This window comes from Lewinella cohaerens DSM 23179 (genome assembly GCF_000379805.1).
GTDB classification, from domain to species: domain Bacteria; phylum Bacteroidota; class Bacteroidia; order Chitinophagales; family Saprospiraceae; genus Lewinella; species Lewinella cohaerens.
Map to the genome: position 1 here is coordinate 1 of NZ_KB903565.1, position 115343 is coordinate 115343.

Consider the following 115343-nt stretch of genomic DNA (forward strand, 5'->3'; position numbering starts at 1 on the left):
TACATGCCTGCACTAGGTGCGATTAGACAGGCAGGTGTTTTCCGTGAAGCTTATCAACGTCATTTCGCTAAGCATAAGAATGCAAATAAAGCCCTAATGGCTGTACAGCGCAAACTACTCTTGGTAGTTTTCGCTATTCATCAATCGGGGCAGATGTATGATGTCAATGTGCATCATCAAAGTACCCAAAATGAGGTAGGCGAACACAATGGCTCGCCTACAGTAGCTCGTTTAGCAAGCTAAACGGCTTTCTTACACATAAACTTACGAAAAACTTCGCTTCGAGCTTGGTTTTTAACATAGCACCTTTGTCCTCCTCCTCCGTGCGGCGTGCTCCAGGCTACCGCCTTGCGCGCTTCGGCCCATGGTCTACGCACTAGGTTTCGCGGGCTTTAGTCCGCATTAAAAAAGACACAACCGTGCGGACTAAAGCCCGCGAAACCTAAAAAAGCCCAGGATTTAAAACAACTCCTATTCGCCCAAAGCTGCTATAGCCCGGAGTATATAATGGCAACTATGCTACTAGCCGCACCAAATCTGTCCCGCTGGAGGCCAGCCCAACCCGACAGAGGCTGACCGCAAGAATAAACGCCTATTTTTCCTTAATCATATTCACCAACGACCCCAGTCCCGGTATCTTCTTCAGAATACGCTCACTGATTTTTACAAAAGTCGCCTACAGGTGCGCAAGGCGGTAGCCTGAAGCACAGCGCAGGGATGAGCAGCAGCAGCGATAGCAGCGGTATGCAATGCGCAGCACTGCATGAGAGCGAATAGCGCGGTGGTAAGCCGAGAGGCGTAACCAGCTGCCCAGAAGTTTTACGGAAGCTCCTCGCTAAAAAGAAATACGTTGCCCCTGGATCGCCGTTTCCTCATCCGGAAGAATCTCGCAGTTGTCCCAAAGCCCTGTTTCCAGGGTCAGCGCGTAGGCGGCAGGCAGTTTATGTGCTCGCATCTGTGCAGCAGCCGTGGCATGATCATATTCAAAGCTATGGTGCTCAAAATTAAAGCCATTGGCATCGTCTAGTAGCATATACCATACGCGGGTAGTGCCATCATTGGCGGGCATTCCGATGACGCCGGGGTTCAACCAATATTTATCTTCATTTTTTTCACTAAACGGCAAGCCACAGTGGCCACCAAAGATAAAATCGGCATCTGCTAGGTTTAAGTGCTTAGCTTTCTCTGCCCAGGGGGTCGAAGCAAAAATATAACCAGATACCTCGGTCGTCGAACCATGTACCACTCGGCCCTTTAGCCCCGCGTATTGAAATTCCAAATGATGGGGAAGTTGGTGCATCCACTGAATAGCATCAGCACTCAAGACCGATTGTGCAAACGGATACCACTGTCGAGAGAATATATCACAGCGGCTGTCTTCATTAAAATCGCAGCCACAATCTTCTTCGCCATCGCGTAATTGGAGCTCTACGTTGCCCGCAATACAGTGAATGCCCCACGCTTTTATCTTTTGAACAACGGCTTCCGGTTCCGCACAGTAGCCAACAATATCACCTGTGCAGATAATATTGCCAGGAGCAATACCAAGATCGTTGGCAATGGCCATCATTTTTTCCAGGGCTTGTAAATTGCTATACACGCCTCCAAACACAAGCACCTTTCCACGTAAAACACCTATATTTTTAATCTGCACTGTCGCTATTTTTTTAAATAAATGGAGCATTCGTTTTTTCAATAGTTAGCTAAGCGCTTCACTTAAAGCGTGCTATCTATTGGAAAAACCTCAGAGACCACGAAGTAGCCGCGAAGCGAACGCTCAATTTGTTTTTTGCGCAATAAGAGAACAGCACAAAAATACATTGAGCGTTCGTTTTTTCAATAGCTTGCTAAGCAATTCATTTCAAGCGTGCTAGCTATTGGAAAAACCTCAGAGAACGCTCAATTTGTTTTTTGCGCAATAAAAGAACAGCACAAAAGCAAATGGAGCATTCGTTTTTTCAATAGTTAGCTAAGCGCTTCATTTCAAGCGTGCTAGCTATTGGAAAAACCTCAGAGAATGCTCAATTTGTTTTTTGCGCAATAAATGGAACAAAGAACAAGATAAGACAAGCTATTGTGCCGAGTATATTTACCGTCAACAAGTCGCCATATTTTCCAGGAAACCAGACCCATTCGTTAGGAAACAGACCAAAAGCAAGGACTAGTCCTGCGATAATGCCAGCCCCTACAGCTAAATGGAATGACCATGGCCCCGCCCGCAGTTTCCAAAATATAAACACCGGTGCCAAGCCCAGCACCATCGTCCCACTCACCGTCGTAGCAGACAGAATTTCCGGATTGAAAAAGATGGGCAGCGTACCCGCTACCGCAAAAAGCACCATCACCCATCGCCCACGGCTAACGGTCTGGTTTTCGGGTTTGCCCAAATCTATCACAAACAACTTAGAGGCAGAAGCAAAAGCCGAATCTAAGGTCGAAGCTGCCGAGGTGATCATGATAAAATTCATTACCAGCATGGCACCTACACCCATAATTTTACTCACTTCTACAGCGGCTTGTCCATTGAGCCCCTTGGTTTGTGCGTAAATGCCCACAAAGCTAAAAAGGAGTATACAGAAAAAGCCAACAACAGCCGCCAGGAAGAAACTCTTGCGGGTAGTAGCAGGGTCACTGATAAAGCCCCGGTCCGTCATCACCGAATCGTGAAAAGGGTAGCTAAATACTTGTATAAAGGCCACCAAGAGCAGGTTTACACCGTCAGCAAGGCGCCATTCGCCCGATTGTAAATAGGTGGTCACGCCCCCTTCTGTATTGGGCAAAATAAGCCCTAGTACGATGAACAACAATACCCCAAATAACACCATCTGAATAGCATCGGTGAGGAGCGAACTGCGCAACCCTCCCTTGAGGGTATAAGCTAGCGTGAGTGCTGTAAAGACGAGGATTGACCAGTAATAATTGGTACTCCCCGCCTCTCCAAAGTAGCTGCCAATGACCATGGTGTTGGACCAGACCTCGTTGTACAAGCGAAATCCCACCAACAGCGAAAAGACAATGACGGCAGCGTGCCCAAACCGGCTGGCCAAAAAATCGTGAATACTCCCAAAACCTCCCTTTACGCGGAGTTGATAAATAACGATTCCCGCGACAATAAAAGACAAATAATAGGCCGCATAAGCCACTCCCCCCACGATGCCAAAAGACAGTCCAAGGTTAGCCGCATTGGTAATCGACTTAGCAAAAATCCAGGAAATCACCAAGCTGCTGGTGAGCAGGAAAACCCCAGGTTGGCGGCCATCACCAGCCGCTGCACTAAAAAAGCTGGCCACTGTCCGTGAGAGCGGAGCGGCAAACAAAAAAGCCAGGCCAAAACCGGTAATCAAAAGCCACTGCCAGTGGATGGGTTCCATGGTTTAAAATTTTGTGATATAGTATTCTATGGTGCGGTGGTGCGTAGTACGGTGTGCGTCGCACCCAATCGTACCAACGCGATCATACATTCACGCTTCGCACTCCGCACCTCGCACTCCACACATTACCGCACCCCGCACATTAATCCTTATCCCACCATACCCGACTATTGATGCTATTGTCGTTCGTAGTAGCTGCGGCAGTGGTGAAATTCGCTGCATTTAGGGCGGCCTCCTCGGTGGGGTAAGGCATCCGTACGGGGATCAGGTCGTTATTCAAGCTCGCTGCAATGGTCTTCAATGCAGGAAAGCCCGTGCGGCGGTATTCAATCCAGCCTTCATAGCCGTTGATGATGTTCGCCAACCACTTTTGGGTGATGATTTGCTCGATCTTATTGGCACCGTTATTTCCGTAAGCTGCTGCGCCTGTGCTCAAGTAATCCGCAGGTAAATCCGTTTGCCAATATTCAAAAGCTTGTGTTACGCCTAGCTCATACAAGGCTTGTGCATCAGCATTGATCAAGCCGCGTTCGGCAGCTTCGGCAAGGAAGAAGTGAGTCTCCCAGGCCGTCAGGAAATTGGCGTCAAGATCACCGGTGTTTTCCCGGAAGATGGTGCCTGTAAGCGAGTAATCAGCGACTGAAATCGACGTTTGGGAGGCGTCGGGGCCGTTGAGGAGTCCTTGATACTGCGTCTGTCCGGGATCATTGCCGATGGGGCGAAACCACACCGCTTGACGAGGGTCTTCCAACATCGTCAATATTTCCTGTATGGTTTCAGACATGATGAAAAGGTTGAAATCTCCTGCCCGTAAATTAGCCATCCGGAAGTTGTTGGGTTGCCCGTCAGTGAAGTCAAAAGTCGCATTTTGCTCGTTGGTGCTGAGGTAGTTTCCTGCATCGTAGAGGGCCTGTAAGTCAGCACCGACATCCTGCCGGTCGGCAATGCGCATCAGGGCTTTGATCTGCAATGAATTAGCAAAACGTACCCAGCCCGACAGGTCGCCATCAAAGAGAATGTCGCCTGCCAGAGGAATGCTCCCTTGATAATTCTCCAATGCAGTTACACCTGCCTCTAGGTTAGCTAAAATACCTGCCGGTGCAGTGTAGATAGCCTCTTGCGCATCATAAGCTGGGCTTACTTCTCCTTCTGCTCCTTTTAGCGCTTCGCTATAAGGCACATCGCCAAAAATATCGGTAAGCGCCATCGTCAGATACGCTTTCATGATGAGCGCAGGGCCTTCGTAAACAGCTAGGGCGGCGTTGGTTTTAACCTGCTCCAGAATCAACTCGTTGTCGCGCAAGTTGGTGTAGAGCACCGGCCAAGGGTTGCCCCCAACCTGTGGTTCCGTAAGACTATGACGATCAAATAAATTGAAGTCAATTTCTGTGAAGTATTGCCCCAGCAAGTTGCCGGCCACAAAGCCTTCGTAAGACATTTCGTCTCCGTAATCATAAATCACCTGGCGAAGCAATAAACTAGGTTGCACCTCGATAGGTGCGTTTGGATTGGTATTGATTTCCTCAAAACCTTCCGTACAAGCCATCAGGCTGATCAGAAAACCTAAAAGGAAGAGGTATTTTATATTTTTCATCTTATGGATGTTAAAGTCTTAAGTAATTGATGCTCCTGTCTCTAAAAATTGAGGCCTATTTTTAGTCCCCAACTGCGAGTGGTGGCATAAGACATGTCTTCTACACCACTCACAAACTGTGAACCTTGCACGGCCAACTGCTCGGGGTCAAAATGTGGGATAGCTGAGAAGGCGTAAAGGTTACGACCAATCAATGACAGCTTGAGTGAGCGCCCTTCCCGCAGAAAAGCTCCCTTGTTTTTGAAGGTGTATCCTAAACTAAATTCCCGGATTTTGAGATAAGAAGCATCGTAAGTATTGTTCTCTTCGTGGTTACGGTCATAAAACTGACGATAATAACTTTCTGCGCTTACCGCCTTCATGTTAGGACTGTAAACGGGGTTCTCCTCACTACCTGTATTCACAACACCAGCGGCGATGATCCCTTCATCAGGACGATTTTCGGTTTCTAGTAATTGTCCGGCTACACCTGCCAGCGCTTGGGTGCGGGAAACAAGTACTCCTCCCTGTCGCCAATCTAATAGCAAACCAAGGTTCCAGTTTTTATAGGTGAAACGATTGCTGAAGCCAAGAACAAAATCAGGGTTGTAATTGCCCAAAAGTTGCAGGTTGTTATCGACAATATAACGGCCGTTATCATCAATGATAAAGTCGCCATTATCATTACGCAAGTAGCCCGTACCGTACATATCGCCGATTCGGCCTCCTTCGTCTACTTGAAACCAGACCGTTTGGTTGACATTGTCGTATACCCGAGAATAAGCCAGTGTCAGGCGATCAATGCCAGAAGGTAGTTCCTCTACCGTCGCCCGGTTGGTACTAAAGTTGACCTGGGCATCCCAGCGGAAATCTGTTTTGTAGATGGGGGTTAAACCCAAAATTACTTCCAGGCCGCGAGAACGCACTTCGCCGCCATNCACAACTTGCTCGCTAAAGCCTGACGAAATGGGTACGGGTAGTGCGATGATCTGGTTATTGGTGCGAGCATCGTAGTACGTGACATCCAGACGAATGCGGTCGTCCTTGAAGCGTAAATCTGCGCCGAACTCTACAGAGCTGGTTTCTTCCGGCAATAAGCTGCCGTTGGCAATAAGTGTCTGCGCACTAAACGTAGGTTGCGCATTGAAGGGCGTCTGCGCTACAAAGGCCCCCGTCGTTTGATAAGGGCCGGTATCGTTACCTACTTGTGCCCAACTTGCACGCAGCTTGGCAAAAGAAACCATCTTTGGCAGTTTAATCAAGTTGGAAAGCACCAAGCTGCTCGAAACAGATGGGTAGAAAAACGAAGTATTATCGGTAGAACTTGGCGTTGCTAAAGCGCTAGACCAATCGTTGCGTCCGGTAATATCTACAAAAAGGAAGTTCTTATAACCCAACTTGGCAATGCCATAAACACTGTTAATTCGCTTGCGAGAACTGAAGTCGAATACTTCAATGGGAGAAGCGGCATTGGTCAACTTGAAAATGCCTGGCTGCGCCAAACTGAGGGCTTGAGACTGCGAGGTTTGAGCCACTTGATCAAGGCGATTTGCTCCCGCAGAGATATCAATAGAAAAATCGTTGAGCTGATCGCTGAAATTGAGCAAAAGATCGGTGTTGTTCTCTCTGTAAAAGACATCGTGTTCGGCGTAAGCCCCGTTGCGGAAACGGTTAGAGCTGAAATTTCGCAAAAAGCGACGGTCTTCATTGGAATAATCCATGCCGGTGCGGAAGATAAGTTCCCACTTTTCGCCAAAATCATACGCTGCGGAGAGGTTGCCAAATACGCGATCTCGCTGGAAAGAATTACGGTTTTCCTGGAGAATGAAATAAGGGTTGTCAAAGAAGGTGTAATTAAAGTTGTACTGTTGAATACCCTCTAAGCCCGGTTGCCAATAATCTCTCAGGTTATCAATATTAAGCGAACGCGGCCCCCAGGCGACCAGCGAATAATTGATATTTTCAGAGCCGTAACCGTTTGCTGGGCGGTTGTCGCTACTTGAATTGATGTAACTGATCGAAGAGTTGATGCGCAAACGCTCCGTAGGGCGAAAACCCAACTTAGCAGCGATTGTTTGCCGATCCAGGTTGACACCAGGGATAATCGAATTACTACGCATATCCGTAAAAGATAACCGATAATTGCCACGCTCATTTCCCGCACCGATTGCCAGATTGTTGATGGTGGTCGTTCCGGTTTCGTAGAAGTTTTTCAAGTTGTCAGGTTGAGAGGAAAGTAGGGTAGGCGTAATGGGAGCGCCACCATGTACGGCTACATCTCCTCCGCGTACCACCTGCCCATCAAGGGTAGTGACGGGGCTGTCAAACTGTGGGGTTAGCACGCCGGCATCGAGCCGTGGGCCCCAGCTGTAACTAATGTTGTCATTAATACCACCACCCAGGCCATCAACATAGGCAAATTGACCAGAATTTCCCTGGCCGTAACTGTTTTGAAATTCCGGTAGCTGGAAAGCCGTTTCCACGAAAGTGGTAGAATTGAAACTAATCCCTAAACCGGTGCTCTCTGTCCCGTTTTTGGTGGTTACGATGATGACGCCATTGGCCGCGCGCGTGCCATATAATGCCGCAGCACTAGGCCCTTTAAGAACCGATACAGAAGCTACGTCGTCTGCATTGATTTCCATGGCACCATTGCCAAAGTCTACTTCCTGAAAACCGGCCGCAGCATCATTCGTGAAATTGACAATCGAATTGTTATTGATCGGAATACCATCGACTACGAAGAGCGGATTGTTATTGGTAAAGGAAGCTTCACCCCGAATCGTAACCTTAGAAGTAGATCCTACGCCGGTAGCGCCCTGGCTGACGGTAACTCCGGCCACTTGCGCAGCCAGATTGTCTACAAAATTGGGTGATTTTACATCAGAGATGTCGGTGCCGTCAATGCGCTGAACCGCGTAACCAAGGTCGCGCGAAGAACGCTCTAACCCGAGGGCAGTTATCACGACCTCATTGAGCAAGGTCGTACTGGAGGAGAGTTTTACCGAATATTCACCGACTCCCATAGTGGGTACTTCGCTGGCTTTGTAGCCTACGTAGGTAAAGACCAGTACTACTTCGGGGTTACTAATCGTCAGTTCGTATTTACCGTCAATATCAGTGGTGGTGCCGCGCACGGCGCCTTTTTCCTGTATACTCACTCCGGTGAGTGTTTCGCCAGTTTCCAGATCAGTGATTGTTCCGTAGACTTTCAAGCCTTGGGCTTGTAACCCGATGCCCAGGAAGAGCAGCAGGCTTAGTGTGTAAAAGGTTTTCATATAAAAATATTGAATACAATAGAAGGGATAGCAGTAATACTGTCTGGCAAGGCAGTCCCCATTGTGTAATTAAAGAGAATAATTTCCTGGTAAACTACGACCATATAGCAGTACGACGAATGCGCATACTGCCTCCGGGGAGTTAGGAAGGAAAAGAAGAAAAATCAATGAATAGAGATCATTGTTCCTGGTCAAGAACGGGAGGCCCACGGTATTGTGGAAAGGTAATTAACGATAGTAAAGGAATCGTATTTGCCTTTAATTCGGCAATAAAAGAAGTACTTCTGTGTAAACAAGCACTCAGCTGTCGGCCAATAAATCCTGTTCGGTAATGGCGAAGAAACTTCCAAAGGTCAATTGCTGTATCGATATCCGTTAATCCACAAAGGCGAGTAACGGCTATGTTCTTTTGGGAGATGTAATGTTGCCAAGAGGCTTGGAGGTTCGGTGTCTCCCAGTGTAAGTTCAGAAATTGCTGGCGGTCATAAGTGGCACTGTTGATCCCAATGAGGTATACGCCGCCATCGAGTGCTGGCCCCAAGACCAATTGCCCGTCAAGTAATGCTTTGTTGGCTTTTAATAACAATGCCCTGCTTAGTCCTGGACTATCATTACCAATGACCAGTACATTGTCATAACCTTTGGTGAAAACATCCTCCAAAGCATTAGCGAGGCGCTCACCAAAGCTGTTGCCGCGTTGCTGAGGGCTGTAACAGGTAAAAAGAGGAAGGTGTGTTTTGCGAGCTTGCCGCAAACTGTGCCGCAATAAAAGCCGAACCACCTCCTGACTACGCCGGAAGGTGAATTTTTTAGTAGCAGCCTCTTCTTGAGGGCTACGACTAAAAAGTAATATTGCAGTTCGCTTTTGTCCCATTAGAGCTATATCAATACGCAATGATACCAACAATTAGCGATTGCAATCGTCTTATTTAGGACAAAATTTATAGGTATACTACCGCTGTACGACCAACTCTATAGCTCGAAATCCTTTTCCATTGCTGATGTTTAGTATATACGTACCATTGGGCAAATCTGCTGTTGGCCAATCTACTGTCAAGTGAGGAGTAGTCGGGTAATTGGCTTGCTCCAATAACTGTCCGTTCATGTTGAAAAGCTGTAGCTGATAATCTTGCTGAGCATCTGGATAGTCTACCTGAATACGAGCCATTTGATCGCTAGGGTTTGGCGACAAAGTTACTTCCGCCGCTTCCATAATATTAGTGGTTGCGACATCACCGTAGACGTTAGCAAAAGCATAATCACCAGGTAGGAACGGATCTAACCGGGCCAACCCTCCAGAGCCGAAAGGACTGAGGTCTGTATACGGATACTCTTCCCATTCGGTATCCGGCGTTGGACGATACATGAGGCGGACGGTTTCATTACCGGCTTGTACCAGATCATAATCGAGGTCATTGGCTCCACCATTGTAGCGAATAATTGCTCGCATGGATAGATCATCGGGCAAAATCCCTTGTACCGACCAGTAGTGTGTATTAGACATAACGATCAGCTCCGGATCAGCTGCTTCATCGGGTGCTGTCCAGTGATGAACAATATTGAGGAGTGCTGCATCTGTAATAGCATCAACAGTCAAAGAGAAAAATTCTGTTCCCGCCGTATTCAGGTTACCTGTTTCCGTTAATTGATAGGTACGATTAAATCGACCCATATTCAATCCGTGATCGTGGTTGATAACGGTCATCAAAGGTTCAAAAGGAATCGTGAAGCTGGCAGTACTAAACTCCTCCGAAGCCATGAAGTATTGGGTGAGTTCTTGCCAGTTTTCGTCAAAGAAAGTTACCGACAAGGGCACATTGGTATGCAGCTGAGTAGCGCCACGCAATCGTTGTTGCACACCTAGGTCTACAATGTATTCTTCACCTGACCCCGTAATGTCTAGTGTCTCTAGCTCAAAATTAGAAAACCCAGGGCTGAAAATCCAATCCTGGAAGAAAGAGGTCATATCTACACCACTGACCAGGCTAAGGTGATCGCGGTATTGTTCTGCATCTACTGCTGAAAAAGCAAAATCCTGTAAAACGGCACTTTGTGCAACCCGGAAAAGGCTATCTCCCAGGTAAGTTCGCATATTATGAATCATCGAAGCACCTTTATTATAGGTGTGTGTGCCGTAGGTCTGTTCGTAGGGGATGCCTGAAAGCGGTTGAAATCCATCATCATCAAGATGGGCAGTCTTAAGCACCAGAAGGTGATTGTCTTTCACTTGGTCAATAAAGGCGTCATGACCAAAGGCGTACTCGGTGAATAGGTGTGCACCGTATTCTGCATTGCCTTCCTTGATCCACATGTTTGCAGGGGAGCTTAGCGTGGTGACGTTGCCCCACCATTGATGAGCCAACTCGTGAGCCATCAATCGGTTCATGCCAAATACAGGTCCGCTAATGCCTGTAGCACGTGGGAACGCAATGTTGTGTACATGCTCCATTGCGCCAACGGGCGTGAGTACAAAGCCTACCCGTCCCCAAATGTAAGGACCGTACCAACTTTCAAAAGCATCAATTGCATCGCCGAGGTATTCAAAGGAATCGTCCATGCTTCCCAGGTCACCAGGATTAGCTACTAACTGGATAGGGTATTCTCCATAAAGACCAGTATGAGAAGATTCGATGGTCGTGAAATCAGAAACTGCAATACCCACCAAGTAAGTAGTCATGGGCTGGTCTATCCGGTAGGAACGACGGATTTGATCATCTTCCAACTCAACCTGCTCTTGAAAATGGCCACTACAAAAAGCTTGGCGACCATTGGCAGAGATAATGTTTAAGTCAAAAGTAGCTCGCTCAACGAAGTTGTCAAAACATGGAAACCAGCTGCGTCCAAAGTTGTAAGGGTTTTCTCCAAGGCCAATGCCCAGGTTGTAGGCAATACCTCCTGAGAAAGCCAAACCCCCAAAGTTGGAGTTAGCCACCGTAGGTGTACCACGATAATAAACCCTCACTGCGTGCATTGCTTCTGTATCGAAGCCGTCCGGGAAAGGAATGGTAATCAAATCACCATCATAATCATAAGTTGTAGTAACACCATTGATTTGGATGGAATCAATGGTGAGTTGCAATAGATCCAGCACCATCTCGGCAGTATTTTCTTCCAGGAGTACAAAATCAATGGTGCAGCTACCTTTAATTTTTCGGCCACTGAAATCAATTACTTCCAGGTCAATGGTATAGTTGAGGAGATCAATACTATCACTGCGGCCTTGTGATGCCAAAAGTAATTGCTCGTCTTCAGGAGTGAGTGTTCTGAGCGGGAACTGCTTTTTTGTAAAATGGCAACCTTGTACCTCTGTTTCCGGCTGAGCCGATAAAACGAGAGCGCAGCAAAAGGAGAGCAAGAGAATTAAGGCAAAGGAATATCGCATAGCTGACATGATTTTACTAACTTTCCCTAAAGTTACCAAAATGAAAAACCTCTTTATCCTTTTTCTTGTGCTAATTGTAAGCCAGCTTGCGGCACAAACGACTTATCTGCACTGTGGCCAGCTTTTTGATGCCACTAGCAAAGAGCTACAAACCAAGATGACCGTTGTAGTTGAAGGCAACCAGATTACCAATGTCACCCGCGGCTACTTAAGTGCCGAGGAGGGCGTAGAGGTTACCATCATTGATCTGAAAGATCAAACCGTCATGCCGGGCCTTATGGATATGCATGTACACATCGAGGGACAATCGAGCCCTACCCGCTACGTGGAACAGTTCAGAATGAACCCTGAAGATGTAGCCTTACGTGCTACGATCTACACTAAGCGGACACTGGATGCTGGTTTTACGACCGTACGGGATTTGGGTGGCTCTGGTGTAAATGTGAGTCTTCGTAATGCGATTAATCAAGGCTTTATTGTAGGCCCTCGCATCGTTACGGCCGAAAAAGCAATTGGTACCACTGGCGGTCATGCAGACCCCACCAATGGCGTAAACCACGTGCTAAAAGGTGACCCCGGCCCCGCTGAAGGTGTGATCAATGGCGTAGAAGATGCCCGCAAAGCAGTCCGACAGCGCTATAAGAATGGCGCTGATTGTATAAAAATCACCGCTACCGGCGGCGTACTCAGCGTAGCCAAAGATGGCAGCGGACCCCAATTTGTTGATGAAGAACTGGAAGCTATCGTCGCCACTGCCAAAGATTATGGGATGCATACCGCAGCACATGCTCACGGCAAGGAAGGCATCATGCGTGCCGTCAACGCAGGCATTACCTCCATCGAACACGGCACTCTGATGGATGAAGAAGTGATGGCTCTCATGGCGGAGAAAGGCACTTTCTATGTGCCTACGATCAGTGCAGGTAAATTTGTGGCCGAAAAAGCCAAGATTGATGGTTATTTCCCTGCGATCATTCGCCCCAAGGCACTTTCTATCGGCCCGAAGTTGCAAGAAACTTTTGGGCAGGCCTACCGGGCCGGCGTACGTATAGCCTTCGGCACGGACAGTGGCGTATCCCCCCACGGAGAGAACGGCAAAGAATTTGGCTACATGGTAGAAGCAGGGATGCCTGCCGCCGAAACCCTGCTGGCTGCCACCATCGTAAGCGCGGAACTCATTGGCCGCGCCGATGAACTGGGGACCATCGAAAAAGGAAAACTGGCTGATATCGTAGCTGTTTCCGGTAATCCACTGGAAGACATCAACGTGATGACCAAGGTTTCTTTTGTGATGAAAGATGGTGTGGTTTATAAGGAAGGAACCGACAAATAGTGGCTACTCCCAAAGGCATCACCAATCTCGCTACCCTCATTAAGCACATGGAACCCGTGCTTAATGAGGGCGAGTATATCTTTGCAACGGTAACGGACTTAGCGGCTATCCCGAGGGGAATCACTATTTGTGAAATAAAAGAAAAGGAAGGCACAACGGTTGTGCTCCCCAAAGAAGAGGCCATCCGCCTGGGAATGCCGTTTGATTTTGTTGCGGCCTGGATCACCCTGAACGTCCACTCTGCCCTGGAGGCTGTAGGCTTGACGGCGGCTTTCGCCACTGCTTTAGGCGATGCGGGAATCAGTTGCAACGTCATCGCTGGTTACTATCACGACCATATTTTTGTAGATAACCACAGTGCAGCAAAAGCGATGGACGTGTTGTGGAAAATGACGGAAGAAGGATGAGACAAAAAATCGCGCGGAGGATTGCTATTGGCTTATGGGGCGTCGTCATACTGTTCTGCCTACATGGCTATTATGTAAATGACACTATAGATATCCAGATGCATGACACCTATTGGGTAGTAGATACTTTGATTTTGAAAATATTATTTGGAATTCCTGTGGCATTGATTGGGGGACTGTTTTGGGTGGTGATTGGGGATGACTGATGAATTTCATCTTGTATGGTTGTTTACCGAGGTTGAGGAACCCATTCTTAAATTGGTCAGTAAACAAGCCATTGATACATCGTTCTAAGAACCCCTAAACATTACTAAACGTAGGCAAAGACTCGGTAATACTACCAGCACCCTTTTTATTGATTTTGAAAGTAATATCCTTTACTGTGGTAAATAACAGAACAGATGAAAAAGACTTTCTGAGATGTGATTTCAAGATCACAAATGCCTCTTCTAAGGTAAGCTCGTCTTCCTTATCCTCCGTCTCTGTAGACCTGTAGCGGAATTTAAGTAAGACTTTAAAATCACCTTCAGAATAGACTGGCCTAACAAATATATTTCTCAAGTTAGGCTTACCAATCGTCTTTGCCATCGTCAACTTAGCAAAGTTGCCTTCTTCCACACTTTTTATTACCTCTTTCCAGAAAAGGTCAAACACATCTTCGTAAGGCATAAATTAAAGGTTGATGAAGAAATATTTCGTTGTTCAAAAATAAGCGTTTGTTTGGGGATTTTGCGAATGGATTGTCAATGACTTGCGGGTCCGGTTATTCTATTTTTGTTTTCAGTAAATTCTGAAAATAAAATACACAACTGTAGCGTTATTACATTAGACACCAAAATCACAGGTTATGGCTACTCAAAAAACCATCCTCTACGACGACAATTGCCCGCTCTGTTGCTGGTACACCGACGCTTTTGTGCAAACAGGTCTATTAACGCCCGAAGGACGTCAATCATTTACCAATACATCACTGGAAGATTTGGAGAATCGCCTTGATCTGGCACGCAGCAAAGACGAAATTCCACTTCTTGATGATCATGGAGGGCCCACTTTGTACGGCATTGATAGCCTCTTGTTTTTGCTCGGGCAACGCTGGGCCTGGATGCCAAAAATTGCCCGTTTCGCACCAATTAACTGGTTTTTACGTAGGCTTTATAAGCTTATTTCCTACAATCGCCGGGTGATCGTCGCAAAAGAAACACCCGCCGGCGCTTTCGACTGTAGCCCTCAGTTCAATTACTTTTATCGCTACGTTTATATCCTGCTCACGCTGTTGGTGGGCGCAAGTGGTTTGCTGGCTTATGGTCTTACAAATGGCACTTGGTATCTGCTAGGGTTGATCACCTTATTTCTTTTGTTTCTTCTTTTAAAAATCAAGGAGCATCCTAAGCGGGTCAACTACCTTGGGCTTATATTTACGCCGTTCATTCCTATGGGCGTGCTACTTTGGGTGGCTGCTTTTTTCCCTATTTTGAGCCTTGCTTTTGCAGGATTCTCAGGATTACTCGGTGGCTGGATGTGGTATCGTCGGTTGGCGTTAGTTAATACGAATTGAGTTTACAATTAACCAACTATGAGAGTACAGATTTATTATGACTTGATAGAGGAAGGGGACTTTAGTGAATTCAAGGGGATCTACAATTACGGTGACTTTGATCGATTACATTCTTATCGTGAAGGAATCCTTAATGAAAGCAAAAGAGAAGCCTTGGTGACTACCTAAACACTCTCAAAACCTCAGTACCTCCGCGTCTCCGCGGCAAAAAACTCCGTGCTATTCCGTGTTTTAGCGTTTTAGTGGCTAAAATAAACCTCCGTGGCTAAAAGTAAGCCAGACTAAGAATGTTGGTACCTTTACTGCTGTATCCTTCACACCGTGCGCAGTCCATGAATTATTTACAACTATTGAAAGCTTATCCTCGATATTTGGGGTACGGCTTCTTGCACTATTTTTTCAGCTTTGTCGGACAGACGTTCTTCATTAGCCTCTTCGTAGCAGGTATTAGCGAAGACCGGGGTTGGGCCACTGAAACCTTCTCAGGGATCTACTCTGGCGTGACCCTTTGCGCTGCTTTTTTACTACCAATGATTGGGCGACAAATCGACCGGCTTCGTGTGCGGTATGTTTCTACGGCTACGGCACTCATCATGCTAGGGGGATGTTTAATCTTGGCATTCACCTTCCATTGGGTGTGGCTGGCGATTGGGATATTGGCCGTACGCCTGGGAGGGCAAGGCGTTTTAACGCTGACGGCTTCTACCACTATTGGTCGGTTTTTTACAGTGGCACGAGGTAAATCTCTTTCTCTTTCTATCTTGGGAATCAGTGCAGCTGAAATTATCATGCCGCCACTCGCAACAGCCTTTATCTTGGCCAATGGCTACCGCCAGATGTGGTTAGTGGCTGCGGCTATGCTGGCTTTTATTTTCATTCCACTAGTTTGGTTATTAATCCAACGTCACGATCTTTTTCAACGTGCAGAGACGGTTGCAGCGGCTGCCGAAGAAACGAATCAGGTATCCTGGACACGGGCTCAAGTACTGCGTGATCGGCGTTTTCAGTTAATTGTGCCAACCATTCTTTTTATTCCTTTCGTATTTACTGGAATTGTTTTCAACCAAAGTGATGTGGCCTTATTACGTGGATATACCCCGGCTAATATGGCTTTGGGTTTAAGCATTTATGGTTTCACGCGAGCAATCATGTTGTTTACCGTAGGTAGCTTGATTGACCGCTACAGTGCCGGACGACTTTTGCTCTACATTTTGCTACCAGCATTGGCAGGTTTGACAATCTTCATATTGGTTGATGCCAGTTGGGCAGTACCTGCATTATTCTGCCTGACGGCCATCAGCGGCGGAGGGATTACCGTGACGGCTCCAGCGTTATGGGCAGAACGTTATGGACCTCGTTTTTTGGGGAGTATCAAAAGTACGGTGACGCTACTTGTTGTCCTTTCTTCGGCAGCGGCACCTATCGCTTTCACTTGGGGCTTGAGCTGGGGGATCACGCCCTGTTTGCTGGTGATAATTGGCTATGGCCTGCTATGTGTAATGCTGGCAGGGGTTGAATTGAGAACAAAATCGCTGGAATAGCCCTCCATAAATTCAAAAAGGTTTTTGCTTAAAAAGCAAAAACCTTTTTGAATAAGTTACCGATTGATGACGTTCTTGAAGCGCGGTCGCTTCGGCGTCACATCGCCTAGTTTTTCTTTCTTCATTTCCTCGTATTGCGAGTAGTTTCCTTCAAAAAATACCACCTCCGCTTCATCTTCAAAAGAAAGAATGTGGGTCGCAAGGCGGTCAATAAACCACCGATCGTGAGAAATAACCAGCACACATCCTGCAAAGCTGTCGAGTGCATCCTCTAATGCCCGCAAGGTGTTGATATCAATATCGTTGGTCGGCTCATCGAGGAGGAGTACATTGCCGCCTTCCCGCAACGTCATCGCCAGATGAAGACGGTTACGTTCTCCACCGGAGAGCACACCCACTTTTTTCTGTTGGTCGCTGCCGCCAAAATTGAAACGACTGAGGTAAGCCCGAGCATTGACGCTGGTTGTACCGATTTCAATCATATCATTTCCCCCGGAGATAACATCGTAAACGGTTTGGTTTCCGTTTTGGAGTTCTTCGTGGCTTTGATCTACATACGATACTTGTACCGTATCACCTTTGACAATATTTCCTGTATCAGGGGTCTCTTGTTCCATCATCATCCGGAAGAGCGTACTCTTACCTACCCCGTTAGGGCCAATGATACCAACAATAGCGTTTTTAGGAATGCTAAAGCTGAGGTTCTCAAAAAGTACTCGATCGCCAAAACTCTTACTAACATCCTCTACGTTGATGACTACATCACCCAAGCGTTGACCTGGTGGGATGTATATCTCCAGTTTAGACTCCCGTTCTCTGGCTTCTTCTCCCGCCAGTTTATCGTAGGCATTCAAACGAGCTTTACCTTTGGATTGCTTGGCTTTAGGTGCCATGCGTATCCATTCCAATTCTCGCTCCAGGGTCTTGCGGCGCTTGCTGGCAGTCTTCTCTTCCTGCTCCATCCGCTGGGCCTTTTGCTCCAACCACGAAGAGTAGTTCCCTTCCCAGGGAATACCTTCGCCACGGTCAAGTTCCAAAATCCAGCCCGCTACGTTATCCAGGAAGTAACGGTCGTGCGTCACGGCAATTACGGTCCCTGGGAAGCTCTGCAAGTACTGCTCCAACCAATGCACCGATTCGGCGTCCAAGTGGTTGGTAGGTTCGTCAAGGAGAAGAATATCGGGGTTGCTCAATAGCAGTCGCGCGAGGGCTACCCGGCGGCGTTCTCCTCCGGAGAGTACCTTTACAGAGGCATCATCCGGTGGACAGCGTAGGCTCTCCAACGCAGTATTCAAGCGATTATCCAGCTCCCATGCATTGAGGTGATCCAACTTTTCTGTCAACTCCCCCTGCTTTTCGATGAGTTTGTTCATCTCATCGTCGCTCATGGGTTCCGCAAACTTGTTGTTGATGTCCTCGTAGGCTTTTAGTAAGTCTACAATATCCTGAACACCCTCTTCGACGACCTCGCGGACGGTCTTGTTTTCGTCCAGTTCGGGCTCTTGCTGTAGCATCCCAATCTTGTAGGTGCCATCAAAGACGATGTTACCCTGGTAATTGGCATCCAACCCCGCAATAATCTTGAGCAAAGTGGATTTACCCGAGCCGTTGAGGCCCAAAACACCAATTTTAGCCCCGTAGAAAAAACTCAGCCAAATATTGTTGAGTACTTTCTTTCCGGAACCGAAGGACTTGGAAACGCCCTCCATTGAAAAAATAATCTTGTGGTCTGCCATAAAAATTAGCTGGATGGATTTTGTATTGCGCAGAAAATAAAATGAGATTTTTTTCGGGTTTCCCAAATAGTAAACACACTTGAAGTGAATCGTTTAGTTTACTATTTAGGAAACAAAATCTCATGTTATTTTCGTGCTGTTTCTTTTTTTTCGCCGAAAGCGCGTTCGACAATACTTTGTTGTTCTTGATCGTGTATTTTTTTGTAACCGGTAGCGGGTGATGCACTCGTCTTACGCGCTACAAAATTGAGGTTGTTTGGTAATTCAACGCCCTCGTTGTATCTCATTGAATTCACATACTGCCAAGCACCCATGTTAGCAGGTTCTTCCTGAACCCAAAGGGTATGTTCAGCTTTGCCGTATTTTTTAAATAATACGTTCAGTTGATCGGAAGGGAATGGGTAAAGTTGTTCAAGCCTTACCACTGCTACATCATCGCGTTGGTGCTCTTCCTTGTAGCTGCTAAGGTCAAAGTAGATTTTTCCTGAGCAAAGAAGAAGGCGTTTTACCTTGTTTGCTTCCTTTGTAGTATTGATTGTCGGATCATCCAGTGTCTCTTGGAAACGGGTGCCTTCATAAAAATCTTCTGCACCGCTCACCGCCTGAGGGTGACGCAATCCGCTCTTAGGCGACATGACAATCAATGGCTTGCGGAAAGGCCGTGCCATCTGTCTGCGTAGTAAGTGGAAAAAGTTGGCAGGTAAGGTGACGTTGGCCACCGTCATATTGAACTCTGCACACAATAAGAGGAAGCGTTCCAAACGGGCACTTGAGTGTTCTGGCCCCTGTCCCTCGTAGCCGTGTGGCAAAAGCGCTACAACGCCACTCATCCGTTGCCATTTCGACTCGGAAGAGGAGATGAACTGGTCAAACATCGTTTGTGCGCCATTGGCAAAGTCACCAAATTGAGCTTCCCATAGTACCAAGTCGTCAGGGGTAGCCAACGAGTAACCGTACTCGAAGCCAAGCACCGCAAATTCTGATAATAAAGAATTGTAGATGCGGAAAACCCCTTGCTTTTCTCCCAGTGTACTTAAACGATTATAGTCGTTGTAGTTCTTTTCGTCGCGGAGCACAGCGTGACGGTGACTGAAAGTACCACGTTTGACATCCTGCCCACTTAGGCGGATGTTGCGGCCTTCAAGCAATAAGCTACCGTAGGCCATCAATTCAGCCATTCCCCAGTCGATCTGATTGGTTGAACGAGCTTTCTTGATGTTTTTAAACAAACGCTGAACCTTACGTAATGGCGTAAAGTCTTTGGGGATGTCAGTAAGTTTGTCCAGCAAATGCTGGATCGTATCTTTATTAACGCCCGTTTCAGGAGACTGGATAAAGTCTTTTGGGTCGGCTGTTTTACGCAGCTTTCGCCAAGCTTCTTCGGGTTCTTGATAGATGTATGGAAGTGGTTTTTCACGTACTTCATCAAGGCGATCCTGAAGAAGGCTCCAGAAAGATTGTTCCAGCTCGTCGGCCAATTGGGCATCAACATCACCACGGTCGATTAATTGTTGAGAGTATACCTCCCGCGGGTTTTTGTGATCCTTGATAAAAGAATACATTTCCGGTTGGGTAAACTCGGGGTCATCTCCTTCATTGTGCCCATGACGACGGTAACATACCATGTCAATGAAAACATCAGAGTTGAACTCCTGACGGTACTGTACGGCCATCTCTGCAACAAACAAAACAGCCTCTGGATCATCACCATTGACATGGAAGACCGGGGCTCCAACAACGGCTGCTGCTCCGGTAGAATAAACAGAAGAACGAGCATCCTCGAAATCAGTGGTGAAACCCACCTGGTTGTTGATCACAAGGTGGATACTTCCTCCTGTGCGGTAACCTTCGAGCTGGCTCATTTGAATGGTCTCAAACACTACTCCTTGTCCTGCCACAGCTGCATCACCATGAATAAGAATAGGCAAAATTGCGTCGTATTCGCTATTGTAAAGAATATCAGCCTTGGCACGAGCGAAGCCTTCTACCACGGGGTTTACCGCTTCCAGGTGGCTTGGATTGGGCGCTAGTTTTAAATGAACATTCTCACCAGTGGGGGTCTCTACCTGGCTACTAAAGCCAAGGTGGTACTTAACGTCACCATCACCAAAGCTTAGGTCAGGCACTGCTGTACCCTCGAATTCATTGAAAATTTGGGAATAGGTTTTCCCCATAATGTTAGCCAGTACATTGAGGCGTCCACGGTGAGCCATACCGATAACGATTTCCTTGGCATTGCCTTGGGCTGCTTCGTTGATAATAGCATCCAATGCTACAATCGCACTTTCTCCTCCTTCAAGGGAAAAGCGCTTTTGTCCGACGTATTTGGTATGCAAAAACTTCTCGAACATCACTGCACCATTGAGTTTCTCCAGGATGCGGCGCTTCTTGTCAACATTTAGTCCAAAAGACTTTCCTGGATGACTTTGTTCCACCCGGGTACGTATCCAGCGCCGCTTGATCCGGTCTGCAATACTATGGTATTCAAAACCAATATTACCGGCGTATACTTCCCGAAGGCGATCGATAATTTGACGTAAAGTCGCATTTTCGAGCCCTATCTCTTTACCCGCGAAAAAAACATTATCTAAATCACTGTCACTAAGCCCAAAATCTTCAAGATTAACATTGGGATGGCGATCGCGACGATCACGAATGGGGTTGGTCGTGGAAAGTAGGTGACCCCGGTCGCGGTAGGCTTTAATAAGAGAGAGTAGGCGCAGTTCCTTGTTGAGTTGCGCATCGCTAGTGCTGCCGCCGGAGGTCTGAACAGCACCATTACTGTTGCTTTCCTTGGCAAATTCAAATCCTTTGAAAAAAGCTGCCCAGCTGTTTTCTACAGCTAGCGGGTCAGTCTGGTACTGCTCGTACAAATTTTCAATGTAACTTGGATGAGCATTGGCAATAAATGAAAAATCGGTCATGCTATTTCTTTTGTCCCCGTTGTTTTTTTTGGGGATTGACAGTCCTTGAGAACGACTGGCAAAACGCTAAGAGCTTATTCGGGAATTTTGCGAACTGATTTTTAACGATTTGTGGTTCTGGTGAAGGGATTAAAATCAAACTTAGCGGGCTAAGTGAGATTTTTATACCAAAGCCAGGTTCATAAATCCTTGAAAATATGGAAGCATAAATAAGTTTCAATCAAATGTTTTGGTCAACTATTTTAACTGAATAAAATTTTCGAATAAGCTCTATGTTTTCCGCCGTAAGTAAAATTCATGCAAAATGAGGATTTTTTGAGCAACAAGGAAAAAATGAGCACTCTAAATACGTTTTTGATGGTATAGAACTGAAAATAGGAAACAGAATGATCCGTAATCTGTTTAATTTAAGCCAGACTTTGCCAAGGCATTCTCTAGGATATTCTTTTATTACGAAGTAAAAATGCCGAACAAAAAAAAGCCCTCCGCAACTGATGCCGACCCCTTACATTTGCGTGCTATCCGCTTAGCACTTAATGGCTCGTATCGATTTTCAAAACGCCTGGCAGGGCAATGGTGCTACCGAGTATTGGCCAAACCACCACGGAAAATATTATTACCTGCTGAAAAAGACTTTCTGGCGGATGCCCACCAACAAATTATACCGGTGGGGATTATGCAAATCCAAACTTACCACTGGTCAGGTAGTGGCCCCAAAATATTACTGGCTCACGGATGGAATAGCAATAGTGGCCGCTGGCAAGCCTTGGCAAGCCAGTTGATAATGGCAGGCTACGATGTGTATGCCCTGGATGCTCCTGCTCATGGTGCAAGTGTAGGAGGGAGCTTTGCCGTGATCTATTATGGCAATGTATTAGCAGAATTAGCGGATACCTTGAGGCCGGAAGTGATCATAGGCCATTCGGCAGGAGGAATGGCAGCAGCTTATTATCTAAAACACTACCCGGAAGTCCACCATCCAGAGAAACTTATTTTACTATCTACCCCCGCTGAGTTAAATCATTTTATGGAGAGTTTTAGGAAAGGGATTGGGCTGAAAAAAGCGGTGATCGATGCGATGGAAATGGGCTTTACGCAACGCTTTGGCATGTCATTCGACTATTTTTCCATTGCCAAATTTGTGCGAAATTTTCGAATACCTGGCCTCATTATCCATGACGAAAAGGATGATGTTGCTCCGGTGCATGGCGCGTATCAAATGGCCGAAAATTGGCAGAATAGCGAGTTGGTGATCACAAGCGGCTTGGGGCATAGTGTTCAGCACGAGCAAGTGAGGAAACGAATTCTAGACTGGCTAGCTTAAACGCAGATTAAAAGACCTCCCGCAAGATCAAGTGTGCATTCACTTCCCCCATGCCTTCCAGGTGCAGTTGGAAGTAACGGATCAGTTCGTTTAATAACTTTTGCCGGGTTTCACGCTCCAATCGAAGTTCATGGGCTTTTGGCGCAGGATGATGTAACATTTCGTAAAAAGCAAGGGCTACCTCATCCATCAAATAATGCGCATGCGCAGGTGGCGTGGAAACAAACTCCCCGGCCTCCAAATCGAAAAGCGGAGTCGCTGCTGAATACACGCCAGCCGGAGAAAAACCTAAATAGGAAGATAACTCCAAAAGAAACCCCAGGTGATAATTAGCGACGCCCTCCTGAGCCGTATCCAATCCTGCAAAGCGATTGAATAAAAAACGGAATAATGGTTGGTTTTCTTCCCGTTCCCGAATGGCTTTGCGCGCAACCTCTACCATGAATAAGCCCACTGCTCCTTTGCGAACATCAAATGGGATGGAATCGTAGATGTAGGCTGGCCTAATTTCCTTGAGGCGATTCAAGTCGCGGTCATCCCGCTCATAGGCAACAATATCTAACAAAGTCATCACTTGCAACAAACTGGCTTGTGTTCGAGCCTTGGCTGAGCGAACACCGCTAATGATATATTTACGCAACCCTTTCTGTTCGGTATACAGCTCCACAATCAAACTGGATTCGCCGTACTTGTGGGTGCGAAAAACAATCCCACGGGTTTTTATCAGCATCTTTTGTTTTTTGTACAATACTCAGTAAAAAAAAGCCAAAATTATATTGCCAATCACTCCACCCTCGCAATGGTAAAAAGGGCAACTTCTTATTCTGCATTGCTTTCTGTTTGATGTTTGCCGAAGGTGCAAAATTGCCCTTAAAGTTAACAAACATTTCACTAGTGATTAGGGGCAAAATTGCGGTGAATAACCCCATCTTTGCTGCGAAATAAGTGCAAAGTTTGCAACTAAGCATTACTTCAACTCGTCTTTAGTATATCACCCAAAATGCAGCAAGCAGGAACTATCACCCCCTTTTTTTTGTCCTGAGCTTGCGCCAAGCGACGCCGGATAAATAAGTGTCGGGTTTGATAGGTCAGTGATTTTGGTTTTAATTGAGGCGAAGGTTCCCGACCTTAGCCATAGCTAAGGGAGGCGGTTCTTCAACGAAGAGTAAAGCCAAAATCATTCCTTGGAAATCTGACAGTTATTTATCCGACGTTGCTAAAAAAAACTGAAATGAAAACTTACATCACCTGTTGTATCCTGATTATCACATCATTCTCCTTATTTGCAAATGCTTCTGAACTGGCAAGCGTTGGTCGTTGCCTCGAAGAACAGCTGACAGCCTCCCCCTGGTCGGTGACCTCTGGTCAGCAATGGGAGTTCGCACACGATGGTACTTTGTTAGTGTTTGACCAGTCAAGCCAAGTGCTTCAGCAAGGTGGCTGGGATTTACAAGTCACGGAAAAAGAACTTATTCTGCAAGTAATCGTAGGGCCTGAAGTTAAAAATTATGCACTAACCCCCCATTGTGACCAGGAAAACATTATCCTCAAAGAATTTACCAGCGGAGAACTCGTTATGGTACCCTTGAGATACGATGCCAAGCTTACCCGTTCTTTGACCGGCGACTGGCAGAAAGGATTCTATGGCGAAGAACCTTTTTTAGCCTTTAAGGCAAATGGTACTTATGTTGTTACTGAAGTAACCAACGATCACTATGAATTACGGACTGGCCGTTGGTCATTAATGGGCAATACACTCCTGTTACATACTGTAGAAGGAGAGCTACAGGCGTTCCTGATAAAGCATCTCCAAATGGATGAGCTGGTACTCTCTCCTTTTAATGCGAACCGGGAGGATTGGTACTTGAATAAACTCTAAGAGGCTAGTATTACCACTCCCACTCTTTCCCCAAATCTTCAGGACGGTAGTGTTGTTTGGTGTAGATTCTCCGTTTTTGGCGTTCAATGATCAAGCGCGCAAGTCCAATGTTCGCAGGTTCGGTAGCCGTAGGCAGCAAGGCTGCTTGTACCTTTGCTTCATCAATGTCCATTCGGTACATCAGGCTTAACAGCCACTCCATTCGCTTGTCGATGAGAAAATCCAGATGGTCAACGAGCATCCTCAGAAGATCCTCTTCTGAGGATGCCTCTATTTGGTCGATGGCAAAATCCTGCCTAAGTAGTGTAGCCAGCTGCCTGTTGGCCTCTAACGCTTCCATGAAAATGATTTAATTTTTTTCGATTCTGCTACGAAGATGCTTAATTTTTCTTATTCTTACTATCCAAGAATTATTGCAATCTTGAATAGACAGAATAAGAAAAGATATGATCCCCAGCACGAGAGAACAATACAATCGCGATTTTACCCAGGAAAAATACCAGGCTTTGGTGGACGATATTGCCAATAGCTTTGACCATCGTCCGCCCTTTCGTATTGCCGAAACGCCTATCTTTCTAGACCGTGAATTGCGGAATCACCTCGTTCAGGCTTGTGAGGATATCACAGATGTCATTGTGCAGCCCAACTTTCGTGATTTATCCGCATCAGCATTGCTGGCCGGACAGGTAGTTCCTAACGAAACGCCTCATACGACCTTTTTGCAGATGGATTTTGGCCTATGCAAAGCCGAAGATGGTACCATCATCCCACAATTAATCGAAGCCCAGGGGTTTCCATCGCTTTATTTCTTTCAGGAGGCAGTAGCAGAGCGCTATCGTAAGCACTTTGGGATTTCCGATGAGTTTGTCCACCGTTTTGGAGGCCTGGATGCGGCAGGATATCGCGAAAAACTGCGAGAAATTATTGTCGGAGATCATGATCCGGAAAATGTGATTATCCTTGAAGTAGAGCCAGAAAAACAAGTGACAGCCATCGATTTTTTTGTGGCAAAAAAATGGATCGGTATCGAAGCCGTTTGTGTCAGTAGCGTCATTAAAGAAGGTAGAAAACTTTATTATATGAAAGATGGTCGCAAGATTCATATCGAGCGCATCTTTAATCGCGTTATTTTTGATGAACTCATCCTACGTGATGACCTTCCCCGCGAGTTTTACCTCACCGATGATGTCGACGTCGAATGGGTAGGTCACCCCAACTGGTTTTTCCGCATCAGCAAGCATACATTGCCACTTATTGATAGCCCTTATTCTCCCAAGGCCTTTTTACTGAGTGAACTGACCGAGTATCCTCATGATTTGCACAATTATGTACTCAAACCACTGTACTCCTTTGCCGGCAAGGGCGTAATTATTAACATCAATCGCTTTGACCTCGAAGCGATAAAAGATCCCGAAAATTACATCCTCCAACGAAAGGTCGCATACGCTCCGGTAGTACCTACACCAGATGTGCCCGCCAAGGCCGAGGTGCGGATGATGATGCTCTGGGAGCGGGGTGCCGAGCGTCCTTATTTGGTCAATAACCTCGTGCGCCTCAGTAAAGGAGAAATGGTAGGGGTTCGCTACAATAAAGGCAAGGTTTGGGTAGGTGGCAGCGTCGGCTTTTTCCGCCCGTAAGAACAACACAAAACCAGAAAGGAGGGTCAATTTCTTTTTTGCGCAATAAACCGCCATGTCAGAGAGAGTCTTTATAGAAAGTGACTTAGTGTTTACCTTCCCGGAACACTGGTGGGTAAGGGAGTATGATAACCACCGTTTTTACAAAAACATCAGTGGCCTTGGCTTAAAAGGCGTTGACTTCTTATTGGTAGACCCTTCGGGGGCTGGACACCTTTACTTGATGGAGGTCAAAAATTATCGTACTCGGGTTCGGAAAGGCATTGTTTATGAGGCTCCGCTTAAATCGCCCGAAGAATTGGCTGCAACTATTGCCATGAAGTATGAACATACCTTAAGAGCTATTCGGGCCGTCCATTTATACTACCAACGCAAATGGTGGTACCGCTTAATGAATCGTATCATCCGCAAAAGTCAATACATGCAATACGATTCCGTATTTTGGACGCAAGCCTACGAACTGGCCCGCCAACCATCACAACATACCTTTTTGCTCTGGTTAGAGACAGAAACAGAAGATCAAGTCTATGAGAAACAGTTGCAAAAAAGCATGGGCTTACAGGTGGCGTTGAAGATTGGGAGACAGACACATCCATATCCTCCGGGAATTATAGTGCAAGGTTAATCTTTTTTTGGGGCCGTAGCAGCGCTTCGCTAGCTACCACTTGTTCCGTTCTCAGTGCTCCCTTTGGTCGCACTACCACTGCACCAGTTCGTCCTTGCCCACTCCGTGCCCCGAGCTCCGGCCGCTGGCCTGCGCACGAGTGATAGCAGCACGCTCTCAAAACAAACTCCCCTGACTGCTATCTGGCAAAAGCCGAAAAGACATCCGATGATACGGGCTGGCTCCGTGTTTAGCAATGGCCGCACGATGCACCTTAGCTGGGTAACCCTTGTTGCTGTCCCAGCGATAGTGAGGAAAATCTTCATGGATACGGAGCATATAGTCGTCGCGATAGGTTTTCGCGAGAATACTGGCCGCAGCAATGGATAAATATTTACCGTCACCTTTAATAATGGTGTGGTGAGGTATCTCCCGATAGGGGTGGAAACGATTCCCGTCGATAAGCAACTGTTCAGGGCGCATCTTCAACTGGTCCAAGGCTCGGTGCATGGCCAAAAAAGAAGCACGCAAGATGTTGATTTCATCAATCTCAGCAGGGTCTACCTGGGCTACCGCCCAAGCAAGTGCTTCTTTCTCCACAATTTCGCGGGCAGCATAGCGCTTCTTTTCGCTTAATTGCTTAGAGTCGTTCAACAGCGGATGCGTAAAGTCTTTGGGTAAGATAACGGCCGCCGCAAAAACAGGGCCGGCAAGACAGCCACGTCCGGCTTCATCACAACCCGCCTCGATAAGATGTTCACTCAGAAAAGGTGCCAGCATACTGGAGTTAGTCTACTTGTACACGGTACAGATATTGCCACCGCTCTTCAAAGGTAATACCCTTGTGTAAATAGTAAAGGGTACCGTCGTGAATTTGCTGTTGCTTTAAATAAACCTCAGGTATTACAGCTGCTTCTCTCAGTATGCCAGTCCTCGGGTTCACCTCGTATACATAAGTATAATTGCGATCATTGGTCAAAGTGTAGAGCTTTTGGGAAACAGCATCTTGCAATATTTTAGCACTAAAAGCGCGCTTTTGATGAAAAACAAAAGGGACTTCTCTACGGAAAGAGGTGTCTCCTGCCCGAAAAAAAGTAATGCGATGATTGGCAAAATCAAACAGCAGTAAATCATCCTCTATAGTGAATAGTTGAGCATTCACAGGCTGGTAAATGATTTGTTGGGCAAATATGCGTTCGTCATTTAATAGGTTAGCTACGCGCTGCTCTTCGTTGCCAATCCCCTGTAAAGTACTTGCTTTATTGGCCAGAAATCGATCCTCGTCAGCGAGGCGGCGAAGAAGGTCTTCACTATAGATTTCGGCCAATTGAAAGGCTTCTCCCTCTCTAGGGGAGGCAAAAATTGTGAAAATCTGTTTTTGCTGACGATAATAACCGGTATAGGTGTACTCCTCGTCGGCGAGTAGGCATGGCCGTAAAAAACGATTGTACTCATATATCCTACTTTGAGCGCCGATGAATAGCTCTTGACTGTTGTGAGATAATTCCGTAATCGAATTTTCGTAAATGACATAAGTATTGCCCATGCAGCTGTTGAATAAACCTTCCGGCCTGGTTTTTTCGAGTGCTTTCTCATCTATTATTTCTCCAGAGAGCTGAGTCAACTGCACCCGGTAATGAGGAGATTTGTCGGAGTGGATAAGGAACACCATCTTTTGATCCTGTATCATGAAATCCATAATGGTGCGGTGGTCTGGAGAGATTTTTTCTGGCTCCTGATAGGCGCTAACTACAATATCAGGTAAAATAGAAACCCCTTTGATGAGTTTGATGTCCAGCAAATTTTCTTTTTTAGCCAAGGGCACCAATGCCTGTTGATAACCAAGGTAAGAAATGACCAGTGTGTCTGGAAAAGTGGTTAAAGAGAGAGAAAAATAGCCATTTTCGTCGCTAATGGCGCCCTGGTTATTATTTATCGCATAAATGGTTGCACCCGACAATGGTTCTCGGGTAGTAGCATTACTAACAACCCCTTCTTGTCCCCAACCAATGGATGATAGCAGCAGCAGTAGCAGAATAATAAAGCATAACCGGGCCATGTTTTGATTTTGGTGCTTAAACTTATCAAAAATAGGGGGATAGACAATGTGCAATTATTGAAGGGCTACAATCGCAAGGTGAGATACTTATTTGATTGACTAAGGGATAAAATAATGCTTCTGAGCGGAATACTATTGGAAGCTTTGTTGAAAATTAATATATTTGCCATGGCAACTAATTTTAGCCTCAGTCCTAACCAACCAAAATCATCAATTATGTCTAGCACTACCACTGCTCCAGAAAAAATTTACCAGGAAGCTGCCGATTTTATGCCTCTGCTGGGTACTGACTATGTGGAGTTGTATGTAAGTAATGCTAAGCAAGCCGCCCATTTTTATCAAACGGCAATGGGTTTTCAGCCTTTGGCTTACGCCGGATTGCAAACCGGTTTGCAGGATCGGGAGTCCTATGTGTTAGAGCAGGGGAAAATTCGCCTGGTACTCACGTCTCCATTGAAAAGTGGCACTGCTATTGGTAAACATATTGACCTGCACGGCGATGGTGTCAAAGTGGTTGCGCTTTGGGTTGATGATGCGACTGCCGCTTACAAGGAGGCTACTAGTCGTGGTGCAATATCCTATATGGAGCCAGTGACTGAAGAAGACCAGCACGGAAAAGTAGTACGATCAGGCATTCACACTTACGGCGAGACGGTTCACATTTTTGTAGAACGCAAAGATTACCAGGGCGTATTCCTTCCAGGTTACCAGCCTTGGAACTCCACCTACCAACCTGCTCCTATTGGTCTTCAGTATATCGACCATATGGTAGGTAATGTAGAGCTTGGTGGGATGAATAAATGGGTCGATTTCTATGCTGACGTTATGGGCTTTACCCAGATCGTTTCTTTTGATGATAAAGATATCTCGACCGAGTACACAGCATTGATGAGTAAGGTGATGAGCAACGGCAATGGCCGCATCAAGTTTCCTATCAACGAGCCAGCGGCTGGTCTGCGGAAATCACAGATCGAGGAATACCTGGATTTTTATGAAGGAGCTGGCGTTCAGCACCTGGCAGTAGCTACAGATGACATCATTGGAACGGTCAAAGAGTTACAAAGCCGCGGGATAGAGTTCCTGCAGGTACCGGGTACTTATTATGATACCCTCTTGGACCGAGTAGGAGAGATCGAAGAAGATCTTGCACCGCTACGTGAACTGGGTATCTTGGTAGATCGCGATGATGAAGGTTATTTACTACAAATCTTCACAAAGCCTATTCAGCCTCGGCCCACTATGTTTTTCGAAATTATTCAACGTAAAGGTGCACGCTCTTTTGGCAAAGGTAATTTCAAAGCCCTCTTCGAAGCCATCGAGCGAGAGCAGGAGTTGAGAGGAACCTTGTAGACTAACTTTTCTCTTGTTCGGCTAGCATCTGGGCAAGCATACCTTCTTTCATAGAGAAACGAGAAACGGTTAGTTTTTCCACTTTAGCTATTTTTAAAACAAGCTTTACGAGAATCATTGCAACGACAATCATATCTGCCCTATCATCGGGGATATCTGTCATAGTATGGCGTTCTTCTTGATTAGCACTGAGAATTCGTTGATAGAGATTTTCAAAGCCATCAAGAGCAACTTCGTCGCAATGAGGGGTCGGCCTAACGGTCCCTAGTATATTGGCAATCACATCAAAAGTACCTGCGGCACCTACGAGGTGATGCGTAGGGAAGCGACTAAGTGCTAGTTCTAGGTCGACCAGTTTGCTCTTTAGAAATAGCCGGGTCTGCTCTATTTCGATACTGCTGATGGGCTCCGTTTGGTGAAGCTTTTTGTACAAAACAGCTACTCCCACAGGGAAACTCTCAAACCATTTAACCCCTGTTTGGTCAACAATAATGAATTCTACACTGCCACCTCCAATATCCATAACCATCCACGGTGCCTCTTGAGGGCCAATCGCCTGGCGGACACCTTCGTAAATGAGTTGTGCCTCTTCCTTGCCGGGAATAATGGCGATTTCTAGGCCAGTTTTTGCTTTTACTTCGGCAACGAACTGTGGGCCATTCTCTGCGGTGCGCAAGGCAGCAGTACCAGATACTCGAGTGGCCGCGACTTGGTATTCGTTTATCTTTTGAGCATAAGCCTCCAACGCACTCAAGGCCCGCTGATATGCATTTTTGCCAATGCGTTGAATGCCATCTTCAGCTAATTTAATAAACCTTCTTTCACGATAAATCGTGGAGAATCCTCCTTCTGGCTTAGGCTGAGCGATAAGTAGGTGGAAGGTATTGGTTCCACAGTCGATGACAGCAAACTTGGACATAACAGGTAATTAGTTGAAGAACAAACATACGCAATTTGATCTCTGTGTTTTTTTTAAAAAAAAACAGAAGTAAGAACTGAGGCTCTAAAGCTTTTAGGAATGTAAATTTATTACTGCACCATTCCTTAGCGGTTGTAGTAAATCGTTTTAATCCTGAACTATTCCTTGGTAGTCTTTTGCGGAAGTCTTTACTTTCGTAAAAAAGAAGATTTTGGAGGTAAATGCTCAACATCCGGTCTGTATTCAGGTGATCCAGTTACTGGAGCAGCTTATTTGTACTCGTTCCTTTTCTAAGGAAGAAAAAGAAACGGCCGACCTTATTGCTGTTTTTTTTGAAAACAATGGGCTAGCAGTAAATCGAAGCAAAAATAACGTTTGGGTAAAGCACCCTCATTGGCAAACAGACTTGCCTGTTATTCTGCTGAATTCCCATCACGATACGGTCAAACCAGCTGCTAGTTGGCAACGTGACCCTTTTGTGGCCAATTGGGAAGGAGATCAACTTTTTGGTTTGGGAAGCAACGATGCCGGTGGCCCCCTAGTGAGCCTGATCGCTGCATTTCTATTGCTTAAAGATCAGAAGAACTTGCCTTTTAACCTTATCATGGCCGCTACTGCGGAAGAAGAGATCAGTGGCGCCGGAGGGATTGCTCATATTTTGCCAGAGCTAGGGCCACTAGCCGGAGGAATTGTTGGCGAACCCACGCTAGGCCATGTTGCCATAGCAGAGCGAGGCCTGATCGTTATTGACGGTGAGGCAAAAGGCGTCTCTGGGCATGCTGCCCGGGAGGAAGGCACCAATGCTTTGTACATTGCACTGGATGATATCGCTCAGCTACGAGAATACACTTTTCCGAAAATATCCTCTATGCTAGAAGGTGTCAAGGTTTCAGTTACCCAAATTGCCGCAGGCAGCCAGCATAATGTGGTACCTGACCGTTGCCAATTTGTGGTGGACGTAAGAGTGAACGAGCATTATACTAACGAGGAGGTCGTGGCCGCACTACAAGCCGTGTGCCAATCAAAGTTGACGCCGCGTTCATTACGTTTACAATCATCAGGGATAGCTGCCGACCATCCGCTGGCGAAAGCTGTTGCTATCCTTGGCTTGTCTACTTATGGGTCACCCACTCTCAGTGATCAAGCGCTGATGCCTTTTCCTACTATTAAACTGGGCCCTGGAGACAGTGCTCGTTCTCATACGGCAGATGAATTCATCCGCCGAACAGAAATCATTGCCGGTATCAAGACTTACCTTAGCGTTCTCGGACAACTTAAATTTGGAACAGCACGAAAATAAAACGCAATTTGTTTTCTGCGCAATACTTTGATAAATAATGGATTATAAGAGTGTAAAGGATTCTGAAGTCTTCATTTCAGTACTGATGCAGCCATCCCATTCTAATTTTGGGGGTAAAATCCACGGGGGGTATATTCTCTCTTTGATGGATCAGATTGCGTTTGCTTGCGCTTCCAAGTATTCAGGTGCTTATTGTGTGACTGCTTCTGTAGATACTGTCGACTTCCGCAACCCGATTGAAATAGGCGAATTGGTGACCATGAAAGCGTCTATCAATTATGTAGGCCGCTCATCTATGGTGGTAGGTATCCGGGTAGAATCTGAGAATATTCAGAGTGGCTTTGTCAAACATTGCAATTCTTCTTACTTCACTATGGTTGCCAAGGATGAAGAAGGTAAAACAACCAGCGTGCCTGGCTTGATTTTGAATAGCGATATCGATCGCCGCCGATTTGTTAAAAGTATCCGCCGGATGGAAATGAAGAAAGCACATAGTGAAGAATATAGGGCCCTTGATGGCAGTACGGCGGAATCACTGGAAATACTTTCTGAATATAACGTCCAAGTAAATCTTTCTAATAATAATGAGTAATACCCCTAAAAACAAACTTTGGCAGAAAGCGTATGGCTTAGATGCCAAGATTGAAGCTTTTACCGTAGGCCGTGATCGGGAACTTGATCTTCAATTAGCTCCTTTTGATATTGCTGGTTCCTTGGCTCACGGAAAAATGCTTAGTGAAGTAGGCTTGTTGCCTCCAGAAGAGTATGAATTGCTGGCTGATAAACTACGTCAGCTTTATCAAAAAGCGATAGACGGCGAATTCTCTATTGAAGAAGGGGTTGAAGATGTACACTCTCAGGTGGAAATGTTGCTTACTTCGGCTTTAGGGGATATTGGTAAAAAAATTCATAGTGGCCGTTCTCGCAACGATCAGGTTTTAGTTGATTTGCGATTGTTTTTTCGCGCAGAATTGGCGACCATTGTTCGTCAGATAGAAGCCTTGAGCTCCCTGTTGCTAGAAAAAGCAGAAGCCAATAAAGAGGTGTTACTTCCTGGATATACACATTTACAGGTGGCGATGGTTTCCAGCTTTGGCTTGTGGTTCAGCGCGTATGCCGAAAGCCTGACAGATGATTTGGAGCTGTGGCGCGCTACCCACCATATTATCAACCAGAATCCGTTGGGTTCAGCGGCCGGATATGGCTCTTCTTTTCCTTTGAACCGTCAGCGAACGACGGAGTTGCTAGGGTTTCGAGAATTGGCCTATAATGTAGTCCATGCTCAAATGGGGAGGGGTAAAACAGAATTGAATTTTAGTTTTGCCTTGGCGGGAACAGCTCAGACCCTGGGGAAAATGGCAATGGATGTTTGTTTGTATAACTCTCAGAATTTTGGTTTTCTGAAACTACCTGATGATCTGACCACCGGGTCCAGTATCATGCCTCACAAGAAAAATCCAGATGTTTTTGAGTTGCTCCGTGGACGCTGTAATCAATTACTTACCCTGCCTGCGCAAATGGCCCAGCTCAATGGCAATTTACCTTCAGGTTATCATCGTGATTTTCAGTTACTCAAGGAGGTTCTCTTTCCTGCAATTTCACAAATGAAGCAAGTATTGGATCTAACGACCTATGCGATCACTCATCTAGAGGTTAAGAATAACCTTTTGGAAGACGAAAAGTACCGTTTACTTTATAGCGTGGAAGCGGTCAATGCAGCAGTACTCAAAGGATTGCCGTTTCGCGATGCGTACCAAAAAATAGGTGCAGAAATAGCTGCAGGTACTTTTGATCCTCCACGAAAATTAGGACATACCCATGAAGGCAGTCTTGGGAACCTTTGCCTTCCACAAATAAAGAGCAAAATAGATAGTGTAATGGAGCAATTCAACTTTCTCTCCTGGGAGGAAGCTATGGCTCAGCTTACCAACTAGTTGTTCTCTTCGTGTAATAGCTTTACTTAGTAGCCCCAGAAAACGTTGTTTCCTGGGGCTACTAAGTTTATGACTCTTTGTCTTGACGCGAATAATTACCAGCGAAAGCCGAGGGTAAACACAAAGTTTTCTCGGACCGTGTCATTATTTACGAATTGCTGTGCTGCATCTGCAGTAAGATAGGGTGTGTAAGTCGTTTTTTGGCCAGCACGACGATAAGCAAAGTCCAGATAATACGTTTTTTGGCGTAAACCTAACCCAAAGCTACCAGTTGGATAAAAGGTATTGTCACCAACGATGGGAGCTTGCTGAAGACCCACTCCTCCTCTTAGTCGAAAGTTGCCAATCGCATATTCCGCGCCAGTCCGAATTTTTACAGCACTAGAGAGGTTTGCTTCGGTTTCTTTATTGATTTCAGCTTCATCGGTAGAGAAACCATCAAAAAGGAAGCGATTTTTGCTGTAGTTAACATATTCTACTTCGCCGGTAAGGAAGCCACTTTTGCCAAAAACAGTACCAATACCTCCCAAAAGTCGCCATGGGGTGCGGAGGCTATAGTTGAACTGTCCTTCCGGAGATTGGGCAAAGCCATTGCTTTCTGGTTCCTCGGGTAGCGTATAACTATAGTCCATGCTTGTCTCGAAAGTTTCGTCTACCTGGTAAAAAGTAGGGGTGTGGATAGCCATGCTTAGCCGCAAGGCCTGATGCGCACGGTAAATGAAACCCAGTTTAAGGTTGATACCTGCTCCAGAGGTCGTCAGGTCTTGTGTATAACGGAGATCGTTGAATACAAAAACTTCATCAGTAGGGTCGGTTTCTGCATATTCTTTCTGTTCCTGGTAGTTTAGAAAAGGAACACCAACAGCTAATCCCCAGAGGAATTTATTCTGTACATTACCAGCGAACCCAAAAGACAATTCCGTTAACGAACCACTGCGAATGACTGTCTCTGAACGTTCTATGACAGCGTCCTCTTGACCGTCAAAATCACTGAAATAGAAACCACTATTGTCATCTTGAATTAAAGCTTCTGCATCGTAAGCTACTCCAGCTTCAAAATCATCAAGCCCTCGATCATTGGCTAATTCCGCGAATCGTTGCACCAAACTTCCTTTGGAAGCCCCCTGATAGTAGAATTGTTGGTTGAAATCTGCCAAGCGATTTATGCCGATGGCAAAGTTGAAGGTCTCCATCCCGTTAGCACCACGTGAGCTGGTAACAATACCAATATTAGGAACATTGAATTGTACCGCTGCATCATCAAAATCCAGCTGGTTGTCACCGTTTAGTAAACGGGTATTGGCAGAATTAATATACAGTCCTGGGCTGATCATAAACTCAGACTTCCTGATCCATCCTAAGCCAGCAGGGTTGGTACTAATGACGGAAAAGTCGGCACCCAAAGGGCCTAATGCTCCTCCTGCGCCAGTGAAACGAGCACTTCCTATAGGATCAAAATCAGAATAACGCAAGGCGTCTCCAAAGTTTTGAGCGGTGAGTAAACTGCCAAATAAAAATGTTAGGAAAAAAACAAGAGGTTTGAATACGTTCATTGTAAAGTAAATTTTCGGGTTAGTAGAGGGCGTTTGTTCTTCTGATGGAAAATAAAATGGGTGGAAATGCTGCCACCTCCACCCATTTCATCTTATAGAAACCATATATTTTTTGGTCGTTTATCCGCCACGACGTGAGCTTGAGCTCGAACTGCCACCTCCGCGGCTAGAGGAGCTTCTAGAAGAACTTGAGCTCCGGCTGCTTGAGCTACTGCTCCGACTGCTACTTGAGCTCCGGCTAGAAGAGGTACTTGGCCTGCTGGAGCTGCTGCTCCGACTAGGACTGGCGCTGCTCGAAGGGCGACTTGATGAACGACTGGTACTAGAGCCACCACCACGGCTAGAACTAGAGGGACGGCTGCTACTTCTTGTAGAAGTACTTGGTCTGCTATTGCCTCCACTACGTGAACTACTTGGTCGAGTAGAAGGTCTCGTACTGGTCGACGGTCTTGTACTTGGCCGAGTTGATGGCCGAGTACTTGGTCTTGTCGATGGCCTTGTACTGGTTGATGGTCGCGTGCTTGGGTAAGTACGGCTCGATGGTCTTGCTGAAGGCTGCGTCCGACTAGTAGAAGGTCTTGTTGACGTACTTGTCGATGGTCGCGTACTACGAGGAGGCGCGATTTCCCGTGGTTCACTACTTGGTGCAGTCCGTGGATTGTAACTACTACTTGGTGCACTACGAGTTGTCGTAGCTGGCTGGCGAGTAGAAGTTGAATTACTAGGACTACTTGGCCGAGTTGATGGCTGTGGCTGAGTATAGTCACGCGTACGACCAGCAGCACTGTCCGAAGGGCGGTTTGTATCGACCCTAGGAGTGTTATTGTTACGGGTGCGTTCCCGTTCCGCTAGCGATACTGTAGCTTTAGGGCGATTATTGGTCACACCTGTAGGTCCACCGGACTGTAAAGGAATTGTGCGATTATTAGTTCTTGCTGCTACGGTAGAGCCAAGTCTGCGAGGACCATAAGCTACAGTAGTAACATTGTTGTCGTTGTAAACATTGGTGGTGTTGTAAACAAAGTTGTTGCCCCAGGCTGGTGGGCAGTAGAAGTTTGAGTAACCTCCTCCCCAACCATTGTTCCATCGGTTGCCCCAGCCGTTGTTCCAACCATTATTCCAGCCATTGTTCCAACCGTTACCCCAGCGGTTCCAGCCAAAACCAACGCCAATACTTGGGCCAAAAGCATAAGGATTATATCCAAAGTTCCACGAATTAAAGCGGTTCCAGCTGTTCCAACGATTAAAACGGTTGAAACGATTCCAGCGGTTATAACCCCAAGGTGAATCGTAAATCAATACCGTAGTCCCGCCAAAAGCATAGGGATCGTAGTAGAAAGCATCTATATAGCAAGGGTCGAAGTAATCGAAGCCATAATAAGGGCGGTGAAAACGTCGAATACGTGATGAGTAGTTGTAGTCGTAATCATCATAATATTCGTCATCATCATAGCCATAATCTTCGTCATAATACTCATCATTATAATTCGTATTCGCAGAAGAGTTGTTGTAGTAGGTGCTACTATTATTGTTATTATAGTAGTCAGAATCGGTTGCCGGATCGTAGTAGACATCGTCGTACTGAGCCGAAAGCGCGGAGGCTACCAGCAACAGGGCGGGTAGTAACATCCAGGCCGTCAGGTTTCTATTTTTCATATTCATTTTATTTGGCGTAATTACTGCTACACTCATTTTGTACTTATCAAACACTAAATTATTACTTTTGTGCCTGATTTTTAGTTAAGACCTTATTAAAAGCCCTTTTTGAGGGTGTTAAATAGTATTAACAAGGCGATTTAACTACTGTTAAGACGGTTTGGGAACAATTTAGTCACCTGAAAATGTTCTTTCTAACGACTTGACATTCAGAGGTCTTTAATATAATAACAGCTTATACCACTTAGAAGTTGGCCTGGCCAACACTTAGTAAAAGGACAATACGATTATGGCTAAAGCAATTGCGAATCGAGACGAGGATTATTCTCAATGGTACATTGACATTGTAAAAAAAGCAAACCTTGCTGACAATTCCGCTGTGCGGGGATGTATGGTAATTAAGCCTTATGGCTACGCACTCTGGGAAAACATGCGTGATCAGTTGGACAAAATGTTCAAGGAAACCGGTCACGTCAATGCTTACTTCCCTCTCTTTGTACCTAAGAGCTTATTTGAAGCTGAGGAAAAAAATGCCGAAGGCTTTGCGAAGGAATGTGCGGTAGTAACCCATTATCGGCTCAAAAACAACCCGGATGAGCCAGGGAAATTAATGGTAGACCCTGAGGCAAAGTTGGAGGAAGAATTGGTCGTTCGTCCTACAAGCGAGGCGATCATCTGGAATACTTACCGTGATTGGATCAATTCTTATCGTGATCTACCTTTGCTGATCAACCAATGGGCAAATGTCGTTCGTTGGGAAATGCGGACACGCCTGTTTTTAAGAACCGCCGAATTTCTTTGGCAGGAAGGGCATACCGCTCATTCAACCAAAGAGGAAGCTATTGAAGAAGCAAAGCGTATGCAGGATGTATACGCTCAGTTTGCGGAAGAATACATGGCAATGCCTGTTGTCCGTGGAACCAAGTCTGAAAGCGAACGTTTTGCCGGTGCGGATGATACTTACACCATCGAAGCACTGATGCAGGATGGTAAAGCTTTACAGGCAGGTACTTCTCACTTTTTGGGGCAGAATTTTGCGAAAGCTTTTGATGTTAAATTTTCAAATGAAAATAACAGGGAAGAGTATGTTTGGGCAACATCCTGGGGAGTATCTACCCGCTTGATTGGTGGCCTGATTATGACACATTCTGATAATGAAGGCTTAGTACTACCTCCTAAGTTGGCTCCGGTGCAAGTGGTGATCATTCCTATTCCAAAACCAGGAGCAGAGATTGATGAGGTAGCTGAAAAGCTAATGAAAGAATTGAAAGCCAAAGGTATCCGTGTACAATATGACACCGACGCCAAGAAGCGGCCTGGGTTTAAATTTGCNGAACACGAACTACGTGGTGTACCTGTGCGAGTAGGTATTGGCAAGCGTGATCTGGAAAAAGGTGTTGTAGAAATTGCACGCCGGGATACTAAGGAAAAATCGACTCAGCCTTTAGATGGGGTAGTGGGTTATATCGAACAACTGTTGGGAGATATTCAGGATAACCTGTTTAATCGTGCGCTGAAATTCCGTGAAGAAAAAACTACTGTTGTAGATACCTTCGAGGAGTTCAAAGCGGTCTTGAAAGAGGATATTCCTGGTTTTATTTCTGCTCACTGGGATGGTACCAATGAAACGGAACAGAAGATCAAGGAACTAACCAAGGCTACGATTCGTTGTATACCCAATGATGCTCCCGAAGAAGAGGGGCAATGCGTGTTCAGCGGCAAACCCTCCAGCAGGAGAGTCTTATTTGCTAAGGCTTATTAACGAAAACAACGCGTAGGGAACAGTGCAAAATAAATGATCCCAGCGCGAAGAATCAGTCAACCAGCGTGAGCAGTAGATTACTGTTCACGCTTTTTTATTTTAACTATGTCTTCATTACTACTAGAAAATTACCAAGAACAGCAAAATCGCCTACCTGTTATAGGCCAACACCTTTGTGCCCAATTCACATCAGATGATATAATCGTTTACCAGGCTTATCATCCGGGGATTGCAGATTTTGCAATACGAGAACAATCCTTTGGCGGGCCCCATTATTCGTTTTCCCGGATGACCTGGATCAAGCCTGGCTTTATGTGGATGATGTATCGGGCAGGTTGGGCAACGAAGCCTAATCAAGAACGTATTCTGGCTATTCGCTTAAAACTGGATGGTTTTTTAGCTATCCTCGAAGCAGCTGTGCATTCAAGTTTTCAGGAAGCTATTTATCAGGATCGGGAAAGTTGGCAGGCAGCATTGGGTAATTCGGATGTTAGGTTACAGTGGGACCCAGATCATGATCCTCATGGACAAAAACTTGATCGACGGGCAATTCAAATAGGGCTTCGGGGAGATTGGGTGCAACGATTCAATAAGGAGTGGATATTGGAAATCACGGACGTAACGAACTTTGCAAAACAACAATTTTCAGTGCTCTCGGAATCAGGTGTTGCAAAACTAGAAGTGCCAGTGGAAAATGTATTTCCCTTAGGGGAATATCCTTTAATTCAGCAGCGTCTTGGTGCAGATTAGAGAGAGGGGGTGTTTTTTATCGCAAAAACCGTTGAATTTAGATCATTATGCTCCTGGCTGACGGTTAATTGCACAGGGATCTCTGCTATTATTACTAAATTCACTCTTCTAAGTATTGCGTAAAAAATAGATTAAGAGTTTTCTGGAATTTTCCAAATAGACAACACGCTTAAAGTGGATCGCTTAGTTATCTATTATGGAAAATAAAATCTTAATCTATTTTTGTGCTGTTCCTAAAAGCGTAAAAAATGATAAAGACAAGTTTAGTGTTATTCTTCGCCTTATTGGGCCTGAATTTATTTGCCCAGGAAAGACCAACAGAAGATCCGGCTATTACTTATGCCAATACGATTACAGTAGAAGACCTTACTCGTCACCTTACCGTTTTGGCGGATGATGAAATGGAAGGGCGCGAGACCGGACAACCGGGCCAATACAAAGCTGCTCGTTATCTCGAAGAAATTATCAAAGGCTATGGCTTGCCAGGGGTTGGACCGGAGCAAACTTATTCACAGCCCATCTCTTTTATCTCTGAGCGTTGGCAAGAAATCGATTTTGTTATCAACGGTAGTAGCAAACGCCATTTGTGGGATTACTATGCTTATCCTTCAAAAAATGCTGATCGGGCTAAAGTGATGACTGATGAAGTAGTCTTTCTTGGTTATGGTATTGAAAGTGAGGAGTACGATGATTATGGTAATCAAAAACTAGAAGGTAAAACCATTCTGATTATGGATGGAGAACCTAAAGATCGAGATGGCGTTTCTTATATCTCGGGTACAGAGGAGGTTTCTGTATGGTCGGAAGATATTTCACTAAAGCTAAAAGCTGCTCGTCGGCACGGTGTGGAAACAGTGCTTATTCTTGATCCTAATTTCCAAAGGAACCTGAGCAGCGCCAGAAAAATTTCTCTGGATAGTAGGATGCACATGGGTTTTAGCGAAAAGCCAGCAGACAATTACAGTAATAGTATTTACATCTCGTCGGAAACGGCTAAAACCATTCTGGGGGCTTCGTACGGTAAGGTTGTGAAAGCAAGGAAGCGTATTGAAAAGAAAGGCAAGCCCAAGTCGGTAAGCATTTCCGTTGACTTGGCGCTTACCCAGCAAAAGAAAGTTAAAGAATTATTGGGCGAAAACATGCTCGCTTATGTTGAAGGATCTGATCCTGTTTTAAAAGACGAATTATTGATTGTAACAGCTCACTATGATCATATTGGTCGCCGAGGTAACTCCATCTTTAACGGAGCAGATGACAACGGATCGGGTACCTCTACTGTACTCGAAATAGCTCAAGCATTTACACTCGCTAAAGAAGCAGGCGTTGGCCCTAGACGGAGCATCTTGTTTATGTTGGTTTCCGGGGAAGAAAAAGGCCTTTTAGGTTCTGAGTTTTATGTTAATCACCCACTATTCCCTTTAGAAAGTACAATTGCCAACATCAATGTAGATATGGTAGGCCGGGTTGATGAAAAGCACGCTGCCGATCCTAATTATATTTATGTCATCGGTTCTGATCGTCTGAGTACAAGCTTGCATGAGATCAACGAAACGGCTAACGAAAAGTACACGCAGCTAGAATTGGATTATACTTATAATGCAGAGGATGATCCAAATCGCTATTATTATCGCTCTGATCATTACAATTTTGCTGAGCGGGGTATTCCTGCCGTTTTTTACTTCAATGGCACACATGCCGATTATCACCAGGATACCGATACTGTTGATAAAATCAACTTTGAAAAAATGGCTAGAATCGGTAAGTTGGTATTTTATACCGCTTGGGAATTGGCTAATCGTGATGAGCGGATTAAGGTGGATGTTGGTGTGAAGCCTTAGTCAGGTGTAAAGTTTAGGAGGGTGTAAAGGTGTAAAAGTCGACTCTTACACTTTTAAACACTTACACGTTTACACCCTCACACCCAAGTTTGTTTGTCTGATAGAATTCTTGTAAATTGCTGGCTCTAATTGTTTTTTTAGATGCGTCTAAATTAATGCATTCGTTTTATGCCAGATCAGTTATCCCAGGCGGAAGAGAATTATCTCAAAGCCATTTACAAGATTAGCCGCCAAAGCGGTACCCCCGTTAGCAATAACTCCATCTCAGTGGAGATGAATACCTCTGCTGCTTCGGTGACGGATATGATCAACAGGCTTTCGCAAAAAGACTTGATCCATTATCAAAAAAGGAAAGGTGTACGATTGACAGACCTAGGTGAAATTACGGCTATTCACTTGGTGCGTAAACACCGTTTATGGGAGACCTTCCTCGTTGAAAAACTCAACTTTACTTGGGATGAGGTACATGAATTGGCGGAACAACTCGAGCACATTCAGTCGAGGGAATTGATCAACCGTTTAGATGAGTTTCTGGATTTCCCAAAGTATGACCCCCATGGCGATCCCATCCCCGATGAAAACGGAAGAATAACAGAGCGCCAACAAGTATTGCTCAGTCAATTGCCAGTAGGTCAGAAAGCAGTTGTTGTAGGAGTTAAGGATCACAGTACACCCTTTTTGCAGTATCTGGAACGGACAGGATTGTTATTAGGTGCTGAACTGGTGATAGGTGAGCGGTTTGCCTATGACAACTCCCTTCAGTTGGAGGTTGCAGACGAGCAAAAGCTACTTATTTCTCAAAAAGTTGGACAAAATTTATATGTACAAAAGAAATAGAAAGATGCTTCGAGGAATACTTCTGGTTAAGTTTCTTGCTGTATTGTGCGTAGGATTTACCTTGAACGCCCAAGCGGAAGATCGACCACTTGTGGTTGCTTCTGCGTCTATGTTTGCGGATATGGCGGAAGTAATTGGTGGAAACCTTATCGACATAGAGATGATCGTCCCGGTGGGAGGTGATCCACATATTTATGAACCCACGCCTTCGGATGTGCAGTTAGTAGCTCGGGCTGACCTGGTCTTGCGGAATGGACTTACTTTTGAGGGTTGGATTGATGAATTGGTGGTTAACTCCGGATTTACAGGTCAAATCACGACAATAACCAAAGGAATTGATATCATAGAGAGCGATGTGCATGAAAATTCTGCCGATCCTCATGCTTGGATGTCTACGCGCAATGGCTTGGTTTATATTCAAAATATCCGAGATGCCTTGGTTACCCTGGCACCAGAATATGAAGCTGAATTTAATTTTAATTATCAGATTTACCGCCAGCAACTGGAAGATTTAGATCTGGAAATTGAGAAAATAATTACGGACATTCCTCGCCATAAACGAATTTTGATCACGTCCCACGACGCCTTCCGGTATTTTGGACGTAGATATGGTGTACAAGTAGAGGCTGTTTTGGGCACCTCTACGGATGCGGATGTGCAAACCTCTGATATTCGCCGACTCACCAGGGTTTTGCAAGAAACAGAGGTGCCTGCCTTGTTTATTGAAAGTACAATCAACCCCAAGTTGCTCAAGGTTTTGGCCAAGGATAACAATGTCATCATTGGCGGGAGCCTTTTCGCAGATTCTTTAGGTGAAAAAGATGGTCCTGGAGGTACTTATATAGACATGTTGCGCCATAATGCACATACGATAGCAGAAGGGTTGAGTTTGGATAAGGAAACGCTTAATCATGAAGAAGAGGAAGAGAATACAACGCAGAATTACCTGCTCTTTGGGTTCATTTTGTTAATCATGGCTGGTAGTTTTTTCTTTATGGTGGTTAAGTTAAATACAGGAGCATGAGTACATCAACAGTAATGACGATTGAAGACCTCTCTGTTTCTTATGAGCGTAAGCGGGTACTCAGTAATATATATCTACGAATAGAAGGAGGGCATGTTTATGGCATCCTAGGCCCTAACGGAGCTGGAAAATCAACGCTATTTAAAGCTATTCTCGGCTTGATTGAAGTGTCAGCAGGGGACATAAAGGTTAATAAGTTACCGATTGAGGCACAACGCAAAGAAGTGGTCTACGTTCCTCAAAAAACAGATGTAGATTGGAATTTTCCTGCGACGGTATTAGACGTTGTGCTCATGGGCCGTTATCCTCATAAAAAGGTTTTTAGCCGGCTCTCCTCAGCAGATCGAGCCAAGGCCAACGCTGCCATGGAGGAATTGGATATAACGGCGTTAGCAAAACGTCAGATTGGAGAATTATCTGGTGGGCAGCAGCAGCGTGTTTTTTTGGCGCGTGCCCTTTGCCAAGAAGCGGATATTTTTCTACTTGACGAGCCTTTTGTAGGTGTGGATATTACAACGGAGGAGAAGATCGTACAAGTATTAAAACGATTGGCTAGTGAAGGGAAGACACTATTGGTTGTTCATCACGACTTGTCTACTGTTACAACTTATTTTGATCAAGTCGTCCTACTCAATCAGCGCATGATTGCCTACGGGCCTACGGAGCATACCTTTACAGAAGATAATATTGCCAAAACCTACAGCGGGCAACTCCCTATTTTACACCAGATGGGAGTGATTGACGGGAAATAGGTTGGATGGTTTTGTTGGTTGGATTGTTTGCTGGTTGAAGTAACTTCTACTATCCAACCATCGAACAATCCAACGCTCTAACCATCCAACCAATTCTTACCTTGCGTAATTCACCGCGCGTTTTTCCCGGATTACCGTCACTTTAATTTGACCAGGATACTGCATTTCATCTTGGATTTTCTGAGAAATCATGAAAGACAAATCATCAGCGTGCTGATCAGAAACTTTTTCTGATTCGACGATTACGCGAAGTTCACGACCAGCCTGCATGGCGAAGGCTTTTTGTACACCTTCGTGGCCCATTGCCAGTTCTTCGAGTTCGGTGATACGCTTGAGGTAGCTTTCCAGTATCTCGCGGCGGGCACCGGGGCGAGCACCGGAAATAGCATCACAAGCTTGGATGACAGGAGAGAGGATGTTGTTCATCTCTATCTCGTCGTGGTGAGCACCTACTGCGTTTACAACGGCAGCGTGTTCGTTGTGCTTCTGGCAAATTTCCATGCCGAGTAGTGCGTGCGAAAGTTCGCTTTGTTCCTCTGCTACTTTGCCAATGTCATGTAATAGACCGGCACGTTTAGCCAGTTTTACTTGTTTGCTACTCAGGCCTAGTTCAGCGGCCATGGTTGCACACAGGTTAGCTGTTTCAATAGAGTGCTTGAGCAGGTTCTGCCCGTAGGAAGAACGGAAACGCATACGGCCTACCATTTTTACGAGGTAAGGATGCAGGCCGTGGATATCCAAATCAATCACTGTGCGTTCGCCAATTTCCTGAATTTGCTCATCAATTTGCTTGCGCACTTTAGCGACAACCTCCTCGATACGTGCAGGGTGAATACGGCCATCAGCAACAAGGCGTTTTAGCGAAAGGCGACAAACTTCTCTACGAATAGGGTCGAAACTGGAAATGACGATGGCTTCTGGCGTGTCATCGACGATGATCTCGGCTCCGGTAGCAGCCTCTAGTGCCCGGATATTACGTCCTTCGCGACCAATGATTTGCCCTTTGAGGTCATCACTTTCGAGGTTGAATACAGAAACGGTATTCTCAATGGTGTATTCCGCACACATCCGCTGGATGGNTTGAATAACGATTTTCTTGGCGTCTTTTGCAGCGGTAGCTTTGGCTTCTTCTACGGAGTTCTTGATAATTGACATCGCATCCGTTTCTGCTTTGGCTTTTACAGCTTGCAGAAGTTGTTCTTTGGCTTCTGTCTGAGAAAGGTTGGCTACTTTTTCAAGTTCGCGAATATGGCGTTCACTCGCATTTTCCAATTCTTCCTTCTTCTTTCCGACGATCTTTAGCTGTTTCTCCAGGTTTTCACGAATAGAGTCGATCTCAGTGCCGCGTGATTCGATGTCGAGCCTTAAGTCTTCCAGTTTTTGCTCTCGGTCTTTGAAGGTGTTCTGCTTTTGTTCCAATTCCTTGATTAAGGCCTTGGTTTCTATTTGAGCTTCTTTTAGTTCAACCTTTTGTTCGGCTTTGTATTTGTCAAAATCTGAACGGTAGCGGTTGAATTTTTCTTTAGCTTCCTGGATTTTTTGCTGTTTGATCTTTTCGTTTTTCAGATCAGCAGTACCCGTAATTTTTTCCGCTTTTGTTTCTGCTTCGTCGATCAGGCGTTTTGCACTCAGACGTGCCTCCTTGATCTCCTGATCAGAGCGTGCGTTGATCTCCTCGAGTTTTGAATTGATGGCGCTTTTGTTGCGCATCATCATAATAATAAACCCGACAATTAAACCCACCACGAGACCAATTCCTAGTCCTATACCTATCTCCATAATGGCTTGGATTTTAAAAATGTGAGCTGATGCATCATGCTGCATCAGACCGGAGTTACGCAGTCAGTAGAAAAGGAAGGGAGTAAAAAGGTAAAAGTACTAGAGCAGCTGTTCGAGTATTTCGTCGATAGTATCCAGGTGAGAATCAATACCGGGCTCATTCACGAGCGGTTTGTCCTGGCGTAATTTATAAAGATCAAAAGCGTAGGTGAGGATGGTCATGGATAAGCCATCTTGCTTATCCCGGCCTTGGTAAGCCGACTGAAAAGTGGTGATTTTATCATTCACCTCTTTGACGATTTTACGTACGGCCGGTTCGTCGGCTGCTTTGATCCTCAAGGGATAAGGCCGACCGGCAATAATGACCGTTATTTTTATCATATTCTCCTCCGTCATCGCTTATTGCTGCCCCAGCCATTCGATACACTTATCGATTTCTTTGAGGTAGTGATCTATCTGTTGACGAATATCCTGATCTAATGCTGCCCGCACTTCTTTCTGCTTCTTTTCCTTACTCACTGGTGCGTGCTCCGAAATATTATGTCCAGCTTTCTCCACGGCTTTTTGCTGTGTTTCTAGCTGTTGTTTCAATGTTTGGTTTACTGCCCGAAGTCGGTCATTCTCTGCATCCATAGCCTGTAGCTTATTCTGTAAGCGTTCAAGTTTTTGGACAATCTGTTGCAGTCGCGTATTCAATTCCATACTTGGGCAATTCATTTGCTTCTTAGTAAACGCAAATTCGCTGTATCCAGTTGTACCTGATAGGGCACAAGTGTAAATAATACTAAAAGGACATGTCTCTGCATTTTAAGCATTTGTTCTGCCTTTGCAGTACCGGGCACAATATCACTAAATTTCATCGAATTATCAACAATGTGTGCGATTCAGTATTTTTTTGACTTTCCTCTTAAGTGAAAAACAGGAGACTGATCTTGTAAGATCAATCCCCTGTCTCTAATATTCTTTGCAATGAAAGTTGTGTATCGCGCAATCTATTTGGCTAGCGGCGAATTTGAGCCCCAAGTTTCGTTTCGCAGGTTGTAATTATTTTTTCCATTACTTTATCAATTTCTTTGACTTTTAGCGTACGGCTAGGGTCTTCAAAGATGAAACTAACAGCGTAAGATTTCTTGCCTGCTCCCAGTTGATCTTCGTTGATGTATAGATCAAAAAGATTGGTTTCTCGCAGTAATTTTTTAGCGGTTTTGCCAGCAATTGCGGCGATGTCACTAAATTTAACGGCTTGGTCAACGACTACTGCCAAGTCCCTACGCATGCTAGGGTACTTGTTGAGTTCTGTAAATTGTACCCGCTTTTTGGGAAGTGCCTTGAAGACATGATCCCAGTTGAAGTCAGCATAGAAAACTTCTCCTTTGATGTCCATGCCCTTGAGGAGACTGCCTTGTAAGCGACCAAAGCGTACGAGCTCTTTTGGCCCACGGAAGTAACGTGTACCATAGACGATTACCCCTTTTTCTGAAACTTCCTCTTGTTGGAAGCCTTGTACGCCCAGGCGGGTCAGGATACTGTCAACGTAGGCTTTTAGCCCGTAGTAACTCACCATAGCTTGGTCATCGGCAAGCCAGCTTTCTGCTTGACGACGGCCTGTCATAAATAAGGTAAGTCGGTTTATTTCTTCGAAACCTTCGTCTTCTTTGCGGTAGGTACGACCGAACTCAAAGAGACGTAAGTCACTCTCTTGACGGTTCTGGTTGCGCAGAATTGCCTCTAGTCCGCTGTACACCATGTGTGGACGCATAATGTCCAGGTGGACATTGGAAGTATTATTGATGTAGACCAATTCTTCGGCAGGAACCAGTGTTTCCTCCGTCTGGTAATACCGGGACTCAGACAAACTCAATGCCATCATCTCGTTGAAGCCTTGAGCTGCTAGCAAGTCGCCGATTTTGTTGCGGATTTCACTTGGACTAGGGCTGGGCGCAATGGCCATACTGGTGGTCACCTTTGAAGGGATAGGCACATTGTTGAAACCATAGATGCGCAATATCTCCTCAATCATGTCTACTTCTCGAAGGACATCGGATTTATTGGTTGGCACTTCTACTGTGAAAGCTTTGTCGTCGTTTTCCAGGATCGCCATTCCCATTGCCTCCAGAATGCCATGTACTTTATCTGCGGGGATATCCACGCCAATGAGTTCATTGACACGCTGATAGCGAACCTTAATACGTGCTGGTGCTTTGACTTCCGGGTAAATATCAATGATCTCGGAAGCGACCACTCCACCTGCTAGTTCTTCCAAGAGTAGCACTGCTCTTTTAAGCGCAAAAACGGTAATGTTAGGATCACTCCCTTTTTCGTAAACCTTGGCGGCATCTGTCCGCAGGTTGTGCCGCATACTTGTCCGGCGAATGAACTCCGGATCGAAGTGGGCAGATTCAAGGAAAATGGCCGTTGTACTGTCCTTTACGCCAGATGTAATACCGCCGAATACCCCGCCGATACACATGGGGCTTCCTTCTCCATCACAAATCATGAGATCTTCTTCGTGAAGTTCACGTTCGACCTCGTCTAGGGAGTGGAATTTGGTTTTCGCAGGGAGCGTTTCTACGATGATTTTCTTACCCTTGACTTCGTCGAGGTCAAAAGCATGAAGCGGTTGACCAAGTTCGTGCAAGACGAAGTTGGTGATATCCACGACATTGTTGATAGGGCGAACTCCTACCGCATTCAAGCGAGCCTTCAGCCAGTCTGGAGATTCTTTGATCGTTAGGTTGCTGATGGTTACCCCAGAGTAGCGGGGGCAGGCTTTGGTGTTGCGGACCTCTACGGGGATTTGTAGATTGGTATTCGCTATAGCAAAAGCATCTACACTAGGAGGTTGCACTTTACCTTCATGCTGGTGATTGACGCGCAGTGCGGCAGCCAGATCATAAGCTACTCCTAGATGGTTGGTTGCATCAGAGCGATTGGGCGTAAGCCCTATTTCGTAAACGTAGTCCGTTTCTACACCATAATAGTCACGAGCAAGTTGGCCAACGGTAGCGTCGGCAGGAAGGACGATGATGCCGTCATGACTATGGCCAAGGCCGATTTCGTCTTCGGCGCAAATCATGCCTTCAGAAACCTCGCCACGAATTTTACCTTTTTTAATGGTAAACGGATCTCCTTCGACGGGGTGGAGTTCTGCACCAACGGTAGCTACGACCACTTTTTGTCCGGCGGCCACGTTAGGTGCTCCACAAACAATAGAAATTAATTCATCACCACCAACATCAACTTTGGTAAGTGAAAGCCGATCGGCACCAGGGTGTTTGCCACATTCTTTTACTTCACCAACCACTAGGCCACGTAGACCACCGGGGATGGTTTCTACTTCTTCCATACCTTCCACTTCGAGGCCGGTACTTGTCAAAATATCGCCAATGGTTTCAGGGCTGAGGTCTTTCGTGTCTATATACTGGCGCAGCCAGCTGAGGGATACGTTCATCTTTACCTAAAGTCTATGATCCTGTATTTAATATTGCGCTTTCTCTTTCAAGCCCTTTCTTTTTTAAAAAGTTCCAGTAAGGGCTTGATTTAAGGGGGCAAAGATAGGAAAAAGAGAATGGGTTTAAAGGAACTTTTTAAATATCCCCCTTCTCTGATAATTTTTGTGGTCAAGCTAAAGTGAAAATGTTAAGTGACTGATAAAGGAGCGTTGTTTTTACTTTCGATTGACTCAAAACACAAAAAATGTCAGAGAATCAATATTCCAATGTGCTCTTCCTAGAAATCTTTGCGTTTCGCAATCATTCTGATAGAGAGAACCGGAATTAGTACCCAGAGCCCCAAGGAGAGCAAGGTCACGATGGTCCCCCAAAGGGTGCCGAAGAATTTTTGGAAAACAGCTCCCGTATATCCCATCAAGGCAGAGATGTCTAGCTTGAGCAGAATGAGTATTCGAGATAAATCAATAGGGTTGAGAATACTTAGCCCTAAAGCCGCATTTTCAAGGGGATAATCCCTGAAAAACAGGAGGAGCAACAAGACGATCCCGTCGTAAACAACCGCAAAGAATAACCATGTCAGAATGGCTAAGCCAAAACCCCTGATTTTGTTGTCATTGCGAAGTGCAATTAAGAAGGCCAATCCAGAGAAAATAAATGTCAGTAACAACCCATTGCCTAGTAGAGTCAAAAATTCCCAGGCCGCTCCGGAAGAAGAGAGGCCATAGTAGAGAAAGGGCAAGCCGATTCCCAGCAAGAGACAAAGAGATAAGGAGAGTGCGAGGCCGAAATATTGGCCCCAGAAAATAGCACTTCTGCGGATAGGTTGTGCCAGTAGTAAGACGGTGAATTCACGGGAATTGTACGCGTACATGACTCCGAAAATGGTGGCAATCAGAGGGCAAAGGATCAGAATAACATTCATCAGGCTGATAATAACCGTTGAAACATCACCACTTAGCATCAGTAAGGAAGTCGTGAAGATCAAGTAAAAGCCGAAATAGATATAATTCCAACGACTTCGCAGTAAATCGAAAAGCGTATATTTTAGAATCTTTTTCATTTCAGATGATTTAAGAGGTCAAAGCGTGGGTAGACAAAGAAGAGGTTTTTTGATCCAGGATACTGGCGATTGCTCGTTCCAGGTTGGTTTCCTGTTGTTGCTCTTGCAGTGCTTGAATCGGGCCTTGAAAATAAATTTTTCCATCCAGTAGAAACACAATGTCATCGGCGATTTCCTCCACAAAACTCATGATATGTGTTGTGATCATAATCGTTTTACCAGCCTGTTTTTCCTCGCGGATAAGGGCACGTAGACGCACCATTGCTACGGGGTCAAGTCCGGAAGTAGGTTCGTCAAGAATGACCAGAGGGCTGTCATACATAAATGCAAGGGTGAGGTTGACTTTTTGCTTTGTGCCACCGGAGAGGTTTATAAGCCGTTCATCCAGGTAGTTCTCCAGGCCGAAGAGTTGAATAAGCTTGTCGTCTTGTGCTGGGGCCTGGCGTATATCCTTGATCATGGTGATAAGCTCTCTGACGGTCAGGTTTTCCGGGAACTGGGCGATTTGAGGCAGGTAGTCGATGGCCTTGCGGTATTGCCACTGGCCTGCGATTGTTTTTCCCTGGATTTGGATATTGCCAGTGTTGGGAATCACCATTCCTAAAATACACTTGATTAAGGTTGTTTTGCCTGAGCCGTTTGGTCCCAGAACAGCAGTTATCCGCCCGCCCTTTTTGATATGCAGATCAATGCCGTTAAGAACCGTGTTTTTGCCAAAGGCTTTGTGGAGATTTTGAATCTTTATCATTTGACTATTTGCATTAGTGGTGCCTCGTCCAAGACATTTTCTGGCGTGAAAATCGGGCTAACTTTTTCTGAAAAGTTGATGAGGTCAACAAAGAAGCTGCGGAGTAAAATAATAGCCTCTGGCGCCTCTGTCAGTACGTGCGAGAATAACTTCATCGGACGATGTGGGACATCGCCCAGGCCATCATGGTCCAAGTCGTAGCCGGTGTATTCTCCCCAGTAATTACCATTGAAAGTGTTGTTGTTGACCCGACTGTTGACAACCAAATCAAGAGAGTTGTTGGTGAAGTTGTTCTTAGTGAAATGATTGTCCAGGCAGCCTCCGCTCATTTGAATAGCCCAGCCATTGCGTACAAAATTATTATTTTGATAATTCAAACGAGTGGAGCCTTCCAGTAGGATGCCGATGGTGTTTTTCTGAAAAACGTTGTCTATAATCTCTGCATCGTAGATTTCTTTGAGCAATAACCCATAGGAAGACCTGCCCCAGTTTTGGGCGAAGAGATTTTCCGTCATGCTGATGTTTTTGGAAAACATAACCGCTACGCCCGCGCCGTTGTCGTAAAAAGTATTACAGGTGTAGCTGTTGTCATTTGAGAACATGAAATGCAGCCCGTAGCGAATGTTGAATTCACTGAGGTTGTCAGCAATGATACTTTTATTGACAAACTCCAGGTAAATACCATCTCGATAGCGTCTTACAAGGTTGTCAGAAATAGTTAGGTTTTCGGCATACCAGCAATGGATGGCATTGCCGGAATCCATTTCATTATTGGCACGGCCCAATAGTACATTGTTTTTGATCGTTCCGTGCTTGCCATTTTCAATGTAAATACCAAAAAAAGCGTTGATGACCCGGTTGTTAGTGACCGTGAAATAATCGTGTCGTTTGACGCGAATCGCTGCCAGGTCAGAAATGTGACTTACGCCTGCGTTTTGGAACTCCAGCCCTGTAACGGTTACACTATCGGCAGCAATAATAAGGATTTCACCCTTACGCTGCCCGTCGATGACGGGCATACCTTCTCCGCGAAGTACAAGCGGGCAGGTAATGGTCAGTCCAGATTCCTGATAGGTGCCTGCTTTGACCAGTATCTCATCGCCGCTTACAGCTTGGTCAATTGCCTTTTGGATGGTAGGCGTTGAGCAGGATGGGCAGACGGTGATGGTTTTGGCCTGAACAGCCAATACACTTATCATACAGCATAATCCGATCACTAAAATTCGCATATTTATCGTTTTATTTGATCTTGGACTTCTTCCCAGGTGTATAGCTTCCCGTCTTTCGCTTGCTGAAATTCCTGAGCTGTAGAAGCATCAAAAAAAGCAGAAAGGTTAGCTCCCATTGGGCTGGAAATATTAGGGCTGATTAGAAAAGTACACTCCTCGGCGGGATGCAAATCGCCTGTTGTTTTTGAATAATCATTGACCAATGTAAAAGCAAATTCAGTGTCTTGATTTTCTTGTAAATAATGGATTTGACATTCAATCGCATCAAATTTGTAGGCACGTCCTTTGGCGGTCACGACCTCTGCTGCGTGCTGTAGGTCGACGATGGTCATGCGACAAAATTCACATTTGTCAGCACCGTATTCAATGGGTTGTGGCTCAGGGGTGCAGGCTAGGAATATTAGCGGTAAGCTGAGGCTAAGAAGCAACTGTTTCATGCTGATCGTTTTTGCGTTTTAACCACCATGCTGTTCCTCCCAAAAGGAAAGATAAGCCTACGAAGTAGCCCCCAATATGAGGAAGAGAAACGGCGGTGAAATTGATGATTTCTTTTCTACCAATGACCGGAGGTTGAAAGGATGCTCCGGGGATTTTTATTGGAGCGGTATCACTTAAATTGTGACCGTAGTCATACTCCCATAGATAGAAGTCATAAAGCCCTAAAGCACACAAGATGGCAAAGAAGATGAGCCACCCTATAAATGCGTAAGGACGATTAATTAATGCCGCAATCAATCCAAGGACAATAACACCGATGATTACCATCGGAAAGTACTTTAACTCAGGAATTGCATCCGGATCTATTTCTTTCATCCCCACATAATGGTTGAGGATATTGATGTTTTGTAAGGTGCCTGGGGTCTTTCCACCGATTTTATTAATGGAAATGTGCATCTCTACGCCATCAGGATATTGAGGGGCAAATAATTGTATTTTCCACATCGGGAAAACGAAAAGCATGAGTAGGCTGAGCGCGGCCAAGATCATGAAGAATTGAGGCAGACGTTTCATGGTAAGGCTTTGTTGACCGGTACAGCGGTGGATTGCTGTACCGGTCATTTGGAATTATTACTTAATAATTAGACTTGTTCTACTTACTCAGTGAACTCATCTTCACCCAATGACCATTTCATTGGTAGAGTTGATGAGCGAGGAGATACGCGAATGTACCCCTGCATTTCCTGATGTAGTGCCGAACAGAAGTCTGTACAATAGAATGGATAGACACCTACTTTTTGAGGCTCCCAAATCATGGTTTCTGTTTGTCCCGGCATGATGAGTAATTCGGCTGTCCGAGCTCCCATGACCGCGAAACCGTGAGGAGTATCCCAGTCTTGTTCCAGATTGGTTACATGGAAGTAGACCTTATCACCCACTTTTATACCTTCTATGTTGTCAGGAGCAAAGTGGCTACGGATCGTGGTTGCGTATACGTGAACCTCATTGCTACTCGTACGTTCCACTTTCGTGAATTTCTCGCCTTTGGCAGCATAAGGGTGTTCGTTTTCTTCCAGCGGATAAAATTTCTTGGAATTAGGAACAATCTTAGAGGCCAGAATCCCTTGTGCGTAGTGGGGTTCACCAATCGTTGGGAAATCAAGAAGAAGTTTCATCTTGTCGCCAGAAATATCGTATAGCTGGGCAGAGTGGTTAAGCTCAGGGCCAGTAGGCAGATAGCGATCTTTGGTAATCTTATTCAATGCTACCATGTATTTGCCATCAGGCTTGCGAGAATCTCCACCAGGGATCATCAAGTGGCCTACAGAGTAGTAACAAGGAGCACGGTCTAAAACTTCCCAAGTGCCAACTTTCCACTTAACAACTTCAGAGGAAATGAAGAAGGTTGTATAAGCATTGCCTTTGTCATCAAACTCTGTATGCAAAGGCCCAAGTCCTGGTTTCTCAACAATACCAGCTACGATTTCTTCGTACTTCAAAACGGGGATACCCTCGATTTCTGTTTCGAAAGATTCGTTTTCAATAGCCTCCAGCACTTTCGTGAACGAGTGAACAGTAAGGTCAGCAGACAATTTACCATTACCTACAATATATTCTCCGGTAGGGTCAACATCTACACCGTGCGGTGATTTAGGAGTAGGTAAGAAGTAGACCAGCCCTGGGCATTCAGAAGGAATTAATACCCGAACTTTATCCTGCATCTTAGTAGTAGCGGAATGCGTCTTCTCATTCAGGACGTTATGAGCATAGTTGGCAGGAACTTCCTGAAACTTACCCTGTGCAATGTATTCTTCTGCCTTTTTCCAGTTAATGGCTGCGATGTAATCCTTATCGTTTTGCGAAGCATTTACTTCCAAAAGGGTGCTTTTTTCCTCTGTATTGTAAGAGGTGAAGAAGGTCCAACCATGTGATTTGCCTTTGCCCGAGTGGGCGAGGTCATAATCAAATGCAGGAAGTAGCACCTGGAATTCGATATTCATTTCACCATTGTCAGGATCGACCTTGATGAAGGTTTGTGCACCACGGAAATTTTCTGCATAAGTATTGATGGCCACATCCTGCTGAGGAACGGGTACACCAAAACGGGTACCTGCCACTACATACTCTGTATTTTCAGTAGTGAAAGGAGAGGAGTGGTTACCCCCAGAGTTGGGGATCTCAATAANCTCAGCCGTCTCGAAGGTGGTAAGGTCAATACGAGCTACACGAGGCGTGTTGTTACCATTGATAAAGAGCCATCGGCCATCGGTTTCCCCTTTGGTTTGTGACAACTCAGGGTGGTGGGCATCATCCCAGGGAATAAAGCCAAAGGAAGTGTTGAGCATTGGCTTGGTCTCTTCATTGTAGCCATAGCCCTTTTCTGCATCTTGAGAAAAAACAGGGATGACTTTCAATAAACGACCAGAGGGTAGGCCATATACACTTACCTGCCCGCTGAAACCACCGGAAAGGAACGCATAAAATTCGTCGTACTCTCCTGGCGCAACATAGACGGCGCTAGCTGCATCCCCGCTCAAGGCAGAAGCCTTCTGAGGACTGGAAGAACAGCTTTGATTGGTGAAGGCTAACCCTAGTACAAGAGGGATCAACCATAAAAGCCATTTGAATTTAAACGGATTCTTCATAAAGCAATCATTTTACTTAAGGGTGTAAACAAGGGAAGGATAAAAGAATGTAGATACACACCTTTGTTATTCCCCATTATTTAGTGACAAAGTTCACCTTGTTGAGCCCACTAACTGATGACAACAATCATCGCGATATTTAATCTTAGGCATTTGATTTTTTAAGATAAAAGGATATCTTTGTCTTATTTTTAACTTTATCTAAAGCAACCCAACTGAAAAACCACTTGGATGTTCTCAAAATCTTGCAAGTATGCGATTCGGGCAGTGCTACATATCGCAGCACATACGGGCGGAGAAAAAAAGATTGGTGCTAAAGAAATTGCGGAAGCTCTGGAGGTGCCCAAGTCTTTCTTGGCAAAACTATTGCAGCAACTTGCCAGGCACCATTTAATTTCATCAAGCAAAGGGGCAGGAGGAGGTTTTTATTTAGCGCCAGAAAACCAAGAGGTGAGTTTAGAAGATGTGATTAGGTGTATTGATGGAGAGGACTTATTTACGTCGTGTGCATTAGGGTTGCCGGTTTGTTCTTCGGATAAACCATGCCCACTACATTGTCATACATTGGCCTTTCGGCAGAGCATTGAGCAAATGAGATCAATTCCGGCCTTGGCCCGAGAGATAAAGGAGAATTAAGGAACAGCACGAAAATAAAACGCGATTTGGCTACGCCGCTACTTCGTGGTCGCTCCGCGTCTACTACGTGGTTGTTTTTCACAATAGTTGAATAAACGCTTCATTTTAAGTGTTTTAACTATTTGAAAAACTTGGAAAAATCGCGTTTTATTTTCTGCGCAATACTAACGCATTGAAATACTTATAAATCTAATAAACTAAAACTATTTGTCATGAGATTTATCATTGGATTATTATTACTGTCAAGTATGGTTTTCGCCTGTGGTGGTGGAGCTGAGGAACCTAAGGAGGCCCCTTTTACAACGAATGCTACCCGGCCTGATGATGGCAAGGGGATTGGCGAAATTAAAGAGGTTACCCTAAACAATCCCCTGGATCAGGATATGGTCGATCGAGGCCGTGGAATTTACGAAATGAAATGTGCGGCTTGTCATAAACTATCGGCCCAGCGGGTAGTAGGCCCAGGATGGAAAGGCATTACGGAGAAGCGTAAACCAGAGTGGATTATGAACATGATTACGAATGTAGAGGTGATGTTGGATCAGGACCCGGCAGCCCAGAAGCTTTTGGAAGAATGTCTTACCAGGATGCCTAACCAGAATATTAGCATCGGGGATGCACGGGATTTGCTGGAGTTTATTTACGCCAACGATGCGGAAACTACAGAATAAAACAAGGATTTACCTATAGAATAAATGTAGGCTATTCGATCTGGTTGAAATCAGGTTCCGCGCGGCTTTAGTCCGCAATGAGTTTCCCCCGCTCTTAGAAGCGGGCTGAAGCCCGCGTAACCTGTTTTGTCTATCGCTCTCGTTTTTGAAAATTGATTCTCTTATATTCCTTAGCTTTAGTTGGATTACAAAACGATAAGAGAAGGTAAAAATTTACGACTTGATGGCTAAACGATGGTTGATTATTGCATTGCTTAATTTTTTGATAGCCGCGTCTCTTGGTGCACTCCTACGTTTTGCATTTGTAGAAGAGGTCAGTTGGTTAAATTTTAAAAGCTTTTTGCACGCCCATTCTCACGTAGCGATGCTAGGTTGGGTTTACATGGCCCTTTTTGCTTTGCTAATCACCGCTTTTGTTCCCTCTTCCAAGGTAGATCAACGCGCTTATAACGCTTTGTTTTGGCTTACCCAAATAAGTGTGATTGGGATGTTGATCAGCTTCCCTTTACAAGGATATGGTAGCGTGTCTATTGCTTTTTCTTGTCTGCATATTATTTGTTCCTACGTCTTTGTAGCTTGGCTTTGGGCTGATCTTCCCACAGGGAAATCTTTTGCCGTTTTACTTTTGAAAACAGCTATTGCTTTTATGGTAATTTCTACGGTCGCCATTTGGGCGATGGGGCCGATTATGGCTACCTCTCTCAAAGGGTCTACTTTCTATTATATGGCTGTTCAGTTTTACCTGCACTTTCAATTCAATGGATGGTTTCTATTTGGCGCATTAGCGCTATTGTTTAAAGTACTTGAAGATCAGCATTTGATGATTGACACCAAAAAACAAAATTACTTTTTTGGGTTACTTGTTTTGTCCAGTTTGTTGACTTATGCCTTGGCATTGGCTTGGGCGGCACCTGAAACATCTATTTTTCTGGCGAATAGTTTAGGAGTTGTTGTACAGCTATCTGCTTTAGTCGTACTAGTGCTCTTACTTCGGCCTCATTATCGCTCGCTTTGGAGAATTTTTTCAAAGGTGACCTTTCGTTTGTTAATCATTGCCGGTGTCTCATTTGCAGGGAAAGTCTGTATACAGGCATTGGTGGTTGTACCCTTCGTAGCCGAAGCTGCATACACTATTCGGAACTACGTTATTGGCTTCATTCACCTCGTATTGTTGGGCGCAATTTCCTTTTCATTACTTGCATTTGCTGGGAAATTTCAGTTGTTGCAAAACCAAAGTAACCATGCGCGTTGGGGGATGATTATGCTAGTGTTAGGTTTTACTTTTAGTGAAATACTTTTGTTTCTTCAGGGAACAATGTTCTGGGCTACGCTCGGATTCTTACCTTACTACTATGAATTCCTATTTGGGGCCAGTTTCCTTATTCCTTTAGGAGTGTTGATTTTCCTTTTCGGTCAGGTAAAGGAGCTGAGTTTGTCTAAAATTTAATCAATTCTTTTTATAAACACAGACAGTACGATACTCTGTCAGCCACGAGACGAATCTCTCACTTCTCTTACTAAAATTAAGAGTGTTTTTTTTATTCTTAGCGCGACTGTTACCCTTTTGCCTATGCTAAGTGGGCTTTTTACAAGCAATTAAGCGTTTTTGAGGATTAATCAGAAACCTGACTTTTGTTAAATAACATCTTCAATTCTATGCTTTTAAGCATTACTTTTGCTTGAGAATGTTAGGAGAGAAAGTTCTAAAATATGGTTGCTAAGGCAACAATGCTTTTTTGTACGTGCTTAATTTCTTAACATTGTGGACTTTTTCGGACCGGTTATCGGTTCGTCTAGGAATTAGCAAATGTCAAAAACAGGATTATATGAAACGTTCTTTACTGTTTTTCACACTATTGCTGTTTAGTGTATCCTTCCTCGCTGCCCAATCCGCTTCGTTAAGCGGAAAAGTGGTAGACAGAGGGAATAAAGAGCCGATTTTATTCGGTACTGTATCACTTTATCAGAATGGTGTACTTAAGTCCGGAACTGAAACGGACTTCGACGGGAACTACAATTTCGCAAATTTAGATCCCGGAACTTATGAGGTTCGATTTGGTTACCTCGGATATCAAACCGCCACGGTTACTGGCGTTCAGGTTTTTGCCGGAAAGGCAATCAAGTTGGACGGAGAAATCGCTGAAGAAGGCGTTTTGTTGGATATCGGAGCAACGGTAACTGCTTATCGGGTGCCGCTGGTGGAACAGGATAATACTACCCAGGGTGGTACGCTTACCTCCGACCAGATTCGTAGCCTCCCTACACGTAACATTAATGCCCTGGCGGCGACCACTGCTGGTCTGTCTACCGCTGATGAAGGGGATGCTGTGAATGTGCGTGGATCGCGTAACGATGCAACCAATTATTACGTGGATGGTATTCGGGTACAGGGTAACTTGATCCCGGAATCAGAAATCGATCAACTCCAGGTTATTACCGGTGGAGTTGAAGCTCGTTATGGTGACGTGACTGGTGGTATCATTTCGATTACTACTAAAGGTCCTTCTGATAAATTCTCAGGAGGTATTGAAGCGGAAACGTCTCAATATCTTGATCCTTACGACAACAGTCTGTTAGGGATTAACTTGTCTGGCCCTATCCTTCGTAATAAAAAGGGCGTTTCTGTCCTTGGATTCCGGGTTGCTGGCCGTTATACTTATCGCTTGGATGATGACCCATCTGCGGTGCCTGTTTACCGGGTAAAGGATGATGTCCTTGCAGAATTGGAAGCTAACCCAGTGATTATTAAAGGAGGTACTCCTTTTGTAGCAGCGGACTTTTTAACGAATGACGATGTTGATGGGTTGGATGTTCGTCCTTTTGAGGAGCAAACATTGGCTAACTTCAATGCTAAGTTGGATGCACGCTTCAGCGATGCGATCGACGTAACATTGAGCGGTACTTACTTTAATGGTGAGGACATGCAGACGCCAAATGAGAACAGCTCTACCGGCGCAAGTTGGCGGACCTTAAACTCTCATAATAACCCTACCCGTGTTGATACTGATTACCGGGTTAACTTCCGCTTCCGTCACCGTCTCGGTGGTGCTGTTAGTGGAGAAGGAGATGATCGCAAAGTGTCAACGGTACAAAACGCTATGTATACTTTACAGGGTAGCTACGAGAATGAAACTTTTGAAATCAAAGACCCTCGCCATGGCGATGACTATTTCGCTTATGGTCATGTTGGTACTTTCGATGTAGATTATATTCCAGTATTTGAACAAGATTTCGATACGCTTGGTAATCGGTTCTTGAATCACGTGGATTACCGAGAGGTATTACGTAATTACGATACAGGTAACAGCTCTAACCCAGTATTAGCCAATTACAACAATCCACTTGGTTTGGCTATTGGAGAGGGATTGAATGCGGAACAGCCTGGCTATGTTGTACAGGGAATTTTAGGAGAAAACAACAATGTTAATATCGATAACCTGTATGCTATCAATGGCCGGGTAAATGATATCTTTAATAACTCTTGGGGTTTTCACTCTAATGTAGGTTCTATCTACAATCGTGCACTTCAGCAGGATAACGATGTAACGATTTTCAACGCTAGTGCTTCTTTTGATTTAGTGCCTGGTGGTTCTGAGAAAGGTCGTCACAATATTCAGTTGGGTATTGTTTATGAAGGCCGCGTTAATCGTTCTTACGATGTACGTGACCCTCGTCGTCTTTGGACGGCTGCCCGTCAGAATGCGAATGCTCACATTCAGGGTATCGACCGTGAAAACGCAGATACGCTTGGTTTGTACAGTCAGTTGTATGATGCAGAAGGTTTACCTGATCCGTTTTTTGATGCTAATATCCTTAGCCTGACACTTCAGAATCCTGAAGATGCTCGTTTTTACCGTGCTATTCGGGAGTCATTAGGTGTTGGCTTGGATGAATATGTGAATATCGACGGACTTACACCAGACCAGTTGAGTTTGTCTATGTTTTCTGCAAAAGAATTGAACGATCAGTTCATTCTTGACTACTATGGATATGATTACTTAGGTAATGAATTTGATGGTACTTTCGAAGACTTCTTTACAACAGTTGACGCGGAAGGTATTCGTACTTTCCCTGTAGCTGCTGCACGACCACTATATACGTCTGCTTATATTCAGGATAAGTTTACTTTCCGGGATATCATCTTCCGTTTAGGTGTACGTATTGACCGCTACGATGCGAATACTAAAGTTTTACAGGATCCTTATTCGTTGTACTCTATTCAAGGTGCAGAAGATTTCCATAATAACTTTGGTGGTTCAGCTCCTGGTAACATTGGTTCGGACTTCCGTGTTTATACGGAAAATGACAACGGTGAAACGGTACAAGCCTACCGTGATGGTGATAACTGGTACAAAGCAGATGGTACTCCTGTAAATGGAGCAAATGAAATTGAAGGCATCCGTACTGGTCTTGTATTCCCTAAATATCAGGACCCTAATGCCCATGAGTCTAATTATATCAAAAGTGAAGAGTTCAACCCTGAGTCTTCCTTTAAGGATTACGAGGTACAGTTTAACGTGATGCCACGTTTGGCGTTCTCGTTCCCTATCTCTGATAAGGCCAACTTCTTTGCTCACTATGATGTATTGGTTCAGCGCCCTAACAGTAGCACCATTGCTACGGCACTTGATTACTTCTACTTTGTAGAGCGTACCGGTAGCCAAACCTTTAGTAACGCTAGCCTGCGTCCAGAACGTACGGTAGATTACGAAGTAGGTTTCCAGCAAGCATTAACGCAGTCTTCTGCGATTAAGATTTCTGCTTACTACAAGGAGATGCGGGATATGATCCAGCTGCGTACCTTCTTCCCTGTGCCTATCGTAGGTCAGTACACGACTTTTGACAACCAGGATTTTGGTACCGTAAAAGGTTTCTCTTTTGGCTATGACTTACGTCGTACCCGTAACTTGACACTGAACGCTAACTATACTTTACAGTTTGCTGATGGTACAGGTTCTGATACGGAATCACAGCGTGGTTTGACCAACCGTGGTAACCTACGGACCTTGTTCCCATTGAACTTTGACGAACGTCACCGTTTCAATTTGGTTGCTGATTACCGTTTCCCTCAGGAAAGTGGCCCACGTGTTGCTGGTGCTTACATCTTGGCTAATGCAGGTATTAACTTCCAGGCCGTAGCGGTTTCTGGTCGTCCTTACACGGCAAAGCAAGTAGCGCAGGAATTAGGTGGAGTAGGAACGATTGGTGCTATCAATGGTTCTCGTAAGCCTTGGAATACAACGATCAATCTGCGTATTGATAAGAACTTCGACATTGGTGATAAACTAGGTTTGAATGTTTACTTGCGTATTTCCAATGTATTGGATACTCGTAACATTATCAATGTTTACTCTGTTACTGGTGACCCAGAAGATGATGGTTTCCTTCGTTCTTCTTTCGGTCAGGATCAGATCGAGTCGATTTCAGGATCACAGCGTGAGATTGAAGCATACCTTGCTTCTTACCAATGGCGCCTGTTGAACTCTGATTTCTACAGCTTGCCACGTCGTCTCTTCATTGGAGCGATCATGGACTTCTAAATCAAATTCCCGAAAGCAGGTATACGCAGGTATAGTTGCTTTCGGGAACATTGTGCGCTCCGTAAGGGCGCTCTTATAAAATGCTAAATAAATTTTATTATGCGTATTTCTAACTCATGGCTAATGACCCTGCTGGGCTTGTGTATGACACTGGCACTGCAGGCACATGTCGGTCCCACTCGGGACGGCCGTCCAGTAAATACGCCCTCAGATCAGGTATCGTTCCGGAACAACTGTGATAATGCAGTAACCCAGATCGATCAGCAGATCAATAATGTACGGGCGCGTTTAACTACTGGTGGCGATGTTTGGTGGGATGGTAACGATGGACGTTACATTGTTCCTAAACCTCCTCCGGGTGTACCGGAAATTTCTTCCATTTTTGCCGGCGCTGTTTGGCTTGGTGGTAAAGATCCAGGTGGTAACCTAAAGATAGCTGCTCAGACCTATGGTCGTGGCAGTGGTGATTTTGATTTCTATCCTGGGCCGCTTAACCCAGGTGCTGATGACTACGAAGGTGGCCCTTTGGCAGACCCTAACCGTGGTACGATTGGTCGCGATACCTGTGCCCAGTGGGATAAGTTCTTTGTAGTCAGTGGTGCGAATATTGAAGCACACGTACGTGAATGGCGTAAAGCTGAAGCATTGGGCGAAACTTCTCTTGATCCAGAAACTATCCCTGAGGATATTCTTGGATGGCCAGCAAAAGGTAACCGTTTCTTTGAAGATATTCACCAGTTCCAACTACCGAATACACTTCAAGGATTAGCTGGTTTCTGGGATGTTGGAGTTGATGGTGAGTATAACCCAGACGAAGGTGATTACCCTATTATCGAGATTCGCGGCTGTCTGGACAAAGAGCCACAGTCTAATCCTGATGAAATGATTTTCTGGATCTACAATGATGCAGGTAACGATCACCGGGAAACTGGTTCTCCAAATAAAATTCAGATGGAGGTACAGGTGCAAGCCTTTGCTTACCAAACGAATGATGATATCAACAGTATGACCTTCCAGCGTTTTAAGCTGATCAACCGTGCAATTGAGCAGATTGACAGTACTTATTTCGCGATGTGGGTAGACCCTGATTTGGGGTGTTATACCGATGATTATGTAGGTTGTGATGTAGGCCGTAGTTTGGCTTATGTTTACAATGCTGACCAATTAGATGGTACCAATGGTTGTACTTGTGACCAGGGTGTCAATACTTATTGTGATGAAGTGCCGATTTTAGGTATTGACTATTTCCGCGGGCCATTGGATGAAATGGGTAACGAATTAGGTATGTCCTCTTTCACCTATTATAACAATGGTGCGGGTGTTCCTACACCTGCTCCGGGAACTACAGACCCCAATACACCGCAGGAATACTACAACTATCTATCAGGCCGCTGGCGTGATGGTACCCCTTTCACTTTTGGTGGCGATGCTTACCAGGAAGGTGGTCCTGCGATTCCTTACGCTTTCGTCGACGCTCCTAACGAAAATGGAGGTTGGTCAATGTGTGAAGAAGGTTTACCTGTAGGTGACCGTCGTACCATTCAGGCTTCTGGTCAGTTTACACTGTTTCCAGGTGCTGTAAATGAATTGATCGTCGGTGTTGTTTGGGTTCCAGACCAGGCTTACCCATGTCCTAGTCTTTCTCGTCTACAGAAGGCAGACGATGTAGCTCAGGATTTATTTGATGCTTGTTTCGAAATCACGCGTGGCCCTGATGCACCAGATGTAGATTGGGTAGAGCTTGATCGCGAAATTATTGCGGTATTCTCTAACGATACGCTTAGCTCAAACAACCGCTTTGAAGAATACCAGGAGCAAGGCTTGGGTATTAGCGATGGATTTGATAGCCTTTACCGTTTTGAAGGATACAAGTTGTATCAGTTCTCTGGCCCTAATGTGTCACTAGCTGATGTTGAAGATCCGGAAAAAGTTCGCTTGGTATACCAGGTAGATAAGCAGAATGGTATTGAGAAGATTTTCAACTGGGAAGCACTTAGCCCAGATGATAATCAGACACCAACAGAAGATGTTTACTTCGTTCCTGCATTGAAAGTTAATGGCGAAAACCAAGGTATTCGTCACACCTTCAAAATCACGGAAGATCAGTTTTCGGAAGGTGATCGCCGTTTAGTTAACCACAAAAAGTACTACTTTACGGCAGTTGCATACGCTTATAATAACTACCTGGAATTTGATCCTACCCGTCAGGGAGATCGTGGTCAGGAGACGCCTTATCTTGAAGGTGACCGGAATATTGGAGATGCAGAGAATGGTTTCTATACCGTAATCCCTCGTAAAATTCTGGATCGTAACCTTCAGGCGCAGTACGGAGATGGACCTGTTGTTACTCGTATTGACGGAGAAGGAACTGGTACTAATTTCCTAGATATCAATGAAGAAACTCGTACAGAGATAGAAAAACTGATTCAGGAAGATAATTCCGAAAGTTTCTCTGGTGAGGTTACCTACAAAGGAGGTTTCGGCCCGATTAATGTACAAATCTTTAATCCACTAGAGGTTATTGATGGCGAATACGAGTTGACATTTACGGATGATAACCTTGCAAATGACGAACTAGATTCGCCTGCATTCTGGACGCTTCGTAGTCTTACTGATGCTGCGGCTCCTGTAATTACGGCTGAAAAATCTATAGAAGACGTTAATGAGCAAATCATTCGTCAGTTTGGCTTCTCTGTAACGATTGCTCAGGTTGCTGAACCTGGTTCTGCACCTTATGATATAGAATCGAATGGTGCTCGCGGTTACGCTGAAGAATACCTAGATCCAGATGCACGTCCATGGCTTTTTGGTATCCGAGACAACTTGCCTATCACAACAGGTAACCCTGTAGTAGATGCAGTAATCTTCGATTTCATGGCCACGACTAATTCTACCGATGAAGACTTTGATCTTGACCCTAGTCAGTCACTTTCTGATATTGGTAATGGATTCATCGTGCCTTACCTTCTTACGAACTGGCGCGATAACGAAGCAGGTATCCCTTACTTGACACCAGCTTGGGTGAATTCAGCGAATAGCAACAATATTGTTCGTAACCAGACTGATCTGTCAGAGTTGAACAACATTGACATCGTCTTTACAAGTGACAAGTCACTTTGGAGCCGTTGTGTTATTGTTGAAACCATGAACCCTGCATATGAAGATGCTGGCTTTTTCTCAGAAGGTGAACGCAATATGTTCGACTTGCGTGACAAGCCTTCTGTAAGTAAAGAGGAAGGTGCTGATGGTCTGCCTGCGGTAGATACCAATGCTCCAGCAGGAGAGGAGAACGGTATGGGCTGGTTCCCTGGCTACGCTATTGACGTAGAAACAGGTGAGCGCCTGAATATTTTCTTTGGTGAGAACTCTGTATACAACGGATCATTAGGATTCGGTCCATCTAACGGTGGTGATATGATGTTCAACCCTGATGATAACTTCTTTGTGCCAACACCAGGTGGTGGGGTGTCTCCATTCAACTACGCAGTAGGTGGACAGCACTTTATTTACGTTACCAAGCAGCCTTATGATCGTTGTGCTCAGCTTTTAGAGCGTCTCGGTGATGGTAGCCCATTACGTAAGGTACTGGTCATGAAGGAGATCACTTGGGCTGGTATGATCGTTGGGGCTCCAGGAGGTGCTCAGATGACTTCTTATGCCGACGGTTTGATTCCTAGTGATGTGATCGTTAAGCTACGTGTAGATAATTCTTACGCAGTGAAAACTGGAACGGGTGAGTTTAATGGTTATCCTACCTACCGTTTCAAACTGGAAGGTAAAGAAGCTAGTGAGCTAGACGAAATTGGTTTGAATGAAGCACTTCAGTCAATCAATGTAGTTCCTAACCCTTACTACGGATTCTCTCAGTATGAGGATTCTCAGTTTGAGAATGTTGTTAAGATTTCTAACCTTCCGAGCAAATGTACAGTTACGATTTACTCGCTGGATGGCAAGTTTATCCGTAAGTATGATCGCGATGAGGTTGGAGCCACCCCTGATAGCCCTAACCGGGCTATTGAGTTGGCACAGGTCAACCCTGACCTGGAGTGGGATCTTAAAAACTTCCGCAGTATTCCGATTGCCAGTGGTGTCTACTTGATTCACGTTAGTGCTCCTGGACTAGGAGAGCGAACCCTTAAGTGGTTTGGTGTGAATCGTCAGTTTGACCCCTCCGGTTTATAAGAAATCAGTTGGCGTCTGGCTTTTGTAGGCCAGACGCCCTCTAACTGATTAATTAGAAGCGGAATCGCCCTTTTTGAGGGTTTTAAAAGATTAAGCAATACGTTCCTCGTAAGAGAGGAAATTGCTACATCCAAAAACAAAGTGCCAGGTTTTATTACTTGGGACTTCATTAATCTACGGTAATGAAAAGATCATTATACCTATTTCATCTTTGCCTTTTCCTAACAGCCTCCCTTTGGGCGGGTAACCCTGATCGCCAGGGTGAAGCTGGAGCAGTGCAGTTACTACTCAACCCTTGGGCGAGCAGTGCTGGCCTACATTCGATGAATACATCGTTCGTAAGAGGCGTAGAGGCTATTCGGGTTAATCCTGCGGGAATGGCCCGTGTTAACAAAACAGAGTTTTCACTCGGTAGTGCTAACTATTTACAGGGTGCTGATATTCAACTCAATGCACTGGGGCTTACCCAGAAGGTTGGTGAGAATAGCGCTTTTGGCTTCAGTCTTATGTCCGTTAATTTCGGAGATATTTTGGTGACAACCACTGAATTGCCTGATCCTGATCCTGATGGACCTACCTACAATATCAACTTCTTCAACATTGGCCTTTCTTATGCTCACGTTTTCGAGAATAAGGTATCGGTTGGTGTTACCCTTCGGGGGATCTCAGAGTCTACCTCTGATGTATCTTCTTTTGGTTTCGCAGTTGATGCTGGAGTACAATACGTAACCGGAGAAGATGACAACTTCAAGTTTGGCATCGCCTTACGTAATGTTGGCTCTCGGATGTCATTTACAGGCCAAGGTTTGGCAACTAACGCACAGGCGGCTGATGGTGATGCTTACAATTTGACTTTGTCTCAGCGTTCTGCTGGTTTCGAACTGCCTTCGATGTTGAATATTGGAGCTAGTTACGATTTCTTGATCGCAGAAGGTACTCATCGCCTAACAGCGCTGGGTAATTTTACAGCGAACTCTTTCTCTCGGGACCAGATAGGTGTCGGAGTAGAGTATGCGCTGAAAGAGCGTTTCATGTTGCGTGGAGCTTATAAATTAGAAGTTGATGCTGATGTGACGCAGGAGTCTGTTTACACTGGCCCTAGTGCTGGTGCGAGTATCAGTGTGCCTTTAAGCAAAGAACGTAAGAGCAATACGCTCTCAATTGACTATGCTTACCGGACAACTAAAGTTTGGGACGGTACACATAACTTTGGTATCCGTATCAATTTGTAGACAGCTATTCTCAAGGCTGTTTTTATTGTCACTGTATACACCTCTTGCGCGGCAACGCCTTTTTTCGTAACTTTGACGATGTAAAAGACAAGAACGTTTTCACCCTGTCTGTGAAAGCGTTCTTGTTTTTTTGTCTGTAGAAACAGACATCAAAACCTCTTTCCAGCTTTGAGCCGAAGAAGAAGTAGGCATACCCGCAAGCTTAGCAGGGTAATGGTTGGACAGGGATACTATTAATCGTAAAGACAAAGTCTGCGACTTGCTAGTGATGCTCTTTCACTGGTAATATGAGGCTTTGGTCTCTATAAAAAAGTACGCTGATCATTTAAATAGAAAATATCTGTTGATATGATCATGGATAAAAAATAGATGTTTATGTCAAAAGTAAGTTATCTGACCCCAGAAGGGTATGAGCGGTTGAAAGCCGAGTTAGAAGAATTAAAAACCACAGGCCGTTCGGAAGTTGCAGCAGCAATAGCAGAAGCACGTGAAAAAGGTGATTTGTCAGAAAATGCCGAGTACGATGCTGCAAAAGAAGCACAGGGACTGCTGGAAATGAAAATCAATGAACTGGACAAGGTGATGGCCACCGCCCGCGTATTGGACAGTAGCCAATTAGATACTTCTCAAGTAACGGTTCTTTCTAAAGTAACAATCAAGAACCTCAAGCTGAAAAAAGAGATGACCTACCACCTCGTTTCAGAAAGTGAAGCTGATTTAAAAACAGGAAAGATATCAGTAAGCTCTCCGATAGGTAAAGGGCTACTAGGAAAGAAAGTTGGAGATATTGCTTCCGTGGAGACACCTCGAGGTAGTATTGAATTTGAAATTTTAAATATCACCATCTAATTACCTCTTTCGAATGTCAAGTATCTTCACAAAGATTATTAGTGGGGAAATCCCTTGCTACAAGATAGCAGAGACAGCGGATTTTCTGGCTTTTTTGGATATTCGTCCTCGTGCGGAAGGGCATACCTTGGTTATTCCTAAAGTAGAAGTCGATTATATTTTTGATTTAGCCCCCTCTACTTATACCGCATTGTGGGATTTTGCCCGAAAGGTAGCTGCTGGTGTAGAGGCTGTCGTTCCTTGTGAACGTATAGGTGTTGCAGTGATTGGCTTGGAAGTGCCTCATACGCATATCCATCTGGTGCCAATAAATAAAGTAGGGGATATCAACTTTGAGCGTCCTCCGGTAGTCGTTGATGAGGATAATTACAAGGCATTGGCAGCCAAGATAGCGGCGGCTGTTAAGATTTAACCCTATTTGGATTATCTTTAAGAAAGGCTTCCCAGCCTTGGTGACGTTTACCGGAACCAAGGCTGTTCTTTGTTTGGTAGTAGTGGCATAGCGCAGCTCCAAGGGCATCTGTAGCATCTAAAAGTTGCTTGCTTAGGTCTATTTTTAATTCCTGCTCAAGCATTGCTGCTACTTGCTCTTTAGAGGCGTTGCCATTGCCTGTAATAGACTGCTTTATTTTTCGAGGAGCATACTCCTGTACGGTAAGTCCGCTGGTCATAGCTGCTGCAATAGCTACCCCTTGTGCCCTACCAAGCTTTAGCATAGATTGGGCATTTTTGCCATAAAAGGGAGCTTCTATCGCCATTTCCCGAGGTTTATGGTTGAAAATGACCTGCTTGAGCCGTTCGAAAATACGTTGTAGTCGTTCTTCGTGGCTAGGTAGTTTACTCAGGTGAATAACTCCCATTTCCAGCACCCTGAGTTTTTTGCCATCTACCTCAACTACGGCAAAACCAAGTACGGTTGTGCCGGGGTCGACACCTAGTAAGCGGTAAGGAGATGATTTGGTTGCTGAAGACTTGGCCATAATGTAGTTCGAAGACAAGTTTAAAGGCTGCTGAATGAGCCGTTGTGTGACGAATCGCACAAGTTAAACAAAATGTTGAAAATAAAATACATTGACCACCAAAAAATTGGTAAAAACGCTTATTGAATTTTTCTCACCAAGTCGGCGTAGGCAACTACGGAGGATGCTGGGGGTTGGTTTGTTGCTGCTATTGTTCTGGCAAATTACACAGGAAGGAAGACTGGAAGATTGGGTGGAGAACATTAAGTCGGCCAGAGCAGATGGTAATCGGCTGGGGTATCTTTTTCTGGCACTGGGTTTAATGCCACTTAATTGGTTGTTGGAAACGGCTAAGTGGAGGCAACTCTTACTTACAGATTGGCGACCAGGTTGGATATCTTCGTTAAAGGCGGTACTTGCAGGAATAAGTGTTTCTATTGCTACCCCCAACCGGATTGGAGAGTATGGCGGCCGTGCTATACTAGCTCCTGCCTCTCAAACTGCTAATGTTGTTTTTAGCTCCCTGATTGGAAGTCTTTGCCAATGGGTAGTATTTTTGGCTTGTGGTTGGCCTGCTTTATGGTTGATTCTTGGCGCTTATTACAAATGGCCCCTGTGGCTAAAGCTGGGGGTGAGTTGGAGTGTGCCTCTGATCTTGATACTACTTATAGGCTTATTGAAACAGCCGTGGTTGGCAACCTGGTGGAAGTCAAAGGTTGTTAAATATCGGTGGTGGCGATGGCTTAGAAAAAAAATAGGAGAAGGTAAGCCGCTTGAGTATCAGCAAGTGGTTTGGGCGATGGCATTTGCTTTGTTACGTTTCTGGGTGTATTCTTTCCAGTATTTATTATTGTTATGGTTTTTTAAGCTGTCTTTAAGTTTTGAGCAAGGGATGCAAGGAGTTTTTAGCATCTATTTAATACAAGCAGGTATACCACTCCCTCCTGGCTTCAGCGTTATTACTCGTAGTGAACTGGCATTGCTGGTATGGGGGAGTGAAACATTAGCACCATTAAGTATTGTAAGTGCTACTTTTACCTTGTATATTATCAACTTGGTTATTCCTGCTTTATTTGGGGCCTTGCTGATTTTGAACAAAAAAAAGTAAAGGGTAAATGTGTTGAACTTTTTCAATTATGATTAATTAATATTAATAGCTTGCAAAACCCTGACTGATAATGAAATATAGAATTGCCAACCTCTGGATTTTTGTAGTTTTTCTCCCACTTTTACTGGCTTTTAGCCCAACAGTTAACCAGGGGTCTTCACCGGGAATAGAGCCTTGTAATACGAGTAATGATGTTTTTGAAGCAGGAGAGGAACTCGTGTACAAAATCTATTACAATTGGAATTTTGTTTGGTTATCAGCAGGCGAAGTCGTTTTTAGGGTTTATGACGATGGGGATGATTTTCACCTTTCTGCCCGTGGGCGTACCTATTCATCTTATGAGTGGTTTTTTGAGGTGAGAGATAATTACGACAGCTATATTAGCAAGGAGACTTTGCTGCCACGTTTATCCATTCGGGATATTAAGGAAGGCAACTACGAACGCTACGATAAAGTGACTTTTGATCAAGCCAATCAAACGGCAGTTTCGTTAAAAGGCCGCAGTCGGTCTGAAGCTACTCCAGAAAATTTCAACCTGGATGGTTGTATGCACGATATTCTCTCGATCATGTATTACCTACGTAATGTAGAAGTTTCGTCCTTGCGGACGGGGCAGGAAGTGCCAGTTAAAATATTCTTTGACAGAGAGACCTACCCTTTGAAAGTCAAATACCTTGGGGCGGAAGACAACACTAAGGTAAAAGGCATGGGCCGTTATAAGACCTACAAGTTTAGCCCGCAACTCATCGCTGGTGAAGTGTTTAAAGAAGGAGATGAGATGTCTGTATTTGTATCTCGCGACAAAAACAAGATTCCTGTATTGATTGAATCTCCTGTTTCGGTAGGTTCTGTAAAGGTTGTTTTGAAAAGCTACAAAGGTTTGAAATACGATTTTACTGCTAAAGTGAACTAATAACTATGCGATCAAAATTGGGCTTAGGTGTTTTATTGGCACTGGTGTTTTTGGCAGGATTGTGGATGAGCTACCAGTGGTTCAACTCAAGGCCGCGTGAATCGCAGCAAGTGGAATCGACGGTACTCTTAGAACGAGTCCGGGAGGTATGTCAACTTGTAACTGTAGAAGGGCAATTCACCGAGCTGTATACAGAAACAAACTTAAAGGAAGTCACGCTTTATCTACCTATACCTACTTATTGGGAGTTTTCCAAGCAGGCTCTGCTAGAAGTGAAAGGTCGAGTGTTGGTGGGGTACGATATGGAGCAAGTGAGCATCAAGGTCGATAGTACGGCCGGTCAAATTGTTCTTAGTAATTTGCCTGAGCCCTCCATTTTGGCGATTGACCACGAGATCAGCTACCGTAACCTGGAAGAGAGTTTTTTTAATAGTTTTACTCCCGAAGATTATACCCAGCTTAATCGGAATGCTAAAGAAGTTTTGCGCCGCAAAGCAGAGGAGAGTGATCTATTGGATAAGGCGCGAGAAGAAGGTAATGCTATGTTGGATGCAATCACTTTTATGGCCAAAAGTATCGGTTGGGAAGTGATCTATGAAAAACCAACCGGCAAGCTGCCAGCGCCAAAAATGGCGAATTAATAATGTCTGTTTATGCTTGCTGAAACAAACTACCAACCTTCGTGGGCGTCATCCTTTCCTAAACTGACGATAGCAGAAAGTACTCGTCTGGGAGGCGTTAGTCTTCCTCCATTTTCCTCCTTGAATTTAGGCTTGTTTACGGATGATAAAACAGCATTTGTAAAGCAAAACCGCGAACGCTTCTGTAGAGAGCTGAATTGGGATACCTCCAGGCTGGCAGGCTCTTTTCAGGTGCATAGCGATCAGGTATTACGGGTGAATACTCCAGGTGAATGGGAAGGGTATGACGCTTTGGTCACCAACCGGCCAGATATATTGCTAAGTATTACGATTGCGGATTGTACCCCCGTTTTGATTTATGATCCGATAAGTCAATCCGTAGGAGCAGCCCATGCAGGATGGAAGGGCACAGCAGGCCAGATTGCTGCCAAAACCATGATGTTGATGCGTGATGCTTATGGGACTCGTCCGGAAAACTGCTGGGTATATATAGGTACCTGTATTGCAGAAAGAGATTTCGAAGTAGACGCAGATGTTGCCGATCATTTTTCGGAAGAAGATAAGCGCTGGCATCCTCAACGGAAGAAATTTTTGGTAGACTTGAAAAAAGCTAACCGTGATCAATTTTTGCACTTGGGGGTTGCCCCCAGCCAAATAGAATTATCCCCATTTTCAACAGTTGAAGATAATGATCGGTATTTTTCTCACCGTGCAGAACGAGGATCAACCGGGCGAATGCTTGCGGTAATAGGGCTGAAACCTTAAAAGTGGCCTTATTAAAAAATTGCCCTGCGTTCTTTGAATGTTTGCCAGATATTTGAAGACGTACTTTTTAGTACTTCTTGATCTTCTGCTTTTTTCTCTGCTGTTCGATGAGGAAAAGTAAGGATGAACTTGACTCCTACCTCTTGGGATTCCAAGCTGATTGTTCCTTTATGAATTTCCATTACCTTTTTAGCAATCGCTAGCCCCAGGCCAGTACCCTGGTAGGTTTCTTTGGTAGGTAGCCGGTGGAAAGGTTCAAAAATTTTATCCTGATATTTAGAACTGATTCCTATACCATTATCCTGTACCGTAATCTGAAGCCCTTCCGGGTGACTCTTTGCACGGAGCTGGATGTGCTTGACTTTACTTTCATTATACTTGAGGCCGTTTTCTACCAAGTTCTGAAGAATCATGCCGAGTAAGGTAGCGTTACCAATAAATTTGTGCCCTTTGTCCTCTGTTTCAATGATTATCTTTTCGTCATCTTTCGCAAACTGTTGCTGCGTTTTGGCGAAAATTTCAGCAACTGAAAGTTCTTCGGTCGGCAATTGTTTACTATCCAGATGTGCGAGAGAGAGTAGGTCCTCCGTAAGTGCGTGCAAGGTTCTTGCGGAGTTCCCAACTTGTTCTATGTAGTCTTGTACCGCAGCAGTGTCTTTTTCACTGTTGGCCAATAAGGCTAAATCTGAGAAAGAGACAATTTGTCGAAGCGGCGTTCGTAAATCATGAGAAACCATATAATTTAGACGGCGAAGCTCGTCATTCGAGGTTGACAATTCTGCTAGAAGCTGCTTGTTTTTGCGTTTGGTTTGAACTATTTCTCTAATAAAGCTATCTGTAACGTAAATCAAACCGGTACAGACAGAAAGGAATATAACGGTATCATTGATAATGGTAGAAAAAGTGAGGCCAATGTTAAGCTGATAGTAATTGATCAGTTGAGCAGCTACAAATAATATCAGCACATAGAGCATCATTGATAATTGCCACAAACGAGTTCGGAAAAACATCACACTGAGGAGGATCATTAGGAAAAACGCGTATTCACCACGTACTTCTCCTTTGCTAAGGATAATCATAGTGAAAAATAAAAGAGGATAGCCTATGTAAGTTAGCCTTCTCGCCAGGTATGGTTGCTGGAAGTACTGTAGAACGTAAAGAAAGGTGTTGAATAATAATACCGACCCTCCACAGAACATCATTGTATAATCACTTGTGAAAAAGTTGACTATGATAAAACAACATGCACTGATGTTGGAAACCAATAGGAGAAGGTTTAGGTAGCGAGTCTTATGGTTGTCCCAAGAAGAAAAATCTGGGTTTTCACCTAATTGGGATAAGTACTCTAGCGCCTTGGTAATCTTGTGTGTGATGTTTACCGGGGTCATAAGAAAGTCAACTACATTTGACCCTGAGAAGGATCAATTGTATGTGTTTGCGCTGTGAAGCAGTGTGTTTGTTCAATTAAAGCAAGTAAAGCAAATCAAGCAAGTAAATATAAGCTTAATCTTTATTTGTACGATGAAAAGCAGAGGATGTTACTGATTACAGTCTAATTCATTGATTTTGGGAATTATTTCCTTTTGCCAACGCACATAGCCGTCGGCATTCATATGGAGACTGTCCTGGGTGAAGATGGTACTTATTGGGTAATGACTAATAGAATCCAGCATACTGGGGCCAATGTCCAAAAATTGAATGTCAGGATTGTTGAGCCTTCGAATAAAGCGATCTATCATCTGGTTTCCCTTTTCAAATTCCGGCCACAATGCCCAGCGGGCAGGCGAAGGTTTCATGCTTACATAGAGCACTTTACTAGAGGGAGACTTGATCAGTAGCAGTCGCAGGAAGGTGCGAAAAGAGGCCAATACATCTTTTGCTTTATAGCCATCGGTGATATCATTTTCGCCACAGTAGAGCACCACGATTTCCGGTTGGTACGGGGTAATCAAATCATCAAAAAAATAGTTGACTTGTGGCAAAGTAGAACCACCAAAGCCATGATTGAGGATTTGATAAGGAAGCGTATCAAGGTCCGTTACCATTGTTTTCCACATTCGAATACTGGAGCTGCCCGTGAATACAATGATGCCAGTGCTATCGACGAGATTGGTATCCTGAGCTCTAAACTGTTCCATAACGGGCACGTAGCCCAGGTAGGTAGAGTCGAAAGAGATAATAATATTTTCGGGATCGTCAAGCAGTGCCCGCATCCCTTGAAAACGAGGCGAACAACTTAAGATACTCAACAGGAGGATGGCCAGAATTCTTTTCATAATCGTTTATACTTCTCTTCTTCGGTCAATTAGACGAAGAAAGATAACAGAGGTTCTGTTTTTAGGATACTTTTTATTAAAAATTTAACACATGAACGACTTCTAACGTGCTGCGTTTCTCTAATTAATTGTCCAAGGATAAAACTAATTGATCATAGGCAATGCAGACATTTTCCGGTAACAGTTTTTCTACGTCCTGGTGAGCACCCATCTTATGGCTGAGGTGTGTCAGGTAAGCCTGTTGTGGGTTGATTCGCTCAATAAGAGCGAGTGCTTCCTTTAATTTTAGGTGGCTATGATGGTCTTCATGGTGCAACGCACTGATGACGAGTATCTGCAAGTTATCCAGTTTTTCCAATTCTTTATCAGTAATCCGCTTAATGTCGGTGAGGTATGCAAAGTTGCCTATCCGATACCCTTGAATGGGTAAACGCCCATGGAAATAGCGAATAATGCCGATATCAAAATCACCTATCTGGATAAGTTCTTTTTGATTAGTATGGTGCAACTCAAACCGAGGAGCGCCCGGATAAGGGTCTTCTGCAAAAGCATAGGCAAAACGTTCCTGTAGTTCTCCGGCAACTCTTTCGTCGCAATAGATAGGCATAGGGGTGAGTTGCCGAAAAATAAAAGGTCGGACATCATCGAGGCCAATGATATGGTCGTTGTGTTCATGCGTCAGCAATACGGCGTTGAGGTCAGTGACTCCGGCACGTAGCATTTGCTGCCGGAAATCCGGTCCCGCATCAATGACAATTTGCTGGTTTTCTTTACGTAATAGAACGGCTACTCGTAATCGGTTGTCCCTGGGGTCTGTTGATTGACACACAGAACAGGAGCAACCAATTACGGGTATTCCCTGTGATGTACCTGTTCCTAAAAAAATAATTTCCATAATAGTTGTGACTTTCTAACAATACACCGTCTTAAAAGCAAGTAAACACCCAAGGCAATAAGGTGGTTAACTCCACAGCATAATAACATCCCAAAAGGGAAACTACACAAATATCCCAACAACGAAGCCTGCTAATTTTTATGCAATGTTTTCGCAGGCATAATCCCACGAACATTTTTCCAGAGCGCCTTTGTTTGATAAAAGGCCCAAAAGTTATCCCAAGCAGAGGCTCCAGCCTCTGCTTTTTTTATGTCCACTTATTGCGCAGAAAATAGATTACGATTTTTCTGAGTTTTTCAAATAGTTAACACGCTTGAATTGAATCGCTTAGCTAACTATTATGAAAAACAACCACGTAGTAGACGCGAAGCGACCACGTAGTAGCGGCGTAGCCAAATCGCAATCTATTTTTGTGCTGTTTCTTAAAAAATAGCGGTCACTTGTGCTCGCCCTACGTGTACCGTATTGGCCTGACCTGTTTGTCGTCCCTCGTAGGTGAGCGTCATCTGTAGGTAACGCCCTAGCTGGCGGGTGAGGCTGGCATTCCATATCCAGTTGCGGCCAGGTTGTAACCCATTGAGCAACACAAAGCCAATCGGGGATCGTGGATCACCGTCAAGTTGGAGTTCTACATAACGGGCACTGGCCCGCATCCACTGCTTATAGTTGCCCTCTAGTTGCAGTTCGTGACGTTGTAGGTGTTCATCCGTATTCTCCAGGTTGTTTTCCTCTTCTTGTAGAAGGTATGTCAGCGTAAGGCGATAGTCTTGTCCCGGCTGATAACTGAGTGCTGGCTGTAACCTGTAGCCCAAAAGCTGATAGTCTTTGTTGTTGAAAAACTCCGAATCGGCGCTGCGTTCCGTGCGGGCACCTTCCATTCGGAAGGTAGTCGCATTGTTCAAATTCCAACGTGCCCTCATAACTGTACTGCGTAAAAGGCGGCTCTCAAAACCTGTGGTGGGGACCTGCCTGCGGGGCTGGAGGTTGTATTCCAGTTGCAAATCGTACTTAGTGGATCGCCGGTTGAAGAACAGCAAGTGGCGTTGATTAGCACTCACCGCAACGAGGGCACTATCAGGTAGCGACAACTGAAAAGGATTCCAGCTTTGTACCCCTGGGAATGCTCGTACCTTGCGGTTGACAGATAAGCTGGATTGCCAGGAAAAACGGTTTGCAAACTTTTGCCAGCTCTTTTCTGTTTTTGCCCACCAGCGGCTAGGGTCAATTTGTAGACTCTGGTTAAGCGTGACGTTGTCGGTGCGGATAAAATCGTCAGTAAAGATACTTACACGGATGTGGTCAGCGATATCGGGAAAGGGGGCAATTTCCATCTCGTTGGGTTGGATTTTACCATCGTTGTTGTAGAGGCTGTCTAGCCAAATGTACTGCCCTTGACCAGCACCTACAAAGAGATAGATGAATTCGACCCTAGGCTCTTGCCCCGAACCAATCTCGTAGGTGGTGTTACTGCGTATTCCTCCTTTTAATGCGTTGGCCGTTACATCGATCCGCCCGAGCAAGGTTTTTGCGGGCTCCAGATCGGTAAGCTCGGTGTCGAGAATTTTTAGTTCACGGTAAGTGAGGTTGCCACTGGTGTTAAAGGACTTACTTGGCCGCCAGCGGCCGTTGATTTCTCCTTCTTGAGCACGACTAGCGGTGCGGAATTCGCTCCCTTGTGGCTGGTAATCCGTCCGGTCTCTAAAGCTGGCACCCCATTGCCATTGTTCCTGTTCGGGGCTTTGCAAACTGGCGATGTAGCGTTGGAAGTAAAAGCTGCTCAATTCCAGTTCAGTACTTCCGTTAGTAGTGCGTTCGCTTTTTTCTTCTTGCGCGCTCAGGTTGAGTTGCCAATTGTTCCAGCGGGTAAATTTCTTTCGGAGCTGTAGGTTTGGTCGGGTAAAGCGGGTATTGAGCACAGGAGTTGTACTGTTGAGCCAGCTGTTACTTCCGTTAATTTCCCAGCCTTTGATTTGCCAGCGCAATTCGGCCGCGTGGCGCTGGCCCTCGTATAAAGAGTCACGTAAAAAACTAGACCAGCGATACCTGACTTGGCCTTTGTCTGGATGTCCTACCGCCAGATTGACGCCTGCAAGCTGTTCTTCAGCCGGAGCTGTATTGCCAATGCCGTTGACAGAAGCCAAGCTCCAATCTCGCAAGAACTCTGGCGAGCGATAAGGGTTGATAGCCCTGAAGTTTTCCTGCACCCATTCATATTCAGCGCCTCCCTGTAGTTGCCAGCCGGTAGAATCGGTGCCTAATTGCCATTTTTGATCCCAGTCCAGCCGGGTAGCGATGCCGTTGTCGTTGTTGGCATCCAAGCGACTAAAGCGGTTGAGGTCTTCCTGGCTGTAGCCTAATTCAGCCCGGATTTCTCCTTGTTTGCCCACCTGGTAGCTTCCCCCCGTTGTAATGAGCCGCTGCAACTTGGGAGCGGTGAGCTGGCGAATCGGAGAATAATTACCTAGTGGGCTACAATCACTTGGATCAGGGGCAACCCAGCGGAAGGCTCGCTCATTGGCCGTAAGGGCAGGGTCGAGCACATAGTTGCCTTGGCCTTCGCCCACAAAAGCAAAACTAGCGACCAGAAGGCCTTCGTTGTCAAAACGTAAAAACTGGTAAAGGCTGTCCACGCCGTTGCAAGAAATGAGTGTGTCTACCGTCGAGTAAGTAGCACGTTGGCTATCTGGAGCATCCAGGTTGTTGATTGTTGAGATAAACGCATTTGAGAGTTGGTCGCCAGCATCTTGGAGGCGTTGGCGTTCGTTGTCGCTGAGCTCCAGGTCGCCGGTAGCTGTTTTACTATCTTGTTGACTATAGACGTTTACGTAAGCTTTCCAACGGTCTCTTTGATAATGAGAGCTGCCTGCGTACAAAGAACGGAGGTATCGCTGGTCGGCATACTCAAATTCGACCGCTATCCTACTGTCTTTGGTGACCAATCTACGGGCAGTAAAAGTAACTTCTCCCTGGTTGTAGTCAATGGTATAATCCGCATCACGGCCACGTTGAAGGGTTTGCCCATCCAGAATTACTTTTTCCGTTCCTGCCAGAACAATGATAAATCGTTCACCACTGCCGCCTTGTAGTTTGTAAGGTCCTTGGTTGCCCTCCTGGGTGATCAGCTGTTGGCGACGAAATTGCCCTCGGGCGATGGCCACGCTCGCTGAGTTACTCCAACTTCCTCCCTGATCGTCTAGCCGACTTGTGCTAAAGGTGGCTCCTTCCAATTTTTTAAAATATTGCAAAAAATAACTATCAGGACTACGTAGTTCATAGTCTCCTGCCGTCAGTTGAGTGCGGTCTTTTTCTAAACGAATAAAAATGCGGTCGAAGTCGCGTAGCTGTCGTGTATTGCCTTCCGGCTGAATAGGGAGGTTTTCATCTGTAATGGCTGCCGTGACTTGGATGCCATCTCCAATTTCTCCTGCGAGTTGGAGGTTGAAGCTGGAGTTGAGGACCAAATCCTGTCGATTACCGAAGGAAAGGCCACGACTAAAACTGCCACTATAATTAAGGCGTTGCCCATCGAGCAAGCTGCCGTCGCGAGCATAGGGATTATAATTGCCAATGATGAGGCCCGTGGGGTTGTCTTCTAGTTGAGTGGTGTCGAGCAACGAAAAAGGAGCGGTTAGTTGGTAGGGCAATACGCGGTAACGCAGTAGAATACTGTCTTCTGAAGCGGGTTTGAGCCAACGAAACTCCTGTTGTTCGAAAGTGTAAAAACTACTGTCGTAAAGGGTGCCGGAAGCCCGGAATGCCTGAATGCTAAAGGGAACGACGGTTAAGCTGTCCAGCGTAAAACTACCTTCGGAGGCTACCCATTGATAACGTTGATTATTCCAGCTACCATTCTGGGCTTGTCCTGGCAGTGCCAAGAAAAGACCTATTGTCAATAGGTACCAGCAGCGTAGCAGTTTTCTAATCATTAATTCTTATTGCGCAAAAAGCAAAGGCTCCATTTGTTTTGTTCCTCATGGAACGGGAGAATGAAAAACTTATTGGATAGCAAGAATTCCCTATCTTTCGAATCCTCAAGTCTACTCTTATTATGAAGAACTATTTACTACCCGTTTTTTTGTTACTGATGTTCACCTTTCCTCTTTTGGGTCAGGACAAGGACAAAACTCCGCCAACAATTACGGAATATACCAAAGATTGTACTGCCTATTCTGGCTATTTTAATTTTTACTGGCAGGAAAGTAGTGGCAAGCTGTTGTTGGAAATCACGCGTTGGAACGAAGAGTTTCTCTACGTTAACAGCCTTACGGGTGGTGTGGGTTCAAACGATATTGGCTTAGACCGGAATCAACTGGGTTCCGACCGGATCGTCAAGTTTGTTCGCTCAGGCCCTAAGGTGCTGATGGTTCAACCGAACTATGAATACCGTGCAGTGAGTGACAATATCGAAGAGCAACAATCTGTAAAAGATGCTTTTGCGCAGTCGGTACTGTTTGGTTTCAAAGCGGTAGCTATAGAAGGTGACCGATTGCTGGTAGATTTAACCCCTTTTTTGCTACGTGATGCCCATGATGTGATTGGCCGCCTAAAGGGCAATAAGCAGGGGACTTATAAAACGGATGCTGCTCGGAGCATGATCAACCTGGAACGCTGTAAGAGCTTCCCGAAGAACAGTGAATTTGATGCGCTGGTAACTTTTGTTGGCGATGCTACGGGGCGTGATATCCGGTCGGTGACGCCCAATGCGGATGCCGTTTCGGTGAGTCAGCACCACAGCTTTGTAGAATTACCAGATGATGGTTATGAACCGCGAGTTTATGACCCTCGTTCGGGATATTTTCCTTTTAGCTATTACGATTACGCTACGCCTATTGACCAACCGTTGGTGAAGCGGCTGGTTACCCGACATCGTTTGGCAAAAAAAGATCCTTCTGCGGCTATTAGTGATCCGGTAGAGCCTATTGTCTACTACCTGGATCGGGGTACACCAGAACCTATTCGGTCGGCCTTGTTGGAAGGCGGCCGCTGGTGGAACGAGGCTTTTACAGCAGCAGGTTATCGCAATGCCTTTCGGGTAGAAGTACTCCCTGCGGATGCTGATCCGATGGATGTGCGCTACAATGTTATCAACTGGACACACCGGAGTACCCGTGGCTGGAGTTATGGCAGTTCTGTGGTTGACCCCCGTACGGGCGAGATTATCAAAGGCCATGTGTTACTGGGGAGTTTGCGGGTTCGCCAGGATTTTCTCATTGCTCAAGGCTTGGTTGCTGCTTACGAAAACGGAGACGAAGCCGATCCTCGCTTGTTAGAGATGGCACTAGCAAGGTTGCGGCAACTTTCGGCACACGAAATTGGCCACACTTTGGGCTTGGCGCACAACTTTGCTGCCAGCTACAATGATAGGTCATCTGTGATGGACTATCCACATCCTTATATTCGTATTGATGCTGATGGTAGCATTGCCTATGACCAAGCTTATGATACGGGTATTGGCGCTTGGGATAAGCGGACGATTATGTATGGTTACCAGGATTTTCCGGAAGGACAAAACGAAGCTGATGGCTTGCAGGCTATCTTGTCTGAAAACCGTCAGCTTGGGCTTAAGTATATTTCCGATCCGGATGCTCGGCCAGTAGCAGGCGCTCACCCTCATTCACATCTTTGGGATAATGGACAGTCTGCTACGGAGGAGCTACGTAGGTTGAGTTTGTTGCGGAAGCGGTCAATGATTAATTTCAGCGAGAAGAATATTGCAGTCGGCGCACCGATGTCTACACTGGAAGATGTACTGGTTCCTATCTATTTTATGCATCGTTACCAAACGGAGGCTGTTTCTAAATTAGTTGGAGGAGTTGATTATTCTTATGCTGTACGCGGAGAAGGTAAGGTGGAAACAATAGAGATTATTCCTAATCAAGAGCAACGCAACGCTTTCAAAGGCATGTTAGAGACGCTTGACCCTGATTTTCTAATGATTCCAGAACATATCTTGGCACTTATCCCACCTCAAGCTTATGGTTATCAGCGTGGGCGTGAACAATTCAAAGTTCATACAGGAATAACACTGGACCCTTTGGCAGCTGCCGAGGCTTCGGCTGATTATACTTTCAAGTTTCTACTCAACCCACAGCGTTTGGCACGCTTGGTCGAGCAATCTGCCCGTAAGCCTTATTATTTGTCGGCTACTGAAGTGATGGCCACTACTCGTAAGCAATTACAAGACGAAGTTGCCAGTGGTGCCGGTAATTACCAGCATGCATTGGCCAGAGTGGTAGAACAACGTTTCGTTTACCATTTGATGACGGTCGCTGCCCGAAATGATATCCAACCACAAGTCGCCGCCGCTGCGCTTTCGACCTTGATAGATATAGAGGCTCTGATCCCTGAACGCCTCACGGCGACGGCAACAAATAGCCCTGACAGGGCACATTTACGTTATCTGCGGGAACAAATTCAGCAATTCCGGAGGTCGCCAGAACAATTTAAGGTTCCTGCAGCTCCAGGCTTGCCCGATGGCTCTCCGATTGGTTGTGGTGGCAGGATGTAAATACGGATGCGTGGCAGGACGACCTGATACATTAAAGTATAGGGTACTATATGAGCACAAAGGCTGTTAGAAATACGGACAGTGCTCTAGCTTATACTGAGTAGCTCATTTGTCAACAGAGCGAACAATAGCAATCTTAGTCTTGATCGTATTCTTGGTCGCCAACAGATTAGGGAGTGATTTTCTATTGGGAAAACGAGTATAAGTGAGTGTTGTTGGCTTGTTGAATGATGAATCGATACCTTGGGGGCGGTCGGCGATTTTTTTCGAGATAGGGCTTGTCGAGCTGCCTCTAACACTATAGCCATCAAGTAGAGAAGAGGAAGGCTGCTGAAGAGCAAGATGATTTTGAGGTAAAAAAGGAGATGTCTGCTGTCCGTAAAGGAGGTGTGCCGTGAGTAGTAGGCATACGGGTGCTAAAAAGAGTTTCATACAATTAGGGTTTAGTGAACAGAGCTGTGTGTGTTGGCAAGAGGGAAAAACGACTTTAGACAAATAAAAGCAAGAAGCTGGATAATGGTAGGTTTGATGGGATGAACGGTAGGTTTGATGGGATGAATGGGGTGGTTTTGAAACAAAAACGACTACGCCTCCTTGTGTTTTGAGGAAAAAGTGCAAACGATGAAAAAGAAAATACGCGTATTGATTGTCGAAGATGAGTTTATAACCTTGGATGCATTGAGGGATGAGTTGGAAGATATTGGTTACGAAATATCAGGAGATGCCATGCGTGCTGATGAAGCTTTGGTGATCCTGGAGCGTGGCGATACGGATATTGCCATATTAGATATTCACCTCAAGGGCAGTGAGTCTGGGATTTGGCTAGCTGCTCGAATCCGGGATAAATACAAAATTCCGTTTATTTTTCTTTCTGCTTTTAGTGACCAGCATACGATTGCGAAGGCGGCTGAAACAAAGCCTTCCAGTTATTTAGTCAAGCCTTTTACCTCTGCTGATTTGTACACATCCATTGAGTTGGCCTTGCTTACTCACGCCAAAAATGTAGAGGAACTACATTTACCAGCGTCTCATACCAAGGTTACGAATGAACTACTCATAAGAGACAGCATTTTTGTAAAAGACGATCTTACTTACAAAAAAATCTTGATCAGAGACATTTTGTACGTAGAAGCTTTCAAGAATTACCTAGAGCTTTACCTTCCACAAGGGAGTCATGTAATTCGTTCTACGCTCAAAGAGTTTCTTGCTGTTTTACCTGCCGAGTATTTTATGCAGACGCACCGTTCTTTTGTTGTGAATATGGAGAAGATTGATGAAGTAGGGGCCAATTTTTTGCAAATTGGCACAGCAAAAATACCGATCAGCCGCAATCAGAAAGAGGAGGTTTTGAGTCGCTTGAAGTTTTATTTCTAATGAGCTTGGCTAAAGTCAAGCTTAGCGTTTTGGGGGTAAATGAAATTCTCCAACAAGCGCTATCTAATATTCCAATCAATGATAACTATTGAAGGGATGACTAAGTATTGTCAATGGCAGTTTGGGGCAGTAGTGTTGGTTGCAGTATGTGTCTTGGCAGCCCCTTTAAGTGTGCGTGCCCAAGACGATTGGGTTGACAGTATCCACCTTGAATTGTTGCAAGCCGAAGCCGCGCACCAAATAGTCCTTTTTCAGTCACTTGCTGAATACTACCACCCACGGCAGCCAGATAGCAGTGCCAGATATGTTCAGCGCATGGTCCGCATGGCTGAAGGCTTTGCAGACCCTGCTGCTGCATCAGAAGCATGGCGAATGGTAAGCTCTGTTTACATAAAAAGAAGCCAAATAAAGGAGGCTTCGGATTATGCTAGGCGGGCTTTAAAGCAACTGGAGAACTGCACGTCGCCCGCCTGTTTAGAGGAAAAATACGAGGCAGCTAGCGGGTTGGACTATTGCTTGACAAGACAAGGGAAACACGGAGAGGCCGTAGATGTCCTTTTACCCTTGCAGGCTTTTGAGAAGGAATTCGGGAAGGAGAAAAAAGCCATGCTTTGTCTTAGGCTAGGGGAGTCGCTCAATGAAATTGGAGATTATGATGAGGCCTTGGCTCAATTAAACAAGGGGTTGGCCTACAGTCGGGAGTTAGGAAATAGAAATACAGAACAGGAAATACTGGCCATCATATCGATTACGTATTATTATCTGGGCGACCTGGATAAATCCGTACGGATTGCTAAAACAAGCCGCGCAATTGCTAGTGAACTCCAGAATAAGAATGCTGAATGTTATTTGCTATACATTATTGCTGATACTTATGTAAGTCTTGCGCTCTACGATAGTGCAAGGCACTATTTTGAGCAATTACGAGAAGGATCTCTTGCGCTTAATAATGATGATTACTATGGATTTGCCATTGGCGGCTTATTTCGTAATGCGCTCTTGCAGGGGAATGATAACCTGGAAAAATACGCAAGAGCAGCTAAAGAGATTCTGGAGAACGGAAAAACCTATCAACAGTTACACGTCAAGCGCAATATTTACAGTTCGTTCAGTGATTATTATTTACAAAAAGGTGATTACCAAAAAGCAGAGGAATATGCCTTGAATCATCTTCGTCATGTTCGGAAATTTGAGGCGGATACTACGGAGTTGGTCGTTTTTGCGCTAGAAGAATTGTCGAAAATTCAAGCAGCCATTGGTAGTTTTGAAAAAGCTTGGCATACTTATGATACGTTCTACCAGCTGAAAATGGCGATAGTAGACAATAATCAGCATCGAGCCCTCGCTCAAGCCGCCGTAGAAATGGATTTGACAGAGAATGAACTGGCTCGCCAGGTTGCCGAAAAAACAGCACGGCTTGAGCAACAAACTACGGCTATTCGTACACGGCTTTTTCTAGGTTCACTAACGGTAGCGGCCATTGTTTTAGTGGGCTTGTTGTGGGCTTATCGTCGTGCTCAGCGAGATAGACAGCTTATCAAGCAGAAAAACGAACAGATCGAAACATCCCTTGCCGAAAAAGAAGTACTCCTGCGCGAAATTCACCACCGCGTAAAAAACAACCTCCAAATCATCTCTGGCCTGTTGGGTAAGCAGGCTCGCAAATCCTCAGATGTAGCAGTGCGGAAATTGGTCAAGGAAGGACAGGAACGCATACAGTCGATGGCCCTCATTCATCAAAATTTATACGAATCCGACCAGCTGAGTGGCATCGATATCAAATCCTACTTGCAGGAACTGAGTCAAAATATTCAGAAAAGCCAGGCGGTCAGTCCCGAACAAATTCAACTTAACCTTGATGTTGATACCGAAAACCTGGATATAGACACGGCCATCCCCGTAGGCTTGATCCTCAACGAACTACTTACCAATAGTTATAAATACGCTTTTCCCGCCCAAAGAAAAGGCAGGATAAAAGTAGATTTTAAGAAAAAGGAAGATCGATACCTGCTGCAAGTCAGTGACGACGGGATAGGGTTTACCCCCGAACAAATAGAAGCAGGTAAGAGAACCAAATCGCTGGGCTTGAGTTTAGTCAATGGCTTAGTGCGGCAACTGTCGGGCACCATCGAATGGCTAGCTGTAGAGCGAGGTACGATGATCAGTATTCAGTTTTGAAAAATTTGGGGCTATGCCGGTAGTGGTGTTGCGTAGCAAACACCACTACGCCACCGGGCTGTCGGTCGCTGTCGCTCCTGCCCATCCCTTATCCTTGGTCGCTCCGCGCCCCGAGCTTCGGCCTGTTGGCCTGCGCACTGATCAATACATTCTTTCTCTATCATTATAGTATCGCTGGTCGAGAGGAGTATCGTTTTTTGTTGTTGTGGGATGCAGAAGTTCGAGCGATAAGCCATTCGTATAAATGCATTCACGTATTTACCCTCAATCAAACAATCAAACCCTCACCCCCCCAACTCCCGCGCCATTTCTCNCCGAAAATGGAGAATCTGTAGCATCTTTTCCAAATCGGCATGCCAGCGACCAAATTCACCTGAGCGAAACGACCAGCCGCTTTTGAACTGCTGCAGAAGTTGTGGATCACTATGGTAGGCGGCCTTTTCCAGCAGAGGGCGATAATGCCATATATCCCAATTAGCCGTACTTCGCCCCTGGATAACATCCTGAAAGCCGAGAACAATCATCTTACTCAGCGCAGGTTGCCAAACGTGTGGGCTATGGAGCAACCAATAGGCGGGCAAGGTTTCGTTAGGTATCAGTGGCCCAAATTGCTGTAGCCAAGTGAGCAAGCTGGCGTTGAAGAACCCCGGTGTTGCCTGCTGCAACAGTTGCTTGGCTTCCGTATTGTTCCACAAGCTTTGCTGGTCGGTGAGCAGCCACCATTTAATCATAGCTTCTGTACCTCCCAGGTCGGGGTGGCGCAGTAGACTTTTGGTGAGTGCTTGCAGCAGTTGGTTGCCATAACTCACCTTGGCCACCATTTGAATAATATCCAAAGGCGTTTTTTGCCAATGTTTCTCCCAATGTGTGAAGGGAATGCGCTCCAATAACTGCTGCACCCAGTTGAGGCGCAAGCCACCGGGTGTTTTGCTGCCGGTAGGGTAGATGCCGTCTTCCTGGGTGGCTTTGGGCAGGTCTTCCGGTAGGTGTAATTCCAGCTTGTTGGCTTTGAGTACCAGACAAGATTGCGCGTGCTCCCAAAGGCGATCTTGCAGACTGCTTTCGGGCAAGCTGGCCAGCAAGTCAGCCGCCGCGCTACGCACGTTTTTCCTTTTAGCAAGGCGACAATGGTCGAGAAATGTTTCGTCATCGCTACTCAGTCCTTCCGCCAGGGAGGGCAAGATGCGGCCTTGGGCCTTATGATCCAGTTCCAGCCAATGATCCGTGAGACTTTGGCGGGCAGCTTCGGGGTCTTCCCGGCGGTAGGCGGTGAGTAGCGCTAGCTGTTCTTTACCAGTAGCCAGCGGCCAGCTTTCCAGCGCGGTGGTCGTTGGTAGGAGCGCCGACCAATGCGGGTGCTGCTGTAGCAACCAACGGCCCCGCGTACCCAGAATTGGCTCAATGAGTTGCCACAATTCGGGTTGTTCGCGACATTGTTCCAGTAGGTTGGGCAGGGCCTCGTGGGGCAGTTGCTTCTGGTGTTTTTTTAGTAGCTGTGCAAACTCTGGTAGGGCAGGCTGGTGGTGGCCGTCGAGAATCGCCTGCAGGTGTTGTACACTTCGCCACGAGCAAGGGGCCAGGGCTGCTTTCGGTGCCGGGCTGGGCAATGCTTCATTTAAGGTGGGCAATTGCCGGGCGCCTTGCCGCAAAATTTGGGTGACCCCCACCGCTTCCAGTAGTTGCTGATGGCTTTCGGTGTCTTCGTAAGCAGGGGCGTCCTCGGTTTGCAGCTCCTCTGCTGGCAGCTGATCGGTGCCTAGTAGTAGTCGCCTTACGAGTTCGTCCCAATTTTGCTGATCCGCTGTTTTCACGGGGTGGTTTTGTTGTAGACTTAGTATTGCGCAGAAAATAAAATGCGATTTTTTCTGGGTTCCCCAAATAGTTAACACGCTTGAAGTGAATCGTTTAGCTAACTATTTTGGAAACAAAATCGCATTTTATTTTCGTGCTGTTCCTTAAATGTAAGGGGAGGATTGGGATTTGGGGTGGTTTTGCTCAGGAGTTTTGTTCATTTTCCTTCCCACCCCGAACCAACAACCAAATAGAAAAAGACATCTCGCCTATAATACTGGGAATAGCCACCAGTGCCAGGAGGATAGAGGCATAAGTCTCGTAGTTGGGCATCAAAAAGTGTGCACTAGTGTCGACCATATACATGATGCCGGCTACTACGAGAAAGAAGGCAATGATTCGAGGCTGGCCGATAATTCGACCCAAGAGAATGAGGTGTATACCAAAAAAGAACAGGCCAATGAGCCAGATGGTATTAAAAACATCGACTTGCTGCAATACCTCTTCTGCTGTAGTTGCTTTCAATGCCAGGGGCAGCGCAAATATGGCAATACCCATAATACCGGCGTGCATCATCCGAAACAGGGTGCTCAATTTAGACAAGAGGTGAGTAGGGTACAGCTCGTACAAGGTCCAGGCCACGACCACGTCAAAAACGACGGTAACCATAAAAGCGAGCGTCCCCCAACGAACAAGCTGGGGCTGTTGCTGGATGGTTTCTAGAGGAGCCTGTAGCAAGGATTCCAACATCAGGAAATTAGCAAAAATAGCGGTAAAGAAGATCACGAGATAACTAACTCCGGTAGTAATGGCAAGTGTTCTGGTTGTCATAAGTTGATTTTTGCAATAAAGGTTTACAAAGATGAAAGCTTGGTAGCGATGTTCGAATTACGAGTGGGCCTCTCCTTTCGAGAGATAGATTTCTTTTGTGCTCTTGCAAGAACTGGTTTTCTATCTACAGATGACTCGAAGGAGGCTTTGCCCCCAAGGGTGATGCCTTTTCTTTTTATATCAAGGTACTTCAGCTTGAATAGGAATTATTTTGGGTACGATATAAGAAGAAATTACCGCCACTTTGCTTACCACGGATAATAAGCCAAGGTGACTAAGATAGAGAATAAAATTTGCCAGCCTTTGATTGCTGCCGATAATTGGCATTTTGACGGGGGCGTCTGCCTTATTTTTAACATCTGGATAATAGGGGGTGAGACGCTTTTTTGTAAAATACTTGTGCAAGAAAGTAAAGCTTGTCTTTTGATTATCAAGACAAAAGCCTATTTTTGCTGCCGATTTTAGGGAGCTGGTCAAGAAGTGCGGTATGCATAAGCCTTGGCGGCAATCTAAAAAACTATTGTTGACAATTTACAGAACGACAGATTATGGCAAATATCGGTCAAGTAAAGCAAGTTATCGGCCCGGTTGTAGACGTAAGTTTCTCCGCGGAAGGTGCTAAGCTGCCCGAAATTCTGAATGCATTAGAAATTAAGCGCCAGAATGGTGAACTACTGGTACTAGAAGTCCAGAAGCACCTTGGTGAAGACAGCGTACGTACAATCGCTATGGATGCTACCGACGGTTTGACCCGCGGTGCTGAAGTAACCGATACGGGTGCTCCAATTGCAATGCCTACCGGTGATGTAATTAAGGGCCGCCTGTTTAACGTAATTGGAGAAGCCATCGATGGTATCGGTGATGTATCCAAGGCAAGCTCTGCACCTATTCACCGTAAGCCTCCTGCTTACGAGGATCTGTCTACTGAGAAGGAAGTTCTCTTCACAGGTATCAAAGTAATTGACTTGATCGCCCCTTATACTAAAGGTGGTAAAATTGGTCTTTTCGGTGGTGCTGGTGTAGGTAAGACGGTACTTATCCAGGAATTGATCAACAACATTGCCAAGGGTTACGACGGTATTTCGGTATTTGCCGGAGTAGGAGAGCGTACTCGTGAAGGTAATGACCTCATGCGTGAGATGTTGGAAGCAGGTATCATCAACTACGGCGAGAAATTCATGCACAGCATGGAAGAAGGCGGTTGGGACCTGAGCAAAGTAGATATGAAAGCGCTGGAGACTTCGAAAGCTACTTTCGTATTTGGTCAGATGAACGAGCCTCCTGGTGCACGTGCACGGGTAGCATTGTCTGGTTTGACGATTGCTGAGTACTACCGTGATGGTGATCTAAGTGATCCTACAGGTGGCCGTGATATCCTCTTCTTTATTGATAATATCTTCCGTTTCACTCAGGCCGGTTCTGAGGTGTCTGCCCTTCTGGGACGTATGCCTTCAGCCGTAGGTTACCAGCCAACGCTGGCTACCGAGATGGGTCTGATGCAGGAACGTATTACTTCTACCAAGCGTGGTTCTATTACCTCTGTACAGGCGGTATATGTACCTGCGGATGACTTGACGGACCCTGCTCCTGCAACGACATTTGCTCACTTGGATGCAACCACCGTACTTAGCCGTAAGATTGCTTCTTTGGGTATCTACCCTGCGGTAGATCCTCTGGATTCTTCTAGCCGGATTCTTGATCCTGCGATCCTTGGTGACGAGCACTACGCTTGTGCTCAGCGCGTAATGAACATTTTGCAGCGTTACAACGAATTGCAGGATATCATTGCCATCCTTGGTATGGAAGAATTGTCTGACGAAGATAAACTGATCGTAAGCCGCGCGCGTCGTGTTCAGCGTTTCTTGTCACAGCCTTTCCACGTAGCCGAGCAGTTTACTGGCCTTAAAGGAGTACTTGTATCTATTGAAGAAACCATCAAAGGATTTACCATGATCATGGATGGCGAAGTGGATGAGTACCCGGAAGCAGCCTTCAACTTGAAAGGTAACATCGAAGATGTTATCGAGACAGGTAAGAAGATGTTGGCAGAAGTAGAAGCTTAAGCTTAAATCTTATTTAGCATGAATATTGCAGTATTAACACCAGAACGTGAAATTTTTCACGGTACCATTAGCTCGGTGAAAGTGCCGGGTGTAAAGGGTGAATTTCAGGTGCTGAATAACCACGCCCCCATTGTTTCGGCATTGGCGGAAGGTAAAGTCGAGATCGTAACCGCGGCTGGTGGCTACACTTTCTTCAATCTTGAAGCAAGTGCCAAGCAGTCAGGCGACGAGACTGGCAAAAAAATGATCTTCCAAATCGAAGGTGGTTTTATTGAAGTACTGAACAACGAGATTTCTCTCCTGGTACAGGGTGTAAGTCAACTATAGAAAACCTTGTGTTTGTTCCGATGAATATCGGGATACAACCTTTGGTTAAATCATATTATCCTCCCGGATTTTACTACGGTAAAGTTCGGGAGGATTTTTTTTGGCACCAGGCACTCGAAAGTCGGAATTAGGAAATCTGAGCTCGGAAGTATTCAGCGCACAAGCACCCCGCACCAAACACACCCCGCACAACTTATTTTTGTGCTGTTGTTAGTACCCTAGCTACTTTCTCAGGTATATCTAGTTTAGCCAAAGCTTCTAGTACGTTCTTGGTTTCTTCCGCTGGCGTATCCATTATTTTAAAGACCAGTTGAATGCTTTCACGGACGATAAGGTCAGGCTCAGTGAGGGTGCCACTCACCGCCTGGAGAGAGATGCTTTGCATCAGCCCACGAGCGCACATGGCATAGATTTTATAATCTTCATCGGTCCTATCTGGGAACCGATCTCCAAAAATAGTCTTACTCCGTTGGATTTGGTTGATGAGCAGCTGAGCAGCAATATCAGGAGAGTTATAAGACATCAGGTAGAGCTCTGCCGAGGGGGCGTGCTGTGCCATGGTGTGTACGTGCCAGGAAAGTTCACAAGCCAGATGGAGGAGTTTATTACCTTCTGCAAAATGAGAGGTGCGTTCCAGTACTCGAAAGAATGCCTCGAGCACGATTTTTTCAAAAATATCTTCTTTGCTTCGGTAGAAATGATAAATCGTACCAATCTCTACACTGGCGGCCTCTTTGATCTGGCGCATCTTGGTTTTCTGATAACCCTGTGCCAAGAAAAGCTTGCGGGCAACACTGATAATTTTGCCCCTGACTACCGCCTTGTGTGCTTCCCGTTTCATACTGAGTATTGCGCAAAAAATGAGTAAAACGTCGGTTCAGCTTATTCTCATGCTGTTCCTAAAATCATTTCTATTAATAAAAGTACTCTTTTTTTCTAGAACGTGTTCAAATTTATTTGCAAAAACCAATTAAACCCTGTAGTTTTATTAAGCAATTAGAACGTGTTCAAAAACCCTCCAACCGATGGCTGCTTATTTAAATATGGATACGCTGCGTTTTCTTTTACAGCATACGCATGATTTAGAACAGATTTTGACCTTACCGCGCTTTGCTGATCATGATGTTGATAGTATCAATATTATGCTTGATGCCATTAAGGATTTTTCAGATCAAGAGCTGTATCCTGTTTTTCGGGAGATGGACGAAAAGCCAGTGCATTATGCTGATGGTAAAATCATTACCCATCCTGGCTTGGGCAAAATTTTACGTCAATCCGCAGAACTTGGCGTTATTGGAGGAACTTTTGATTACGAAGATGGCGGGCTACAGTTACCTAATACAGTAGGTACAGCTACCTACTTTATCATGGATGCGGCCAATAACAATGTGCCAGGCTACACTGGCCTGACAATGGGGGCTGCAGAATTGATTCTTCACTTTGGTAGTGATGACCTAAAGGCAACTTACGTACCCAAAATGATAAGTGGTGAATGGGGAGGTACCATGTGTCTGACGGAACCACAAGCTGGTAGCTCTTTGTCGGATATCACGACTACTGCTTACCCACAAGCGGATGGAACGTACAAAATCAAAGGGCAGAAAATCTTTATTTCAGGCGGCGATCATGAGCATTGTGAAAACTTTGTTCATTTGGTGTTAGCACGTATCGAAGGAGCGCCGGCAGGCACGAAGGGGATTTCTTTGTTTGTAGTGCCAAAGTTCCGGCCAACGGATGATGGTTTGGTTCCCAACGATGTGATTACAGCAGGTGATTTTCAAAAAATGGGACAGCGCGGCTATTGTACCACGCACCTTTCTTTTGGCGAAGAAGACAATAGTACCGGTTACTTGATAGGCGAACCTCACCGGGGGCTGGGATACATGTTCTTGATGATGAACGGTGCCCGGATCGGTGTTGGTCGTGGCGGTATAGCCATAGCTAGTGCTGCTTACCATGCTTCTTTACAGTATGCGCAGGAGCGCCCACAAGGACGTCGGATACTGGATAACGGTCGTAAAGACCCTAACGAAAGCCCAACCCTCATCATCGAGCATGCCGATGTACGCCGTATGTTGTTTTTGCAAAAAGCGATCTATGAAGGCGGCTTAAGCTTGGTGTTGCAATCGTCTAAGTACCTGGATTTATCCCTCTATGGGCCAGAAGAAGACCGGGAGAAATATAAAATGTTGTTGGATATCCTGACGCCTATTACCAAAACATTCCCCGCAGAAAAAGGCCGGGAAGCGGTAGATAATGGGCTGCAGATATTAGGAGGTTACGGTTTCTGTAGTGATTTTGTTTTGCAGCAATATTACCGTGATATTCGAATTTTTGCCATCTACGAAGGTACTACAGGCATTCAGTCACTAGACTTGCTGAGCCGGAAAATTACCATGCATAATGGCAAAGCGCTAGAGCTACTGGCTGGTGAAATGAAAGCGACCATAGAGGCAGCTCTAGAACAACCTGAATTGCAAAAATATGCCGCTGCCTTAGGTGGAAAAATCAAAGAAACCCAAGAGGTCTTAGGCTCGCTGTTACCTTTCGCTGCCAAGGGAGAGTACGAACGTTTTCTGGCTGACGCAAACATCTTCATGGAGTATTTTAGTACCCTGGTAGTCGCTTGGCAGTGGCTGCAAATGGGCGTTACTGCGAAGCAACTCAGTATTACTGGTGCCGGTAACTTTACGGATGATTATCTTGAAGGTATCCTCCACACGATGCGTTTCTACTTTACCTATGAAGTGCCTAAAATGAACGGCCTCGTAGAGATTATGCGCAACGATGAAGAGTTGACGCTACTGAAGGAAAAGGCACACTTTTAGTCTGCAAACAAGCTCTCTTGTCAAGCCGCGGACAACCAAATTGGCAACTACCTAAACTTGATTTTTGTCTTTACTATACCCTTTGTAAAAGAAGACAAAATCAAATTAGATGCGACACTACTTATTACTGTTAGCCAGTGCTTTGCTACTTTTGGGTATGAACCGCCCTGCTGCGGGAAGTATGGAGTTGGCCATTAATGATATCGAACACAATTACGGTACACTTTGGATTGGTATTTATGCCTCAGAAGAAGCTTTTCTAGATAAGGATCAAGCACATCTTGAGGCTATTGAGGTGAAAGATTTCAAAGACAAGCACATTTATCTCAATGATCTGGATTACGGCGATTATGCCGTGGCACTTTTTCATGACCTCAATAATAATGGTGAGCTGGATGTCAATTGGCTGGGCGTTCCAGAAGAGCCTTTCGCATTTTCACGCCCTATTTCGTCTAAATGGCGACTCCCCAAGTTCTCAGAGGTAAAAGTTGGTTTATACCAATCACATAAGACGGTTTTTGCCAACCTGAAAACATGGTGGGATCAGTGATTAATCGAAGCGAAAATTCGCTAGGGCGGCAAAAATGAGTTATCTTTCGCATCCTCAAACGGAAGAAATAACTAAATTATGTCTACTGCTCATTCTCACCTTCTTGCCCCTCTCGATCTTGGTTTTATACAATTAAAAAACCGGGTTTTGATGGGGTCTATGCATACGATGCTTGAAGAGGCCCCCGGAGGTTTTCCGCGCGCCGCGGTTTTTTATGCTGAACGGGCAAAAGGGCAAGTCGGTCTGATAGTGACAGGGGGGATTTCCCCTAATGAAGAAGGCTGTGTTGGCCCACATTCTGCAATGCTGACCAATGCCGAAGAAGTGGCCAAGCACAAACTTATCACAGATGCTGTTCGAGCAGAAGGTGGTACTATTTGTATGCAGATTTTGCACTCAGGGCGTTATGGTTACCATCCCAAAATTGTGGCACCATCGGCCTTGCAGGCCCCCATCAATTTTTTCAAACCCCGTGAACTAACGAGTGAAGATATCGAGCGCACCATTGACGACTACGCCAAGTGTGCAGTGCTGGCCCAAGAGGCCGGGTACCATGGGGTAGAAGTGATGGGTTCTGAAGGCTATCTTATCAACCAGTTTATCGTTAAGCGTACCAATCATCGGGAAGATGATTGGGGTGGCTCTTATGAGAATCGGATGCGTTTTCCAGTAGAGATTGTCCGTAAGGTTAGGGCTGCTGTTGGTGAAAATTTCATCATCATCTACCGCCTGTCTATGTTGGACTTGGTGGAGGGCGGAAGCACCTGGGAGGAAGTCGTACAACTGGCTAAAGCGATTGAAGCTGCCGGTGCAACCATCATCAATACCGGGATTGGCTGGCATGAAGCACGCGTTCCCACCATCGCTACCCGCGTACCCCGTGGTGGGTTCAGCTGGGTAACGGGCAAACTTAAAGGCGAAGTAAACGTACCCCTGGTGGCCGTCAATCGGATCAACATGCCAGGTATTGCGGAAGATATTCTTGCGAAAGGAGATGCTGATATGGTCTCGATGGCCAGACCTTTCCTCGCAGATGCCGAATTAGTAAAGAAAACCATGGAAGGCCGGGTAGATGAAATCAACACTTGTATTGGTTGTAATCAGGCCTGTCTGGATCATACTTTTGAGATGAAAATCTGTTCCTGCTTGGTTAATCCACGTGCTTGTCACGAAACGGAACTTAATTACTTACCAGCGGTTGATAAGAAAAAAATTGCCGTGATTGGTGCAGGCCCTGCTGGTTTAGCAGCCTCTACTATTGCTGCTGAGCGAGGCCATACTGTTGACCTTTTCGAAGGTGAAGGCCAGATTGGTGGGCAATTTAATATGGCTAAACGCATTCCTGGAAAGGAAGAATTTGAAGAAACACTCCGTTACTTTGGTCGCCAGATAGAGTTGACGGGCGTCAATCTACATTTGAATACGCGTGCTACGGCGGAGCAGTTATTGGCCGGAGGTTATGACGAAGTTATTCTCGCAACTGGCGTTACGCCACGAGATATTGAGTTATCTGGGCAAGATCACCCAAAGGTGCTTAGTTACATCGATGTACTCTATCGTCAGAAAGAGGTAGGCAAAAAAGTTGCCATCATTGGTGCTGGCGGCATTGGTTTTGATATGGCTGAATATCTCTCTCATGAAGGAGAGTCGCCAAGTCTGGATACCGAAAAATACATGGAGGAATGGGGTGTAGATATGGCAATGAAGACGGGTGGTGCCTTGATGCCAGCCCAGCCAGAACCTTCTCCTCGTGAAATTTACCTACTGAAGCGATCTACTGGTAAGCACGGAAAAAACCTGGGTAAAACTACCGGTTGGGCACACCGCGCCAGCTTGAAAATGAAAGCCGTTAAAATGGTTTCCCAAGTCACTTACCAGAAAGTCGATGATGAAGGTTTACACATCTTAGTTAATGATGTGCCCCAAATACTTCCCGTTGATCATGTAGTTATCTGCGCAGGCCAGGAGCCATTGCGGGAATTACAAGTTCAGCTGGAGCAAGGTGGCTTGAAGGTTCACCTGATTGGCGGTGCTTTTGAAGCAAAAGAGTTGGATGCTAAATTCGCGATTGATCAGGCGGCTCGCCTGGTGGCTGAGCTGTAGAAGGGATGCGTGGCGGTTGCACCGCCCCTTTGGTAGAGGGTAGAGAGATGTATACGCTAGTAGAAACGATTCTTTAACCGGCTTGAAATATCCTGCTAGTCTCCGGACCAGCGTGTGTCTGCAATGCTGCTCAGGAGACGACCAGCAGATTATTAATCTCTCTACACTCTACCTGAAAGGAGCGAAGCGACTTGTCTCTATACGACTTCAAGGAAAGGTGCCCTCTGGAGAAGTTTCGATTAATTTTATCAAACCCCCATTACATGCGTTTTCAAGACCAAGTTGTATTTATCACCGGAGCCGCTTCGGGTATTGGTAAAGCCGCTGCTCAAGCGTTTGCCAAAGAAGGTGCAAAATTATTACTGGCAGATATCCAGACGGAAGAAGGCGAAGCTTTGGCGGAAACCCTGCGTAATGCGGGTACCGATGCCGTATTTACGTACTGTAATGTTGCGGATTACGCCTCGGTACAGCAAGCGGTTTCTCTGGCAGAAAAACATTTTGGACGGATAGATATTGGTCTTAATAATGCGGGTATTGGTGGGCCAATGGCCAGTACTCGCCAGCTGGAACTCGCCGACTGGGACAAGGTTTTGGCTGTTAATCAAAGTGGTGTTTTCTATTGTATGAAAGAGCAGTTTCGCTTGATGGAAGCACAGAAAAGTGGCTGTATTGTCAATGTAAGTTCTATTGCTGGGATGCGTGGTTTGCCTAATCAATTAGCATATACGGCCAGTAAACACGCCGTCATTGGAATGTCGAAAACCGCTGCGCTGGAAGGTGCACGCTACGGCATCCGGGTGAACGCAATTTGCCCGGTCTTCACGCAAACACCACTGGTCGACAAACTTTTTGCCAGCGTGGAAGGCATTGATCAAAAATTATTGCGAACCATCCCGTTGCGGCGCTTTGGGGAAGTAGAAGATATCGTCAACGCCATTACCTGGTTGTGTGATCCGGCCTCTAGTTTTATTACGGGACTTGCTTTGCCGATTGATGGGGGGCAGAGTGTGTAGTAGTAACTTTTCATGTTTTCAATAAAAAATGAAAATGTAGCAAACATAGGCGGTTGCAGATGAGTTTCAAAGTTGCATTATTAAACTAATTAATAAAAAAATGTCAACCGAAACTAGTAAAATCGAAACCTGGCCAGACCTAGCTATTGGTCTTTACGATCGACTCACCGAGCGCAACGCTGAAATCTCTTATAATTTTGAAGACTTCTCTTTAGAAGTGCCCCAAAAAGTAGGATCAGAGCGCAAAACAGAGTGGAAAATGAATGGTAAACTCACCATTACCACTGCCGAAAAGTCAAGCTAGTGAAAGCTAAAGTACATCTTACGGCAGCTTTCCTCTTACAATCAGAGGGAGCAAGTATCCAAATAGAAACTACGGATCAACAAAATCTGGTACTCCGTCTCAGCAACCTCCGGGCGGTTGATAACATCCCAATGAGTAAAATCAAGGTGTTCCGACTGTTACGGAAAGCTTCCCAAGCTATCGACCAAAAAATTTCATTTTATTTGAATGATAAGAGATGGTTTAGTTGCAAAAATGGTCGTTTTTCTATCCATAATTATCTCTTCACCCTCAAAGCTATACTATCCTAGTTATGCAAATTCTTCTCAATAAATTAATCTATGGTCACTATATCGTAACGGCACTTAAGCCAGGCGACGAACTCAAAACGCGCGAAAAAGATTATCTCGCTGCGGGTACGGTCAACTGGCTCAGTCAGCTTTCTTTTGAGCCCCCAATGATTGGCGTTGCTATTGGCTTGAAGGCTGAATTGAATGAAACCATCGATTATAGCGAGCACTTCACGGTACATTTACTGAAAGAGGGTCAGGAGGATTGGATTGAAAAATTCTCTGGAAACTCCCAAATTGCGGAGGGTAAGATAAATGGCGTTCCTTTTATTAAAAAAGATCATGCTCTTATCTTAGAAGGTACCTTAGGATATTTTACGTGCAAGGTTGAAAGAAGCATCAATAACGGAGACCATACCCTCCATATTGGTACGGTAATATCTACCAATGTGGTTGCAGGAAATAGCCAGCCGATCTGTAGCAAAGAAACAGGACCCACTTACACCCTAGCAGATATTGCAGGGTAGTAAGTTAGCGGTGATGAGAAATTTATTCACCTATCTTTAGAATTGAGTTATTCCGAATACTATTCGTTAGTATTCGGAATTTCTATTTTTGAAATCTCCCCAAATTCTCCCGCTGAATAGCCGCCGCCATAATCTCCGGAAATTGGTCGGGCGTAGCTGCAAAGGTAGGAATGCCCATTTGCCCCAGCTGCTGCGCGTGGTTCTTCCATACTTTACCAATGGTTTTTCGTAAAGTACTAAAGCTGCTTTATAAGCACTTAGGATGCCGAGCAGAAGGGAAACTACTGCACAATAAAACCAGCAGTCGACCTCTCCTGTGATGCTTTTTGCCAGATCACATAATACCGACCTTTCGGGAAAGTAGAAATATCTAATTGAAGTGACGGACTGGTTGTATTCTTCTCGTAGACCAGTTGCCCGCCACTACCGTAAATCCAAAGTTGACCGTTCTGTGGTGTTTCGATTTGCACCCAGCTTTCGGCTAGCGTAGGAAATAATTTCAAGCGGTCATTCCGGTCAGGTAGCTGCTCCGTAGACGTACTTATATCCTCACGGATAAACCGGACAACTTCTTCCTGGTACGCTACCGCAAAAACATCACCGTGCATTCCCATTGGGATAAATAATACCTCGGCCCCACCATTTTCCAAAAAGGCTACCTCTTCGGGCAGTAAAGCGCCTGAATTGAAGTCGTATTCGCCGTAGGTATACAGCACTTTTTCAAGGTTCAAGGCCGCTAACGAATCTAACCAACGATTAGACAGAGCAGCAGCACTCAGCGTAAGTAATGATTGTGGAAAAGCGTTGATAGGGGTGGCCAGAACAATGCTATCTCCAAGGTCGAAATTCGGCAAGTAGCCCTCCATCATATACTCCACAAACTCCAGCTGCATGCTCAGACGCCCCTCCATGATGACCATCTTGTCTACACTAGCCAGGCCGTAATCATCCAAGTATTCCCCGAGTATAATTGCGCCCCAGGAATGCCCGTACAACACTACAAACTTACCCTGCCCCCGGTAGAACTGTACCGCCTTTTCTATCAGAGCAGCCGTAGTATCGTTAGCCGCAACCGCCTCCGCAAAAGTGAGTTCAGTATTTTGTAGAATGGGTTCCAGCATTTCGTATTTCTTAACCTCAATTACCGAAAAGGTAGAAATGCTTTCCACGTAAGTGAATTCTGTTGGTAATAATACGGGCGTTGGACCACCCTGGAGGGCCAGGATAACCGTATCGGCATCCGGATTGGACTTAACCACTACGTAGTCTTCTACCGCTGGCAAGGTAGCTGGATCAATTTGCTGTCCGAATAGGTGCGAAGAAAACCAGCTCAGTAACGTCAAAAGAATACCCAGAGAGATCATGGTGCGGGAGCGCATAGCTAGGAGCGTTTTAGTGATGGATTAATTGCGCCAAGTAAACAGGACGGTGGAACCTTTGTTTGGCACTAGCTACCGTGGAAATTGGTAATGGGCCGACATAGGAGTTCGTTGCCCTTGCGGAAAAGGAATTTATGCTACATTAAACCGGCTTAACGACTCCCGCTGAATAGCCGCCGCCATAATCTCAGGAAACTGATCGGGCGTAGCTGCAAAAGTAGGGATGCCCATTTGGCCAAGTTGCTGAGCATGGCCATGATCATAGGCTCCAGCCCCTTCGTCGCTCAGTGCAAGTAGGCAGATGAATTGCAGTCCGGTCGCTTGTAGGCGTGCAATCCGCCGAAACATTTCGCTGACATTCCCGCCTTCAAATAAATCGCTAAGCAATACTATAATGGTGTCTCGCGGTCGGCTGACGAGCGGTTCTACGTAGGTCAGCGCACGATTAATATCGGTACCTCCTCCTAGTTGAGTAGCGAAAAGTAGCTCTACGGGGTCGGTCAGGTGTTCCGTAAGGTCAACAACATTGGTGTCAAAGGCGATCACCTGAGTTTTGATGCTGCGTAGGCTGGCCATGATACAGCTCAATACACCGGCATGAACCACACTTTCCGCCATCGATCCGCTTTGGTCAATCAATAAAATAAGGTGTCGTAGTTGTTGCTGCCGGCGAGCGTAGCCACGTAATTCTGCCGGGATGATACTCTTGTATTTCGGCTGGTAATGTTTGAGGTTCTTCAGGATGGTCTGTTTCCAGTCGATATCTCCGGGCCGTGGCCGTCGGGTGCGAGCGGCACGATGGAGACTGCCACGAATAGCTTGCAGCAAGGGCTGGCGGAGTCGCTTTTCCAACTCCTTTGTTACTTGTCGGACCAGCTGACGAGCGGTTTCCCGGCTTCGATCTGGCAATATTTTTGCTAAACTAAGCAGTGTGCCTACCAAATGGACATCTGGTTCTACGGCAGCTAGTAACTCCGGTTCCAGTAGCATTCGGTTGAGGCCCAACCGTTCGAGGGCATCTCTTTGCATAATTTGTACGACCGACCGGGGGAAGAAGCGACGAATATCGCCAAGCCATCGGTTGACGTTTGGGACAGAGTTTCCCAATCCGCCTTTTTTCTCACTGTCATAAAGTGCATCAAGGGTATTGCTCATTCCTTGGAGCTTCTCGCCCATTTCTACCTCTCCGTCGGGATCAGCTTTAGCGCCCAGGATGAGTCGCCATTTTTGCAAATGTTCAGGAGGGGTGCTCATTAAGATTGTACGGTCATTCCTTTGACTACTGCGGCTAATTCGGGCAAAAGATCAGGGCTTTCCTCCAGGCTATTGCCTACGACAATACAATCGGCACCTGCACTGAGCGCCATTGCGGCTTGCTCGGGATGACGAATTCCACCACCGACAATGAGAGGCAGGTCGTCGATTTCTTTACGCACAGCTTTGATCATGGTCGCGTTGACCGGATTTTTAGCACCACTACCAGCATCCAGGTAAATCAGGCGATGCCCGAGGTACTTACCTGCTAGTGCGGTTGCCTGAGCAATTTCTGGTTTGTTGGCCGGGATAGGCTGGGTATTACTCATGTAACCTACTGAACTGGTGGTACCACCGTCGATGTATAGATAGCCGGTAGGGATCACTTCTAGGTTGAGACGTTTGACTCGCGGAGCAGCCAGCACGTGTTGCCCAATGAGTAATTCCGGATTACGGCCCGAAATCATAGACAAAAATAAGAGTGCATCCGCCTGTGCCGACAGTTGGTAAATACTTCCAGGGAACAGGATGATCGGCAGTTTGGTATGTGCTCGCAGAAACGAAAGGTAATATTCGGCTTGCGTTTCATTGACGAGGCTTCCGCCCCAGAGGAAATAGTGGACGCCACCGCGTTCTGCCAGTTCACACAGCCGTGTGATCAGTTTGCGGTCGGTTTTATCAGGGTCGATTAGCACGGCTAATTGCTTCTCGCCCTTACGGCGAGCATCGAGGAGGGATGGGTAGATCATAGATTAGCCTTGTGTGTAGATTTAAGCTCTTAGCAAATATAGCAGAATCTATTCACTAACCAAGACCATCTTACTGGCATCATGCTTGGCAACAGTCATCAGGAATTCGCGAAAAGCTTCGTATGCTTCGGCCGAATGCTCTTGGTCATACATTTGATAGTTACGCTGTAGCGTTACCGTTCCTTCTGCTTCGCTAACCATCGTTTCATATCTTCCGAAAGGCGTCTCCAGCAACTGAGACTGTGGTAGGCTTTCGGTTTTATAACCACTTGGAAGATTAAAGGTGATCGTTGCTTCTTCGGTGTAGCCGTGGGAAATCATTACCGGATACTGGCGATTTTCCACAGCGTCGGGCACGTAAGTGCGAGGGCAGATCAGGTTCATGGGAACAAAAAGCCGCTTTCCTGCGCGGGAAGCGTAGCGATTGGCTGTAGCATTGAAAGAAAGAGTGTTTTGAGGAAGGTTGGGGTCATTAGCGATATTTACATCATTCAGACTCAGTGTGGGTAACTTGCCGATATTACGAATTTTATCTTCAATGTCTTTTGGCGAATAGGCGAATTGGTAATAGCGCCAATCTTCATGTGAGATGCCCCTCAAGAGTGCTTCGTATTGTAGGGTTGCACTTCCGTCGGCGGCGAGGTCGACGGTGAATTGTTCGTTAGCATTGTTTTCCGCTGTACTTAATTTTGGCGTCCGAGCCAGTTGGCCGCCCTCGGGTGTCACGAGGAGGACTTTGCGGTCATTACAAAACTCCCCAAGGTAACCGGGGGGATTGATGGAACTGGTACATTCCAGCCACATATCTTCGCTGGGCACATAAAGGATCGCGTGGTTGAATGCAGGGTCTACAAAGTCGTCTTCGACTTCATAAGGATGATGCCCGCCAGCCTTAACAATGACTGGATAACTTTCCACTCCAATTTCATGGAGCATGGCTTTCATATAATTACTCAGTGCTTTGCAATCGCCGTAACCACGTTCTTCCACGTATTCGGCGGTGAAAGGCTGCCAACCGCCGATACCCAGTTGTACGCTCACGTATCGCTTGTTTTCTTGCATAAGACGATAGAGGCGGGTAATTTTTTCTTTGGTATCCTCGGTATCAGCGGTAAGCTCACGGATTTGTTCTTTTAATTCGGTGGGCAATTGATCGCGATCGACCCAAAGTTGTTGTAAAAAGCCACCATAATCTTGCCAACTCTGCATACTGCCGCTGTAACCATCAATTTCAAATTTACTGGGACTGATGCGTAAAATGGGAATCTGGCGATGTACCGGGATGTCATAAGGCTCAAATTTAATAGCTGGAATGTTTTTGGCCTCCCAGCGGTAAACTTTTTCGGACTCCCTGTTCGTAATGGTAGGTTCCAGTTCCATGTTGTACAACTGATACTGGATGTCTAAATCGTCGGGAACAATAATTTCATAGGTAGAAGAGGTAACCGCAGAAGAAGCCCGATCCTGAAAGTACCAGTTTTGGCCTGCTGCGAAGCTTAGGCCTTTCAGCTTTTGGCGGTAGCTGAACTCTAGAATATATGGATACTCAGAGTGATTGAGCTCAATGTATTGGACGCGGTTTTCGGTATAAATACTTACCCCATCTACAGCTGCAACATCACGAATTTCAGATTTACGGACTTTTCGGATAGGAGTACCACTAAGGTCATAGATATCGGCATCAAGGTTCATGATTTTATTGTCCGGATCATAGAAAACAGCAAAGGCATTGGCTTTACTTTCTTTGTTGAGAATGATGATACGCTTCTTCTCTGAATAAATAGCCTCTGACGAGTTGATGATTTCCAGCTGGCCCTCGGATTCAATGATTTCGTTGGCATGTTCCAAAAGCGCTTTGTTATCCAACTGGGCTTGTAGCGATAGTTGGGTGAATGCCAGAAAAAGGAGGATAAGTAAGGTTCTCATGGGTTTTATTTTTACTCCATTGCACTGCAATGTCTGTGAGTTATTCTGTTTTTCTCAACACAATCTGTTCCTGCATTTTTTGCGCCAGTTGATCAAATAAATCTCTTAAGGCAGGATACTCCTCTGGAGAGAAAATCAATTGATCAATTTTTATTTTGTAAAGTAATTTTAAAACACCCTCCTTTTCTGCGGCCATAAACTGAACAGAGGCTGAACGATTGGGTAGATTTAGTAAAAGTCGTTCTGGGAGTTGTTCTACCGTATAGCCTTCTGGCAACTGGATATTATAAATAGACCGTTCCTCAAAAGGGTAAGAGAAGTCGACAGGATAAGTGCGTGCTTCTTTTTTGAAAGGATTTTCTCGAAAACTAGAGTACACAAGAGGGGAGAAATAAAGGAAATCTTCGTTTAAAAATCCGGCCTCTTCGACAGTGAATTTAGTGCTCGTTAATAAATCAATATTACTGTTCTGAGGTTCTACTACGGAAAAATCAGTAAGTTCAATAGTGGTTGGAAAATCATTGTTCCAGGCATTTTGGAAGTCTATTTTACTACCGATTTCATTTAATGTTAAACGGTAGTTTAATGCTTGGTAGCCATTGAAAGTGCTGTTTACTTCGCCATAGAGGGTGCCGTCGTCACTGAGTTGGGCTTCTATGTTTATGATTGATTGTGAGGTAGGCAAGAGAATGTCAATCCAGCGGGATTGTTCTTTCTCGTCGTGTACCAGAAAACCTTCATGATTTAATGCTTTGGGATTGATTATACCTGGGGCGAACAATGGGTTAGCAAAATCGATGAGTTTTCCCTTACCGTCTACCATTGCTAATATGACCACATAGTTGAATTGACGAAGCAAAGGAAAGGTGCGTGTCATTTGCCCGTGAGCGCGAGTAGATGAAATAACGGGGTAGGCCTCAATACCATAATGCCGTAATAGTGCCAATCCCGAAAACTGCACCGTTGCAAGGTTCGCTGTACTGGTATACATAGCATCGTCAGAAAAGTCGTTGGCAAAGATGCCGTAGTTGCTGTTCCATCGAATGTTTTCGGTGATGAATGTGAAGATTTGTTGTATTTGAGTGAGGTCATCAGCGTCAGCATTGACAACTGTTTCGCTAAGTTTTGCAAGCTTGTTATAACGGGTGCGTTGAAAGTAGGTTTTTCCAAATCCGTAGGATTCAAAAAGGTATTCTGCCAGATCGGGCCAGTCTCCAAAGTATTCGCGGGCACGGTTGTCTGAGATTTGCACCTGGGTCAGCTGTATTTGGAATAAGGGGCTGTAATCTTCCGGAGTAGTTATGTAGGGTTCGTCTTTTAATGCAGGAGCATTTTGTAAAGAAAAATTATAGCCATTACGACTTAAAGTCGTCCCTTTGGAGGTGTAGATATCTGTATCTGGTCCTAGTTGTTCCCGCTTGAAGTTATCGATTCCACGTAATAAACTAACAAAGCCCAAGTCTTTGCTGTGATTAAAGCGGTAGTCTGCCCTCATGATTGGGGTTTCTTCAAAAAATTGCCAATTAGGCATCAGTACCTTAGAAGACCGTAAGTCAGCGATGTATTCAATGATGCACCCCTTGGTAACATTTGGAAAGGCTATGGTTNCCTTTTTTACATCGTCGTCCTCTTTCGAGAAAAAGAAGTCTTTGTCTGTAAGTTCGGTGAAAGTGCCATCCGGAGCGATGACCCTAGCTTTGAGGCTTCTAATGACACCACCAATGCGTTTAAGGACGTTGTTGTCACTATAATAAAGATAGTAGTTCGTGTAGGTGTCGTCGTGGATCGCAGCTTCCTTTAGAATTTTGACCCTTTTATGGATAAGGTTGATCGAATTGTCGTTGTTTGTCCGTGAAGAGTTGACATCAATATCATCCTTTTGATAAAGAATAACAGCGGCAGCACTACTATCGTGAGGGCAATGCGTCATCTCCAATTCCTGATAAGGAATTAACGGCCACTCAAAAGATTGAGCCGACGAAACACACTGAATAAAAAAGGTGAAAAACACCCAGGAAATTAGGCGGAATAAAGTCATGGTAGCGCGAAAAAATTTAGAGAGAAAGAGAGAAAACTTAAATAATTGCACTAATTATAGCGAAAGATAATAACTTTTTTCCTGAGCTAAGGTTAACTTAGAGCTTGTTCGGAATTTTTTGTTGAGGTATTTTTTTTGCAAGAAAAACACCTCGGCAAACCCTTAATTAAGATCCACGTCTAATTCTAATGTTCTAGTATGAAAAAACAAACCACAATTTTGGTGGCCTTGTTGCTATGGTGCTGCGGTACCGTGCTGGCACAAGTTACCTTCCCGTACAATGGTGTAAAAGATCAGCGTGATGGCTGGTACGCTTTTACAAATGCTACGGTAATTCCCCAAGCGGGATCAGAAATAAAAAATGCTACCCTTGTTATCAAAGAAGGGCGTATTGTTAGTATCACACCGAATGGTAGTGTCCCTGAAGGCGCAGTAGAGGTAGATGCTGAGGGCAAATACATTTACCCTTCGCTCATTGATATGTATGCCGAATATGGCTTGCCTGAGGCGAAATCGGTAGGAGAACGCCCCCGCCAGCAACCCCAAATGTTATCAAACAAAGAGGGGGCTTATGGTTGGAACGAAGCACTGAAGCCAGAGTTTCGTGCTCACGAGTATTTCACGCCAGATGGAAAAGCCGCTAAAAACTTACGTGGCTTTGGCTTCGGAGTGGTGTCTTCACTTCAGCAAGATGGCATCAGTCGAGGATCATCGGTGGTCGTAAGCCTTGGTGAAGAACGGGCAAATGAGGTAATCATTAAGTCAGAAGGTGCTCATTATCTTTCTTTCAGTAAAGGAGTTTCCACACAGTCGTACCCCAATTCTCTGATGGGCGTCATGGCCTTGTTACGGCAAACGTATATCGACGCAGCGTGGTACCAAGATACAGATGAAGAAGGTACCAACCTATCACTGGAAGCTTGGAATGATGTGCAGGCGCTTCCTCAAATTTTTGCAGTCTCTGATTGGCAGGAAGTATTACGTGCACAAGTACTTGCCAAAGAATTTGGTAAAAAATATATCATCAAAGGATCAGGCGATGAATATCAGCGAATAGCAGAAATGAAACAGTCGGGTGCTACGTTCATCCTTCCACTTGATTTTCCGGATGCTTACGATGTTACCGATCCTTATGATGCGCACCAGTTGAGCCTTACTCAGCTTCGGCATTGGGAAATGGCGCCAACCAACCCTGCGAAAATGGCGGAAGCAGGCATCAAGTTTGCCATTACCGCTGACGGTCATAAAAAGAGCAGCGATTTCTTCGGCGCTTTGCGCAAAGCCATCGAAAGTGGCCTTTCTGAAGCAGACGCTCTGCGCGCGCTTACCGAAACTCCTGCCACATTATTGGGAATTTCCGAAGAAGCGGGTACGCTGGCTACAGGAAAGTGGGCAAACTTCCTGATCACTTCGGCGCCGCTTTTTGCTAAAGGAACGAAGATTCACCACAATTGGGTGCAAGGTAAGCCCCATGTGATGGATGCACTGCCTGCCCATGACCTTACGGGCGACTACACGCTGAAAGCAGGATCCCGCGCTTACAACATGACGGTAGGTGCAAAAGGAGCCAAAATAAAAATTGATGAAGAAACCGAGCTCGATGTAAAATACAGCGAGGACGGTGGGTTGATTACCTTGTCTTTCCCTCAGGACAAAGGTGCAGGTTTGATGCGCCTCAGCGGATTGGTAGACGGAGATATGTGGCGCGGCCGTGGCCAAGACCCAACGGGAGCCTGGATCAACTGGGAAGCTGAAAAGACTGGCGGCCAAGCTGCTGCCGAAGAAAAAGAAGGAAAGGAAACTGCAGCTACAGCTATGGTGAGCCAACAAACAGCGCCTTATGGTGCCTTTGGCTGGACCAGTCGCCCTCAAGCAGAAACGGTGATTATCCGTAATGCAACGCTTTGGACCAACGAAGAAAGTGGTATCCTGGAGAAGGCAGATATTATGCTGCAAAACGGCAAGATTGCACAAGTTGGCGGCAGTATTCGCGGCCCACGTGGAGCTATTGAAATTGATGGTGAAGGTATGCACGTTACACCTGGTATCATTGACGAACACAGCCATATTGCTATCAGTCGTGGTGTGAACGAAAGCTCACAGGAAAGTACTGCCGAAGTAAGCATTGCCGATGTAGTGGATGCTACAGATGTTGATATTTATCGACAGTTGTCTGGCGGTGTTACGACTTCTCAGTTATTGCACGGTTCTGCAAACCCTATTGGCGGCCAGTCGGCGTTGATTAAGCTGCGTTGGGGCTATACGCCGGAAGAGATGAAATTTGCCGGTGCTCCCGGGTTTATCAAATTTGCGTTGGGGGAAAATGTAAAGCAGTCTAACCGGAGTAATTCTTATGGCATCCGTTATCCGCAAACCCGTATGGGGGTAGAGCAGGTTTTTGAAAACTACTTTACAGAAGCTCGCGCGTATGGTGAAGCCATTGATCGGGGTGAGAAAGTACGCCGCGATTTGGAATTAGAAACCCTCTTGGAGATCCTGAATGGCGAGCGCTTTATTACCTGCCATTCTTACCAGCAAGGCGAGATCAATATGCTCTTGAAGGTAGCGGATCGCTTTGGCTTCCGCGTGAATACCTTTACACACATTCTGGAAGGTTACAAAGTGGCCGACAAGATGGCGGAGCATGGCGCCGGTGGTTCTTCTTTCTCTGATTGGTGGGCATACAAGTTTGAGGTCGTTGATGCGATCCCCTACAACGGTGCTATCATGCACGAGCAAGGCGTGACAGTAGCGTTCAATTCTGATGATGCAGAAATGGCTCGTCGCTTGAATCAGGAAGCAGCAAAAGCTGTTCTTTTTGGTGGCGTTTCTGAAGAAGAAGCCCTGAAGTTTGTAACGCTTAACCCCGCAAAGCTGCTGCATATTGACGATAAAGTGGGTAGCCTGAAAGTAGGTAAAGACGCTGATATTGTAATTTGGACAGATAATCCACTATCCGTTTATGCCCGTGCGAAGCACACCTACGTAGATGGTATCAAGTTCTATGATATGGACGAAGACGTAACCCGTCGGGCCGCTCTACAAGACGAACGCAATGCCTTGATCCAAAAAATGCTGGATGCAAAAGAAGGTGGTGCCAAAACCCAGCCTGCTAAAGGCCGTGGACAACGCCATTACCACTGTGATACGGAAGACGACGAGGGACGATAGTCGTTGTGTTACGTCCACATTAATCAAGACATCAGCGTCTATCCAGCATTGTTTAAAAATAAAAAATCATGCAATTAAAACATATATTCTTACTGTTCGCCACGCTGCTGAGCAGTTTGCTAATGGCCCAGCCCCCCGTGCCGGGAGCAGTACAAGCCAAACCCATCGCCATCGTTGGCGGCACTGCCCATTTAGGCAATGGGGAAGTGATTGAGAACGCCCTGGTCACCTTTGATCAAGGGAAAATTACCAGAGTTGATCGTGCTTCTGCTAAAGTGGATTTAAGTGATCATGAAGTAGTCGATGGTACGGGAAAACACATATACCCCGGCCTGATTGCTCCCAATACCCAGCTTGGTATTGTAGAGATTGCGGCAGTAAGTGCCACCCGTGATAACGCAGAAACGGGATATCTGAATCCCAATGCTCGTTCGCTGGTAGCCTATAATACCGACTCGCAGGTTACACCAACAGTACGTTCTCGTGGTGTGCTTTTTGCCCAGGTTACCCCTCAGGGAGGTGCTCTTTCCGGACAATCGAGTATCGTACAATTGGATGCCTGGAACTGGGAGGATGCTGCTGTACTGGCAGATGATGGCCATCACCTAAACTGGCCTCGTCGTCGTAGCTATAGCTGGCGGCAAGGAACCTGGACCAAAAACGAGCGCTATGCTGAACAAGTTCAAAGTGTAGAGGACTTCCTTCGCCAGGCACAAGCTTATTGCGCTGGTGCTGACCGGGAACCTAATCTTCGTTTAGCTTCAGCTTGTGGATTGTTTAATGGAAAGCAGCGCTTGTTTGTCCACGCCAACTTGGCAAAGGATATTGAACAGGCCATTCTTTTAGGCAAGAAATTTGACCTTGACCTAGTGATCGTCGGTGGTGAAGAAAGCTATCTGGTAACGGAGTTACTGAGGGAATACAAGGTGCCTGTTGTCCTGGGGCCTACTCACGCTTTACCCGGTACCCTGGATAGTGATGTAGATCAGCCTTTTAAAACACCTGCTGCATTACATGAAGCAGGCGTACAGTTTTGCTTGAGCAACGAGGGATTCTGGCAGCAGCGCAACCTTCCTTTTCAGGCAGGAACAGCCGTAGCTTATGGTTTGCCTTATGAGAAGGCTATTCAAGCGCTTACGCTGGATGCCGCTAGTATTCTGGGTGTTGCAGATCGTATTGGATCATTAGAAGTAGGCAAGGATGCGTCCTTAATTATTACCTCTGGTGATGTATTGGACATGCGCACCAGTGTCGTAGAACATGCGTTTATCGACGGCCGAAAGGTAGACCTGGATAACAAGCAGGATCAACTGTATCGCCGTTTTCAGACGAAGTACCAGCGACAAAAGTAGAAAAACTCGCTTTTAATCTTTTCAAGTCTTATATTTGTTATAATAGGTTTGGTTCTCTTGAGCCAAACCTATTATGTTTTTAAACAGTGAATTCAAAAGAGCAATGAATAGGCTCTATTAGCGGGATACGGATGATAGAAGAAATAACAACAACAGAGGAAGAGGAAGAAAAGAAGCTGATTCAGAATGCGTACCGGCACTTGCTGCGTTCTATCAAGTCTGATATGGACGAGACGGACCAGAAGAATATCCGGGGAGCGTATGAATTGGCGGTAGAAGCACATGCTGCTCAACGCCGAAAGTCGGGAGAGCCTTATATTCTCCACCCAATCGCAGTAGCACGGATTTGTGCAGAAGAGATCGGCTTGGGTCCTACTGCTATTGTAGCGGCTTTACTTCATGATGTAGTAGAAGATACGGACATCACACTGACGGATTTACAAGACCAGTTTGGTCCGCAGATCACCAAAATGGTAGACGGCCTCACCAAACTAGATGGTGCTTATAACTCCGATAGCCCGCAAGCCGAGAATTTCAAAAAGGTACTTAGTACACTGGTTGAAGATGTGCGCATCGTGCTCATAAAAATGGCCGATCGCCTGCACAATATGCGTACCCTGGGGGCTATGCCTCCGCACAAGCAGTTGAAAATTGCTGCCGAAACCAGTTATATCTACGCGCCCTTGGCTCATCGTCTGGGCTTATATGCTTTCCGTACAGAATTTCTTGATCTGTGTATGAAGATCACGGATGCGGAAGACTATTTTTCTATTGCTCAAAAGCTACAGGAAACTAAAAGTAGCCGGGAGGCCTACATTGAGTCCTTCATAGCTCCGCTCAAAGGACAACTTGACGAAATAGGTATCAAATACCGGATTTTTGGCCGCGCGAAATCAATTTATTCTATTTGGAATAAGTTGAAAAACAAGGATGTCGCTTTTGAAGAGATTTATGACCTTTTTGCGGTCAGGATAATTTTGGATGTGCCACCAAAGAAGGAGAAATTATACTGCTGGCAGACGTACAGTATCGTTACCGATGTACATAAACCCATTACGGAGCGCCTGAAAGATTGGATAACGACGCCCAAGGCCAATGGTTACGAGTCGTTGCATACTACAGTGGTGGGTCCTGCCGGGCGTTTTGTAGAAGTTCAAATTCGCTCGGAGCGGATGGACGAAATCGCAGAACGAGGGTTTGCTGCACACTGGAAGTACAAGGGCGTGAATAATTCGGATGATGTATTCGAACGGTGGTTGGATAGTGTACGGGAAATACTAGAGGACCCCGAGGACACCCCCGTAGAGTTTCTGGATAGTTTCAAGTCGAATAGTCTTTTTAACGAGGAAGTATATGTTTACACGCCTAAAGGAGATCCACGGGTTTTGCCGAAAGGCGCAACGGCATTAGACTTTGCTTTTAGTATCCACTCGGATGTTGGCTATCACTGCACGGCCATCAAAATCGACAATCAGATTGTCCCGATGGGGCGGATGCTGAAAAATGGCGACCGAATAGAGGTTGTCACCAGTAACAATCAGAAACCTTCAGAGAGCTGGCTCAAGCTGGTGACTACCGGGAAGGCTAAAGCCAAGATACGCTCTGCCATGAAGGAAGAGCGCCGTCGTAAAGGTGAACTTGGCCGGGAAGCATTAGAGCGAAAGTTCAAAAACCTGCGGATACAGTCCTATGAAGATGCGATGGAGACGCTGGTAAAACACTACAAGCTAAACAGTCATGTAGATCTTTACTTCGCCATCGCAATGAATAGTATTACGGTTACCGAAATTTTCAAAAAGTTCAAACCGGATCATGGCAAGCTTAAACTGGTAGAACTACCTCCGGTAGAAGTGCCGAAGAAAGAAGTTGTCGTCATTAAGCGCCCTCGTAAAGATACTGGTAGCCATCCGCGGCTTATGATCAACGGGGAACCCGGAGATCAGTATGATTACGCCTTGGCAACCTGCTGTAACCCGGTGCAAGGGGATAAGATATTTGCTTATCTTACAGCCAATGCAGGTTTGAAAATTCACCGTATCAATTGCCCGAATGCAACTAACCTGATGGTCAATTATGGTTATCGGATCATGAAAGCAGATTGGTCCAGTGATATGCCACAGACGAATTTTGTGACGAAGCTTAAAATCACGGGTATTGATGATGGCCCCGGAGTAATCGAGCGACTGACGCATCAGATTTCTCTAATGGGCTTGAATATCCGCTCACTTAATATTGCGGGTACAGAAGGTTTCTTCGAGTCAGAGCTAAGTCTTATTGTTGCGAATACCGACCAACTGAATCAGGCAACCAGGGCGTTGAAAAACTTGTCGAACATCTCAACTGTTACTAGAGTAGAGTAGACTTGTTCTGCTGGGGCAGATAAGGCGCGATTTATCCCCGAAATGATCCCCGCAGAACAGGTCTAATAAAAAGAATTATGACGAAAGAGAACGATAGAAGAGATATTATTGAAGCAGTAAAGAACATTTTTTCCTCTCACCTGGAAAAAAATGGCTTGCGTAAAACCCCGGAACGCTACGCGATCCTGGAAGAGATTTATAAGCGCACCGATCATTTCGATGCGGAAGCGCTCTATATTCACATGAAGACCCAAAATTATCGGGTAAGCCGGGCGACCGTTTACAATACCCTCGAGTTGTTGGTGAATTGTGATTTAGTGACCAAGCACCAGTTTGGTAAAAATTTGGCGCAGTATGAGAAGTCTTACGGCTTCAAACAGCATGATCACCTTATTTGTGTGGACTGTGGAAAAGTGCTCGAATTTTGTGACCCACGTATTCAGCAAATTAAAACCATGATGGGCGATCTATTGCAGTTTAATATAACGCATCACTCTCTTAACCTGTACGGTGAGTGCCAAGGGGCTTGTGAAAAGACCCGCCAACTGGAAAATACTACGAATAAAGTGGAAGAAGTTCGCTAATTTTGCGGCATGGACCAAGTCTATGAACTCAGACAGTCAGGCCGCATTAACGTGCTACGGGTACATAACCTGTTGAGTGAATTTGCCAACCGGGAAATTCTAAGCACGGCCCAAGGCTGTATTGATGATGGTTTCAATAGGTTTGTCGTCGATTTAGAAGGGGTGCCTTATACCAACAGTGTTGGCCTTAATTTTTTGATTACCCTTCAGTCGCGTTGTCAAGATCAGGGTGGTTCCATTGTGATCGTCAACGTTTCCAAAAAAATAATTCAGTTGTTGGAGATTACTAAACTCCAGCCTTTATTTCACTTAACAGATTCAGTAGACGAAGCACTTCGGTTGCTGAATGAGGCATGAGCCAGGTAGCACGCCCCAAAAAGGAGTGCTTTTCTTAGTTTGCGCCCGCAAAATTGAATGCACCGCATGACGGTAGATGTACTACTCGGCCTCCAATGGGGCGATGAAGGGAAAGGCAAAATTGTTGATTACCTGGCGCCGCGTTACGATATCATAGCCCGCTTTCAAGGGGGGCCTAATGCTGGCCATACGCTGGTTTTTGAAGGGAAGAAGCACGTACTTCATACCGTCCCTTCCGGAATCTTTCGAGAAGCTCAGCTCAATCTTATAGGTAATGGCGTCGTCATTGATCCGATTACGTTGGGCCGGGAACTTGACGAGCTGACGGAGGCAGGTGTAGAGTACCACGATCGGCTATTGGTGGCGCGTAAAGCTCACCTGATTCTACCTACCCATCGCTACCTCGATAAAGCAAGCGAAGCTGCAAAGGGAAAGGCCAAGATTGGCTCTACCTTAAAAGGAATCGGACCTACCTATATGGATAAAACCGGCCGGAATGGTCTGCGTGTAGGAGATTTAGAAGCTGCTGATTTTGCGGATCGCTACGCCGTGTTGAAGGCCAAACACCTGGAGCTGCTAAAAATTTACCCGGAAGTAGAATTCGACTTGGCAGCAGAAGAAGAAAAATGGCACTTAGCCATTGAACGCCTGCGGAAGTTGCGTCTGGTGGATGGCGAGTATTATATTAATAATGCCCTCAAATCAGGGAAGCGTATTCTTGCGGAAGGTGCACAAGGCTCTATGCTGGATATTGACTACGGTACTTATCCTTTTGTTACTTCTTCTAATACAATTACGGCTGGTGTTTGTACTGGCTTAGGGGTAAGTCCCCAAAAAATTGGCGAAGTAATCGGTATCACTAAGGCCTACTGTACACGCGTCGGTTCCGGACCATTCCCTACCGAACTGTTTGATGACATGGGCGAGTTTCTGCGTAAGGAAGGTGCTGAGTTTGGCGCTACAACCGGCCGGCCACGTCGTTGTGGTTGGGTAGATTTGCCTCAGCTGAGGTATACCATCATGCTTAATGGAGTGACCCAGCTAGTCGTTACAAAAATTGACGTACTGAACAAGTTGCCAGAAATTAAAGCAGCTACTGCTTACGAAATGGACGGTCAGGAGACAGATCAACTGCCTTTTGATCTTTGCGATGATACCTGCAAGCCGGTCTATGAATCTTTCCCAGGATGGGAAGGTGATTTGGAGCG

92 protein-coding genes and 1 pseudogene (1 of these 93 running past the window's edge) are annotated in these 115343 nt (G+C 45.5%); 51 read left to right on the forward strand and 42 right to left on the reverse strand.

The window, feature by feature from the left end:
• Window positions 1-243 (forward strand): annotated as a pseudogene (locus A3EU_RS34620) (hypothetical protein); the annotation flags it as partial.
• A 592-nt stretch (window positions 244-835) separates the two neighbouring features.
• Here the strand turns inward: A3EU_RS34620 and A3EU_RS0121370 are convergent.
• The 6 genes from A3EU_RS0121370 to A3EU_RS0121395 all read right to left on the reverse strand — a co-directional run bounded on the left by A3EU_RS0121370 (window position 836) and on the right by A3EU_RS0121395 (window position 11604).
• On the reverse strand, window positions 836-1684 hold the full coding sequence (locus tag A3EU_RS0121370; protein WP_020538241.1) for a metallophosphoesterase family protein: 849 nt from the start codon (window positions 1682-1684) through the stop codon (window positions 836-838).
• A gap of 337 nt (window positions 1685-2021) precedes the next feature.
• Window positions 2022-3371, reverse strand: a complete 1350-nt coding sequence (locus A3EU_RS0121375) for a sodium:solute symporter family transporter (protein WP_020538242.1) — start codon at window positions 3369-3371, stop codon at window positions 2022-2024.
• Window positions 3372-3513: 142 nt separating this feature from the next.
• Entirely contained in the window at window positions 3514-4965 is a 1452-nt protein-coding gene (locus A3EU_RS0121380; RefSeq protein WP_020538243.1) for a SusD/RagB family nutrient-binding outer membrane lipoprotein, read from the reverse strand.
• Between the two features lie 41 nt (window positions 4966-5006).
• On the reverse strand, window positions 5007-8222 hold the full coding sequence (locus tag A3EU_RS0121385) for a SusC/RagA family TonB-linked outer membrane protein (RefSeq protein ID WP_020538244.1): 3216 nt from the start codon (window positions 8220-8222) through the stop codon (window positions 5007-5009).
• A 178-nt stretch (window positions 8223-8400) separates the two neighbouring features.
• Window positions 8401-9096 (reverse strand): TIGR04282 family arsenosugar biosynthesis glycosyltransferase, encoded by a 696-nt coding sequence (locus A3EU_RS0121390; protein WP_156825855.1) that lies wholly within the window; start codon window positions 9094-9096, stop codon window positions 8401-8403.
• 78 nt (window positions 9097-9174) lie between these two features.
• Window positions 9175-11604, reverse strand: coding sequence for a M1 family metallopeptidase (locus tag A3EU_RS0121395; RefSeq protein ID WP_169433386.1), 2430 nt, complete (start codon window positions 11602-11604; stop codon window positions 9175-9177).
• Window positions 11605-11644: 40 nt separating this feature from the next.
• Here A3EU_RS0121395 and A3EU_RS0121400 point away from each other — a divergent pair, with 40 nt between their 5' ends.
• Genes A3EU_RS0121400 through A3EU_RS0121410 form a run of 3 tightly spaced genes read left to right on the forward strand, consistent with a single transcriptional unit; the run spans window position 11645 to window position 13550 of the window.
• The gene (locus A3EU_RS0121400) at window positions 11645-12937 is read left to right on the forward strand and encodes a metal-dependent hydrolase family protein (RefSeq protein WP_044086333.1); all 1293 of its coding nucleotides are present in this window, start codon (window positions 11645-11647) and stop codon (window positions 12935-12937) included.
• Window positions 12937-13344 carry an ACT domain-containing protein gene (locus A3EU_RS0121405; RefSeq protein WP_020538248.1) on the forward strand — a complete coding sequence of 136 codons (408 nt, stop codon included), beginning with the start codon at window positions 12937-12939 and terminating at the stop codon, window positions 13342-13344. The genes A3EU_RS0121400 and A3EU_RS0121405 overlap by 1 nt, the downstream gene beginning before the upstream one ends.
• Entirely contained in the window at window positions 13341-13550 is a 210-nt protein-coding gene (locus A3EU_RS0121410) for a hypothetical protein (protein ID WP_020538249.1), read from the forward strand. Before A3EU_RS0121405 ends, A3EU_RS0121410 begins: the two co-directional genes overlap by 4 nt.
• Before the next feature lie 94 nt (window positions 13551-13644).
• Here A3EU_RS0121410 and A3EU_RS0121415 read toward each other — a convergent pair whose 3' ends face one another.
• Window positions 13645-14013, reverse strand: coding sequence for a hypothetical protein (locus A3EU_RS0121415; RefSeq protein WP_020538250.1), 369 nt, complete (start codon window positions 14011-14013; stop codon window positions 13645-13647).
• Between the two features lie 178 nt (window positions 14014-14191).
• Between A3EU_RS0121415 and A3EU_RS33150 the strand changes: the two genes are divergently transcribed.
• The 3 genes from A3EU_RS33150 (at window position 14192) to A3EU_RS0121430 (ending at window position 16440) form a co-directional block, all read left to right on the forward strand.
• A complete protein-coding gene (locus tag A3EU_RS33150; protein WP_020538251.1) occupies window positions 14192-14899 on the forward strand; it encodes a DCC1-like thiol-disulfide oxidoreductase family protein in 708 nt (235 codons plus the stop codon).
• An 18-nt stretch (window positions 14900-14917) separates the two neighbouring features.
• Window positions 14918-15067: a hypothetical protein gene (locus A3EU_RS34355; RefSeq protein WP_020538252.1), complete on the forward strand. Its 150-nt coding sequence runs from the start codon at window positions 14918-14920 to the stop codon at window positions 15065-15067.
• A 164-nt stretch (window positions 15068-15231) separates the two neighbouring features.
• Entirely contained in the window at window positions 15232-16440 is a 1209-nt protein-coding gene (locus tag A3EU_RS0121430) for an MFS transporter (RefSeq protein ID WP_156825856.1), read from the forward strand.
• 56 nt (window positions 16441-16496) lie between these two features.
• Here A3EU_RS0121430 and ettA read toward each other — a convergent pair whose 3' ends face one another.
• Together ettA and A3EU_RS0121440 are read right to left on the reverse strand one after the other, a co-directional pair.
• On the reverse strand, window positions 16497-18176 hold the full coding sequence (gene ettA, locus A3EU_RS0121435; RefSeq protein WP_020538254.1) for an energy-dependent translational throttle protein EttA: 1680 nt from the start codon (window positions 18174-18176) through the stop codon (window positions 16497-16499).
• A 125-nt stretch (window positions 18177-18301) separates the two neighbouring features.
• Entirely contained in the window at window positions 18302-21100 is a 2799-nt protein-coding gene (locus A3EU_RS0121440) for a 2-oxoglutarate dehydrogenase E1 component (RefSeq protein ID WP_020538255.1), read from the reverse strand.
• 463 nt (window positions 21101-21563) lie between these two features.
• On the opposite strand from A3EU_RS0121440, the gene A3EU_RS31335 reads away from it, so the two are divergent.
• Window positions 21564-22424 (forward strand): alpha/beta fold hydrolase, encoded by an 861-nt coding sequence (locus tag A3EU_RS31335; RefSeq protein ID WP_052331324.1) that lies wholly within the window; start codon window positions 21564-21566, stop codon window positions 22422-22424.
• A 7-nt stretch (window positions 22425-22431) separates the two neighbouring features.
• Here the strand turns inward: A3EU_RS31335 and recO are convergent, their stop codons facing one another.
• A complete protein-coding gene (recO, locus tag A3EU_RS0121450) occupies window positions 22432-23154 on the reverse strand; it encodes a DNA repair protein RecO (RefSeq protein WP_020538257.1) in 723 nt (240 codons plus the stop codon).
• A 501-nt stretch (window positions 23155-23655) separates the two neighbouring features.
• Here recO and A3EU_RS0121460 point away from each other — a divergent pair.
• Window positions 23656-24303, forward strand: coding sequence for a hypothetical protein (locus A3EU_RS0121460; RefSeq protein ID WP_020538259.1), 648 nt, complete (start codon window positions 23656-23658; stop codon window positions 24301-24303).
• A gap of 10 nt (window positions 24304-24313) precedes the next feature.
• Here the strand turns inward: A3EU_RS0121460 and A3EU_RS0121465 are convergent, their stop codons facing one another.
• On the reverse strand, window positions 24314-24643 hold the full coding sequence (locus A3EU_RS0121465) for a hypothetical protein (protein ID WP_020538260.1): 330 nt from the start codon (window positions 24641-24643) through the stop codon (window positions 24314-24316).
• 106 nt (window positions 24644-24749) lie between these two features.
• Here A3EU_RS0121465 and A3EU_RS0121470 point away from each other — a divergent pair, with 106 nt between their 5' ends.
• The gene (locus A3EU_RS0121470; RefSeq protein ID WP_020538261.1) at window positions 24750-25940 is read left to right on the forward strand and encodes a hypothetical protein; all 1191 of its coding nucleotides are present in this window, start codon (window positions 24750-24752) and stop codon (window positions 25938-25940) included.
• A gap of 55 nt (window positions 25941-25995) precedes the next feature.
• Entirely contained in the window at window positions 25996-26565 is a 570-nt protein-coding gene (locus A3EU_RS33155; protein ID WP_020538262.1) for a hypothetical protein, read from the forward strand.
• A 156-nt stretch (window positions 26566-26721) separates the two neighbouring features.
• Here A3EU_RS33155 and A3EU_RS0121480 read toward each other — a convergent pair whose 3' ends face one another.
• The gene (locus A3EU_RS0121480; protein WP_020538263.1) at window positions 26722-27324 is read right to left on the reverse strand and encodes a ribonuclease HII; all 603 of its coding nucleotides are present in this window, start codon (window positions 27322-27324) and stop codon (window positions 26722-26724) included.
• A 7-nt stretch (window positions 27325-27331) separates the two neighbouring features.
• Window positions 27332-28603, reverse strand: a complete 1272-nt coding sequence (locus A3EU_RS0121485) for a carboxypeptidase-like regulatory domain-containing protein (protein ID WP_020538264.1) — start codon at window positions 28601-28603, stop codon at window positions 27332-27334.
• 216 nt (window positions 28604-28819) lie between these two features.
• Here A3EU_RS0121485 and hppD point away from each other — a divergent pair, with 216 nt between their 5' ends.
• The gene (hppD, locus tag A3EU_RS0121490; RefSeq protein WP_020538265.1) at window positions 28820-29953 is read left to right on the forward strand and encodes a 4-hydroxyphenylpyruvate dioxygenase; all 1134 of its coding nucleotides are present in this window, start codon (window positions 28820-28822) and stop codon (window positions 29951-29953) included.
• 1 nt (window position 29954) lies between these two features.
• Here the strand turns inward: hppD and A3EU_RS0121495 are convergent, their stop codons facing one another.
• Window positions 29955-30872, reverse strand: coding sequence for a Ppx/GppA phosphatase family protein (locus A3EU_RS0121495; RefSeq protein WP_020538266.1), 918 nt, complete (start codon window positions 30870-30872; stop codon window positions 29955-29957).
• A 211-nt stretch (window positions 30873-31083) separates the two neighbouring features.
• Here A3EU_RS0121495 and A3EU_RS0121500 point away from each other — a divergent pair, with 211 nt between their 5' ends.
• From A3EU_RS0121500 to argH, 3 genes are read left to right on the forward strand one after another with little or no spacing between them, the layout of a single operon-like run.
• Window positions 31084-32172 carry a M20/M25/M40 family metallo-hydrolase gene (locus A3EU_RS0121500; protein ID WP_020538267.1) on the forward strand — a complete coding sequence of 363 codons (1089 nt, stop codon included), beginning with the start codon at window positions 31084-31086 and terminating at the stop codon, window positions 32170-32172.
• A 37-nt stretch (window positions 32173-32209) separates the two neighbouring features.
• The gene (locus A3EU_RS0121505) at window positions 32210-32764 is read left to right on the forward strand and encodes a hotdog domain-containing protein (protein ID WP_020538268.1); all 555 of its coding nucleotides are present in this window, start codon (window positions 32210-32212) and stop codon (window positions 32762-32764) included.
• A complete protein-coding gene (gene argH / locus A3EU_RS0121510; RefSeq protein WP_020538269.1) occupies window positions 32757-34106 on the forward strand; it encodes an argininosuccinate lyase in 1350 nt (449 codons plus the stop codon). The genes A3EU_RS0121505 and argH overlap by 8 nt, the downstream gene beginning before the upstream one ends.
• A gap of 95 nt (window positions 34107-34201) precedes the next feature.
• Here the strand turns inward: argH and A3EU_RS0121515 are convergent, their stop codons facing one another.
• Window positions 34202-35659, reverse strand: coding sequence for a hypothetical protein (locus A3EU_RS0121515; protein ID WP_020538270.1), 1458 nt, complete (start codon window positions 35657-35659; stop codon window positions 34202-34204).
• A gap of 120 nt (window positions 35660-35779) precedes the next feature.
• Entirely contained in the window at window positions 35780-37315 is a 1536-nt protein-coding gene (locus A3EU_RS34360; protein ID WP_156825857.1) for a hypothetical protein, read from the reverse strand.
• Window positions 37316-37604: 289 nt separating this feature from the next.
• Between A3EU_RS34360 and proS the strand changes: the two genes are divergently transcribed.
• The 6 genes from proS (at window position 37605) to A3EU_RS0121560 (ending at window position 44278) form a co-directional block, all read left to right on the forward strand.
• Complete coding sequence (gene proS, locus A3EU_RS0121535) at window positions 37605-39077, forward strand: proline--tRNA ligase (RefSeq protein WP_020538274.1); 1473 nt, start codon at window positions 37605-37607, stop codon at window positions 39075-39077.
• 105 nt (window positions 39078-39182) lie between these two features.
• Entirely contained in the window at window positions 39183-39827 is a 645-nt protein-coding gene (locus tag A3EU_RS0121540) for a DUF4291 domain-containing protein (RefSeq protein WP_020538275.1), read from the forward strand.
• A gap of 248 nt (window positions 39828-40075) precedes the next feature.
• Window positions 40076-41665 (forward strand): M28 family peptidase, encoded by a 1590-nt coding sequence (locus A3EU_RS0121545; RefSeq protein WP_020538276.1) that lies wholly within the window; start codon window positions 40076-40078, stop codon window positions 41663-41665.
• A 168-nt stretch (window positions 41666-41833) separates the two neighbouring features.
• On the forward strand, window positions 41834-42502 hold the full coding sequence (locus A3EU_RS0121550) for a metal-dependent transcriptional regulator (RefSeq protein WP_020538277.1): 669 nt from the start codon (window positions 41834-41836) through the stop codon (window positions 42500-42502).
• A gap of 4 nt (window positions 42503-42506) precedes the next feature.
• Window positions 42507-43526: a metal ABC transporter solute-binding protein, Zn/Mn family gene (locus tag A3EU_RS0121555; RefSeq protein ID WP_156825858.1), complete on the forward strand. Its 1020-nt coding sequence runs from the start codon at window positions 42507-42509 to the stop codon at window positions 43524-43526.
• Complete coding sequence (locus A3EU_RS0121560) at window positions 43523-44278, forward strand: metal ABC transporter ATP-binding protein (RefSeq protein ID WP_020538279.1); 756 nt, start codon at window positions 43523-43525, stop codon at window positions 44276-44278. The genes A3EU_RS0121555 and A3EU_RS0121560 overlap by 4 nt, the downstream gene beginning before the upstream one ends.
• Before the next feature lie 96 nt (window positions 44279-44374).
• On the opposite strand, the gene rny is transcribed toward A3EU_RS0121560, so the two are convergent.
• From rny to nosZ, 10 genes are all read right to left on the reverse strand, one after another.
• A complete protein-coding gene (rny, locus tag A3EU_RS0121565; RefSeq protein ID WP_026211522.1) occupies window positions 44375-46057 on the reverse strand; it encodes a ribonuclease Y in 1683 nt (560 codons plus the stop codon).
• 99 nt (window positions 46058-46156) lie between these two features.
• The gene (locus tag A3EU_RS0121570) at window positions 46157-46453 is read right to left on the reverse strand and encodes a cell division protein ZapA (RefSeq protein ID WP_020538281.1); all 297 of its coding nucleotides are present in this window, start codon (window positions 46451-46453) and stop codon (window positions 46157-46159) included.
• A 3-nt stretch (window positions 46454-46456) separates the two neighbouring features.
• Window positions 46457-46759, reverse strand: coding sequence for a hypothetical protein (locus tag A3EU_RS31345; RefSeq protein WP_044086313.1), 303 nt, complete (start codon window positions 46757-46759; stop codon window positions 46457-46459).
• Between the two features lie 298 nt (window positions 46760-47057).
• Complete coding sequence (pheT, locus tag A3EU_RS0121585) at window positions 47058-49508, reverse strand: phenylalanine--tRNA ligase subunit beta (RefSeq protein ID WP_020538284.1); 2451 nt, start codon at window positions 49506-49508, stop codon at window positions 47058-47060.
• A gap of 278 nt (window positions 49509-49786) precedes the next feature.
• Window positions 49787-50569, reverse strand: a complete 783-nt coding sequence (locus A3EU_RS0121590) for a hypothetical protein (RefSeq protein ID WP_020538285.1) — start codon at window positions 50567-50569, stop codon at window positions 49787-49789.
• 10 nt (window positions 50570-50579) lie between these two features.
• Window positions 50580-51317 carry an ABC transporter ATP-binding protein gene (locus A3EU_RS0121595; protein ID WP_020538286.1) on the reverse strand — a complete coding sequence of 246 codons (738 nt, stop codon included), beginning with the start codon at window positions 51315-51317 and terminating at the stop codon, window positions 50580-50582.
• Window positions 51314-52546: a nitrous oxide reductase family maturation protein NosD gene (locus A3EU_RS0121600; RefSeq protein ID WP_156825859.1), complete on the reverse strand. Its 1233-nt coding sequence runs from the start codon at window positions 52544-52546 to the stop codon at window positions 51314-51316. The genes A3EU_RS0121595 and A3EU_RS0121600 overlap by 4 nt, the downstream gene beginning before the upstream one ends.
• 2 nt (window positions 52547-52548) lie before the next feature.
• Complete coding sequence (locus A3EU_RS0121605; protein ID WP_020538288.1) at window positions 52549-52983, reverse strand: nitrous oxide reductase accessory protein NosL; 435 nt, start codon at window positions 52981-52983, stop codon at window positions 52549-52551.
• Window positions 52964-53605 (reverse strand): hypothetical protein, encoded by a 642-nt coding sequence (locus A3EU_RS0121610; RefSeq protein ID WP_020538289.1) that lies wholly within the window; start codon window positions 53603-53605, stop codon window positions 52964-52966. Before A3EU_RS0121610 ends, A3EU_RS0121605 begins: the two co-directional genes overlap by 20 nt.
• 35 nt (window positions 53606-53640) lie before the next feature.
• Window positions 53641-55629, reverse strand: a complete 1989-nt coding sequence (gene nosZ / locus A3EU_RS0121615) for a Sec-dependent nitrous-oxide reductase (RefSeq protein WP_020538290.1) — start codon at window positions 55627-55629, stop codon at window positions 53641-53643.
• A gap of 231 nt (window positions 55630-55860) precedes the next feature.
• Here nosZ and A3EU_RS0121620 point away from each other — a divergent pair, with 231 nt between their 5' ends.
• The 8 genes from A3EU_RS0121620 to A3EU_RS0121655 all read left to right on the forward strand — a co-directional run bounded on the left by A3EU_RS0121620 (window position 55861) and on the right by A3EU_RS0121655 (window position 69151).
• Window positions 55861-56265, forward strand: coding sequence for an RrF2 family transcriptional regulator (locus tag A3EU_RS0121620; protein ID WP_020538291.1), 405 nt, complete (start codon window positions 55861-55863; stop codon window positions 56263-56265).
• A gap of 212 nt (window positions 56266-56477) precedes the next feature.
• Window positions 56478-56936: a c-type cytochrome gene (locus tag A3EU_RS0121625; protein WP_020538292.1), complete on the forward strand. Its 459-nt coding sequence runs from the start codon at window positions 56478-56480 to the stop codon at window positions 56934-56936.
• 223 nt (window positions 56937-57159) lie between these two features.
• Window positions 57160-58383, forward strand: a complete 1224-nt coding sequence (locus A3EU_RS0121630) for a hypothetical protein (RefSeq protein ID WP_020538293.1) — start codon at window positions 57160-57162, stop codon at window positions 58381-58383.
• Between the two features lie 379 nt (window positions 58384-58762).
• Window positions 58763-62476, forward strand: coding sequence for a TonB-dependent receptor (locus A3EU_RS0121635; protein ID WP_020538294.1), 3714 nt, complete (start codon window positions 58763-58765; stop codon window positions 62474-62476).
• Window positions 62477-62575: 99 nt separating this feature from the next.
• Entirely contained in the window at window positions 62576-66658 is a 4083-nt protein-coding gene (locus A3EU_RS0121640) for a hypothetical protein (protein WP_026211525.1), read from the forward strand.
• Between the two features lie 182 nt (window positions 66659-66840).
• Window positions 66841-67890 (forward strand): PorV/PorQ family protein, encoded by a 1050-nt coding sequence (locus A3EU_RS0121645; protein WP_020538296.1) that lies wholly within the window; start codon window positions 66841-66843, stop codon window positions 67888-67890.
• Between the two features lie 375 nt (window positions 67891-68265).
• Entirely contained in the window at window positions 68266-68739 is a 474-nt protein-coding gene (gene greA, locus A3EU_RS0121650; RefSeq protein ID WP_020538297.1) for a transcription elongation factor GreA, read from the forward strand.
• Window positions 68740-68752: 13 nt separating this feature from the next.
• On the forward strand, window positions 68753-69151 hold the full coding sequence (locus A3EU_RS0121655; protein WP_020538298.1) for an HIT family protein: 399 nt from the start codon (window positions 68753-68755) through the stop codon (window positions 69149-69151).
• Here A3EU_RS0121655 and ruvC read toward each other — a convergent pair.
• The gene (gene ruvC / locus A3EU_RS0121660; RefSeq protein ID WP_020538299.1) at window positions 69141-69719 is read right to left on the reverse strand and encodes a crossover junction endodeoxyribonuclease RuvC; all 579 of its coding nucleotides are present in this window, start codon (window positions 69717-69719) and stop codon (window positions 69141-69143) included. The two genes, A3EU_RS0121655 and ruvC, sit on opposite strands and share 11 nt — an antisense overlap.
• A gap of 91 nt (window positions 69720-69810) precedes the next feature.
• On the opposite strand from ruvC, the gene A3EU_RS0121665 reads away from it, so the two are divergent.
• The 4 genes from A3EU_RS0121665 to pgeF all read left to right on the forward strand — a co-directional run bounded on the left by A3EU_RS0121665 (window position 69811) and on the right by pgeF (window position 73125).
• Complete coding sequence (locus A3EU_RS0121665) at window positions 69811-70806, forward strand: lysylphosphatidylglycerol synthase transmembrane domain-containing protein (RefSeq protein WP_156825860.1); 996 nt, start codon at window positions 69811-69813, stop codon at window positions 70804-70806.
• Window positions 70807-70876: 70 nt separating this feature from the next.
• Window positions 70877-71719, forward strand: a complete 843-nt coding sequence (locus A3EU_RS0121670; protein ID WP_020538301.1) for a DUF3108 domain-containing protein — start codon at window positions 70877-70879, stop codon at window positions 71717-71719.
• 5 nt (window positions 71720-71724) lie between these two features.
• A complete protein-coding gene (locus tag A3EU_RS0121675; protein WP_020538302.1) occupies window positions 71725-72360 on the forward strand; it encodes a DUF4230 domain-containing protein in 636 nt (211 codons plus the stop codon).
• Window positions 72361-72372: 12 nt separating this feature from the next.
• Window positions 72373-73125 (forward strand): peptidoglycan editing factor PgeF, encoded by a 753-nt coding sequence (gene pgeF / locus A3EU_RS0121680; RefSeq protein ID WP_020538303.1) that lies wholly within the window; start codon window positions 72373-72375, stop codon window positions 73123-73125.
• Window positions 73126-73136: 11 nt separating this feature from the next.
• Here the strand turns inward: pgeF and A3EU_RS0121685 are convergent, their stop codons facing one another.
• The 4 genes from A3EU_RS0121685 to A3EU_RS0121705 all read right to left on the reverse strand — a co-directional run bounded on the left by A3EU_RS0121685 (window position 73137) and on the right by A3EU_RS0121705 (window position 80222).
• Window positions 73137-74204: a sensor histidine kinase gene (locus A3EU_RS0121685; RefSeq protein WP_169433387.1), complete on the reverse strand. Its 1068-nt coding sequence runs from the start codon at window positions 74202-74204 to the stop codon at window positions 73137-73139.
• A gap of 459 nt (window positions 74205-74663) precedes the next feature.
• The gene (locus A3EU_RS31350) at window positions 74664-75401 is read right to left on the reverse strand and encodes a GDSL-type esterase/lipase family protein (protein WP_020538305.1); all 738 of its coding nucleotides are present in this window, start codon (window positions 75399-75401) and stop codon (window positions 74664-74666) included.
• Window positions 75402-75525: 124 nt separating this feature from the next.
• Window positions 75526-76296, reverse strand: a complete 771-nt coding sequence (locus tag A3EU_RS0121695) for an MBL fold metallo-hydrolase (protein WP_020538306.1) — start codon at window positions 76294-76296, stop codon at window positions 75526-75528.
• A gap of 422 nt (window positions 76297-76718) precedes the next feature.
• A complete protein-coding gene (locus tag A3EU_RS0121705) occupies window positions 76719-80222 on the reverse strand; it encodes a hypothetical protein (protein ID WP_020538308.1) in 3504 nt (1167 codons plus the stop codon).
• Between the two features lie 122 nt (window positions 80223-80344).
• Between A3EU_RS0121705 and A3EU_RS0121710 the strand changes: the two genes are divergently transcribed.
• Window positions 80345-82804: a zinc-dependent metalloprotease gene (locus tag A3EU_RS0121710; RefSeq protein ID WP_020538309.1), complete on the forward strand. Its 2460-nt coding sequence runs from the start codon at window positions 80345-80347 to the stop codon at window positions 82802-82804.
• A 105-nt stretch (window positions 82805-82909) separates the two neighbouring features.
• Here the strand turns inward: A3EU_RS0121710 and A3EU_RS0121715 are convergent, their stop codons facing one another.
• Window positions 82910-83236: a hypothetical protein gene (locus tag A3EU_RS0121715; RefSeq protein WP_020538310.1), complete on the reverse strand. Its 327-nt coding sequence runs from the start codon at window positions 83234-83236 to the stop codon at window positions 82910-82912.
• Window positions 83237-83425: 189 nt separating this feature from the next.
• Here A3EU_RS0121715 and A3EU_RS0121720 point away from each other — a divergent pair, with 189 nt between their 5' ends.
• Window positions 83426-84178, forward strand: coding sequence for a LytR/AlgR family response regulator transcription factor (locus A3EU_RS0121720; protein ID WP_020538311.1), 753 nt, complete (start codon window positions 83426-83428; stop codon window positions 84176-84178).
• Between the two features lie 96 nt (window positions 84179-84274).
• Window positions 84275-86356 carry a histidine kinase dimerization/phosphoacceptor domain -containing protein gene (locus A3EU_RS33160; RefSeq protein ID WP_052331325.1) on the forward strand — a complete coding sequence of 694 codons (2082 nt, stop codon included), beginning with the start codon at window positions 84275-84277 and terminating at the stop codon, window positions 86354-86356.
• A gap of 284 nt (window positions 86357-86640) precedes the next feature.
• On the opposite strand, the gene A3EU_RS35075 is transcribed toward A3EU_RS33160, so the two are convergent.
• The 3 genes from A3EU_RS35075 to A3EU_RS31360 all read right to left on the reverse strand — a co-directional run bounded on the left by A3EU_RS35075 (window position 86641) and on the right by A3EU_RS31360 (window position 89455).
• Complete coding sequence (locus A3EU_RS35075; protein ID WP_425412730.1) at window positions 86641-88245, reverse strand: DUF5691 domain-containing protein; 1605 nt, start codon at window positions 88243-88245, stop codon at window positions 86641-86643.
• A 106-nt stretch (window positions 88246-88351) separates the two neighbouring features.
• Window positions 88352-88978, reverse strand: a complete 627-nt coding sequence (locus tag A3EU_RS0121740) for a DUF4386 domain-containing protein (protein WP_020538315.1) — start codon at window positions 88976-88978, stop codon at window positions 88352-88354.
• Window positions 88979-89158: 180 nt separating this feature from the next.
• Entirely contained in the window at window positions 89159-89455 is a 297-nt protein-coding gene (locus tag A3EU_RS31360; RefSeq protein WP_156825861.1) for a hypothetical protein, read from the reverse strand.
• Between the two features lie 71 nt (window positions 89456-89526).
• On the opposite strand from A3EU_RS31360, the gene atpD reads away from it, so the two are divergent.
• Together atpD and A3EU_RS0121755 are read left to right on the forward strand one after the other, a co-directional pair.
• Window positions 89527-91041, forward strand: coding sequence for a F0F1 ATP synthase subunit beta (gene atpD / locus A3EU_RS0121750; protein ID WP_020538317.1), 1515 nt, complete (start codon window positions 89527-89529; stop codon window positions 91039-91041).
• Between the two features lie 18 nt (window positions 91042-91059).
• Window positions 91060-91368 (forward strand): hypothetical protein, encoded by a 309-nt coding sequence (locus A3EU_RS0121755; protein WP_020538318.1) that lies wholly within the window; start codon window positions 91060-91062, stop codon window positions 91366-91368.
• A gap of 193 nt (window positions 91369-91561) precedes the next feature.
• Here the strand turns inward: A3EU_RS0121755 and A3EU_RS33165 are convergent, their stop codons facing one another.
• Complete coding sequence (locus tag A3EU_RS33165) at window positions 91562-92209, reverse strand: TetR/AcrR family transcriptional regulator (protein ID WP_020538320.1); 648 nt, start codon at window positions 92207-92209, stop codon at window positions 91562-91564.
• 184 nt (window positions 92210-92393) lie between these two features.
• Here A3EU_RS33165 and A3EU_RS0121770 point away from each other — a divergent pair, with 184 nt between their 5' ends.
• From A3EU_RS0121770 to A3EU_RS0121800, 7 genes are all read left to right on the forward strand, one after another.
• Window positions 92394-94196, forward strand: coding sequence for an acyl-CoA dehydrogenase (locus tag A3EU_RS0121770; protein WP_020538321.1), 1803 nt, complete (start codon window positions 92394-92396; stop codon window positions 94194-94196).
• Between the two features lie 109 nt (window positions 94197-94305).
• Window positions 94306-94746, forward strand: coding sequence for a DUF2141 domain-containing protein (locus tag A3EU_RS33170; RefSeq protein ID WP_020538322.1), 441 nt, complete (start codon window positions 94306-94308; stop codon window positions 94744-94746).
• Between the two features lie 78 nt (window positions 94747-94824).
• The gene (locus A3EU_RS0121780; RefSeq protein WP_026211527.1) at window positions 94825-96849 is read left to right on the forward strand and encodes an NADPH-dependent 2,4-dienoyl-CoA reductase; all 2025 of its coding nucleotides are present in this window, start codon (window positions 94825-94827) and stop codon (window positions 96847-96849) included.
• Window positions 96850-97112: 263 nt separating this feature from the next.
• Window positions 97113-97865 carry an SDR family NAD(P)-dependent oxidoreductase gene (locus A3EU_RS0121785; RefSeq protein ID WP_020538324.1) on the forward strand — a complete coding sequence of 251 codons (753 nt, stop codon included), beginning with the start codon at window positions 97113-97115 and terminating at the stop codon, window positions 97863-97865.
• Window positions 97866-97965: 100 nt separating this feature from the next.
• On the forward strand, window positions 97966-98169 hold the full coding sequence (locus A3EU_RS0121790; RefSeq protein WP_020538325.1) for a hypothetical protein: 204 nt from the start codon (window positions 97966-97968) through the stop codon (window positions 98167-98169).
• On the forward strand, window positions 98169-98459 hold the full coding sequence (locus tag A3EU_RS0121795) for a hypothetical protein (RefSeq protein ID WP_020538326.1): 291 nt from the start codon (window positions 98169-98171) through the stop codon (window positions 98457-98459). The genes A3EU_RS0121790 and A3EU_RS0121795 overlap by 1 nt, the downstream gene beginning before the upstream one ends.
• A gap of 2 nt (window positions 98460-98461) precedes the next feature.
• Window positions 98462-98965, forward strand: coding sequence for a flavin reductase family protein (locus A3EU_RS0121800; RefSeq protein WP_020538327.1), 504 nt, complete (start codon window positions 98462-98464; stop codon window positions 98963-98965).
• 59 nt (window positions 98966-99024) lie between these two features.
• On the opposite strand, the gene A3EU_RS34365 is transcribed toward A3EU_RS0121800, so the two are convergent.
• The 6 genes from A3EU_RS34365 to A3EU_RS0121830 all read right to left on the reverse strand — a co-directional run bounded on the left by A3EU_RS34365 (window position 99025) and on the right by A3EU_RS0121830 (window position 106311).
• A complete protein-coding gene (locus tag A3EU_RS34365) occupies window positions 99025-99174 on the reverse strand; it encodes a hypothetical protein (protein WP_020538328.1) in 150 nt (49 codons plus the stop codon).
• Window positions 99175-99246: 72 nt separating this feature from the next.
• Window positions 99247-100344, reverse strand: a complete 1098-nt coding sequence (locus tag A3EU_RS0121810; RefSeq protein ID WP_020538329.1) for a hypothetical protein — start codon at window positions 100342-100344, stop codon at window positions 99247-99249.
• A 132-nt stretch (window positions 100345-100476) separates the two neighbouring features.
• A complete protein-coding gene (locus tag A3EU_RS0121815; RefSeq protein ID WP_020538330.1) occupies window positions 100477-101598 on the reverse strand; it encodes a VWA domain-containing protein in 1122 nt (373 codons plus the stop codon).
• A complete protein-coding gene (locus A3EU_RS0121820; RefSeq protein WP_020538331.1) occupies window positions 101598-102347 on the reverse strand; it encodes a phosphoglycerol geranylgeranyltransferase in 750 nt (249 codons plus the stop codon). Before A3EU_RS0121820 ends, A3EU_RS0121815 begins: the two co-directional genes overlap by 1 nt.
• A 48-nt stretch (window positions 102348-102395) precedes the next feature.
• Window positions 102396-104273 carry a DUF3857 domain-containing protein gene (locus A3EU_RS0121825; protein ID WP_020538332.1) on the reverse strand — a complete coding sequence of 626 codons (1878 nt, stop codon included), beginning with the start codon at window positions 104271-104273 and terminating at the stop codon, window positions 102396-102398.
• Window positions 104274-104313: 40 nt separating this feature from the next.
• Window positions 104314-106311 carry a DUF3857 domain-containing protein gene (locus A3EU_RS0121830; RefSeq protein ID WP_020538333.1) on the reverse strand — a complete coding sequence of 666 codons (1998 nt, stop codon included), beginning with the start codon at window positions 106309-106311 and terminating at the stop codon, window positions 104314-104316.
• 198 nt (window positions 106312-106509) lie between these two features.
• Here A3EU_RS0121830 and A3EU_RS0121835 point away from each other — a divergent pair, with 198 nt between their 5' ends.
• The 6 genes from A3EU_RS0121835 to A3EU_RS0121860 form a co-directional block, all read left to right on the forward strand.
• Window positions 106510-109482: an amidohydrolase family protein gene (locus A3EU_RS0121835; protein ID WP_020538334.1), complete on the forward strand. Its 2973-nt coding sequence runs from the start codon at window positions 106510-106512 to the stop codon at window positions 109480-109482.
• Between the two features lie 68 nt (window positions 109483-109550).
• The gene (locus A3EU_RS0121840; protein ID WP_020538335.1) at window positions 109551-110834 is read left to right on the forward strand and encodes an amidohydrolase family protein; all 1284 of its coding nucleotides are present in this window, start codon (window positions 109551-109553) and stop codon (window positions 110832-110834) included.
• 131 nt (window positions 110835-110965) lie between these two features.
• A complete protein-coding gene (locus A3EU_RS0121845) occupies window positions 110966-113194 on the forward strand; it encodes a RelA/SpoT family protein (RefSeq protein WP_020538336.1) in 2229 nt (742 codons plus the stop codon).
• Window positions 113195-113271: 77 nt separating this feature from the next.
• The gene (locus A3EU_RS0121850) at window positions 113272-113778 is read left to right on the forward strand and encodes a Fur family transcriptional regulator (protein WP_020538337.1); all 507 of its coding nucleotides are present in this window, start codon (window positions 113272-113274) and stop codon (window positions 113776-113778) included.
• A 9-nt stretch (window positions 113779-113787) separates the two neighbouring features.
• A complete protein-coding gene (locus tag A3EU_RS0121855) occupies window positions 113788-114135 on the forward strand; it encodes an STAS domain-containing protein (RefSeq protein ID WP_020538338.1) in 348 nt (115 codons plus the stop codon).
• Between the two features lie 66 nt (window positions 114136-114201).
• Window positions 114202-115343, forward strand: the 5' portion of a protein-coding gene (locus tag A3EU_RS0121860; RefSeq protein ID WP_020538339.1) for an adenylosuccinate synthase. 136 nt of this gene lie beyond the right edge of the window; the window shows 1142 of its 1278 coding nt (coding positions 1-1142); the start codon lies at window positions 114202-114204; its stop codon lies off the right edge, out of view.

Excerpts from the sequence above, each read along its gene's own strand:
- A3EU_RS0121370 (WP_020538241.1), bottom strand. The coding sequence starts at position 1,684 with ATGCTCCATTTATTTAAAAAAATAGCGACAGTGCAGATTAAAAATATA.
- A3EU_RS0121375 (WP_020538242.1), bottom strand. The coding sequence starts at position 3,371 with ATGGAACCCATCCACTGGCAGTGGCTTTTGATTACCGGTTTTGGCCTG.
- A3EU_RS0121380 (WP_020538243.1), bottom strand. The coding sequence starts at position 4,965 with ATGAAAAATATAAAATACCTCTTCCTTTTAGGTTTTCTGATCAGCCTG.
- A3EU_RS0121390 (WP_156825855.1), bottom strand. The coding sequence starts at position 9,096 with ATGGGACAAAAGCGAACTGCAATATTACTTTTTAGTCGTAGCCCTCAA.
- A3EU_RS0121395 (WP_169433386.1), bottom strand. The coding sequence starts at position 11,604 with ATGCGATATTCCTTTGCCTTAATTCTCTTGCTCTCCTTTTGCTGCGCT.
- A3EU_RS0121400 (WP_044086333.1), top strand. The coding sequence starts at position 11,645 with ATGAAAAACCTCTTTATCCTTTTTCTTGTGCTAATTGTAAGCCAGCTT.
- A3EU_RS0121410 (WP_020538249.1), top strand. The coding sequence starts at position 13,341 with ATGAGACAAAAAATCGCGCGGAGGATTGCTATTGGCTTATGGGGCGTC.
- A3EU_RS0121415 (WP_020538250.1), bottom strand. The coding sequence starts at position 14,013 with ATGCCTTACGAAGATGTGTTTGACCTTTTCTGGAAAGAGGTAATAAAA.
- A3EU_RS33150 (WP_020538251.1), top strand. The coding sequence starts at position 14,192 with ATGGCTACTCAAAAAACCATCCTCTACGACGACAATTGCCCGCTCTGT.
- A3EU_RS34355 (WP_020538252.1), top strand. The coding sequence starts at position 14,918 with ATGAGAGTACAGATTTATTATGACTTGATAGAGGAAGGGGACTTTAGT.
- A3EU_RS0121430 (WP_156825856.1), top strand. The coding sequence starts at position 15,232 with ATGAATTATTTACAACTATTGAAAGCTTATCCTCGATATTTGGGGTAC.
- ettA (WP_020538254.1), bottom strand. The coding sequence starts at position 18,176 with ATGGCAGACCACAAGATTATTTTTTCAATGGAGGGCGTTTCCAAGTCC.
- A3EU_RS0121440 (WP_020538255.1), bottom strand. The coding sequence starts at position 21,100 with ATGACCGATTTTTCATTTATTGCCAATGCTCATCCAAGTTACATTGAA.
- A3EU_RS31335 (WP_052331324.1), top strand. The coding sequence starts at position 21,564 with ATGCCGAACAAAAAAAAGCCCTCCGCAACTGATGCCGACCCCTTACAT.
- recO (WP_020538257.1), bottom strand. The coding sequence starts at position 23,154 with ATGCTGATAAAAACCCGTGGGATTGTTTTTCGCACCCACAAGTACGGC.
- A3EU_RS0121460 (WP_020538259.1), top strand. The coding sequence starts at position 23,656 with ATGAAAACTTACATCACCTGTTGTATCCTGATTATCACATCATTCTCC.
- A3EU_RS0121465 (WP_020538260.1), bottom strand. The coding sequence starts at position 24,643 with ATGGAAGCGTTAGAGGCCAACAGGCAGCTGGCTACACTACTTAGGCAG.
- A3EU_RS0121470 (WP_020538261.1), top strand. The coding sequence starts at position 24,750 with ATGATCCCCAGCACGAGAGAACAATACAATCGCGATTTTACCCAGGAA.
- A3EU_RS33155 (WP_020538262.1), top strand. The coding sequence starts at position 25,996 with ATGTCAGAGAGAGTCTTTATAGAAAGTGACTTAGTGTTTACCTTCCCG.
- A3EU_RS0121480 (WP_020538263.1), bottom strand. The coding sequence starts at position 27,324 with ATGCTGGCACCTTTTCTGAGTGAACATCTTATCGAGGCGGGTTGTGAT.
- A3EU_RS0121485 (WP_020538264.1), bottom strand. The coding sequence starts at position 28,603 with ATGGCCCGGTTATGCTTTATTATTCTGCTACTGCTGCTGCTATCATCC.
- hppD (WP_020538265.1), top strand. The coding sequence starts at position 28,820 with ATGTCTAGCACTACCACTGCTCCAGAAAAAATTTACCAGGAAGCTGCC.
- A3EU_RS0121495 (WP_020538266.1), bottom strand. The coding sequence starts at position 30,872 with ATGTCCAAGTTTGCTGTCATCGACTGTGGAACCAATACCTTCCACCTA.
- A3EU_RS0121505 (WP_020538268.1), top strand. The coding sequence starts at position 32,210 with ATGGATTATAAGAGTGTAAAGGATTCTGAAGTCTTCATTTCAGTACTG.
- argH (WP_020538269.1), top strand. The coding sequence starts at position 32,757 with ATGAGTAATACCCCTAAAAACAAACTTTGGCAGAAAGCGTATGGCTTA.
- A3EU_RS0121515 (WP_020538270.1), bottom strand. The coding sequence starts at position 35,659 with ATGAACGTATTCAAACCTCTTGTTTTTTTCCTAACATTTTTATTTGGC.
- A3EU_RS34360 (WP_156825857.1), bottom strand. The coding sequence starts at position 37,315 with ATGAAAAATAGAAACCTGACGGCCTGGATGTTACTACCCGCCCTGTTG.
- A3EU_RS0121540 (WP_020538275.1), top strand. The coding sequence starts at position 39,183 with ATGTCTTCATTACTACTAGAAAATTACCAAGAACAGCAAAATCGCCTA.
- A3EU_RS0121545 (WP_020538276.1), top strand. The coding sequence starts at position 40,076 with ATGATAAAGACAAGTTTAGTGTTATTCTTCGCCTTATTGGGCCTGAAT.
- A3EU_RS0121550 (WP_020538277.1), top strand. The coding sequence starts at position 41,834 with ATGCCAGATCAGTTATCCCAGGCGGAAGAGAATTATCTCAAAGCCATT.
- A3EU_RS0121555 (WP_156825858.1), top strand. The coding sequence starts at position 42,507 with ATGCTTCGAGGAATACTTCTGGTTAAGTTTCTTGCTGTATTGTGCGTA.
- A3EU_RS0121560 (WP_020538279.1), top strand. The coding sequence starts at position 43,523 with ATGAGTACATCAACAGTAATGACGATTGAAGACCTCTCTGTTTCTTAT.
- A3EU_RS0121570 (WP_020538281.1), bottom strand. The coding sequence starts at position 46,453 with ATGACGGAGGAGAATATGATAAAAATAACGGTCATTATTGCCGGTCGG.
- A3EU_RS31345 (WP_044086313.1), bottom strand. The coding sequence starts at position 46,759 with ATGGAATTGAATACGCGACTGCAACAGATTGTCCAAAAACTTGAACGC.
- pheT (WP_020538284.1), bottom strand. The coding sequence starts at position 49,508 with ATGAACGTATCCCTCAGCTGGCTGCGCCAGTATATAGACACGAAAGAC.
- A3EU_RS0121590 (WP_020538285.1), bottom strand. The coding sequence starts at position 50,569 with ATGAAAAAGATTCTAAAATATACGCTTTTCGATTTACTGCGAAGTCGT.
- A3EU_RS0121595 (WP_020538286.1), bottom strand. The coding sequence starts at position 51,317 with ATGATAAAGATTCAAAATCTCCACAAAGCCTTTGGCAAAAACACGGTT.
- A3EU_RS0121600 (WP_156825859.1), bottom strand. The coding sequence starts at position 52,546 with ATGCGAATTTTAGTGATCGGATTATGCTGTATGATAAGTGTATTGGCT.
- A3EU_RS0121605 (WP_020538288.1), bottom strand. The coding sequence starts at position 52,983 with ATGAAACAGTTGCTTCTTAGCCTCAGCTTACCGCTAATATTCCTAGCC.
- A3EU_RS0121610 (WP_020538289.1), bottom strand. The coding sequence starts at position 53,605 with ATGACCGGTACAGCAATCCACCGCTGTACCGGTCAACAAAGCCTTACC.
- A3EU_RS0121620 (WP_020538291.1), top strand. The coding sequence starts at position 55,861 with ATGTTCTCAAAATCTTGCAAGTATGCGATTCGGGCAGTGCTACATATC.
- A3EU_RS0121625 (WP_020538292.1), top strand. The coding sequence starts at position 56,478 with ATGAGATTTATCATTGGATTATTATTACTGTCAAGTATGGTTTTCGCC.
- A3EU_RS0121630 (WP_020538293.1), top strand. The coding sequence starts at position 57,160 with ATGGCTAAACGATGGTTGATTATTGCATTGCTTAATTTTTTGATAGCC.
- A3EU_RS0121635 (WP_020538294.1), top strand. The coding sequence starts at position 58,763 with ATGAAACGTTCTTTACTGTTTTTCACACTATTGCTGTTTAGTGTATCC.
- A3EU_RS0121640 (WP_026211525.1), top strand. The coding sequence starts at position 62,576 with ATGCGTATTTCTAACTCATGGCTAATGACCCTGCTGGGCTTGTGTATG.
- A3EU_RS0121645 (WP_020538296.1), top strand. The coding sequence starts at position 66,841 with ATGAAAAGATCATTATACCTATTTCATCTTTGCCTTTTCCTAACAGCC.
- greA (WP_020538297.1), top strand. The coding sequence starts at position 68,266 with ATGTCAAAAGTAAGTTATCTGACCCCAGAAGGGTATGAGCGGTTGAAA.
- A3EU_RS0121655 (WP_020538298.1), top strand. The coding sequence starts at position 68,753 with ATGTCAAGTATCTTCACAAAGATTATTAGTGGGGAAATCCCTTGCTAC.
- ruvC (WP_020538299.1), bottom strand. The coding sequence starts at position 69,719 with ATGGCCAAGTCTTCAGCAACCAAATCATCTCCTTACCGCTTACTAGGT.
- A3EU_RS0121670 (WP_020538301.1), top strand. The coding sequence starts at position 70,877 with ATGAAATATAGAATTGCCAACCTCTGGATTTTTGTAGTTTTTCTCCCA.
- A3EU_RS0121675 (WP_020538302.1), top strand. The coding sequence starts at position 71,725 with ATGCGATCAAAATTGGGCTTAGGTGTTTTATTGGCACTGGTGTTTTTG.
- pgeF (WP_020538303.1), top strand. The coding sequence starts at position 72,373 with ATGCTTGCTGAAACAAACTACCAACCTTCGTGGGCGTCATCCTTTCCT.
- A3EU_RS0121685 (WP_169433387.1), bottom strand. The coding sequence starts at position 74,204 with ATGATTATCCTTAGCAAAGGAGAAGTACGTGGTGAATACGCGTTTTTC.
- A3EU_RS31350 (WP_020538305.1), bottom strand. The coding sequence starts at position 75,401 with ATGAAAAGAATTCTGGCCATCCTCCTGTTGAGTATCTTAAGTTGTTCG.
- A3EU_RS0121695 (WP_020538306.1), bottom strand. The coding sequence starts at position 76,296 with ATGGAAATTATTTTTTTAGGAACAGGTACATCACAGGGAATACCCGTA.
- A3EU_RS0121705 (WP_020538308.1), bottom strand. The coding sequence starts at position 80,222 with ATGATTAGAAAACTGCTACGCTGCTGGTACCTATTGACAATAGGTCTT.
- A3EU_RS0121710 (WP_020538309.1), top strand. The coding sequence starts at position 80,345 with ATGAAGAACTATTTACTACCCGTTTTTTTGTTACTGATGTTCACCTTT.
- A3EU_RS0121715 (WP_020538310.1), bottom strand. The coding sequence starts at position 83,236 with ATGAAACTCTTTTTAGCACCCGTATGCCTACTACTCACGGCACACCTC.
- A3EU_RS0121720 (WP_020538311.1), top strand. The coding sequence starts at position 83,426 with ATGAAAAAGAAAATACGCGTATTGATTGTCGAAGATGAGTTTATAACC.
- A3EU_RS33160 (WP_052331325.1), top strand. The coding sequence starts at position 84,275 with ATGACTAAGTATTGTCAATGGCAGTTTGGGGCAGTAGTGTTGGTTGCA.
- A3EU_RS0121740 (WP_020538315.1), bottom strand. The coding sequence starts at position 88,978 with ATGACAACCAGAACACTTGCCATTACTACCGGAGTTAGTTATCTCGTG.
- atpD (WP_020538317.1), top strand. The coding sequence starts at position 89,527 with ATGGCAAATATCGGTCAAGTAAAGCAAGTTATCGGCCCGGTTGTAGAC.
- A3EU_RS0121755 (WP_020538318.1), top strand. The coding sequence starts at position 91,060 with ATGAATATTGCAGTATTAACACCAGAACGTGAAATTTTTCACGGTACC.
- A3EU_RS33165 (WP_020538320.1), bottom strand. The coding sequence starts at position 92,209 with ATGAAACGGGAAGCACACAAGGCGGTAGTCAGGGGCAAAATTATCAGT.
- A3EU_RS0121770 (WP_020538321.1), top strand. The coding sequence starts at position 92,394 with ATGGCTGCTTATTTAAATATGGATACGCTGCGTTTTCTTTTACAGCAT.
- A3EU_RS33170 (WP_020538322.1), top strand. The coding sequence starts at position 94,306 with ATGCGACACTACTTATTACTGTTAGCCAGTGCTTTGCTACTTTTGGGT.
- A3EU_RS0121780 (WP_026211527.1), top strand. The coding sequence starts at position 94,825 with ATGTCTACTGCTCATTCTCACCTTCTTGCCCCTCTCGATCTTGGTTTT.
- A3EU_RS0121785 (WP_020538324.1), top strand. The coding sequence starts at position 97,113 with ATGCGTTTTCAAGACCAAGTTGTATTTATCACCGGAGCCGCTTCGGGT.
- A3EU_RS0121790 (WP_020538325.1), top strand. The coding sequence starts at position 97,966 with ATGTCAACCGAAACTAGTAAAATCGAAACCTGGCCAGACCTAGCTATT.
- A3EU_RS0121800 (WP_020538327.1), top strand. The coding sequence starts at position 98,462 with ATGCAAATTCTTCTCAATAAATTAATCTATGGTCACTATATCGTAACG.
- A3EU_RS34365 (WP_020538328.1), bottom strand. The coding sequence starts at position 99,174 with ATGGAAGAACCACGCGCAGCAGCTGGGGCAAATGGGCATTCCTACCTT.
- A3EU_RS0121810 (WP_020538329.1), bottom strand. The coding sequence starts at position 100,344 with ATGCGCTCCCGCACCATGATCTCTCTGGGTATTCTTTTGACGTTACTG.
- A3EU_RS0121815 (WP_020538330.1), bottom strand. The coding sequence starts at position 101,598 with ATGAGCACCCCTCCTGAACATTTGCAAAAATGGCGACTCATCCTGGGC.
- A3EU_RS0121820 (WP_020538331.1), bottom strand. The coding sequence starts at position 102,347 with ATGATCTACCCATCCCTCCTCGATGCTCGCCGTAAGGGCGAGAAGCAA.
- A3EU_RS0121825 (WP_020538332.1), bottom strand. The coding sequence starts at position 104,273 with ATGAGAACCTTACTTATCCTCCTTTTTCTGGCATTCACCCAACTATCG.
- A3EU_RS0121835 (WP_020538334.1), top strand. The coding sequence starts at position 106,510 with ATGAAAAAACAAACCACAATTTTGGTGGCCTTGTTGCTATGGTGCTGC.
- A3EU_RS0121840 (WP_020538335.1), top strand. The coding sequence starts at position 109,551 with ATGCAATTAAAACATATATTCTTACTGTTCGCCACGCTGCTGAGCAGT.
- A3EU_RS0121845 (WP_020538336.1), top strand. The coding sequence starts at position 110,966 with ATGATAGAAGAAATAACAACAACAGAGGAAGAGGAAGAAAAGAAGCTG.
- A3EU_RS0121850 (WP_020538337.1), top strand. The coding sequence starts at position 113,272 with ATGACGAAAGAGAACGATAGAAGAGATATTATTGAAGCAGTAAAGAAC.
- A3EU_RS0121855 (WP_020538338.1), top strand. The coding sequence starts at position 113,788 with ATGGACCAAGTCTATGAACTCAGACAGTCAGGCCGCATTAACGTGCTA.